Source organism: Actinoplanes sp. NPDC019969, from assembly GCF_055562375.1.
In genome coordinates this window covers 1-110,386 of the sequence record NZ_JBVHFK010000010.1, presented here as the reverse complement: position 1 = coordinate 110,386, position 110,386 = coordinate 1, and the positions used below count along the sequence as shown (strand labels likewise).

The window sequence follows — 110,386 nt, the reverse complement described above, 5'->3', positions numbered from 1 at the left end:
GCTGAACGGGCGTGACTTCGGGACGCCGCTGTTCGTGAATCCGCTGATGGCGATGTACTTCACGTTCGACCTGGCCGGGCTGGCGGCCCGGTCGCTGTACCTGGACCGGATCCGCGGCACCGACGACATGCTGCAGGTCAGCCACATCATCGAACGGTTCCGCGACGAGATCGAGCCGCGCCCGAGAGTTCCCTTTCCGCACTGACACCCGGCGGCGGGGCGGTGCTCGCGCGGACCACCAGGAGGGGCGGGTGGCGCCGGATCTCGAGGCCCCCGGCGCCGGACTCGATCTGTTCGAGCAGGATGGTGACCGCGTCGCGGCCGACGGCGTCGAGATCCTGGTGGACGGTGGTCAGCGGTGGCCGCAGGTAGGGCGACTCCGGCAGGTCGCCGAACCCGGCCACGCTCACCGCCCCGGGCACGTCCCGGCCGGCTTCGGCGAGCGCGCGCAGCACACCGACTGCCATGTGGTCGGTGCCGCAGAAGATCGCGGTGACCGACGGATCGGCGGCGAGCCGCCGGCCCGCCTCGTACCCGGAGCGGGCGGTGCCGTCACCGGCGAGCGGCGCCGGGACCGGACGTCCGGCCAACAGCAGGGCCTGCTGCCAGCCGGAGCAACGCTCCCTCGCCTCCGGGCGGGCAGACGGACCGTAGACGTGGTGGACCGTGCGATGGCCGAGGCCGAGAAGATGCCGGGTCGCCAGCCGGGCGCCGAGCGCGTTGTCGACGGCGACGCTCGGCAGATCCCGCAGATCACCGGCGATGACACAGGGCATCCCCGGCGCGACGGCGGCGACCGGGTCGATCAGGATCACGCCGGCGACGGCCTGGTCGCGCACCCGGTCCAGGGCGGCCCGGAGCGAGGGCTCGTCCGGGCGGGCACACCCGGTGACGGTGACCTGAAAACCGGCCCGGCCGGCCGCCTGCCCGACAGCGTGCAGCAGGACGGCGGACGCGGCGGCCGGTGCCGGGGTGACGACGCCGATGGTGCGGGAACGGCGGGTGACGAGGGTACGGGCGGCGAGGTTGGGCTGGTAGTGCAGGGCCCGCATGGCGGCGCGGACCCGGGCCCGCGTCTCCGGCCGGACGCTCGGATGGTCGTTGACGACGCGGGAGACGGTCTGCGCCGACACTCCGGCGAGCCGGGCGACGTCCTTGAGGACCGGGGCGCGCACGGTTCAGGCGCGGCGCACGTAGGTGTGGTAGGCCGCCGTGTCCCCCAGGAAGAACGGCTCGAACGTGACGGATCCGCTGGTGAAGGTGAGTGGCCGGGGCCCGGGCCGGACGGTTCCGGGCAGGTCGGCGGGCAGGCTGAGGTACGCGGTCGACGACGACTTGGCGACCAGCGCGAGCGGCCCGTAGAGCAGCGCCTGCAGACTCGGATCGTCGATGGCCCGTTCCACCGACAGCTGGTACGGGAAGCTGACCTGCACCCGATCCCCCGACGCCCAGGTCCGGTTGAGGCTCGCGTAACCCTCCGCGTTCACCGGGGCGGCGACACTGCTGCCGTTCACGGTGACAGCGAACGAGGCACGCGCCCACGACGGCACCCGCAGCCGCAGATCGAATCGCCCCGCCCCGGTGATCGTCAGCGTCGACGACGGGGTGCGCGGGTAGTCGCCGGTCTGGGCTACGGTCACGCCCCGTGAGGTCCAGCGCAGCGTCGACGGTATGTAGAGGTTGACGTAGAGGACGTCGTCGGCCGGTGACCGGAAGTAGATGGTGTCCTGGTACTTCGTGTGGTTCTCCAGCCCGGTCCCACCACAGCACGTGCCGATGTTGCCGTACCCTCGGCGGCTCCCCGGCCCCACCGGAACCATGTAGGTGACCAGCGGATCCGTGGTGCTGTCGGCGTCCCGCCGCGACGCCAGGATCTGGTTGACGAGGGTCTTCTCGTAGTAGTCCATGTACCGGCCGGCCGGCGCGTGCGAGAACAGGTTCCGGGCCAGTTTGAGCATGTTGTACGCCGCACACGTCTCGGCGTTGGTGTCCCCGGAGATGCTCCCGGCGATCACGTCCCGCCCCCGGAACACCTCGCCCTGCCCGGTGCCGCCGTGCGCGTACGTGCGGTGCGGCACGACCATGTCGTAGAAGTTCGCCGCCGCCGTCCGATAGGAGGCGCCCGCGCCCTGCTCGTACATCCGCAGGTACCCGAGGAACTGCGGGATGTGCTGGTTGGCGTGCTTGCCGTTGAGCGTGTCGGTCCCGTTCACGCAGTCGGCGAGCAGCTGGGTGTTGTCGAAGTAGCCGGCAGTGGTCAGGAATGTGGCGTTGCCGGTGAGGGCGGCCAGGTCGGCCATCACCTCGTTCATCCCGCCGTACTCCCCGGCGATGTACAGCGCCCACATCCGGTCCAGTTGGGCGCGCGGCAGTTTGCTGAGCCGGCTGTGCACCCACTCCCCCATCCCGCGCGCCACGGTGAGGGCGGTGGCGTTGCCGGTCAGGGTGTGCGCGTCCAGCAGCCCGCGCATGATCTTGTGGCAGGTGTAGTACGGCGCCCAGATCGCCGGGTACGTCACATACTGTTCGAGCTGGATGAACTGCGTCTCCGGATAGGCGGCGAGGAACCCGGCGTGACTGGGCCCGGGCGTGCCGGACCCGGTTCCGGTGACGACGGCGGCGTTCCAGCCGCGACCCGACGAGTCGGCGACGACGAACCCGGAGGTCTCCTCGAACCGGTAGCGGGCCAGGTTCCCCTGCGCCCCGGCCGCGATCTCGGCTGCGGTCAGAACCCGGTTGAGCAGGTGAAACTCGGTGACCGTGGCCTTCAGGTAGGCGTCGGAGTACTGCGAGCGGCCGATCCAGTTGTTCTTCGGGGCGCCCAGCGCGGCCGGGGTCAGCGTCATCGCCGTGTTGGTGCCGGCCACGGCACCGTTGACGTACAGGGTGCCGACGTGGCCGTTGAGGGTGACCGCCACATCCACCCACTGACCGACCGGCAGCGGGGTGGCGCTGCTGATCCGCTGTTCACCACTACTGCCCGAGGTGGTGATGGCGAACCGGGGGCCGGCGCCGTCGTGCACCGTCAGGAACATGTTGACGCTGGTCCCCGTACCGAAATCGAAAGCTCTCGACCAGGTCCGCAGCTCGCTGATCTTCAAACGGATCGCGATGGTGGCCTGGGTCAGCCCGTCGATCGTGGCGTCCGGCAGGCCCACGTACTGGTTGCTGCCCGACAGCACCAGGCCGTCCGGTGTCCACGTCGGCGGCACCGGCCCGGAGCCCGGCCGGCCGACCCGGGCCGCCCACGCGTCCTGGCACTGCTTCAAGCCGGTGACCAGGTAGTCGAGTTTGGTCTTGAGAACCGCCTCGCCGGTGCCCGCCCACGCCTGGGCCAGCAGGGACAGGAAGTGGCCGCTGTAGTGGCCGCGCAGGTTGCCGGTCGCGTCGTCCCAGCCGCCCGGCGGTTGCGCGCCGAGGGTGTCCAGGCCGGCGGCGGCCCGGAAGTTCGCCAGGATCCGGTCGGCGGGGTACGCCCGGGCGTAGGCGAGGATCCGGTCGCGTTTCTCGGTGAAGACGCTGGGTTGCAGGCTGACCTGGTCGAGGCCGAACGGGACGGCCTTCCAGGACGACGGAACGGCGGCCGCGGCACGCGGCACGACGAAAGGGACGGCCGCGGTGGCCTGGAGCAACTGACGACGGGACAGCATCGGGCACCTCTCAGAGGGTGGGGATCCAGACGCGCATGGCCGACGGGCCACGGCGGGCCCAGCGGTGGTACGGGTGGAGCGGGATCTCGACGGCGGCCCCGGCATCGGGGACCCCGGGTGCGGCGTACGGCCACGCATCATCGGCAACGGGCACAACACGACCGGTGACGATCACCGCACCGTCCCGTTCGACCAGGTCGGTGCCGGGGTCGAGGCGGATCGTGTCGAGCGCGACCCCCGGCGGCAGGTCGACGGACTCGGCGCAGTAGACGACCGGCCCCCGTTCGACGGCGACGCTTCCCCGTACCGCGTCGATCCTGGGGTCGGCAACCGTGACCCGGGGCCGGACCGCGAGATCCAGCACCACCGTCTCCCCGGCACGGAACCGGCGGGTGATCCGGGCGTAGCCCGGGGCGGCCGGAACCCCGTCCACGGTCGCCGCGTGGGCCCAGCCGGGAATCCGCAGCGCAAGGGTCCAGGGGGTGTCCGGGGCGCGCACGATCCGCACGGTGATCCGGCCGTCGTCCGGGTAGCGGGTGTCCACGTCGAGCGCGACGCCGTCGCCGTTGATCGACGCGGGCGTGTACTGGTGGATCTGCACGCCGGTGTCGTCGCTGGTGGCGACGTAGGCGGCGAGGCTGGCGAAGGTCCGCGACAGGTTGGTCGGGCAGCAGGACACCGCGAACCAGGAGGCGCGCAGGCTGGACGCGGCCCGCGGCACCTGGGTCCCGGCCGCCGGTTCCACGCCGGGCACCCGCTGGTGCAGGGTGTTGGCGTAGAAGAAGCGGGTGCCGTCGTCGGCCGGCGAGGTGGCGATGATGTTGAACAGGATCCGTTCGATCAGGTCGGCGTACCGGGCGTCGCCCCGGGCCAGCAGCAGCCGCCACGCCAGCATGATCGAGCCGACGCCGGCGCAGGTCTCCTGGTAGGCGCGGTCCGGCGGGAGCACGAAGTCGTCGCCGTACGCCTCGTCCTGGTGCCGGGAGCCGATGCCGCCGGTGAGGTAGGTGCGCCGGGCCGCCGCGTGCCGCCACTGCCTGTCGATCGCGTCGAGCAGCCCGTCGTCGCCGGTCTCCACCGCCACGTCGACCGCCCCGGCCGCCAGGTAGACGGCCCGGACCGCGTGGCCCCGCAGCGACACCGCGTCCCGGAGCGGTACGTCGTCCTGGAAGTACGCCCGCCCGAACTCGATGTCGTCGAGCACCTGGTGGCCGCGCCGTTCGATGAACAGCCGCGCCTGTTCCAGGTAGCGCCGTTCGCCGGTGACCCGGTACAGCTCGGCCAGCGCGGTCTCGATCACCGCGTGCCCGCAGACCGAGGCGATGCCGTCCGGGCCGAACGTGTCGCACACGTGGTCGGCGGCCCGCACGGCCACCGTCACGAGGTCGTCGTGGCCGTGGGTGCGGGCCCGGGCCACCCCGGCCTGGATCAGGTGGCCGTAACAGTAGAGCTCGTGGCCCCACTCCAGGTCGCTGTAGCGGGCCGCCTGGCCGGGGCGGCCGAAGTTGGTGTTGAGGTAGCCGTCGGGCTGCTGCGCGGCGGCGACCCGGGCCACGATCGCCCGGTAGCGGTCCTCCAGGTCCGGGTCGTTCGCCCAGGCCAGGGCCTCGAGGAACTTGTAGACCTCGGAGTCGGAGAACTCCCGGCCGCGCCGCCGCTCGGCGGGCAGGCCGAAGTTCGGCAGCCAGCCGGCCTTCTCCAGCCAGGACTCGATGTGCGCGAACGACGCCGTCCGCACCACATCGCGCCGCTGCTGCCAGAAACCGGGCCGCAGGGTCACCTCGCCGAGCCCGAACGGCCGCAGCCGCCCGGCGCCCGGCGCCGCCGGGGTGCCGCCGCGCCGGATCCACGCACCGGTCACTGTCACTTCGTCGATCGTCATAGGGTGCTCAACCTTTGAGTGCGCCGGACATGAAACCGCGGACGTAATGCCGTTGGAGGGCGAGGAACAGCACGATGCAGGGCAGTGCCAGGGCGACCACGCCGGCCTCGGTGGCGCCGTAGTCGACGATCCCCATCACCTGCTGGCGCATGTTCGCCACGGCCAGCGGCAGCGGCAGCTTGCCCGAGTCGCTGATCAGCACGAGCGGGGTGATGAAGTCGTTCCAGGCGGCCAGGAAGGCGAACAGGCCGACGGTGATCAGGCCCGGTTTCACCGCCGGGACCATGATGTGCAGCAGGGCGCGGAGGCTCCCGCAGCCGTCGACCAGCGCCGACTCGCCGAGTTCCTTGGGCACCGCCTCGAACGAGATGCGCATCATGAACACCGCGAACGGCAGCTGGAACATGGTCAGCACCAGCGCCAGCCCGACCAGCGAGTTCTGCAGGCCGAGGTCGTTGAGCAGCACGTAGAGGGGAATGAGCAGGGTCGCGTACGGGACCATCAGGATGGCGAGGGTCAGCAGGAACAGCACGTTGCGGCCGGGGAAGGTGAACATCGCGAACGCGTAGCCGCCGAGCAGCGACACGAACAGCGTGAACAGCACCGTCATCCCGGCGACGAGCGTCGAGTTGAGCAGGTACGTCCCGATCCCGGCCTGATAGTGGGCGAGGGTCTGGTAGTTGCCGAAGCCCCAGCCGTCGATCTGGTTCGTGCCGGCCTGCGGGCTGACCGACGCGACCGCCGCCCACAGCAGCGGGGCGAGGAACAGGATGGCGAGACCACCGGTGAGGATGTAACGGGGAGTGCGCACCATCAGTTCTCCTTGCCGCGCAGCCAGCGGAACTGCACGAGGTTGACGACCAGCAGCGCGCCGAGGACCAGGATCGACAGCGCGGCGGCCCGGCCCAGGTCGTTGGCGCCCTGGAAGGCCATGTTGTAGACGAGCTGGACGATGGTGATCGTGCTGTTGTCCGGCCCGCCCTTGGTGAGCAGGTAGAACTGGTCGAAAGCGAGCATCGAGCCGGTGACGCAGAGGATCGTGCACAGCGCCAGGGACGAGCGCAGCAGCGGCAGGGTGACGTACCGGAAGGTCTGCCGGCGGTTCGCGCCGTCGAGACGGGCCGCCTCGTACACGTCCCCGGCGATCCCCTGCAGCCCGACCAGCAGCAACAGCATGTAGAACCCGGCGAAGCGCCACACGATCAGCGCGACCGTCGACCACAGCGCGCTGGTCGGGGTGCCGAGGAACGAGACGCCGAGGAAGCCGAGCGGGCTGCTCTGCGGGGAGTACAGCGCGTAGAACAGCAGGGAGGCCGAGGCCAGCCCGAGCGCCGACGGCACCAGGAACGCGGTGCGCAGGAACCCGGACCAGCGGCTCGACTCCTGCACCAGCAGCGCCAGCCCGAGGGCCAGCACCAGCAGGATCACGGTGGTCAGCGCGGTGTACTTGACGGTGAACCACACCGCCGGCCAGAACAGCCGGTTCTCGACGGCGGCGGTGAAGTTCTCCGGCGCGTTGTACCCGCGGTTGCCGGCGAACAGGTTCCAGTCCGACACCGACATCCGCGCGACCAGCACGGTCGGCACCACGAAGAAGATCAGGACGAAGAGCGCGGTGGGCGCGGCGTACGCCCAGCCGGTCAGTCGCGGTCCGCGGCGCTTGCGCACGACCTTGCTGTGTACGACCGGAGCACCGCGCTGCCCGGTCTCGGCGAGACTGGTCGTCATGTCTACTGGGCGAGCACGCCGGTGAGCGCCTCGTTGTCCTTGCTCAGGCTCCCCGCGTCCCCGTACACCTGATTGCGGAGAAGGGTGACCCAGGGGCTGCCCGGCGCGTTGAACGCCTGCTGGAAGTTGACGGCGACCGGGGTCTTGCTCTGCGGCGACGCCGCCGCCTTGTTGATCGTGACCACCCGCGGGTCCTTGACCGCGTACTGGTTGTCGGCCAGGTCGGTGCGCGACACGCTGCTGTCGTTCTTGGCGAGCACCTCGACCTGCGCGGCCTCCGAAGTCAGCCAGGACATGAAGTTCCACGCCTGCTGGGTGAGCGTGGAGTCCTTGGAGATGCCGATCCCGTCCCCGCCGACGAACGTGGAGCCGGCTCCGGCGGAGACGCCGGGAATCGCGGTGACGCCGACGTCGACGGTCCTCGCCGCGGTCTGCAGCAGCGTCGCCGGGTACGGCATGACGCCGACCTTGCCCTCCTGGAACGCGGCGACCCAGGTGGCGCCGGTCTCGTCCTTGGCGCCGGGCGCGATCGCCCCCGCCGCCTGCAGGTCCCGCCAGGTGCGGTACACCTTCTGCGCGGACGCGCCGTCGAGCAGCGACTTCTTCCCGCCGTCGGCCATCACGTCCTCGCCGCTGGCCCAGATCATCGGGAACCAGGTGAAGACGTTGCAACCACCGCAGTTGCCGCCGAAGTAGGTGCCGTGGACGTCCTTCTTGCCGAGCTTCTGCACGGCGAGCGCCTGCTCCTTGAACTCGTCGAGCGTCGTCGGGCCTTTCTCCGGGTCGAGGCCGGCCTCCTTGTAGAGCGCCTTGTTCCAGAAGATCACCGACAGGTCCAGCACGAACGGCAGCACGTACTTCTTGCCCTCGTACGTCCCGGCCTGCAGGTGCCCCTGGTTGATCTTGTCGGCGTACGGCAGCTGGCCGATGCTCTCGGTCAGGTCGTGGAACAAGCCGGACTTCGTCCAGTTCGGCACGTACACGATGTCGGCGGCGAACAGGTCCGGCAGGTCGCCGCTGCCGGCCGCCGCACCCACCTTGGCCACGTAGTCGTCGTTCGGCACGATGGTCAGCTCGACCTGGTTCTTGTGCGATTTGTTGTACGCGTCGACCAGCGCCTTCGCCTGCAGCTCCAGCGGCGCCCGGGTCCACAGCGTGAGTTTCGAGCCGTCGTCGACGCCCTCGACGCCGGCGCCGGCCGGTGGAGCCGCCGTCTCCTTGGCGCCGCCGTCGCCGCAGGCGGCCATCGTCGTCATGAGCAGCCCGGCAAGGATCGCCCTGCTCAACCTATTCTGGCGCACGGAGTGCCTCCGATTTTCGGTGAGTTTCGGTCCGAGCAAACAGCAGGTACGCTGGGCACCTGATTAAGCGGATTTCGCGGTGCCGAAAAGGTTTTCAGGAACGTAATACGGAGGAAAAACTGTTGTCAAGAGCGTCGATGGGGCCGGTCACCTTGCGTGACGTCGCCCAGCTCGCGGGCGTTTCCATCGCGACCGCCTCGAAAGCCCTGAACGGCCAGCCGCAGGTCCGCGCCAGCACCCGTGACCGCGTCGTCCGCGCCGCCGAGCAGCTCAACTTCTCGCCGAACACGCTGGCCCAGGGCCTGATCACGCAGCGCACCGGCACCGTCGGCCTGCTCACCTCCGACCTGGAAGGCCGGTTCTCGATCCCGATCCTGATGGGCGCCGAGGACGCGTTCGGCTCCGACCAGACGTCCGTCTTCCTCTGCGACGCCCGTGGTGACGCCATCCGCGAGAAACACCACCTGCGCGCCCTGCTGTCGCGCCGCGTCGACGGCCTGATCGTGGTCGGCGCCCGCCCCGACGCCCGCCCGTCGCTCGGGCGCGACCTGCCGGTCCCGGTCATCTACGCGTACTCACCGTCCGACGACCCCGCCGACCTGTCCCTGGTCACCGACAACATCGGCGGCGGCCGGCTCGCCGTCGACCACCTGATCCGGCACGGCCGCCGGCGCATCGCCCACATCACCGGCGACGCCACCTACGGCGCCGCCCAGGACCGCGCGGCAGGCGCCCTGGCCCGCCTCGCCGAGGAGGGTCTCGCGCTGGCCGGCGACCAGGTGTGGTTCGGGTCCTGGTCCGAGGCGTGGGGCCGCAGCGCCACCCGCATGCTGCTGGAACGCGACCCGGGCATCGACGCGATCTTCGCCGGTTCCGACGAGATCGCCCGCGGCGTCCTCGACGTGCTCCACCAGGAGGGCCACGCCATCCCGCAGCGGGTCGCGGTGATCGGCTTCGACAACTGGAACATCCTGGCCGCCAACGCCCGGCCGCCGCTCTCCACCATCGACATGAACCTGGAACAGCTCGGCCGGCTCGCCGCCCAGCGCCTGTTCGCCGCCATCGACGGCACGCTCGGCTCCGGCATCCAGACCGTCGCGCCGCGGCTGGTCACCCGCGAGTCCACCGGCTGACGGTTGGGACTTCCGTGGCCGGGTACTACTCCTGCGTACACCTGAGACCGCATGGAGGTGCCCGATGTCGTTTGACGACAAGGTCGACAACAAGGCTGAAGAGGTCGGCGGCAAGGTCAAGGAAGGTGTCGGCAAGGCCACCGACGACGAGCGCCTGGAGGCGGAAGGCAAGGCCGACCAGAGCGCCGCGAACCTGAAGCAGGCCGGCGAGAAGATCAAGGACGTCTTCAAGTCCTGATTCATCCGGACCCGGGGACACCGTCCCCGGGTCCGTGACAGCATTCGGTACGTGTCCGACGAAGCCACCCAGATGCTGCCGAAAGCCGAAGAACGACGGCTCGAACAACACTTCTGGGTACGCTCGGCGGCCGTCGCCGCCCTCGGTGTCGTGGTCGTCGCCCTGCTCGGGTCGGCGCTGCTGAGCATCTTGCACGCCCCGAAACCGCACCACATCCCGATCGGCTACGTCGGCACCGACAGCACCCGGCAGTCCCTGGAGGCGAAAGCCGGCGACGCCCTCGACGTCACGGTCTACGACAGCCGGGACGCCGCACTCACCGGCATCGCCCACTTCGACGTCTACGGCGCGCTGATCGTCACCGCCACCGGCGTCGAGCTGCTCAAATCCACCGCCGCGTCACCGCAGGTCGCCGCCACGCTGACCGCCCTGGTCACCGCCACCTTCGCCGGCGCCGCCACCCCGACGATCACCGAGGCCACTCCCCTGCCGTCCAGCGACTCGGCCGGCGGCGGCCTCGGCATCATGCTGCAGGTGGTGATCCTCGGCGGCACGATCGGCTCGATGGGCCTGGGCCGCCTCGTCCCCCGCTACCGCGCCAACTGGGCCCGCGGCGAACTCCCCCTGGTCTTCCTGATCCTGTACGCCCTCTGCGTCGGCGCCGGCATCGCCGGCCTGGCCCGCGGCTTCGGCGTCGGCGATCACGTCGACTTCCTCGAACTGACGCTCAGCCTCGCCCTGATCAACCTGGCCGCCACCGCCTCCACCAGCGCCCTGGTCTCCCTGATCGGCACCGCCGGCGCCGGCATCGGCGGCCTCCTGTACTTCCTGATCGGCGCCCCGATCAGCGGCGCCGCCACTGCCGGCCCCCTGATGCCGGTCTTCTGGCACGACTTCGGCCAGGCCCTGCCGCCGGGCGCCGGCGCCACCCTGCTGCGCCGCGTCCTGTACTTCCCCGACGCGTCCCTCACCACGCCGATCCTCACGCTGGCCGCGTACGCCGGAACCGGCGCCCTGATCCTCGGCGCCGTCAACCTGATCGCCGGCTACCGTCACCGCAAGAGCCTGACCGGCCTCCCCTGACCGCGGGTAAGGTCTTCAGCGTCCACCGGGAGTGACACGCCCGGCGTAGCTGGTGCCGCACCACATGGTGTGTCAGCTCCACGGAGCGCCCTCCGGCATCGGGTCCAGCACCAGCGGCGAGACCTTCTGGACCCGCTCCCACGAGAAGTTGTACTTGTCCATCGCCGCAGGCGAGGTGATCCAGCGCTTCACTCCGTTGCTGACGATGTAGACGGCCGGGCGCTCAGGCGCCTTCGCCAGGAACGCGCCGGACGTGAGCGCCTCCCGCTCGGCGATCAGGTCGATGTGCGGGTCCTGGATCACTCCGCCCCAGTTCCGGAACAGGTTGTCGAAGGTCGCCGGATCCGGGATCCACCGCCGATACCCTTCCGGGTCGACGAGGTAGATCGCCGGCTGCCCGGGCGCCTGTATCCGGTTACCGGACAGCGAAGGATGGGGCACCGGCTCCATCCGGACACCCGCGGCGGCCGGGTGAAGGGCCGTGGTCAGCGTGCAGAGCAGGGCGGCGAGGACGACGCCGATTCGGTATGAGATTCGCATTCCCGCAGCGTAGGCACGCCCTCGATGGGGCAGCCGGGGAAATGGGAATCACGCTAATGGTCAGTTCAAACCCCCGGCGTCCGCCTCTCGGCAGTACGACGGTCCGGTATTCGCGGAAGTGCCGCAGCGCATCGATGAGACGGCGGGAAGATGGGCGCCAGGCTCAATCATGGGCACGATGGTGGCGCCGGCGGTCACCCTCGTTCTTCTGCGCCGGCCGGGCAGCCCGCGCTTTCTGCTCACCGCCGGCAGCCTGGTCCTGGTGGTGGTGCCGGCCATCTCGACGCAGCTGGTGAACGTTCCGATCAACGAAGAGATCAACACCTGGTCCGCGGGATCACTGCCAGCCGACTGGACCGAGGTCCGTGACCGGTGGGAGAGCCATCACACGCTGCGGACGATCTTTTCCGTGCTCGCATTGGTTCTGATTGCCGCCGCCGTGACATTGACCCGCGAACCATGTTGACACCTGCCGACACCGGCCATGCCTGACTGACCTGCGTCCCCCCGCGGCTCCCCCCACAACACCCCACGTCGCCCCCCGCAGCCGAGCCGCAGCATCGAGTCGTCCACCGGGCCCACGCCGGGCCCACGCCAATCGAGGGAGAACCCCACCGATGCGCACCAACCTGCTCCGTCGGCGTCTGCTTCGGCTCGCCGTTTCCGCGGTCGCCCTTCCGGCGGCGGTCGCCAGCCTCGTTCTCAGTGCCGGACCGGCCGGCGCTGCCCCGGTGTTCACCGACGGCTTCGAGCCGCCGCCCGCCCCGCAGGGGTGGTCGTTCACGCACGTGGGCGACGGCGCCGGCGGCTTCAGCGCCCTGGGCCCGCGCTCCGGCGTGCGGGACGCGTTCATCGCCCAGACCGGCGCCGGCTTCTCCTCGGTGCAGCGCACGGTGGCGATCACGCCGGGTGCGTTCTGCACGGCGTCGGTCTTCCTGGACCCGGCGAAGACCCCGGCCATCCCCGCGACCGAGGACATGGCTCTGGAGATCATCGAACCGGTCAGCTTCACCTACGTGGCGCGTGACCTGCGCACCATGTCGTCGTCGGCGCCGTACACGAAGTTCAGCGTCAGTTGGTCGGGCAGCCCGGCCACCGTGCTCGTGCGCATCACCATCGGCGGCAGCGTCGTCGACGGTGTCGCGAAGGTCACGGCACTCCGGGCGGACGACTTCAGCATCAGCTGCTGACGGCACCACGGGCGGGATTCGGGGACGGCAGCAGCTGGTATCGACGTACCGTCACCCGCCGCTCTCCGTCCCCGACCTCGCTTCGGAGCCGAGGGCGCGGCAACGCCGAGGCCCTCGCCAACACCACCGCGCTCGCCAACCGCGTGCGCCCCTGGCAGTGCCGTCACCCGTTCGGTGCGCTGCGGACAAGCTCAGTGGCACACGGTAGACGTCGTTGGCGAAGGACAGTTGTCCGGCTGTGTGTCGCTGTCGGGCAGCTCCTTCCTCATCTCGCCGACATCGATATCGAAGCGACGCACTCCAGCCCCGTTGTGCTCCCTACGGCGATCGCGCGTGGTGAGGTGGCCGCATGCGCTGCCTGCTCGAAGTCGTCGCCCCGAGTCCATTCGCAGTGTCAGCGGACGTCGAGCGATGCGCCGGATGCCGGAGCAAGTGCTTCGTCGAGCAGGTCGACTCGCCGCTTGCCTCGCATGAGGGTGACATCGCAGTGCTCGGGGTCGACGATTTCGCGATCACGCTGGTCGCAACCACGGCACCGTGCTGATCGCTGCGAGGCGCGCCAGATCGTGGATGTACTGCGGGGACGCGATGCGAGACGGTGACGGCCTGGCTGCGGGAGCATAGGAAACCGTCAGCGATATGCCGCCGAGCCCATCACGCCGGCTGGTTCGGTTCACGCGCTGGGAGTGGTTCGGGGTTGCATCCTGTACCGGGGTACAGGCTTACCGTCGAGGCATGACCACCGACGAGCACGTGTGGGTGCCCGAGGCGTGCACCCTACCCACCGTCGATCAGCCGTTGCGGCTGGCCGAGTTCGATGACCTGTTCGCCAGCGCGCTGCACGCCCAGCATCGACTGTCGTCCACGACGCTGCGCTGGGACCTCGATCCGGCGGCCGAAAAGACGGCTCGGGACCTGACCGCGCGGGAGAGCAGCTGCTGTTCCTTCTTCGAGTTCGCCTTCCATCCGGGTGGTGACGTGCTGCGGCTGGAGGTGGCGGTCCCGGACGCCCAGGTTGCGGTTCTGGATGCGTTGCAGCAGCGCGCCGCCGGCCGGATGCGGTCGTGACCGGCCTGCGCAGCAGTGAGGTCGCCGACGCGGCCGGGGTCAACCTGCAAACCCTGCGGTACTACGAACGCCGTGGGCTGCTGGCCGAACCGGAGCGCAGCCTCGGCGGGCACCGGCTCTACCCGGCCGAGGCGGTCACCGTACTGAAGGTGATCAAAGCGGCGCAGCGGCTCGGGTTCACCCTCGACGAGGTCGCCGACCTGCTCGACAGCGCCGGTCACCGGCACGGCCGCCCTGACGCGGGCCTCCAGGAACGGGCGCGGACGAAGCTCGCCGAGGTGGAGGCGAAGATCGCCGACCTCCAGGTGATCGCCTCCACGTTGCGGGCAGCCGTCGACGCCGGCTGCGACGACCTGATCACCTGTGCCGGCCAGCCGTGCTGCCCGATCCCGTTCGCCACCATCGCGCAAGGAGTTCCGGATGCCGACCCTCGCTGACCGCACGCGCCGCCTGCTGCCCACGGGGCTGACCGGGCTGGCCGCACTCGCGTGCGCCGCGTGCTGCGTCATCCCGTTCCTGCTCGCGGCCGGTGTCGTCTCCGGCGCGGGCTGGGCCGTCGCCGTCTCCTGGATGCCGGGTATCGCGGTCGTCCTGGCCGCCGTCGCGGGCGGCGCCTGGTGGTGGGCGTCGCGACGCCGTCGCCACACGGCCGGATGCGCCGGGAGCGGCTGCGCGTGCGCGACCCGGTGACCCGGCAACGGTAGGCGACAATCACCGGCCGGTAGGTTGCCCGGCATGACCATCGCCCGTTCGCTGCTGCTGTTCGCGCCGCGCTCGCCGAGATCGGCGGGGCCTGGCTGATCTGGCAAGGCTGGCGGGAGAACCGCGGCCTGTGGGGATCGCGACCGGCGTCGTCGCCCGCGGCGCCTATGGGTTCGTCGCCGCTCTGCAACCGGAAGGCCCCAAGTTCGCCGAGGCCGACGACCAGCCCGCCAACCCCAACGCCGATCCGGCGGTCATTCACTCGCCCGTTACGGCCGCATCGACCTGCTCTGCATCGATGAGCTCGGCTACATGGAGCTGGATCGGCGCGGCGCTGAGCTGCTGTTCCAGGTGCTGACCGATCGGGAGGAGAAAGATCGGTGGCGATCGCGTCGAACGAGGCGTTCTCCGGCTGGACCGAGATGTTCACCGACGCGCGGCTCTGCGCAGCGATCGTGGACCGGCTCACGTTCGGCGGCAACATCATCGAGACCGGCACCGACTCCTACCGGCTCGCGCAGACCCGCGACAGGCGCCGACAATCGGCTTGTCACCGACGGCGGAGTCGCCCTTGACGACATACACCTCCCACGGCTCGTTGCCCGGGCCGCGGACCCATACCTTGTCCTGCAACGCATAGCAGCACTCGGTGTCGTCCTCGGTCAGGGTGGATCAGGCCGGCGTCGGTGAGTCGGCCGGTCGCTGCGTCGACCTGCTCGGAGGTTCCGACCTCGACGCCGAGGTGGTCCATCACGGTCGGCTGGTCGGCCTCGCCTTCGAGCAGGACCAGCTTGACGACGCCTTGGTCCACGAACTTCCGGCGCAGGGCGCCGGCTTCCGGCAAATCGCGCGACATCCCGGCTGGCCGCATTGGACGGTATTCAAATACGCCCATGCCGCGACCTGGCAAGAACTGGTGGTCGGGCAGAAACCACGACCGGCCAGCACTCCGTGGGTCGGGCGCTGACCCAGACTGGCATCACGCCTGTTGAGGACCATGTAAGAAGATCAATCACGGACTTCGCGCCAGAACCCCGATCCCGCGAACAGAATCACCCCTTGGCACCTCACCGAGTATTCATAGGAGGCCCTCCCCGTGACCGCCGCACAACCCGTCGCCACGGTGGCCGTGCCGCTGGATGCCGCAACGGCAGACCCGCCCGTGGTGCTGGCTCGGCCGGGTCAGCCCGGCCGTCAACTGCTGGTACAGCGCAGCGATACGGAGTTGGTCGTTCACCACCTGGACGGATCCGAGCCGGAACACCGTTTCCAGGCACCGTGGCCTCGCGGCTTCGGCTCGGTGACAGTTTCCCCGGCCGGCGACGTCGCCGTGTTCGCCGGCCTGCACGCTCTACACGCTGTGGACGCGAACGGCGTACTCCTGTGGGAAGTACGGCACGGCTGTTGGTCGTCCAGCGTCTGCGCCAAGGCGCACGTCTCATTCGCTGAATACGTCAACGACGATGAGCACGAGTATCCGGACAGCGGCTCAGTGGCCTTCTCCTCCGACGGCAAACTGCTCTGGGCCCATGTCCGAAGCCTTACCGGCGATGAGGCGGAGGAAGAATGGTGGATCATCGACCCGGCCGACGGGACGGTGCTCGCCCGAGCCGCGACGATGACCGTGGGATCTGTGTCCTTCCACTTCCCTCACCCGCACCCGGCTTACATGGGCCTGACTGTCGGCGAGGGTGAGGAGGACTCTCCGGTGCTGTGGGGCCACTGGGATGGCCAGAGCCTCACCACGCGCCGGCTCCCCGCGGAGGTCCTGCTCGCCGTGAGCCCGTCCGGTGAGCATTTCGTCACCACGGACGTGGGCCAGTGGTCCCTGTACCTGCACCGGGCGGACGACGGCACAGAGGTACACCGAACTCGAACCGAAGACACGACCGGCAACCGCGATCGCTGGGCCTACGAGGCGGCCTTTCCTCGCGACGACACGATCGTCGCGGGAACCGACGATGCAGAAAACCCGCGCCACTGGCTCGTCGACCCGCACACCATGGCCGCACACGGCCCCATCGGTTACCCGTTCCCCGTGTCAGGGCCTCCGCGATCGGCAGGTACCGACGTTTGGTACACGATTTCCCAGGACGGGACGACGGTTCACCTGTGGCGGCTCTCCAGCCGGCATCGAGCTGGCTAGGCGGGCTCGCGGCAACCCAGCCGTCGCACCCGTGCACAACGCGACATCGGCGTCGGATCAAGCGCTTCCGCTCGGCGCAAGAATGACGAGATAGCGCTCGATGTTGGCGTCTCGTGCGATGTGGGACTCCCACTCCGAGTGCGGCAGGCCGTAGATCTCTCGCAGAGCGCGATCGGCGGCATCCCGTCCAGCGTAATGAACCGCGACATCGTAGAGACCTGGCCCGCCAGGCAGATCCATCGAATCCGCACGATGGAACATGTCGCCGGAACGCGCTATGCCGCTCGGGAAGTTGACCTCAAAATTGAGGAAATGTCACTTTCTCCAAGAATGCGGCCATAGCAAAAGCGACGAGGACTCACATGCCGCGCCACCGCCGCTGGAGGATCATCGGCGTTGCGGAGTCGGCCGACGATCCGGGTGTGCGATCGGTCGAGATCTTCCAGGGCCCGGATCTCAGCGAGCCGTGCCTGACGCTGCTGCCGGAGGATGTGCCGCAGTTCGTGGCCGGCCTCCTCGCGACGGTCATGTCAGGTGATCTGACTGCGGAGGACGACTGGTGTCGGCGGCGGCGGTGTCCTGCTCGAGGGTGGCGCCGACGAAACGATCACCGATCCGGGCGACGTCCTGACGGCCGTGACGTGCCGCATCACGGGCCGTGGCGGCGAGGAACGGGCGCAGCACCCGCTGGCGCCGGCCACGGTCGGGGAAGAGGTGCTGAAGCGCCGGATACTCGGCGTGGCTGCGGCAGAGGACCCGCGCCGCAGCCGGCGCCGATGCCGGGCCTGCCGTCTCGATGAGCACTTCGGTGGTCACGAAGCGACGGTAGGGGGCGGCCGCCGGCCTCGTGACCGCCCTCGACACGCCATGAAAGTCAAAGGGTGTAGAGGTACTTGGTGCCGCCGACCATCGAAGCGGCGACCCGGACGCCGGTCACCGCACCCGTTGATCCGCTGACCGGCATGTTCTTCCAACCGTTGTTCCTGGACGCCTCGTGGACCTGCCCGCCGCGCAGGGTGTAGACGAGCCGGTCGCCGTCAGTTGCCAGCACCGCCAGGTCCGTGCCGGTCACCACACCGGTTGCTCCGCTGACCGGCATGTTGTTCCAGCCGTTGGCACTGGACGCCTCATAGACCTGCCCGTCCCGCAGGGTGTAGACGAACTTGGTCCCGTCAACCGCCAGCACCGCCAAGTCGGTGCCGGTCACCGCACCCGTCGACCCGCTGACCGGCATGTTCTTCCAACCGTTGCTACTGGACGCCTCGTACACCTGCCCGCCTCGCACGGTATAGACCAGCCGGTCACCGCCGACCGCCAGCACCGCCAGGCCCGTCCCCGTCACCACACCCGATGAACCGCTGACCAGCATGTTTCTCCAGCCGTTGGCACTGGACGCCTCGTACACCTGCCCGTCCCGCAAGGTGTAGACGAACTTGGTCCCGTCAACCGCCAGCACCGCCAGGTCCGTGCCGGTCACCACACCCGTCGACCCGCTGACCGGCATGTTGTTCCAGCCGTTGGCGCTGGAGGCCTCGTAGACCTGCCCGCCCCGCACGGTGTAGACGAACTTGGTGCCACCAACCGTCACCGCAGCGACCTCGGAGCCCATCACGGCGGAGGCGCCGGTGACCGGCAAGTTGCGCCACGCGTTGTCGCTGCCGGCTTCGAACACCTGCCGGGCGACCCCTCCGGCACTGTCCGGGTACCAGTCGGCCGGCTTGTCCGCCGTGGTGAACCAGCTGGTCTGCTGGCGGGCGCCGGCCCAGGAGAACGCGAAGTGGACGTGGTTGGTGTGGCAACTGCCGGGCGTTCCGTCGCACGAGTACGGGTTCCACACCTTGCTCGAGGTGCTCCAGAGGCTGATCGCCCGGCCGTTCCAGATGATGTTCCCGATGCCCAGCCGGCGTGCCATGGCGTGCGGGTTGCCCTCGGCATCGGAGGCGAGCAGCCAGTCCAGGACGCGCTGCACGGTCGCGGCCTGGGCCGGGTCGTTCGCGTTCCGCATCCAGTCCCACGCGCGCCCCTCGCCGTGCTCGTAGCCCGAGCAGGCGTGGATGCCGCCGTTGGTCCCGCCGATCCGGCTGAGGATCATGGCGCGGAAATCCCGCACCCCGGGCTGTTCCACGGAGCTGAGACAGCCGGGGTCGGCATAGGCCTGGTAGGAGTCGACGGATGGCACGGCCGTCGCTGGTCCGGTGGCCGTCAGTGCGGCGACGGCCCCGGCGGCGACGCCGGCCACGAGCATCCTGATCCGAGACATGGTTGTACCCCTCTGCGAAGAAACGGTGGGATCGCGTCGGGGCCCGACAGCCCTGCCGCTGCGCACCAGTCTGTGCAGCGGCACTCGTCCCGGAACAGGCCGGCGGGACGGTATGGGACGGGACGGGTGAGCTGCCCGGGGGTCACGCCGGGTGGCCCCGGGCGGCTCACCTGTCAGAGGCTCGTGGCCTTGACGTCGCCGTAGCCGCTGGTCGCCTTGATGGTGACCGGGGCGCCGGCGCCCTCGCTGTTCCGCAGGGCGTTGTGGACCCGGCCGTGCGAGACGCCCGCGTCCAGAGTGGCGGAGACGCCGGCGGCGACGCCGACGGACACCTCGCCGTACGTGGTGGTCAGCACCAGCTCGCCCCGGACCGCCTCGTCGATCCGGATGTCGCCCTTCTCGACGCCGATCTCGGCGGGCCCGGTGAGCCGGCCGACCGCGACGTTCCCGGCCGAGGCGGTGACCTTCGCGCCGGCCGCCTCGTCGATCGTGACGGTGGCCTGCGCCGCCTCGACCGTCACCTGGCCCAGACGGCCGACGGCGCGGAACTCGGTGGCGGCCGCCTTCGCCTCGACCCGGGAGCCGGTCGGCAGCTGGATCGTCACCTCGACGACGCCGGAGGCGCCGAAGAGCTGATTCTTCGCCGGGGCGGTGACGCGCAGGACACCGTCGCGGTAGTCGACCTCGACCCGCTCGGCGGCCTTCACGTCGCGGTCCTTGCCGGCGTCCGCGGGACGGATCTCCACGGTGCTGTCGGCCCGGTCGGCGGCGATGACGCGGATGTTCCCGGCGGGGAGGTCGAGGACGGCGGCGACGGCGGCGGGGGTGTTGAAGGTCTGCATTGTTCTCTCCTGTGGCTCGTTGTTTCCGATGAAGGAAAAGCTACGTTGCTTTCCACATTTGGACAACAAGCTCGTTGCACGAAAAACACGTTATAGCAGGTAGATGGATTGCAATCGTTGCAACAGTCCAGAAATCAATGCAACGGGCGCTCTGCTACCATTGCAATCGACTGACGGTGAACGCTACTGAGGAGGCTCCGATGCCGGGCGGCAGGCTCACCCCGCAGGAACGCCAGCAGATCGCGCTGGGCCTGGCCGACGGCCTGGCGTACGCGGAGATCGCCCGGCGGCTCGACCGGCCCACCTCGACCGTGACCCGGGAGGTGATGCGCAACGGCGGCCCCACCGGCTACCGCGCCGATCTGGCCCACCACGCCACCGAGCACCGTGCCCGCCGCGGGCGCCGGCCCACCGCCCGGGGCCCGGCCACGGCCCCTCAGGCGCACGGTCGTGACGCCGCCGCCGTGCAGGCCTTCGAGGACACTCTGACCACCGTCTTCATCCAGTCCGGCATGCCGCGGATGATGTCCCGGGTGACGGCCTGCCTCTACATCACCGACTCGGGCAGTCTCACCGCGGCCGAGCTCGCCGCCCGCCTGCAGGTCAGCCCGGCGTCGATCTCCAAGGCGGTCACCTTCCTGGAGGGGCAGGGCATGGTCCGGCGGGAGCGCGACGAGCGCCGCCGCGAGCGCTACCTGATCGACGACGACGTGTGGTACCAGGCGACCCTGGCCAGCGCGCGGGCCCTCACCCAGGTGGTCGAGACGTCCCGGCAGGGTGTGGGCGTGCTCGGTTCCGGCACCCCGGCCGGCAACCGCCTGGAGAACATCGCCCGGTTCCTCGCCTTCGTCAACGAGAGCACGCTGCGCGCGGCCGAGCAGGCACGTGAGGTGCTCTACACCCAGCCGCCAGGCCCCGGCGAGAGCACACCGCCGCCAGGCCCCGGCGAGAGCGCCCCGCCGTCAGGCCCCGGCGAGAGCGCCCCGCCGTCAGACCCCGGCCAGGGCGGCGATTGACCGGCCCGCCGTGGTCATCGCGTTGTGGGCGGCCCGCGGCACGGTGCCGTGGTTGCCGTCGGGGGTGAGCGCGGCGACCCACCGCGGCGGGGCGATCCGGTCGTGCTCGCCTCGCAGCACCAGCACCGGCGCGGTGACCAGAGCCAGCCGCTCGGCGATGTCGTGCCGGGTGCTGTGCCGCAATGTCCGGTACACCCGGCGCAGCCCGGCGTCGCGCAGGTCCCGGGCGATGATCCCCGCCTGCCGCGGGTCCTCGTGGCTGACGTCGCGCAGCCAGCGGAACGCCTGCCCGGCGGGGGTCGGGGCGGCCGGGTCCACGGTCGGGCCGACCAGCACCAGAGCGGCGGCCAGGTCCGGCCGGCGGACGGCGATCTCCACCGCCACCTGGCAGCCGAACGAGTTGCCCATCAGGGTCGTGCCGGTCAGGCCCTCGGCATCCATCCAGGCGGCCATGATCTCGGCGTGCTCGCCCACGTCGTACACCCGGCGGGGTTTCCCGGACAGCCCGAAACCGGGCAGGTCAGGGACATACACATCGCCGGGGAGCATGGCGGCGGTCGGCATCAGATAGCGGTGCGACACCGCCAGACCATGGACCAGGACGTACGGGGAACCGCCCGAACCGTCCCGAACCCGTGCGTGCAGCCGCAGGCCGCCGACGTCCCGGAACCGGCTGGTGAACCCGCGCGCGCGGGCCGGCGCCGCGAGGGCCAGGCGCTTGTCCCCCGTACCCATGAGCGCGATCTTTCGCAATGTCACGGACGGGCTCTTACCCAGGTTGACGGAAGTCGTGCGCGGGTAGGGGCGAAGCCGTGTCAGCAGAACCCAAGGCCGGGCCGTCGCCCGAGGACCGCGCCCGCCTCGAGAAAGAGGACCGGGAGGAGCGGGAACTCGTCCGCGAGCCCGACGTCAACCAGGAGTCCAACCGATCCGCCACCCGCCTGGAGCTGTTCTTCGACCTGGCGTTCGTGCTGTTCGTCGCCATGTGCGCGGACGTGCTGTCGAAGAACCAGACCCCGGCGGGCGGGCTCACGTTCGCCGCGATCGTCGCGGTCGGCTGGTGGGCGTGGGCCAGCACCACCCTGTACGCGAACCGGTTCGACACCGACGACGCGATCTTCCGGCTGCTCACCCTGACCGGGATGGGCGGGGTGATCGTGATGGCCGCCTCCACCGACCAGGTCACCGGATCCGCAGGGGCCTGGTTCGCGCTCGGTTACGTCACGCTGCGGCTCGTGCTGGTCGTGGGCTATCTGCGGGTCTGGAAGGATCTGCCGGAGACCCGCAAGGGCATCCTGCCGTACCTGATCGGGCACGCCGCCGGCGCCGGTTTCTGGCTGGTCTCGCTGATGGTCGCCGCGCCCGGCCGCTATGTTCTGTGGGGCATCGGGGTGCTCGTCGACCTGCTGGGGCCGGCCATCGCCGCGCGGGTGCCGGACGCGCCGCCGCTGCACATGGAGCACCTGCCGGAACGTTTCGGGCTCTTCGTCATCCTGCTGCTCGGCGAGTCGGTGGCCGCGACCGTGCACGGGCTGCACGACGGCAAGTGGACCGGCGGTGTGGTGCTGACCGCGCTGCCCGCGTTCCTGCTGTCGGCGGCCCTGTGGTGGTCCTACTTCGATCTCTCCGGCGGCGCCGCGAAACGGCGCCTGGTGCAGGAGGGCGGCGAACGGACGCGGGAGGGCGTGCATGACTTCTACGTGTACGCCCACCTGCCGGTCGCCGTCAGCCTGGCAGCCGTGGCGGTCGGGCTGGAGCACGCCATCGTGCACGGCTCCGACGATCACCTCAGCGCCGGGACCCGTGGGGTGCTCGGGGTGGGGCTCGCCGGGTACCTGATCAGCGCAGCCGTCATCCAGGGCGTGCTGTCGCAGCGGTACCGTCCCGCCCTGGTCTGGCCCGGTCTCGGCATCCCGGCCGTCATCGTGATCATGCTGCTGGACCTGGCGCCGCCGGTGCTCGTCGGGCTGTGCGCGGCCGTGCTGATCGCGGGCGTCGTCACCGGCATCCACCAGCACCGGCAGGGTGAGATCAAGGTCGCCAAGGTTTGACCCCGGCGAGGTACGGGCAAGCAGGGGCCCGTACCTCCGCCCGGATCTCGACATTGGAGTGAGTGTTCATGGGATTTCTCAAGCTGGCTGCCGGCGTAGCCGTCGGTTACGTGCTCGGTAGCCGGGCGGGCCGCGAGAAGTACGAGAACATCGCGGCCACGGCCCGTAAGGTCGGTGAGCACCCCACGGTCGTGCAGGCGCAGGAGAAGGCCAAGGCGCTGATCGGCACCGGCACCGACAAGGTGAACGCGAAGCTGAGCGAGGCGGCGGCGTCGGCCTCCCCCTCTGCCAAGCCGTCGCCCTCCTCCGCCTCGCCGGCTCCGTCGACCTCGACCTCGACCGCCAAGCCGTCGCCGTCGGCCAAGCGCTCGACCTCGTCGGCTTCTTCCTCGACGCAGCCGACCGCTGAGTTCGGGATCGCCACCGAGCCGCTTCGGTAGGCAGCAAGCACCCTGCGGGGCGGGCGGCCGGGTCTTCCGGTCGCCCGCCCCGTTTCTGTCGTACCCCTGCTCTAGTCTTCGGCGCATGCATCCTCAAGCGCTGGCCGGGCCGCCGCGCCGGCCCAACGGCAGGTTGATGCCGGCTCGTGAGCTGCCCGGGTGGCTGGTCCTCCCGGCGCTGCCGCCGGTGACGCTGCACGATGACGGGACGGCGCTGCCGGCGGAGGCCGTGGAGCGGTTGTGCGGGCTGATCGCGGTCTCCCGGCCCGGCAAGGCGCATCACTCGCTCGCCGAGGTCCGTGAGCTGTGCACGCCGGCGAGTCTCGCCGGGTTCGCGTGGGCGGTCTTCCAGCAGTGGGCGGCCGCGGAGTTCCCGGCGGAGGACAAGTTCGCGATGGCCGCGCTCGCGGCGCTCGGAGACGACACCACCGTCGTGGCGCTGACCGCCGAGCTGCAGACCTGGGCCAACGGTGACGCCCCACGGGTGCGCCTGGCCGTGGAGGCGCTGGCGACGATCGGCACCGACCTGGCCATCACCTATCTGCTCCGGCTCACCCGCAAGGCCCGGACCGCCCGGTTCCGCCGCCTCGCCGGGAAACGCCTCGACGCGGTGCTCACGGCCCGGGGGCTGACCGCCGATCAGCTCGCCGACCGGCATGTCCCCCGCCTGGGTTTCGACCAGGACGGCAGGATGACCCTGGAGGCCGGCGCCCGCCGGCTCACCGTCGGCCTGGACGAGCAGCTCCAGCCGTGGGCCGCCGACGAGCACGGCAAGCGTCTGGCCCGGCCGCCCGGCACGGCCGCCCTCAAGAAGGAGCTGAAGGCGATCGCCGAGGACCGGGTCCGGGCGCTGGAGGAGGCGATGGTGGCCGAGCGCCGGTGGTCCGCCGCCGAGTTCCGGGAGCTGTTCGTCGAGCATCCGCTGATGTGGCAGCTCACCCACCGGCTGCTGTGGGTGAGCGGTGATCAGCTGTTCCGGGTCGCCGAGGACCGCACGTTCGCCGACATCGACGACAAACCCTGGGATCTCGACCCGGAGGCGACGGTCGGCGTGGCCCACCCGTGGCATTTCGCCGCCGATCAGGCCGCCTGGTCGGCGGTGTTCGCCGATTACGCCGTGATCCAGCCGTTCCCGCAGGTGGGCCGGGAGTTCTTCGGCCCTTTGGACGCCCGGCCGGAGTCGTTCACGGGTCGGACGGTGGAGGCCCAGGCGGTGCGGGCGCTGACCGGCCGGAGCTGGTGGCCGTCCGGCATCCATCCCGGCGTCCGGCGCGATCTCCGGGACGGTCCGAGCATCGACATCGAGTTGAGCGTCCACCAGCCGTACCGGCTCCTCGGCGTCCGGGTGTGGCGCCGGGACGGCACCGTTGCCGACTTCACCGAGCTCCCACCGATCCTGCTGTCCGAGGTGGCCCGCGACCTGCGCCTCCTGACCACCTGAACCCCCGGCTGGTCGTCAGGGCTGTCTCGGAGCGGTCGAGACAGCCCTGACGACCAGCCGGACCGCAGGTGCTGACCAACTCGTGGAACTGCCCGGTGGTCGCTGCTGACCTCCACGGTCACGCCCGTGACCGGGCCTACGGCAGGCTGTGGCGCGGCCGGCGCCGGCCTGGTGAACGCCCCCGCGGCGGTCCGCGCCGCCGTGGGGCTGAACCTCGAAGTTCCGCGGAGTCAGCCGACCACGGAGGGGCGGTAGGGATCGGTGGGCAGGATTTCGGTGTCCTCGAAGAGCTGCTCCAGGGCTTCCAGGTCGTGCGCGTGGCGGTACTGCTTCTCGGCCTTGGTGATCGGCAGCAGCCACAGGATCCGGGCGTGCCCGTCCGGGAGGTCGCACACCTCGAGTTCCGGCTCCCACATGTACGGTTCGCTGACCAGCAGATGGTCGCACGTCGAGCCGGGGATCCAGGGGCGGCCGATCGCGACGGTGTGCCCGTGGTCGAGGACGAAGTCGCCGCCGCTGGCGTGGTAGTAGGCGACCATCGTCAGGGTCTCGACGTGCAGTTCGTGTTCGGCGGTCGGCACGTACAGGACGAACTCCAGACCGTGCCCGTCGCGGCGGGTCGCGTCCCAGACTCCCGCGGTGACGTAGAGGGCGCCGTGATCGGGCAGGTCCAAGGTCAGAATGTGCAGGCCGGGCGCCACGTTACGGACCGGGCCCGGAGCCGGCGGCAGGACACCGACCTCCTGCCCGGGGAAGTGCCGGCGCAGATGCTCCAGAATGGCCCGGGCGGCCGGTGTCATGTCATGATCCACTGGGGAAGTGTGCCACGCGCCGGACCATGACCCGGCTGACAGCTTTTCCCATCTCCGAGGAACGGACGAAATGATGGCTCTCATCGGCACCGAACTCGACGTCTTCCCGCTCGCCCTGGGCGGCAACACGTTCGGCTGGACCAGTGACGAAGCCGCCTCGCACGACGTCCTCGACGCCTATGTCGCGGCCGGCGGCAACTTCATCGACACCGCCGACAGCTACTCGTCGTGGGCGCCCGGCAACTCCGGCGGCGAGTCGGAGACCATCATCGGCGACTGGCTGTCCACCCGCGACAACCGCGACCAGGTTCTCATCGGGACCAAGGTGAGCCGGCACCCGGCGTACCGGGGCCTGTCCGCCGCCACCGTCACCGCCGCCGCCGACGCGTCGCTGGGCAGGCTGCGCACCGACCGCATCGACCTGTACTGGGCACACTTCGACGACGCCGCCACGCCTCTCGAGGAAACGGTCGCCGCCTTCGACGCCCTGGTCAAGGCCGGGAAGGTACGGGCGATCGGCGTCTCCAACTACACCGGCGACCGGATCCGCGAGTGGTTCGCCATCGCCCGCCGCGAGAACCTGACCCGGCCCGTCGCCGTCCAGCCGCACTACAACCTGGTCGCCCGCGGCGGCTACGAGACCGGCATCGCCCCGGTCGCCGCTGCCGAGAACCTGGCTGTCGTCCCCTACTACGGCCTGGCCAGCGGTTTCCTCACCGGCAAGTACCGGACCATGGACGACGTGGCCGGCGCGCCGCGCGGCGGTGCCGCCACCGCGTACCTCAACGAGCACGGTCTCGCCGTGATCAAGGTCCTGGAGGAGATCGCGTACGCCCACGGTGTCGCCGTGGCCACCGTGGCGCTGGCGTGGCTGCGCACCCGGCCGCGGGTGGCCGCGCCGATCGCCAGCGCCCGTACGATCGACCAGCTCCCCGCTCTGATCGCCTCCGCCACCCTGACCCTGACCACGGACGAGCAGGCGGCCCTGGACGAGGTGTCCGCCCCGGTCCCGCAGTGACATCCACGCCCCGTTCTCATGGCCGAGCCTCGGCTCCCCCGCCCCGGCTCACCGGATCACCATCGATCCATCGGCTCAACTGATGCCGGGGGCCCGGGTGGTTTCTCCGCCCAGGCCAGTTGGCTTCGGCGTGGGCAGGCCGGTGATGAAGCCGGTCAGGTCCGTCGCCGGTAGCGTCGGGTTCATGTCGCCCGGCCCAGGGTGAGGGTGGTCAGCAGGTCGAGGGTGACGGTGCCGCCGAAGTCGTCGATCAGCCGGCCAAGGGCGGCGAGGCACCGGCGTTGCAGTTCCGGTGGGCGGGTCAGGAACGGGCCGAAGGTACTCACCAGCGCGAGGTATTCGTCGCGGGTCAATGGCAGCTCGCGCCGGAACCGTTCGACGTGGACGCCGGTGATCTCGCCGGCGGCCATGACGTCGTGGTACATCCAGTCCGCGGGACGTTCCTTCGCGGTGGCGTCGAGCGTGCCGAGCAGCGTGTGGATGGCGGTGGCCTGGCCCGGGTCGGCGTAGCCGTAACGGTGCCCGAACAGCGCGAGGGTCCCGCCTGACGTGAGAGCGGCGCGGGCTTTCGCGTTGCGGGTGGCCGGGTCCAGCCAGTGCCAGGCCATCGCGCATGCCAGCAGGGCGGCGCCTCCCGGCGGCGGCCGCCACTGCTCGAAGGTGCTGATGACGACGTGGGTCTGCGGGAACCTGCCGATCAGCCGGGCGGCCATCAGAGGGTCCGGTTCGACGCAGGTCAGCGGGGCGCCGAGGGTGGCGAGGACTTCGGTGCCCTTGCCGGTGCCGGCGCCGATCTCCACGACGCCGGAAGGGATCCCGCCGTGGTAGGCGGTGATGGCGCCGGCGAGCTCGGGCGGATAGCCGGGGCGCGCGGTCTCGTACTGGTCGGCGACTGAGCCGAAGACGTCCATGGCCACCTCCGTATACACTGCCGTATACGGCGACGCTAGCGTCGATATACGGTGGCGTATACGGTGAGGTGGGTCACATCAGATTTCAGACGCGTACGCCGCGAGAGCGCTGGATCGCAGCCGGGCTGGACGCCCTTGCGGCCGGCGGGCCGGACGCCGTCCGGGTGGAGGTGTTGGCAAAGAGCCTCGGTGTGACGAAGGGCGGGTTCTACGGCTTCTTCACCGATCGGGAAGCCCTGCTGGAAGCCATGCTGGACACCTGGGAGCGGGAGAGCACGGACAGTGCGCTCGAAAGCGTCGAACGCCAAGGCGGGGACCCGAAGAAGAAGAAGATCGCCCGGGCCGGCCTGCTGACCTTCAGCGAGCACCTGCTGCCCATCGACCTGGCCGTGCGCGAGTGGGCCCGGCGTGACGAGGCCGTCGCCGAGCGACTGCGGCGCGTCGACAACCGGCGGATGGGCCTGCTGCGGGAGATGATCGGAACCTTCTGCACCGACCCGGACGAGGTGGAGGCGCGCAGCGTGCTCGCTTTCTGCCTGCTGATCGGCGAGCACTTCCTGGCCGCCGACCACGGCGGCCGCACCCGGGCGCAAGTGCTACGCCGGGCCGGCGACGTGATCCTCAGCCGGGAGTCCGGCGAAAATCCCCATGACACCGAGCGCTGATCCACATATACACGTCACCGGGCTGAGACCCACGGCGGACCCTGAGCCGTTCCGCGCACAGCCGCTGTACCGTATGGCACATGGCCGATGCGCGCGACGAACTGCTCGCCCGCGTCCTCGACTTCGCGGCCCGCAACGGGCTCGCCGACCGTAGCCTGCGGGAGATCGCAGCCGGCGTCGGCACCCGCCATCGGACGGCTGGGCTCACCACGAGCCGGCTGATAGCCACGGCTGTGCCGGCCGGGAGACCTCGGATCGGGTCCCGGCCTCGAGGACGCTCTAAGCTGACGACGGCCGGCCCGGCTGTTCACCTGCCGGCGGGTATGGGTACATCCGGCCTGTCGTGACCGGTCGCTCCTGACCCCGTGGAGTCGGCCATGTCATTCGTGAGCTGTGGAGGAATGCAAAGGATGATCAGTGTGCCGGAGTTCGCCCGTCGGCTCAGCACGCTCGGGTCTGCGGTCGTGACCAGCGAGGATGTCGAGGATCTCGCTGATGCCGCGGGCGTGCGCGTCGACCCGGCCCGTGGCATCGATGCCGGCCAGGCTCAGCAGATGCTGGATCACCTGACGCCGGCGGCGCCGGTCAGCGGGACCGCGATCGTGGCGTCGTCCTGGCCGCCGGCGGAGGCCGCGCGCCCTGCCGTTGCTCCGGTGGTGTTCTCCAATCCCGGCGCGGTCGACGCCCCGGCCGATCAGCCGGCACGGCCGCGCAGATCCGGGCAGGGACGCGCCCGACGGCCCAGGAAATAGGCCCGGCGCCGGACGAGTACGACCCGGCCTCGCGGTACGGCCGATGAAATTCACGCTCTCATTGATACCGACCCGGAGATAGGCGAGATCATCACCGGAGTCGGAACTGTAACCCGAGGTGCTGTTCGAATAGCTCGACATACCCACGTATTTGACAGAGCCACCGAGCGAGCAGTTCCCGAGCCAGGTCGGCAACGACACGTAGATGTACCCGGTGGCGGCACTCGCCGGAGCGGCGACCGTACGGAAAACTCTTTTGATTCTCATGTCCCTGTCCCTGACGACAGTAGGAACCGACGGCATCACGAAATCAAAAGGTACGCACCGGGTGGGCTGCCGGCTTCCGCCGTCAGGCCTTTCTGCGGAGCGATCGGTCCAGCCCGACCGATCGGGCGAATTGCGGAACCCGCCGGTAATCGCTATGCGTTCGCGGTCCCGTGCAGGGGAAGGCGGACGCGGGCGGTGGTGCCGGCCGGCTGGTTGGCGTCGAGGGTGATGGTGCCGCCGTGCAGGCCGACGATGGTGCGGGCGAGGCTGAGCCCGAGACCGCTGCCGGGAGTGCCGTGGTGGCGCACGTTGCTGGCGCGGAAGAAGCGGTCGAAGACCCGGGCCCGCTCCGCCGCGGGCGTGCCGATGCCGGTGTCGCTCACGAGCAGTTCGGCGTGATGGCCGTCGGCGCTGAGCCGGACGTGGATGTCGGCGCCGGCCGGACTGTAGGTGACGGCGTTGGCGAGCAGGTCGTCGACGACCTGACGCAGCCGCCCGGGATCGCCGGACATCCGTACCGGAGCGTCGATGCTCGTGTGCAGGCGCACCCCGGCGTCCGCGGCGGCCAGGCGGATGGCGGCGACCGCCGCGGCCACGACGGCGGCCAGATCGACATCGGCCGGGTTCAGTCGGTGGTGGCCGGCCTCCAGCGCGGACAGGTCGAGCAGCGCGTCCACGATGTGCTGCAGCGCCGCGGTGTTGCGGGCGACCGTGTCCAGCATCTGCCGCTGGTCCTCGTCGAAGCCGTGGGCGTCCTCGGCCAGCAGGGCGACGTTGGCGGTGATCGAGGTGAGCGGGGTACGCATCTCGTGGCCGACGAGGTCGAGGAAGTCATCCTGGGCGCGGGCCAACTGCCGGGCGAGTTCCTCGGTACGGCGTAACGCCACGTACACACCGATCTGCGCGGCGATGCCGTCGAGCAGCAGCACGAGCAGGTCCTCGTGGACCTCCGGTGTCGCGGCGTAGCAGGTGAGCACGCCGAGCAGGGTGCCGCCGTCGCGGACCGGGACGGCCAGCACGGTACGGATGCCGTTGCGTGCGCACACCGCGACACGCTGCCGTTCGTAGTCGCTGGTGAGATCCGGGTAGGCGCTGACGTCCGGCACCCAGAGCGGCTGACCGGTCTGCCAGACCCGGCCGGTGATGCCGAGGCCCTTCACCGGGGCGTGCCCGAAGAACCCGTCCGGGTCGATGCCGTCGTCGTGGTGGTGGCCGACGGCCCGCAGCGCCGCGTCGCCCTCGTCGACCAGGAACAGTTCGGCGCAGGGCCAGCCGAGAGCGGCGGTGACGGCCCGGAGGACCCCGGGCGCCGCTTCGGCGATCGAGTCGGTCGCGCGGAGAGCCTTCTCGATGTCCTGGTGACAGTCGCCGAACCGTTCGGTGCGGCGCCGCGTGGTGACCTCGTGCGCGACGGCGACCGCGCCCAGGCGCTGCCCGCCGTCGCCGACGATCGGCTGCGCGGTGGTGGAGAACGTCCGGATCCGCTCGCCGGGCACCTGCACCACCACGTCGACGTCGGCGAGGTGTTCACCGCGCCAGGCGCGGAGCAGCGGCAGCTCGTCCCGGGTCAGTGGCCGCATCGCGGTGTCGTGTATCGATGTCGGGCCCGAGACGGGCAGGTCGTCGGTCACCGGTCCGGTCTCGCGAAGATGGTGCACCCGGCGCAGCGCGCGGTTCATGACCGTGACCCGGCCGGTGTCGTCACAGGCGATGACACCGACCGACAGGCTGTCCAGCAACGCGGTCAGGAACCGGGCCTGCCGCCGCGCGGTCTGCTGGGCGGCGGCCTGCGCGGTCAGATCGGTCAGGAACACCGCGGCGAGGGCGCCCGCGGCGCCGTGCACCACCGACACCGAGGCCCGGGTCGCGATCCAGTGCCCGTCGCGGTGACGCATGCTCATCTCCCGCTGCACCGGGCGTACCGGTCGCGCCGTGAACAGCCGCTGCAGCGCCGCCGTGATCGGTTCACCGCCGTACCGGGGCGCGAGCGCCTCCTCCAGGCTGCGGCCGCACACCTGCTCGGCGGAGAGCCCGAACATCTCCTGCGCGGCCCGGTTGAAGCCGCGGATCATCCCGGCCTGGTCCACCGCGATGAACGCCTCCTGCACACTGTCCAGCAGCGCCGCACTGTCCAGCGGCGGCTGCGGGCGATGGTCGCCGCCGGCGCCCCAGACCGATGCGGTCAGCAGGTCGGCGATCTCGGCCAGGACGCCCGCGTCCTCATCCGACCAGGGCCTGGGCTGAACGTCGAGCACCACCAGCGCCGCCACCGGCAGGCCGAGGGTGTCCCGGACCGGTGCGCCCAGCATCGCGCGCGCACCGTGGCGGCCCGGCGCAGGGTTCGGTGGGAGGTCCGCCACGGCGAGCACCGCAGCGTCTCCGACCACGCCGGCTGCCAGCGACTCCGCCACCGGCCACGTATCCCGCCCGGCCGGTGCGGGCGGTAGCCCGTGTCCGCCGAGCCGCTGTTCCCGTGTGGCGGTGACGACGGACAGGGTTGCCATCGGCGCGTCCAGCAGATGCGCCGCCATCCGGCACAATCCGTCCAGCGAGATCCCGGCGCCGGTCAGCAGGCCTACCGCCTGATCCGCGGCGGCGGCCCGGGCAGGGTCCTCCAGTAAGCGCGTGTCCACGACCGTCCCCTCCCGTCACCCCATTCCACCGCTGCGATGCTCAGGGTGTGCACAATTGGGACATTCACTGTCGGTTTTCCAGATGGCGCACCATCCTCCGAACGGCCAGCCCGGCCCGACCGTCCGGGCGAAATATGTCCGCGTTGCCCTGTTTCTCCATGTTCGCTGGTCGCCGAGCGCAGACTGCCCTTAACTCAAGGGAGAGTGGTGCGATGAGCGCGGTCTTCGGGGAAAGGCTGACCTTTCCGCAGGACGCCGGACCGGCGGTGGAACTGGTGGTCTGGGGTGACGAGTTCTACGCCCGGCGGGAGTCCCTCACCGGGCACACCGTCGTCTACGACCGGACCATCGGCCGGTACTGCTACGCCCAGCTCGAGCAGGGCCGCTTCGAGACGACCGGCGTACCGATCACCGCCGCTCCCCCGCCGCACGTCGCACCCCACCTGTACGAACCACCGGTGGTCCGCCGGCAGCGCGCCGCCGTCCGGGCGAACGCGCTCGATCCGTCCCCGGCCGTCGACGGCGTCGATCTGACCTTCGGTCCGGCCGGCGGCCTGCTGACCGGGCGCCGCCTCGACCGCGGGACGGTACGGGGCCTCACCGTGCTGATCCAGTTCCCGGACCAGCAGTCCGCGGTCACCATGTCGCAGGTGGACGCCTTGCTGAACCAGCCCGGGTACGCCCTCGACGGCAACCGCGGCTCGGTCCGGGACTTCTGGCTCGAGATGTCCAACAGCAAGCTCGACTACCGCAACGATGTGATCGGGCCGGTCACGCTGTCCCGGCCGATGTCGTCCTACTTCGTCCCCGAGGAGACCCCGCAGCCGGCGTCCGCGCTGATCACCGAGGCTCTCGACCTGGTCCTGCGGCACGGCGTCGACCTGAGCGCGTACGACTCCCGGGGCGAGGGCGTCGTCGACGCGCTGAGCTTCATGTACGCCGGGCAGACCATCTACCAGATGCCGTTCTGGCCGCACAGCAGCGTGTATCCCCGCCGGCTCCCCGGCGGCCTGCGGAGCCACTACTACACCCTCACGAGCATGGGCCGTACCCGGGCGGATCTGTCCATCGGCACCTTCTGCCACGAGGCCGGCCACCTGCTGTGCCGGTTCCCGGACCTGTACGACTACGGCGCCCGGGACGGCGACGACGGGCGCAGCGCCGGCCTGGGGCGGTACTGCGTGATGTCGTCCGGCAACCACGTGGGCAGTGGCCGGGCGCCGGCCGCGCTCTCGGCCTATCTGCGTGACCTGGCCGGCTGGCCGGACGAGCTGGTCTCGCTGAACGAGCCGGGCGTCTTCGAGGTCGCGCACGGCGACTACCGCCGCGTGTTCCGGTATTCGACGGACCTGCCCAACGAGTACTTCCTGGTGGAGAACCGCAGCCGGCTGGGTTCGGACGCGCGGCTGCCCTCCAGCGGCCTGGCCGTCTACCACTGCGACACGCTGGGTTCCAACGAGCTGCAGGACGGCACCCCGGACCTGCACTACCAGTGCGCGCTGCTGCAGGCCGACGGCCGCCGCGACCTGGAGACGAACCCGAGGAACACGGGCGACGCCGGCGACCTGTTCCCGGCCACCGCGGGCGTGGCGCTCGACGACACCACCGAGCCTTCTTCCGTACGATGGGACGGCGCCGACTCCGGTCTGGTGATCAGCGACATCACCGCGCCAGGGCCGGTGATCAGGTTCCAGGCCGGAGAGCCGTCCCCTCTCGGTGACGCTGCCGCCGACCCGTTGCCCGCGAGAGTGGAGAGCCACGGGGCGCTGGCCGGCGCCGGCGCGCCGCTGCCGGCGGAATGAACCCGGCCGGCTCTCCCCGGGATGCGGCCCGGCGGAGACTGCGGGCGCCCGGCATCCGGTCACCGCGTCTCGCGTCCCGGCGCGGCGCCGGTAATCGGGCCGGTCCGGGCGACCAGAAGTCCCTGCTGCCGCTGGTCACGTCCGTGGTCACCGCGCTGACGGCGGTCCTGGCGGTCCTGATCTCGTGGCTGACCTTCCACATCAACCAGGACGGTCAGATCACCACGCGCTACACCAGCGCGGTGGAGCAGCTCGGGAGCAGCACGATGATCACCCGGGTGGGCGCCTTCTACTCGCTCGGCCGGATCGCTCTCGAGTCGGATCGGGACCGCTCGGCGATCATCGACATGCTGGTCTACTACGTCCAGAACGAGGCCGGGATGAAGCAGGGCTCTCCGGAGCAGTGCCACGAACGGCCGGAGACGACCTTGGACGTGGTCGCGGCGCTGCGTGTCCTGCTGTTCCGGATCGAGCGGACTCCCCGGGACCAGCGGCTCAACCTGCGCCGGGTGTGCCTGCGCGGGGTGGAGTTGCCGGGCGCCGACCTGAGGTGCGTCCATCTGGACAACGCGATCATCGCGTACTCGGACTTCACCGGCGCTACGTTCGCCGATGCGTCGCTGCAGCGCATCAGGTTCGGCGGGACCACTCTCGACAGCGCTGTCTTCGACCGGGCGAGCGCGCTGGGAGCCGACTTCCGCAACATCAACGAATACTCGATGACCACCCTGATCGACACCAGGTTGCGCGGCACCGATCTGAGGCAGGCGCGATTCGACGGCGCCGACCTCACCGGCGCCGATCTGACCGGGGCGCGGCTGACCGGGGCCGATCTGCCGGCCGCCTCCGCCCTGGTGCCGCCGTCGACGTCACCCGCATCGATTCCCTCAGGAGGAAACTGTCATGAACGCTGAGACCGCCACACCCGTTGCGGCCGTCGCCCGTCAGCCGAAGCCGGGCCAGCCCGCACCGTGCGCCGGCTACTGGCAGCCACGCTGCAAAGGGGAGGAGCCGCAGTATCTGAAGAAAGATCACCCGATTCCGGAATGCGGCAGTGGCCACCGCGAGGAGCACTGGAATCTCGTCAAGATCGGCGAAGGGTCCCGCGGCTACGGACGTCCGAGGCGGCCGTAGACCCAGTCCCAGAACCGCCGCCGCGGCCACCACGCCGTGACGAGCCGCAGCGGCGGCTTCAGCCACCACGCCGGCGGCCGGCCCGGCGGCGATGGCCGGCTCAGCACCCCGGCGAGCCACGATCCCGCCGACGACAGCGCCGACGGGGTGCCGGCGCCCCGTACCGTCAGCATCCGCAACACGTCCGTGACCGTGTCCCGGGCGATCGCCCGGCCGCTCGGCGTGCTGCGGATCAGGTCGAGAGTGGCCCGGGTGTCCAGTTCGTCGACCGTCCGCAGATCCTCGGCCAGATCCGCCGCGGTGGTGCCCTCCTCGGCCAGCACCGCTTCCTGCGCCGTGCGTACCAGACCGGCCGCGGTTTCGGGCAGCGGATCGTCGCCGTGCCGGACGAGCACCCCGATCAGATGAGCGGCCCCGTCGAGACGGCCCCAGACGAAGTCGGCGACCCGCCACTCGGGCCGGGCGAACGCGCCGAAATGCCGGAGTTGCGTGCCGTACAGCTTCCAGGCGCCCAGCGGCCGTCCCGGCTCGACCAGCGGCGAGGTCACATCCGGGCCCATCCGCAGCACGTCGAACCGGCTCATCCGGCGGAACGGGCCGTCACCGCCGGCCGCCGAGGCGAGCACCTCGGCCATCAGCGCGGCACGCAGCACGTCGCCCGGCCCGGCGTCCAGCCCGGCGCCGGCGAGATAACCGTCGGCGCCCGCGCGCAGCAACGCGCCCAGCACGGCCGGGCTCGAACTGGCCGCGGCCGCGTCGTTCACGGCACGCAGCAGCGTCTCCGCGTCGTCGTCCTCCGCGGTGACGACGAGAGTGGCGATGTGGTCGCGAACCGCGATGACGGCGGTGAGCACCCGGCTGAGCGAGCGCAGCGTGTCGTCGAGAGCGGGCGAGCCGGCGGCCCGTACGCGAAGGTCACGGATCAGCAGGCGGATGGTCCGGTCGGCGACCACTGTCCCCCACCGCCACTCCCCGGTGAGGTCGCACGCTTGATCGAAGTCGGCCGGCGGCACCCAGCGTGGCGCCCGCTCCGGGTCGACACCGCTCAGCGAGGGGGTGCACAACGGCCGGGTGGCCAGCTCCCCGGTGTGCGCCTGATACGCGTCGAGCAGGCCGGACTCGATGCGGTTACGGCGGTAGAGCGGATACAGGGCGTCGACCGCGGCCCGGGCCGTACCCGGATCCCGCAACGCCTCGGTGAACAGCTCCTCGGTCCCCCGCACCTGCCGTTCCGCCTCGGCCGAGCGGCGCGCCAGGGCGTCCACCCCGTTGCGGAAGGAACTCTCCGACCCCATCCGCATCGCGCTGGTGAGCACCGGGAACCAGTCCGTGTCCAGCCGGTATTCGCCCGACCCGTCCCGCTTCGCGACCGTCGCGTGGTCGAGACCGTCCCCGGCGGTCACGTAACCGATGACCCGACGCCAGTCCGACTCCACCGGCCGCCGCCAGATCTCGGTCATCAACGGCTCGAACGGGGTGTTGTCGAGCACTCCCCCGTCGATGAGCACCGCCCCGTCGCTGTCGCCGTGCCGGCCGATGTCGGTCTCGCATCGCACCCGGTAGGCGCCGAGGCCGGCCTCCGCGACCGGTTCGAAAGCGCCGGGGAAACCGGCCGTGGCCCGCGCGGCCAGGGCCACATCGGCTGCCGCCGCGGCGGTCAACTGGCCCGGGTCGGCCGGCGTGAACAACGTGAACGGATCCTCGGGCAGCGGCCCGGCCGGCGGCCGGAACAGCACCGCCCCCGGATCGTGGCGGAACCGGTAGACCCGCCGGTGATCGGGCACCGCGAACCGGCACCCGGTGCTGTCACTCCACACGGTGTCCTGATCGCCGAGGGCGGTGGCCGTGGTCAGCAGCGTCACCGCATGCCCGGTCGGCCTGCCGCTGTCGTGCAGCGCCCGGTCGAACAGCCCGCGCAGCTGATCGGTGAAGTACCCGCCGTCGAGCAGACTGGCCAGCGGCCCCGCCCCGGACCGGCGCAGCAGCTTGCCGCGCGCCAGTTGCGCGGCCTCCACCCACAGCTCCTTGAGCGACGGCAGCGGGTTACCGGCCGCGACCGCCGACGCGAGCACGGCGCCGTTGATGCCACCGGCACTGGTCCCCGCCACCACGTCGATGATGACGTCGACACCGAGCTCGTCGCAGAGCGCCCGCCAGCCGCGCAGCGAGGGCCCGGCATCGGCCGGCAGCTCGGCCCGGTCCGGCGCACCGGCCCGGCGCAGCAGGTCGATCTCATGGGTGATGCCGCTCATCCACACGGCCAGCGAGACGCCGCCCTGAAAGACCAGCCCGAGACGGATTTGGGTCCTGCTCATCGCCCCATCGTGGTGGACCCGGCACGCGGCGGGGCGGGAAACGGCCGGAGACCCCTGACCGGGTGCCGAGGTTTCTCTCGTGGCGCTGCGGCTCGCAGCGAGCGGCCGGCCGAGGCTCGCCCTGGAGCGGCGCTGACGGCGCGGCGTCGATCCGCTCGGGAGGATGGCTCCGCTGGTCAATGCGCAGGTCGCGCCGTGTCAGATGGCGAGGATCTGCTGGTCCAGGGATGTCATCAACGCGCCCCTTCCGCTCTCGCCGCGCCCCGTTTCTCACGGTAGATCTCGGGGGCCCCGCCGGGCAGGACCGGCAGACCCCCGTGGCGGGCCTTCGGTCCTCTCCGGGCACGACAGGGCGGTCCGGCGACCGCGCGAGCGGCCGAGAACGGTTTCCGGTAGCAGCCGGATGGTCAGCGCGGGTGCTCACCGAGCAGGCGGGTGGCCAGGACCGCTGCCTGGATACGGCGTTCCAGGCCGAGTTCGGCCAGGATGCCGACGGCAGCGGCATCGCCGCCCGCAGCCTCGCCTACGCCCTCGGCCAGTGGCCGGCCGCCGTGACGATGACGTGCTTCGCCGCATTGCTGACCGGCACGCTGCTGTGGATCACCACGGCCGGCACGCTTCTGACCCTCGTGGGATCGGCCGGTGCCGCCCGTCGCGATCTGCGGGCGGCTGACCCCGCGGGATAGGCCATCCGGCTACCCCGGGTGCGATGTCCACAGATCGATAGCCGACCCGGAGAGGAAGAACACCAGCGCGGTCCATCGCAACAGGTGCAGCGGCTGGGCGCGGTCGAGTTGCCGGGCCAGCCACAGTACGGGTACCGCCAGCACCCGCCATACGGCGGCCAGCGTCATACCGGGCGCCGACATCACCCGCAGCGCCATGATGGAGGCGAGAACGAGGGTCATCGACAGCCACAGCGTCCTATCCCACCATCCCGTCACCGACAGGTGCAGGGCGTAGGCCACGAGCGCGCCGGCCGCCGTCACGGCCGCAAAGGCGATGAATGCGAGGAAGGAGCTCCGGTTCCCGGCACCGATCGCCTGGCCGACGTATCGTCGCTGATCAGCCGGCAGCACGATCCGTAGCCAGTCACCGATCCGCTCCTCGAGGAACACGTCGTCCGCTCCGGACTGTGCAGGAGTGAGGATCCGCTCGTCGGCGGCGAGCCCGAACTCTCGCCGCACGTCGGCCGTCACCTCGTACCACCAGGCTTGATACTCCTCCACAGCGATGTCGTGGGCCGGGGCACAGGGCGGCGGCCCGACATTCAGCGTCAGGACCCGGTCGATGCCGTACGGGTCAGTACCCTGGCCCGTGACGATATCCAGGTAGGCCGACCGCTGCAGATCGACGATCCGCCGAATAGCCAGCGCCCGGCGCCGCCGCCGCCGTGCCCCCGCAGCCCGGCATCGCATCCATACGCCGCATCGGCGCAGCCGGGCGGCTCCGAGCAGATCGAACAGCACCGGAAGACCGGCCAGCAGTAGCAGCCATTTGCCTGACCACGCGAACCATGCCATGGAAGTCCACTGTAGAAACCGCAGTCGAGCATGGGCTATGCCACCGCCTGTGCCGGCTCGAGTCGTACGGCGGCGACCCGGGGACGGTACGTGTCAGCACCGTGACGATGGTCCGCTGCTGCTCGTTGGGGAACTGCCCTTGCACGGTGGCGACGCCGACCGCCAACGGCTGGGTGAACTGGGCCAGCAGGTGCCGGAGGAGTCTGGTCGGCGGCTGGCGTTCGTCGACCTCGGCCGGAGCCGTCACGTCTGTGCCATACCACCCAGCCTGTGCTCGCCACCCGGCGGCCGGGCAGGGCCGAACGGCCCTGTCGGAGCGAGCCCGGCCCGGGGTGTGCTCGAAGGAGCGTCCAGGCCCATGATGAGGGGAGTCCTGATGAGAGCGCTGGTCGTCTACGAATCCATGTTCGGCAACACCGCCGACGTCGCACGCGGCGTCGCCGACGGTCTCGCCGGAACCTTCGAGGTCACCCTGGCCGATGTCCAGAACCTGCCCCCGGTGCGCGACACCGCGCTGCTGGTGGTCGGCGCGCCGACCCACGCCTTCGGGCTGAGCCGGCCCGCCAGCCGGGCCGATGCAGCCAAGCAGGGCGAGGTTCGTGCCGGGGCGCAGGGCACCGGTATCCGGGAGTACCTCGCCGGTCTGGAGCCGCTGGCCGGGCTCGCGGTGGCCGCGTTCGACACCAAGATGGGCAAGCCGCTCCTGCCGGGCTCCGCCGCGCGCAAGGCCTTGAAGCGGTTGCGCCGCCTCGGCGGCCGGCCTGCCGCGCCACCGGAGAGCTTCCGGGTCACCGGCGTGACCGGCCCGCTGGCCGGCGGCGAGCTCGACCGGGCCCGCCGGTGGGCACAGGACGTCGCGGCTCGGACGTCCCCGCAGCGGGCCTGACCGGCACCACCGGGCCACGGAGACCGCGATGTCTGACCGGCTCACTCCCGAGGACCTGCTGAACCTGGCCGTCGAGCGGCCGGGCGTCCCGATCAACATGGCCGCCGTCGCGGTCCTCGAGGACACCGGCTCCCTGCTGGACAGCTCCGGGCGTCCGCGGATCACCGAGATCCGTGCCTTGGTCGGCGAACGGCTCGCCGTTGTGCCGCGGCTGCGCCAGATCCCGTACGTCCCCGGACCGTTCGCCGGTCCTCCGGTTTGGATCACGCCCGGTCGTTTCCGGATCGAGGACCACATCCTGGTGGCCGAGCCGCAACCGCCTGGCGACGAGACCGCCCTGATGGAACTGGTCGCCGGGCTGACGACAGAGACGCTGGACCGGTCCCGGCCGCTGTGGCGGATGTGGCTGGCACCCGCGCTGACCGACGGTCGTATCGCGGTGGTGTTCGTCATGCATCATGTGGTCGCCGACGGCACCGCCATGATGGCTCTTCTCGGGTCACTGGACCGCCTCGGAGTCCCCCCGGCCCTGCCACGGTGGACAAGAGGGCGACCGAGAGGCGGCACGTCATGACGGCGCCCATGCAGGCGGAGATGCTCCGGACACACACCGCGGTGCTGCTGTTCCTGGGCGGCACACAGCGCTCTGACCGAGACGCGCCCTCCCGGCAGCCGGCTGCGGCGGGTTGAGAAGAACCGCCGGAGATCACCGTCCCCGTCCGGCGAGTTTTACGACTCGACCCGCCGACCCGAATCCGGCGCCTGCGACAACCGCCCGAACTCCACGAGCCGGCACCGCGACGCATACAGTTCGCCCGCCGGCTCGGGCCGGCAGACGCACGCAGATCTCGCGTCCCAGGGCAGGGTCCTCGCCAACGATCCCGCGGGCTGCGCCTGCCGCGAGAAGGGGTACGCCCCCGGCTCCTTCGCGCCTCTGTCCGCGGCGGATCCGTCGACCTGGCAGACCGCACGGGTGAGTCCGGTCGATCTGAGCTCCACGCTATGGGTCGGACCGGTGCATCCGAATGCCGTCTCACCCTCTCGGACCGGCAGGTGCGGCGTTGACCTACGAGCGGCCGTTCGTCCTGTGACCTCGAGGAGCCCACCGATGGCTCGCCCGGCCATCGGTGGGCTCCTCGCCAGTGCCTACGGCACTGTGACGCCATGCGGCCTGGCGCACGTCCCCATCAGTGGGACGGAGCGGAGCGCGGTTCCGGCCGCCGAGCAGTGCTGCGCAGGCTCCAGATGATCGAGACGGTGATCGTCACGACGATGACGCCGAGGGTGACCGGGATGGGCAGTTTGCCGACCGGGGTTTCAGACAGGATCAGTTTGACGCCGGCGAAGGCGAGCAGCACGGCCAGGCCGTAGTGCAGGTGGACGAAACGGCGCAGCAGCCCGGCGAGACAGAAGTAGAGGCTGCGCAGGCCGAGGATCGCGAACGCGTTGGCGGTCCAGACGAGGAACGTGCTGGTGGTGATGGCCAGGATCGCCGCGACACTGTCGATGGCGAAGATCAGGTCGGTGGCCTCGATCGCGATCAGGACGACGAACAGCAGGGTGGCGACCCGCCTGCCGTCGATGCGGGTGAGGAACCGGTCGCCGTGGTACCTCGGGTCGATCGCAACGACCTTGCGAACCAGGCGTACGACCGGGTTGCGCTGCGGTTCGGCCTGGTCGCCGTGGCGGAAGGCCATCTTGTACCCGGTCCAGATCAAGAACGCGCCGAACACGTACGCGGTCCAGAAAAAGGTCTCGAGCAGTTCGGCGCCGACGAAGATGAACACCAGCCGGAACACCAGCGCGCCGATCACGCCCCAGAACAGGACCTTGTGCTGGACGGCCGGGGGCACGGCGAAGTAGGTGAAGACCAGCGCGAAGACGAACACGTTGTCGATCGACAGCGCCTTCTCGATCAGATAGCCGGCATAGTACGTTCCGGCGACCTCCCCGCCTTGCCACGCCCAGAGGATCACGCCGAACAGCAGCCCGGCGGTGATCCAGACACCGGACCAGACGGCGGCCTCGCGGAAGCCGATGACGTGGTTGTCGCGGTGCAGGAACAGATCGGTGGCGAGCATCGCGGCGATCGCGATCATCACCAGGGTCCAGGCCCACCAGGAGACGGCCATGCGGGGAGACTTTTCGTCCGGCCGGCCCGGGCAGAGGCCGGCGTACTGGACGAAGGTCTCCCCGGGCCACCGCACCGGTGGCTGCGCGGCCGGGAGCCGGATAGGCCGGTTCCGTACTGACGGCGGCGCGTGGGTCGTCGGGTACTCCCCCTCGAACTACGATCCAGTATTCGCGAAGTATCCTTCGCATGTCAAGGGGCCGGCGGAGGCGAAGGCGTTGCGAGTTTCGCGATTCCCGCAACGTATATTGAGGGCTGAAGGCCTCTGCTGGCAGGACAGAAGGAGGACCATGCGCCCGGATACGCCGTCCCGCCCCGACCGGGCCGCAAAGGACTGGACCTTTCTGACCAACCACGCTCATGTGCTGCTGGCCATCGCCCGGGAGCCGACGGCACGCTTGCGCGACGTCGCCGCGTCCGTCGGCATCACCGAACGCGCCGCCCAAGCCATCGTCGCCGACCTCGAGACCGCCGGTTACCTGCAGCGACAGCGCGTCGGGCGCCGCAATGAGTACACCGTCAATCCCCGCGGCCGGTTCCGGCACCCCGCCGAGGCCGACCATCGGATCGGCGAGCTGCTCGGCCTGTTCGCCGCTCCACAGCAACGCGAACCAGTAGGTCCCGGCCACGCCGGGTAAACATCACCCACCTCCCTGCCCGTCGGCGCGGGGCGGACGCGAGGGCTTGCCGGTGACTGCTGGTGCCGGCGCCGGGCGCGACAGCGACTTGTGCAGCAGGCCATAGGCGGTGACGGGCTTCTCCACGAAGTTGATGCTCGCGTCGAAGACGTGCGTCTCGCCGAGCAGACTGTTGCCGTAGCCGGGCATGTAGACCACCGGCGAGCTTGCCGGTTCCGTGACACGCTCACCCCACGCCGTGCCACCTGCCGGAGAAACATCCATGGACGACTCCGCGGTCCGCGTGCTGGCCGGCTACGACGGGTCGTTGCCTCATCGGCTTCATCGTCCAGGCGGTCACTCTGGTCGCCGGCCTGCAGCTGCTGCACCACGCCGACTGCCCGGTCCTCATCGTCCGCCCGTACCGCCTTGCCGCCGATGAACGATGACCGACGCCAGATCCGTCCGTCGAGGCGGGATTGGCTGATCAGGTAGGTGACCGCGGTGTTGCGGGGTGAGCTCGACTTCATGCGGTTACGGCACTTCTTCGCGGCGCGACTGGACCGGGAGGCCCGCCGGGTGGCCCGGACCGGAGCGGCAGTGACCGTGGTGACGCCCGGCCCGGAGGACCTGGCGGCGATCGGGGCCAACCCGATGGACGGGCGCCGCCGGATCGACGTGCTGCGCACCGCCCAGCGCACCGTCCCCGCGGCGCTGGCGGCGGGCCGTTAGGCTGCCCGGGTCATGGAGGAGCCGGTCACCCTCGGCGAGATCATCCGCCGGCAGCGTCAGCTGGCCGAGCTGTCGATGCGGCAGCTTGCCGGGATGGCCGGCATCTCCAACCCGTACCTTTCCCAGATCGAACGCGGCCTGCGCGCGCCGTCCGAGCGGGTGCTGCCCGCGATCGCGGCGTCGCTGCGGACCACCGTGGACGCGCTGGTGGCCTGGGCCGGGGACCTGCCGCCGGACATGCTCGGCGCGATCGCGGCCTACCCGAATCTGACCGCCGTCCGGCCGGGGCTCACGTTCGGCGAGAAGCAGAACGGCGAACCCGACGATCCGCAGGAACAGCCACACGGACACGATGACGATCAGGGCGTCCATGGCGGTCAGCCGACCAGGAAGACCGGGCAGAAAGCCCGCCGCGGCACCATGACTGCCGCCGGTCGCAGCAACGAACCCGTCAGCACGCCACGGACTCGGCCGACCACCACCGCGGCGGCCAGACTCGACTCCTCCAGCAACGCCGACGTGGGATCGCCGGAGATGATCCGGTGATGCACCACGACACCGTCACGAACCTCCAGACGACGCGCCAGATCCATCCGGTCACCGACGACATGCAACAGGGTCAGATCGCTACCACGGGCACGAGCCTCCACCAGCGCGAACTCCACCACTGACCGGGACGTCGGCGAGCTGTCGACAGCGGCCACCACCGGCCGCCGGCCGAACTCCGCCCCCGGCGGCCAGCCGGGCATCCGCACCACCAGAACCGGGCCCGGATGGTGCCGGCCGACTCGGTCGGCGATGCTGCGGCCCAGCGCCATCGTGGCAGCACCATGCCGGTGGCCGACGACCAGCAGATCCGCGTCCGCCGCCTCCGTCAGCAACTCCGCACCGGGCTGCGCCCCGGTGATGAGCCGGCCGGTGACCGGCACCGTGACAGAACCGGCGTGCGCCCGTTCGGTCAGCCGCCGCAACAGGGCTACCCCGGACTCGTCGGTCGCACTGTGCCGGACCGTGACCAACCGGAGATCCCAGCCGTGCAACTCGGCCTCGATCGCCGCGTGGTCCGCGGCGACGCAACTGATCGGGCTGTCATCCACACCGACCACCACGACACCACCACCCACTCCGGGAACCGCAACATGTTCCGCCGGGGCCGCGGCCGGCCCGACCGCGCACGGGTCCGGGTAACTCGCCACCCCGAGGTACCTGTTGATCATCTGGCTGAAGCGGTTCGGCAGCATCACCTCACCGGCGTGACGGCGTGCCGCGGACTCCGCCCTGAAGTCGTCTCTCCGGTTCATGGCAGCACCTCCGGACGAATGCCGGAACGCCGGCAACACGCCAGCGTCTCTCCCTCCATGCCACCATCCGACCGCGGTAGCTGACAGTGCCGATCGGCCCGCCGCGCACCGGCATTTCCACCAGCCGCCACATGCCCGTCCACCAGCCGGGCCCATCGACCCTGCCCCACCCATCCCCCAGCCCTCAGCAGTGGGAGGCGGACGGAGGTGGCCGCCATGCCACTGATCCACCGCCTTCCATGGAACACATCAGGAAAGGAGCAGCCATGCAGATTCCGTCCATCGTCGTCGGCACCGACGGCACCGGCCTGGAGGCCGTTCGGTGGGCCGCACGGGAGGCCGAGCGGCGGCACCTGCCGCTCCGGGTCGTCCATGTCCTGGACTGGGACAGGTCCGTGAGCCGCTACGACTATCCGGGCGAGCACTTCGAGGTGGCCCGGCGGCCAGCCGCATCGGCCGCCGCGGAGGCGGCCCGGCAAGCCGGCGAAGAGGCGCCAGGCGTCGACATCGCATTCGAGGTGCCGATAGGTCACCCGGCCGGCCTGCTGGTCCGAATGTCCGAGACCGCCGCCCTGGTGGTGGTCGGCAGTCGTGGCCGAGGTGGACTCGCCGGCCTGCTGCTCGGCTCGGTGTCCCAGCGGGGCGAGCCGCCCACGCACACTGCCCGGTGGCCGTGATCCGCGGCCGTATCGGCACTTCTCAGGAACCGGTGGCAGCCGGGGTGGACGACTCTGCCACCGCGGACATCGTCCTCGACACGGCCTTCGCCGCCGCGCGCGACCGTGGCGCCGGCCTGGTCGCGGTCCGCGCCTACACCCCGGCTGCAGCTGTCCCCCGAGGCCTTTCGGCACCAGCGGTCGGGCCTGGCGGCACAGGTGACCACACGACCCCGGGACGGATAGTCATCCATAGAGACACATGAGTAAGGAGGACATCATGACAGCCACCGGCCGCGACGCGGCCACCCACCTCGACCAGGCGCCCGTGCCCGGCTCGGCACTCACCCCCACGGCCGCCCGTTCCCTGGCCGTCCTGCGGATCTCCCTCGGATTCGTCTTCCTGTGGGCGTTCCTCGACAAGACGTTCGGCTGGAACTACGCCACCCCCGCCGAACGCGCCTGGATCGACGGCGGCTCCCCCACCAAGGGTTTCCTCTCCGGCGTCGACGTCGGCCCGTTCGCCGGCTTCTTCAACGACATCGCCGGCCAGGCCTGGGCCGACTGGCTGTTCATGCTCGGCCTGCTCGGCATCGGGGTGGCCCTGATCCTCGGCATCGGCCTGCGGATCGCCGCCGGCGCTGCCACGGTCATGCTGGTGATGATGTGGTTCGCCGAGTTCCCGCCCGCACAGCACACCAACGCCGGCGAGGCGACGCGCTCCACCAACCCGATCATGGACTACCACCTCATCTACGCACTCGGTGCCATCGTCACCGCGCTCACCTACGCCGGTCACACCTGGGGCCTCGGCCGCCAATGGGCTCGCCTGCCTCTCGTGCAGCGCAACCCCTGGCTGATCTGACCACCACACCCAGATGGCGCGCCCCGGAACCCGGGGCGCGCCGCCTCCTCCGTGGCCCCGCCCACGGAGACGTCCGTACCCCGGGAGAAGGCTGATGATCACTCCGATGGCGTTCGCCGTGGAAGAGGAGCTTCAGGCGCTGCGCCACCCGGCACTGACCGCCCGTTCCGGAGTCTGTGCCCGCCACGTCCCCACCGAATCCACCGTCGCCTCGACGGCTGCCGGATCCAGGAGACAGCCCCGCCGGTAGGCGCCGTGATCCGTCACCACCGGCGGAGGTGAGCCATGAAGTCGACGGTGAGACACACACCGGTGGACAGACTGGCGGCGGCGGTCCGGGAGTCCCTGCCCGCCGATACGTCCTGGCGGCTACGGCTCACCGCGGAGTGCCCGGGCATCGAGCTGTCCTGTGGCTGTCCAGCGACCGGCACGGTCGTGATGGCTGCGGTCACCGACGACGGGAGTTCCGGTGCGGCAGTGAGCTATGCCCGTCTGCGCACGATCAGCCGGGAGGCCGCCGTGCTCGTCGTGGACGCCACCAGCGGTTCGTTGACCCCGGCGCGGCCACTGGGCATGACCACGCGTGCGCTGATCGGCCGGACCTGCTGCCCGCTGGCGGTGGTCCTGCCATCGGGCGCCGGCGTGCCGTCCTGGTGGTCCGGGCGGGTGGGACATAGGGCCCGCTGAGACGGGACGTGCGCCCCTGCCTGTCATCCATCGATGGGCATGCCATGGAGGGAGAAAGACGGCGAGACCCGGAACGGAGAGGAGATCCGTACCATGCAAAAGAAGATCATCGTGGGGTACGACGGGTCGTCGTTCGCCGACTCCGCCCTGACCTGGGCGCTCGACGAGGCGAGCCGCACCGGGGCAGCGGTAGAACTGTTCTACGCCCGGAACTGGCCGGAGACCATGGTGCCGTCCATGGCGGTGCGGCCCGAGGACTACGGATACGAGATCATCAACGGCACACTGGCCGAAGCCGTCTCCCGGGCGAAGAAGACCCATCCCCTGGTCGACGTCGCCACGGCCGTCAACGACGCGCATGCCTCGGCAGCGCTGGTGGAGCGGTCGGCACAGGCGCTGATGATCGTCATCGGCGGACGCGGGCACAGCGCGGTCGCGGGCCTGCTCGGCTCGGTGAGCACGGCGGTCACCGCCCATGCCCGCTGCCCGGTCGTGGTCGTCCGTGGCGACCCGGCGTCGAACACGCCCGTGGTCGCCGGCATCGACGACTCCGCGGCCGCTCCGGCAGTGCTCGACTTCGCCGCCCGGCAAGCGGTGACCCGCAAGGCGCCGCTGCGGATCATCCACGCCTGGCCTCCGGTGCGCGGACTGTGGGAGGAGACGGCGATGGTCACCAACACGGTGACCGAGGCGGAACGCGAACGGTTCGACGCGCTGGTGCGATCGGTCCGGGAGTCTTTCGCCGGCCTGGAAATCGAGGACGAGGCGCTGATCGAGCACCCCGCCGCCGCGTTGACCGGCGCGAGCGCCACCGCCCAGCTGGTGGTGGTCGGCAGCCGAGGGCGCGGCGCGTTCCGCGGGCTGTTGCTGGGTTCGGTGAGTCAGCACCTGCTGCGGCACTCCGCGTGCTCGGTGGCTGTGATTCACGACGGCGCCGGCCACCAGTGACCGCGCCGACAGCATTCCGGGCCCGCATCGGGCCCGGAGTGCCTGAGTCTTACAGGACGGAGAAACGCCTGGTCCGTTCGGTGCGGTGACAACGCCGGCAGGTACGGGACTGGGCCGTCACCAGTTCCTCGTCGCCGTAGATCCACGGTCCCCACACGTGCTGGGTGCGCGACTCCGTCGCTCCGCACCGTTCGCAACCGCGGATCTGTTCGCAGCCGTCGTTCGCGACATAGTCGAACGGCCGCCACAGGTGGCACGGCTTCTCCTCACACTTCCCGCAGTGCTCGCAGATCCGCGCGATCTCACACCGGCTGCCCGGCAGCGACCACGCCCCGGAATGCCGCCCCCACCTGCACATCGCCTTCCGTAGAGTGTTCATTCCGCCTCCTGGCCGAAGGAACTATTCCTGGTCCAGACTGCGCCGGCTGCGGAGCCCTCCGGAAGGGCCGAAAGACAGGACCTCAGGCACTGCCCCGGAGGGCTTCGGGGCACCAGCCTGGAAGTATGGCCACCATCGAGGTACGCGACCTGACCCGGGCGTACGGACCGGTGCGGGCCGTCGACGGGATCAGCTTCTCGGTCGGCGACGGCGAGATCTTCGCCCTGCTCGGGCCCAACGGCGCCGGCAAGACGACCACCGTGGAGATTTTGGAGGGCTACCGTACGCGGGACGCCGGAACCGTCCGGGTGCTGGGTTTCGACCCGGCGACCGGCGGATCGGCGTACCGCTCCCGGATCGGGGTGGTCCTGCAGTCCGCCGGGTTCGAGGAGGAGTTCACGGTCCGCGAGCTGGTTCGCCTGCAGGCCGGTCTGTTCCCGCGGAGCCAGCACCCTGACGAGCTGATCGCCCTGGTCGGGCTGGAGGACAAGCGCACCGCACGGGTGAAGAGCCTCTCCGGCGGGCAACGCCGCCGCCTGGATCTGGCCCTCGGACTGGCCGGTGCGCCCGAGCTGCTGTTCCTCGACGAGCCGACGACCGGCTTCGACCCGGCTGCCCGGCACCACGCCTGGGAGGTGATCGCCGGCCTGCGGGAGCTCGGCACGACGATCCTGCTGACCACCCACTACCTCGACGAGGCGCAGCGGCTCGCCGACCGGGTCGCCGTCATGCGCGAGGGCCGGCTGATCGCCGTCGACGCGCCCGAGCGGCTGCGGGCCGGCAGCCACCTGCCCACGATGATCAGCTTCAGTCTGCCGCCGGGATCGTCCCCGGACGACCTGCCGCCGCTGAGCGCCCGTCCGGCGGTGACCGCCGGTCACGTGATCGTGGCGTCGCACGCGCCGGTGGCGGACTCGTGGCGGCTCGCCGGATGGGCCACCGAACGCGGCGCCGACCTGCCCGACTTCGCGGTCGCCCCGCCGACGCTCGAGGAGGTCTACCTGGCGCTGACCGAGGGAAGCGTCCGATGATCGCTTCGCTGTGGGCGCTGACCGGGCACGCGGTGCGGGCCTTTCTGCGCAACCCGATCGCCGCGTTCTTCACACTCGCGTTCCCGCTCGCCTTCCTGGTCATCGTGGCCACCATCGTCGGTGATCAAGACACCGGCGGTGGCGTCCCGATCGCCCAGTACCTGGTGGCGCCGTTCGCCGTGTTCGGCGTGGCGCAGGCGTCGTTCGTCCTGGTGGCCGTCGACATGACGGCGCTGCGTGACAGTGGTGTCCTGCTGCGCTGGCGGGCCGCCCCGGTGCCTGCCTGGACGGTTCTGGCATCCCGGATCGGCGCGTCGATCGCCGCCTCCGGTGCGGCGATGGCCCTGCTCGTCACGGTCGGGGTGCTCGCCTACGACGTCCAGGTCATCTGGCGCAAGGTGCCGGCACTGCTGCTGACGCTGCTGTTCGGGATCTCCTGCTGTGCCGCACTCGGGCTGGCGCTCGCCTCGCTGGCCCGGACCGCCCTGGTCGCCCAGACCCTGGCACAGGGCCTGCTGATCACCCTGGCCTTCATCTCGGACGTCTTCATCGTCGGCGCCGAACTGCCCCGCTGGCTCGACGCGGCCGGATCGTTGCTGCCGCTCCAACACTTCGCCCGCGCCCTGGCGGAGACCTTCGATCCCGGCGCCGGGTACGGTTTCTCCCCCGTCCATCTGCTCGTCCTGGCGCTCTGGACGGCCGCCGGGGCCGTCGTCGCGCGTTCCCGGTTCTCCTGGCAGCCGCACCCCGGCGCCACTGCGGCCGCGGCGTCATCGGTCCGGGCGGCGCAGCCCGTTCACCTGTCCGCCGCCTCCGCGGCCCACCACAGGTCCCCGCTGTCCGGCCAGATCGGCTATGCCCTGCTCGGGCTGCGCCGCGACCCGCTGTCGGTGTTCTTCGCGATGGTCTTCCCGGCGATGCTGCTGGCGCTGTTCCCGACGGTGTTCGGCAACACCAGCGTGCACGGCATGACGATGGCCCAGTACCTCTTCGCCGGCATGATCACTTACACGGCGGCTCTCACCGCGTACGTCGACATGCCGGAGAGCGTGGTCGGCGCCCGCGCCGCCGGGGTCCTCAGACGGCTCCGCGGCACTCCCCTGCCGTTCCGCTGGTACTTCGCCGGCCGGGTCGGCGCGGCCCTGATCGTCTCCCTGCTCGCCGCCGCGCTGCTCACCGTCGTGGGCACCGGCTTCCTCGGCGTGCGCCTGTCTCCGGCCCGGATCCCCGCACTGCTGATCGCGATCACCGCCGGCTCACTGTGCTTCGCCGCGCTCGGCCTGGCCATCGCCGCGCTGCTGCCGTCGGCACGGTCGATGGTCGCCGTCACGCTCGGAACGCTGCTGCCGCTCTGCTTCGTCTCCGAGATCTTCGTCGTCGGCGAGCAGCGGCTCCCCCTCTGGCTCACCACCGTCGCGGACGTGTTCCCGCTGCGTCACCTGCTGCGGGCGGTGCTCGCCGCCACCGATCCGGCCGTCACCGGCGCCGGGTTCGCCCCGGGACAACTGGCAGTGGTGGCGGCCTGGACCGCGGCCGCACTGCTGGTGGTCCGGCGCCGCCGCGCCGCCCTGTCCTGAACATCCGGCGCGACCAGCGCCTCACATCACGGCCCGGCTTCACGGGTCGACGCCGGTCCCACCCGTCCAGTCGTCGTGGCCGGTGAGAAGAAACAGCAATCGTACCGCCGGGCTCACCGCAGTCACGAGCACATCACCCCCTCGTCACGCCCGCGCGGGCGAAGAAGCTGAAGCTCCCGCATCCTCGCAATGTCACAGAAGCTCACGTCGGCAAGGTCCGATTCCACGCAACGGATGAGCAACGCGAGCAGTGCCGAGATTCGCGCCCGCAGGACGGATACGGTGAACGTGTCGAGGTCACCGCCCATGATGATCCGAATAGAGCCGTCATCCCGGCGATCGCCGGTCACTCACCACTGCCGGCCGACACCGTCGACATCGTTGTCCCCGTTAGCCATGGCGCACTCCCGCACCGACGGCTGACATCTCCATGACGGATACCAGCCTTCCAGCCCATTGTTTCGCAACAGGGATTTCGTCCGCCAGAAATAGAGTCCGATTCCGCCCGGCAGGGCTCTTGTCCCCACGACGACAGGCGCATGACCCGATGAACGAGAACACCACGACCGCGGGCAGACTCGGCACCGGCGGCGGGTCACTGCTGCTCCTACGGCACGGGCAGAGCACGAGTAAGGGCGCCGACCACGATCACATCGTGGCCCGCGGCGGGCCGGTGTCCCCGGTGGTGCCGAACGGGCCACGGACGCCGATCACATCACGCCTCGCTGGAGGTATCCGATGTCGCACACATCCTGGCAAGAGATGTCGCCGTGGCAACGAAAGGCGACCATGGTGCTGGCTCCCGTGGAACTGGCGCTCACCGCCTTCGCGATCGCGGACCTGGCCCGCAGGCCGGGGTCGCGGGTCCGCGGTTCCAAGGCCTTCTGGTGGCCGGTGCTCTTCGTCCAGCCGATCGGGCCGCTCGCCTATCTCGTCCGCGGCCGCCGGAACTGACCGCCCCCGCACACCTGATGTGGCGGGGTGTCGTACGGCTGCCGATCCCCGCCCGCCAGGCGGTCAGGCGCAGGCGTCCGGACGGTCGTTGCCGGGCACCGTCATCGGATTGCGTTCGTCGTCGCGTTCGGCGATCCGTGTGACCGCCTTGCGATACTGGCCATGACTGATCTCACCGCTGATGAGTTGTGCCACCAGCACGCCTTCAAGTGTCGTCGGCGCGGATTCGGCGTCGCTCGCAGCTTGTCCGGGGTTGTCCTTTCCTTCGCCGGCCTGGCTCGCCTCCGCGTCGGTTTCCGGCCGGAACAGCCCCACAGCGGCGATGATCAGAACCAGGGTGACGACCAGCAGAATCGCCATGGGAACCACCTCCATCAATCCTCATCCTCGGCCGCCCTGCTCTTGATCGGCAGGGACCGAAGTCTCGCTGACGCGGCACCATCAGAGAACGGACCGATGTCCGGCGGTTCAGTCGGCCGGCTCGAGCCACCCCGGCGGGACGAGCAGCACCGGGCACAGCGGACGCCCGGCGGAACCGACGGCGGTGGCGCTGTAGAGCTGCTCGACGAACCAGCCCTTGAGTCCCCGCCCGGCCACCAGAAGGCGGCCACGCCGGGACGCTCGCTCCGTCGTGTAGGCGATGTCGGCCTCGCCGATGGGCAGCCGTTCCACGGACACGTCCGGCCATCTCACCGACCAATCAGCGAGGATCGCGGCCGGCGGATCCACGGCCTCCTGGCGTCGGCCGGTCTTCTGTGGGCCGGACACGTGCACGGCGACCAGTGGGCATCCGAGTCGCGACGCCGCTTCGAAGGCGTAGTCCACCGTGGCGCTCCGCCGGCCGGAGACCGCGACCACGACCGGTCCGCGCTGCGGCGACGGGCTTCGATACACCAGTAGCGGGCAGTCGCTGTGATGCGCGAGGTACGCCGCCGTCGACCCCCAGCCATGCCCGAGCAACGCCTCGTCGCGATGCCGCACCACGAGCAGACAGGCCCGTGCGGAACGCCGCAACAGAGCTTCGGCGGCGCCGTCGTCCGCCAGACCTGTGTGCACCGGCAGGCCGGGATGACCGTGCCGGGCCCGGCGGCCGGCGAGTTCGAGCAGGTGGCGGCCCTCGGCAGGATGCGGCAGCGTGGATCGCTGGCGTGGTGCTCCCGGGTGCCTGCCGGGCCATGCGTGCACGACCTCCAGCGGCACCGCGCGGCGGGCCGCCTCGGCGGCGGCGACATCGACGATCTGCAGGTCGGCCGGCATGCCGTCGATGCCGACCACCACGGGCCGCTTCTCCTGAACCGACACGACACTGTTCATATCCGTACGCTAGAACGCCTTATGGCAGGCCCGGCAGGGCCGATCGGCATCATGGGGTGAGCTGATCGGCGTCCCAGGCGCCACATCACGCAGGCGCCACCGGCCGGAGCCGGTGGCGCCGTCTCGGTACTGCCCTCACTGGCTGCCGCGCACCACCACGACCGGGCACCGCGCGTGCTGGACACATTGCTGACTGACCGAATCCTCGTCGTACGGCGGCATCGGCGCCCACCCGTACCAGGAGGGGATCTCCCAGGCTGTCAGGGCGTACAGCCGCCCGCCGGTGAGCCTGGACCTGCCGCGCCGCCCGGGCCGACGGGGAACCGTCCACGCCGACCACGACGTCACCGACACGGGCGTCGGAGGGATCGCGTTCCTCGAACCGTGTCGTCGTCCACCTCCCGACAGTGGATCAGCCGCTCAGGTGAACCGGCCGGTGCACGACCGCCTCGATGTCCGCAGCGGTCACGTCGAGCAGCTGGTACGCCAGATCCGCCAGGGCTCGCGCCGTGGCCAGCTCGTCGCCGATCTCCGGAACCTCCCGGTCGCGCGGCGAACGGCGGGCGACACCCTCGCCACGTACCTGCGGGCGGGCTTCCGTGCGGAGCACAGCGACGGCACGGGTACGGCGGTCGTCCTCGTGCTCGCCGATGGTGATCTCGACCGTCCAGGTCCGGGTGTGCATCATCATGCGCCTCCTCACGGTCTTCTCTTTCCATCAGACTGCGCGGCTCCGCCCACGGCACAGGGTCGATGGTCCCGTCCCGGATACCGGCAGTTCACACGACAGCGGAGCAGGATGGCCCTCCCGTCGTGGCGCTGGTGCTGCCGGCCAGTGAGATCGCGGTCGTGCCCGCCGCGTCACCGACCGAGCGGATCGCTTCTCCGGGCTCGGATCGCATCGGCAGGCAGCATGGCACCGCCGGACCCGCGTCTCAGGTCTTTGTGCCCTGACAGCTGCTCCCTCCGGCCTGCCATCGTGAGGGAAACCCGCGACTGTCGGAGGTGTTGGCCATGACAGAGCCGACCGGCGACGTGAGCCGTGACGAGGCGCGCGACGCCTTGGAGACGGCCGCCCGGACCTCTCTCCGGGCCCCGTCCGTGTTCAATACGCAGCCTTGGAAGTGGCGCATCACCGGGTCCGTATTGGAATTGACGTCCGAACCGGACCGGCGGCTGGGCGTCACCGACGCCGAGGGCCGCCTGCTGCTGGTCAGCTGCGGTGGCGCCCTGCACCACGCCCGGGTCGCCCTGGCCGCCGCCGGGTGGCGCTGTGAGGTGCAGCGTCTTCCCGACGACTGGCGCCCGGACCTGCTGGCCAGGATCCGCATCACCGGTCGCGGCGAGCCGGACCCCGAGGCCCGGGCTCTCGCCGCCGCGATCAGCCGGCGCCGCACCGACCGCCGGCCCTTCGGCGAGCGCCCGGTGACCGAGCAGACCCTCGATCGGCTCCGCAAGCTTGTCGAGGCGGAGGGGACCCGGCTGCATGCCGTCCCCGACGACCGGGTGCCCGAGCTGGCGATCCCGGTCGATCTGGCCGCGGACGCCGACTACTTCGACCCCGCGCACCGCAGCGAACTCACCGCCTGGACCCACCGGCCGGCGTGGACCGGGGACGGGGTGCCGCCGGACACCGTGGTCGCGCCCGGCCTGCGCCGTGTGCCGGCGCGCAACTTCCTGCCCGGGGGCTCCCCTGGCCTGCTCGCCGGAGCCGACCACGACGAAGGCGCCACGTACGTGATCCTCTTCGGCGCCTGCGACGAGCCGGCCACCCTGCTCCGCGCCGGTGAGGCCATGTCCGCCCTGCTCCTGCGGGCCACGGCCGAGGGCCTGGCGACCGCGCCGATCAGCGAAGCGGTGGAACGGGCCTGGCCCCGGCACCTGCTGGCCCGGCTGCTGGACGGCGCGGGCGAACCGTACCTGATCGTACGGCTGGGCTACGTCGAATCGGCGGAGGAGGTTCCCCCGTCCCCGCGCCGCGCGCCCGGTGACGCCGTCATCGTCGAGGACTGAACCGGGCCGGATGGCCCTGCCGGACCGGTCCGGAACGGCGCTTCCCTGAAGAAAAGGGAGGTGTCATATGGAGCTCTACCCGTTGCGGGTGGAGGCCCGCCGCGACGATACCCTGAGCCGTTTGCTCTGGCTCGTCAAGTGGCTGCTGCTCATCCCGCACTACCTCGCCCTGCTGGTGCTCTGGACCGGTCTCGTGGTGCTCACCCTGGTGGCCTACCTGGCGGTGCTGATCACCGGCCGCTATCCGGCGCCGATCCGGGCCTACAACCTGGGTGTGCTGCGCTGGACGTGGCGCGTCGGCTACTACGGCTACCAGGTGCTCGGCACCGACGCGTATCCACCGTTCACCCTGGCCGACGTGCCGGACTACCCGGCCCGGCTGCACCTGGACCCGCAACAGCCGGAACCACCGCGCTGGCTGCCGCTGGTCGCCTGGCTGCTCGCGGTGCCGCACCTGCTCATCATCGGGGCGCTGACCGGCGCGGCCAGCCGTGCCGTCACCGACGACAACGTCGTGGTGTACGGCCCGCCCAGCCTGGTCGGTGCGGTGCTGCTGATCGCCGCGCTCGCGCTGCTGTTCACCGGCCGCTACCCGGACGGCCTGCACGACCTGCTGGCCGGCGTCGCCCGCTGGGGCCTGCGGGTGGCCGCCTACCTGACCCTGATCACGCCGCGCTATCCGCCGTTCCGGATGGACCAGGGCGGCTACGAGCCGGATCCGCACCCCAGCGGCCCGGCCACGGCGGCGCCGGAGCGGCCCGCATCGGTGGGCGGCTCGGTGGCCGCCCTGGTCGCCGGTGTGCTGCTGCTCGCCCCGGCCGCCGGCCTCGGCATCGGCGGCGGCCTGCTGCTGGCCCTCGATGCCGACCGCGACCAGGCGGGCTTCGTCACCAGCCCGACGCTGGTGCTGGACAGCGGCACCGCGGCGATCACCGCGGAGAACCTCGCCATCGTGGACTCCGGACAGTGGTACCAGCGGACCGGTGACATCGGCGCTCTGCGGATCAGCGTGACCTCGTCCTCGGGCGAGCCGGTGTTCGCCGGGATCGCGTCGCAGTCGGCGATCGACGGCTGGCTCGCCGGAACCGCACACGATCAGGTGATCGGCGTGGACTCCGGCCGGGCCGTCTACGCCAGGGCTCCGGGCACGGTGCGCCCGGCCGGTGACCCCGCCGTGCAGACCTTCTGGCTGGCGCAGGCCAGCGGGAGCGGCACCGTCGACCTGCGGTGGGACGACGTGCGCGACGGCGCGTACGCCGTCGTCGTCACAAACGCCGACGGGTCGGCGGGTATCTCCGCCGACGCTCGGGCGGCGATCCGGATCCCGGAGCTGACCGCGCTCGGGGCCGGGCTGCTGACCACCGGGATCGTGCTGTTCCTCGCCTCGGTGGCTTTGATCGTGCTCGGCGGGACAGGACTCGGCCGCCGGCACATCGAGCCGCCGCCCACGGGACCGGTGGGCCCGTCACCCCGGCTGACGCCGCTCGCCCCGACCCGCTGAAATATCGACGCTCTTCCTCAGGACCTCCGGCCCTGCCCTGCGGGCCGGAGGCGGCGGTACCACGGAGGAGAGGGCGGGACGGCCCGCCACCGATGGCGAGGAGAGGTATCAGCATGTCCCGCTACGTCTACAGCTTTCGCGAGGGCAACAGGGATCTGACGGACCTGCTCGGCGGCAAGGGCGCCAACCTGGCCGAGATGACCCGGATGGGGCTGCCGGTGCCGCCCGGTTTCACCATCACCACGGACGCCTGCCGTGAGTTCCTCCGTACCGGCGCGCCGCCCGACGGGTTGTTCGCCGAGGTCGAGGAGCATCTGCGGCAGGTGCAGGCGGTTCTCGGCAAGCGGCTCGGCGACCCGGCCGATCCGCTGCTGCTGTCGGTGCGGTCCGGCGGCAGGTTCTCGATGCCCGGCATGATGGAGACGATCCTCGACATCGGGCTCAACGACGTCACGGTCCTCGGGCTGGCGGCGCGCAGCGGTGACCCGCGGTTCGCCTGGGACTCCTACCGGCGGTTGATCCAGATGTTCGGCAAGACGGTGTACGGGGTTCCGGGCGAGCTGTTCGAGGCGGAACTGAGCTCCGCCCGTACCCTCAACAACGCCGCAAGCGACGCGGACCTGGACGCCGCCGCCCTCCGTGACCTGGTCGCCGCCTATCAGAAGGTGTTCACGGCGCATGCCGGCCGCGACTTCCCGCAGTCGCCGCACGAGCAGTTGCACGCCGCGATCAGCGCGGTGTTCCGGTCGTGGAACGCCGACCGGGCGGTGCTCTACCGCCGGCGCGAACGCATCCCGCAGGATCTGGGCACCGCGGTGAACGTGATGGCGATGGTGTTCGGCAACCACGGATCCGCCTCCGGCAGCGGCGTCGCGTTCACCCGGGACCCGGCCACCGGCAGGCGCGGCGCCTACGGCGACTACCTGCCGAACGCCCAGGGTGAGGACGTGGTCGCCGGTATCCGCAACACCATGAGCCTCGGCGATCTCGCCGCGATCGACCCGGCGAGTCACACCGAACTGCTGTCGATCATGGAGAAGCTGGAGCAGCGGTACCGGGATCTGTGCGACATCGAGTTCACCATCGAGGACGGCAAGCTGTGGATGCTGCAGACCCGGGTCGGCAAACGCACCCCGGCCGCCGCGTTCGTGATCGCCGCCCAGCTCGTCGACGAAGGCGTGATCAGCCTCGACGAGGCGCTGGCCCGGGTCACCGGCGACCAGCTCGCTCACCTGATGTTCCCGGGTTTCGACACCGCCACGGCCCCGGAGCCGCTGGCCACCGGGGTACCCGCCTCCCCCGGCGCGGCCGTCGGCGCGATCGTGTTCGACTCCGCGGCCGCCGCGGCCGCCACCGGACCGGTGATCCTGGTCCGGCCCGAGACCAACCCCGACGACCTGCCCGGCATGATCGCCGCCCAGGGCATCCTGACCAGCCGCGGCGGCAAGACCTCACACGCCGCGGTCGTCGCCCGGGGCATGGGCAGGACCTGCGTGTGCGGGGCCGAGGAACTGCTCATCGACACCACCGCCGGCACCCTCACCGCCGGCGCGACCGTCCTGCACGCCGGGGACGTGATCTCCCTCGACGGCACCACCGGCCGCGTCTACCCCGGCACCGTGCCGGTACGCTCGTCACCGGTGGTGCGCTACTTCGAGCAGGAACTGTCCTCGATCGGCGACCCGCTGCTCAGCGCCGTGCAACTGCTCATGACGCACGCCGGCCACGTCGCCCGGCTGGGCGTGCACGCCAACGCCGACACCGCCGCGGACGCCCAGCGGGCACGCCGCTTCGGCGCGAGCGGGGTCGGCCTGTGCCGTACCGAGCACATGTTCCTCGGTGAACGCCGGGAACTCGTGGAACGCCTGATCCTCGCCGGCGGCGACGACGAGCGCGAGGCGGCGCTCGCCGCCCTGCTGCCGCTGCAACGCGACGACTTCATCGACCTGTTCGCGGCGATGGACGGGCTGCCGGTGACGGTCCGGCTGATCGATCCACCGCTGCACGAGTTCCTGCCCCCGCTGGAGGATCTGACCGCGCGGGTGGCCCGGGCCGAGGCGCTCGGCCGGGACGCCGGGCACGACGGGCGGCTGCTCACCGCGGTACGCCGGATGCACGAGCAGAATCCGATGCTGGGCCTGCGCGGCGTACGTCTCGGCCTGGTCGTGCCGGGCCTGTTCGCGATGCAGGTCCGCGCCGTCGCGGAAGCCGCCGCCGCGCGGGTCGCCGCCGGCGGCGACCCGCGGCCGGAGATCATGGTCCCGCTGGTCGGCGCGGTTCAAGAGCTTGCGGCGGTACGCGCGGAAGCCGGCCGGATCCTGTCCGGCATCGACGGCGTCCCCCCGATCCGGATCGGCACCATGATCGAGGTGCCACGCGCGGCCCTCACCGCGGGCGACATCGCTACGGCCGCCGACTTCTTCTCCTTCGGCACCAACGACCTCACCCAGATGACCTGGGGATTCTCCCGCGACGACGTGGAGGGCGCGTTCTTCAGCCGCTACCTCGACCTGGGCATCTTCGCGGTCTCCCCGTTCGAGACCATCGACGCCGGCGTGGGCGAACTGGTCCGCATCGCCGTCGAACGCGGCCGCGCCACCCGGCCGGACCTGACCGTCGGCGTCTGCGGCGAACACGGCGGCGACCCGGCATCGGTACGGTTCTTCCACGACGCCGGCCTGGACTACGTGTCCTGCTCGCCCTTCCGGGTGCCGATCGCCCGCCTCGAAGCCGGCCGTGCCGCCACCCGGGCCGGCGGCTCCGACAGCCGATAGCTCACTCCGCCAGGCGGCGGCACACGGCCAGACCGGTGACCGCCGCCATGGTGAACGCCATCGACGCCGCGCCCGCCACCCCGATGACGATGATCACCCATTTGTTCCAGAGCCGCCGGCCCGATCTGTAGGTAGTGGCCCGCTGCCGCGCCTCCTGTTCGGTCCGGAGCTTGTCGAGTCGGTGCATGGCTACCTCCTGCCCACATTGCGCGATACGCGCCGGGAACGAGGCGGCGCCCGGGCATACCGGCGCTCCTACTGTCCTGAGACTGCTCGCGGTTCGAAACGGGCAGGGCTGGAAGTCTCCCATGGCCCACATCGATGTGGCCCGCCTGCCCGGCGGGCCACATCGATCGAGAATTCAGCGGGTGAGCAGCACCTTCAGCGCTCCGGTCCGGGCGGGCTGGGCGAAGACGTCGTACGCCTGCTCGATCGCCTCGAGGGGAACCGGCGGGTGACCAGTTGCGAGACGTCGAGCTGCCCGTCGGCCAGCATGGTCAGCAGGCGCGGTGTCGAGGAGGTGTCGACCAGACCGGTGGTGATCGTGACGTTGCGGATCCACAGGTCTTCCAGGTGCAGAACGGCAGGTCTGCCGTGCACGCCGATGTTCGCGACGGTGCCGCCGGGGCGTACCAGGGTGGTGCACAGCTCGAAGGTCTCCGGGATGCCGACGGCCTCCATGACCACGTCGGCGCCCAGCCCGCCGGTCAGCGCGCGGATCGAGCCCAAGGCGACCCGGTCGGGAGTGAGCGTGACGTCGGCGCCCAGGTTCTTGGCCGCCTGCAGCCGGCTCTCCGCCTTGTCGATCGCCACGATGTGCGCCGGTGAGAACAGCTTGGCGGTGATGATCGCGGCGAGGCCGATCGGGCCGGCGCCGACCACGACCACGGTGTCGCCGGGCCGCACCCCGCCGTTGAGCACGCCGACCTCGTAGGAGGTGGGCAGGATGTCGGCCAGCATCACCGCGGCCTCACTGCTGACCTGTTGCGGAAGCCGGTACGTGGACAGAGGTCCGGATCCGGTGCCCGCCGACGTCCAGCGCACCGTCGTCGGCCACCCCGACCGGGAGACCGAGCCGGCCGAACGTCGAGTCGTACTCGAGGAGAGGGGCCAGCGTCGCCGGGTCGTACAGCATGTCCGGCCGCTGTCGCCTTGGCGCCATCTGCGACGGCCTATCAACGGGAGAAGACGGTCAGGTGCCGTTGGGAGGCGGTCAGCAGGTGGGTGTGGACCTGCCGGGCGTCCGGCGCGGTCAGCCCCTGGAGGTCCGTCGTCAGACCGGTGATCGACTCCCGCTCGACCTGCTGTCCCACCGCCGGCGCCCCGGTCAGGCCGGCTTCGTCCTGCTTCCGGAACGTGTCGTAGGTGCTCTGCACAACCAGGTCGGTGAAGGTGCCGGTGACCCAGGCGATCCCGCGGCGGCTGCACGCGGTGGAGACCCTCGGCTCGGTCACCGTGATCGCCGCCGACAAGACCGGGCCACTGACCGAGAACCGGATGTCGGTGCAGCGGGCGGTCACCGCGGACGGCGCGGCCCATGCGGTCTCCGGCACCGGGTACGCCCCGGAGGGAACTGTCGAGGGCGGCGGTGACCAACTGCGGGAACTGGCGCGGGGCGCGGCCCTGTGCAACGACGCGGCCCTGCTCGCGCCGGATGCCGACCGCCGGGACTGGGCGGCCGCCGCACGGGGCACCGGCGAGGCGTTCGAGCGGGCGCCGCATCCTCGAGCGGGCCGCCCGGCGCGGCCGTTCCCAGCGCCGGCTCGGCACCGAGCCGGCTCACGAGGCGCCGGTGCTACTCCTCCAGGAGCCAGACGTGGGCCACGAGTCGTCTGTGCGCGGGACTGGGCAACTGGTCGATGCGCAGCATCGCCCAGCGGTTGCCGTAGCTGAGAGCGCAGACCCGGTCACCCACCTGGAGATCCTCGACGGCGAGGATGCCTCCGCCGCCCACACCGTCAGGCAGTCCCCGGCAGGTGCCCGGCGGGTCCTCCGGCCGCATCAGTTCGACCAGGTTCTCCGGCCGTCCGTCTACTCGCGGAATAGCATAGAGGGACGTGTCCGCGCCGGACAGATATATGTCGCGGTTCTTGGCGCTGGCATCCTTCCCGGACCATCCGCTGTTCTTCGTCACCTGGTCGCCCGGAATCAGATCCAGATCGTATCCGTGCCCCAATTTCATCGATATTCCGAACTCGGCGAAAATCTCCGAGGAACGGCCGCGCTGCACCGTGGATGGCGCACCGGTCGGGGCGTTCCCCGTCGAGGGAACACTGTTCGGGCCGACGGCCACCGGAGCCGACCTCACCGGGTCCGGCTGGCGCGAACCAGCCGCTCGGAGAGGCAGCGGGGCGGCGGCGACGGCGAGCCCGGCGAGTGCGAAAGACGCGGCGATGAACCTCCGGGGCCGAGACGAGCGCAGCTTGCCGGTGACCAGGAACGAGAAGAGGATCGCCGCCAGTACCGTGATGGATATGCCCAGCGCCCTCACGGCCGCGGGCACGGAAAGGGTGACGATCTGAGCGATGTCGGCGAGGAGGCCGATCCCGGCCAGCAGGGCGGTGACTCCCGCGCATCCGGTGAGCAGCAGCAGAATACGGGGGATGTGACCATTCGGGGCATCGGATCCGGTGGCGGCGGCACCGGATTCGGGGCTTTCAGTAAATGCTTCCGGCATTTCGATGTCCTTGCGCGTGTCCGTCGTGCCGCGACTCTAGCAGCGCGTCAACATTCCGTACCCGATTCGATCTCGGAATGGCTTGTCGGCTAGGTGACGGATTCGTTTCTTGAACTGTCGGCCTCACCTGATCGGACCATCCCCCTCGGGTAGAACGGCTGTCACCGGCCCTCGGCGGGTCTGCTGGATCAGCACCCCCATGGCCGCCGTGTCGATGCCCCGCACCCGGTCCTCAGCGGACGATCCGGCTCTCGCCGTAGGTGTCATGAGGACAGGTCGCGACGGCGGTAGCCGCCGATGCCGATGGCGGCCGGCACCGCCGCTGCGGTGAGGATGACCGCCGAGGCTGTCATGTCCGGACCGGTCAGCGGGACCGGTGCCAGGTGGGCGAACGGTGAGATGTCGCGTACCCACGATGGTGCGGCGATGCTCTCGGCGAGCACCAACAACAGGAATCCTCCGATACTGGGCAGGCCACCGAGCAGTCCGGTCCAGCGAGGTGCCCAGCCGGCCGCGAAGACGGCCGCGCCGAGGCTGAGCAGCACGATCGGCAGGACGTTCCAGACGCCTCGTAGCACGGCGGTCACGGCGATCTCACCGCCCATCACGGTGACACCGGCCCAGGTGAGCAGCCCGGCGCCGGTGACCAGGACGGTGGCGGCTACGGCGGTGACCGCCATCTCGGCGCCGAGCAATCGGAGGCGGGCGACGGGCTGGCTGGTGAGCAGGGTGAGGCGGCGGTCGGTTTCGGCGGCCAGGAAGGCGGTCATCCGGACGGTGGTGAACCCGGCGGCCGGCAGAGCGAGGATTGCGAACAGGGTCGCGGTGAATCCGGCGATGCTGCCCAGCCCGGCGAACCCCGCCTGTGCTGCTCCGCCGGCCAGGGCGGGGTTGTCGCGCAGGAACCCGGTGACCGATACGGTGGTCAACCCGATCAGCAGATAGTAAGCGCCGACACCGATCATCCAGCCGGTCAACGGGCGCAGCGCCCGGCGTACGGCGAAGGTCTCCACGCTCACCAGCAGCCGCGTTCGTGGACGTCGTCCGGCAGCCGCCGGGAGCAGGCCGCCCCGCACGTCGCGATGCCCGGCCGCGGCCAGCGCCACGACGGTGACCAGAACGGTCGCCGCGGCCAGCAGCAGCAATGGCAGGGGGCGGTCGTGGACGTAGGGGCCGCTGAGGGCCAGCAGCCCGAACGGTGACAGCCAGTGCAGCCAGCCGAGCGCGGTGATCCCGTCGCCGATCATGCGGGTCAGCAGGCCGACCCCCAGTACCGCCACCGCTGCGCCGGTCGCGGGTGCCCGGGCGGGAAAGACCTGGGCGGTCAGCGCGGCGACCACGGCGAAGAACATGCCGAGCAGGCCGGTGCCGGTGCCGTGGAGGATCGCCCCGGCCGGCGGGGTGCCGGCCACCAGGAGAACGGCCGTGATGGTGGTCGCGGTGGCGGCCGGGACCACCATCACGGCGGCCAGGTGGCGGATCAGGGTGTCGCGCAGCCGGAGGCGTCCGGACAGCAGCACGTCCCACCGTCCGGCGTCCTCCTCACCGCGGGTGATCCGGGTGGTGGCCAGGATCGACCAGACGCCCAGGGCGATCGCGACGACGGCGCCGACCCGCCACACCGTGAACCCGCCGGCGGTGTCGAGGCCGACGGGTGCGCCGAACAGGGTACGGATCGCCGGGTTGCCGGCCAGCGCCTGCAGACTGCCGGCCGCCGCCGGGTCGGCCATCACCTGTGCGTAGCCGGCGGCCACCAGCGCGGTCACACCCGTGGCGAGGCCGGTGACGAGCAGAGCGCCGCGCCGGATCTGCCGGACCGCCAGCCGGGTGACGGCCCGGCCCGGAGCGTGAGTGGTGGGAAGGCTGACGGTGGCCGACGGAGGGAGGGTGTCGATGGTCATCGGGCCACCTGCTCTCCGTAGTAGTCGAGGAAGATCTCCTCCAGGCTCGGTTCCCGTACGGCCAGCGCGGTGACGTCCGCGGCGGCGAGAGCTTGCAACGCCGATGCGGGCGGGCCGGTCAGCGTGAACCGTAACTGCCCGTCTCCGGCGCCCTCGATCGCGGCGACCCCGGCGATCGAGGCCAGCTCGGGTGCGGTGCCGGTGTAGGAGATCGTCACCTCGGATCGGTGCAGGCCCCGCAGGTCGCTGATCGTGGCCACTTCGACGAGCCGGCCGGCGCGCAGGATCCCGACGCGGTCGCAGACGGCTTCGACCTCGGCCAGCTGGTGGGAGCTGAGGAACACCGTCTGCCCGCGGTCGCGGGCGTGCCGGACGGCGGCACGGAATTCGTGTTCCATCAGTGGATCGAGGCCGCTGGTCGGTTCGTCGAGGACCAACAGCGGTGCCCGGGTGGCGAACGCGGCGATCAGGGCGACCTTCTGCCGGTTGCCCGTCGAGTACGTCCGGGCCGGTTTCGAGGGGTCGAGAGCGAACCGTTCGACGAGCTCGTCGCGGTAGGCGATGTCGGTGCCCGGGCCGGTCCGGGCTTGCAGGTGCAGGACCTCGGCGCCGGTGAGCTGAGGCCACAACGCCACATCGGCCGGCACGTAGGCCAGGTGCCGGTGGGCGCGGGACACGTCAGCAGCATCGACACCGAACACCTCGGCCCGCCCTGCGGTAGGCCGGGCCAGGCCGAGCAGCAGCCGGATGGTGGTGGATTTGCCTGCCCCGTTCGGGCCGAGGAACCCGAACACCTCACCCGGCTGGACTTCCAGGTCGAGGGTGTCGAGGGCGGTGAGGCGGCCGTACCGTTTCGTCAGCTGAACAGCGCGCAGCGCGGGATCGGTCATCGCGGGGTGCCTTCCGATCGGGGACGTGGAGCTATGACCGCCGACCAGACTTCCCGGCACACCTGTCGCTCACCGTACGCCTGTCCCGCACCTAGCGGGAAGACCCGCCGTCGGTCAGCGCCGCACGGGGTCGTCGTCCCAGAAGTCAGGGCAGATCGCGAGCTCCGCCGGGCTCAGTACGTGTCCGCCGTCGCCGAGCAGGTCTCCCGCAGCATGGAGACCGTGTCGGCCGGCAGCGAGGAAATGGGCGCCTCGATCCGGGAGATCTCCCAGAACGCCGCCGAAGCGGCCCGGGTGGCCGGCAGACCGCCACAACGGCAGAAATGAACCGCAGCGTCGCCGAAGCAGCTGGCGGCACCAACGACATCACCCAGAACATCACCCTCGCCGCGCACAACGCCAGCCGCGGCTGCCTCCGGCCGTTCGCCCGTCGCCCATGATCCGGCGAACGCCACGTGAAGGTCATCTCCAGTGCAGGCGGGCGTCAGCTGAGCCGCCTACAACCGGACCCTATGACAACGAACATCGACCGGCGCCGACTGATCGCCGGTGCGGCCGCGGTCGCCGGCGTCGCCGCGCTCGCCCAGGTGCCCGCCGACGCGGTCGCCGCGGCGCCGGCGCTGCCCGGGCGCAAGTACCCGTTCACCCTCGGCGTGGCCTCCGGCGACCCGACGGAGTCCGGTGTGGTGCTGTGGACCCGGCTGGCGCCGGAACCGTTCGCGCCGGACGGCGGCATGCCGTCCCTGCCGCTGCCGGTGCGCTGGCAGATGGCCCGCGACGAGCGCTTCCGGCACGTGGTCCGGGAGGGGGTGGCCTGGGCGGCGCCGCAGCTGGGGCACAGCGTGCACGTCGAGGTGAACGGGCTGCCCGCGGACGGCGAGTGGTTCTACCGGTTCGCGTACCGGGACCAGCGCTCACCGGTCGGGCGGACCCGGACCGCGCCGGCCCGGCGTGCCCCCGGCGGTTCACTGGACATGGCGGTGGTCTCCTGCCAGGCGTGGGGCGACGGCTACTACCCCTCCTACGCGCACATCGCCCGCGACGACCTCGACCTGGTGCTGCACCTGGGCGACTACGTGTACGAGGGCGGCGTCTCGGCCACCGGCGGCAACCGCAACGTCGCCGTCGCGGACACGGCGCGGCCCGCGCCGGTCACCCTGCAGCAGTGGCGGATCCGGTACGCGCTCTACAAGTCCGATCCGGACCTGCAGGCCGCCCACGCGCGGGTGCCGTTCGCGGTCACCTGGGACGACCACGAGGTGGCCAACGACTACGCGGGCACGGCGACCGCCTCCGACCCGGACATCGCCGCCCTGCGGGCCGCCGCCTACCAGGCCTGGTACGAACACCAACCGGTCCGCGCCCCGGCCCGCCCCACCGGCGCCGGCCCGCGCATCTACCGCCGCCTGCACTGGGGCCGGCTCGCCCAGCTCGACATCGTCGACGGCCGCCAATACCGCACCGCACCGGCCTGCTCCTGGGGCGAGGGCGACGCCTGCGCCGGCCAGTACGCCCCCGAGGCCACCATGCTCGGCACAGCACAGGAGCAGTGGCTCTACACCGGTCTGGCCGCATCCTCCGCCCGGTGGAACATCCTCGGCAGCAACGTCATGGTGGCCCGCCTCGACCACGACGGCGACGCCGGCCACCGGCTCTGGCACGACGCCTGGGACGGCTACCCGGCCGCCCGCAACCGCCTCACCCGGGCCTGGACCCGCCACGACGTACCCAACCCGGTCGTGCTCACCGGCGACTGGCACTCCACCTTCGTCAACGACATCCACGCCGACTTCGACCACCCCGGCTCACCGGTGGTGGCCACCGAGTTCGTCGGCACGTCCATCTCGTCCAACGGCGATCGGGAGGTGTACGGCCCGTACTACGGCCCGATGATCAAACACAACCCGCACATCCGGTTCTTCGACGGCGACCGGCGCGGCCACCAACGGATCCACCTCGACCGGAACGCGCTGCGGGTCGAGGCGCGCATGGTCACCACCGTGTCCCGGCGCGACGCCCCGCAGTACACGCACGCCGCGTTCGTCGTGGAGAACGGCAGGCCCGGCGCCCAGCAGGTCTGACCCGCCGACAGCCGGCCGTCGCGGCGGCCGGCTGTCACCGCTGCCGGTGGCCCGGCGGCGCGCCCTGGCCTTCCTGGAGCCGTGGCAGCAGACCGCTGGTCTCCGTGCCGTGTGCGGCGGGATGCCGGGTGGGCAGGCGGACGGTGAAGGTGGTGACGGCTTCGTCGGGCTCGCTGACGGTGACCGCGCCGCCGTGCTGGTCGACGATGGCGCGGGCCAGGGTGAGCCCGAGACCGGTCCCCGGCACGCCCTGGTGGCGGGCGGCTCCGCCGCGGAAGAACAGATCGAACAGCTGGGCTCGTTCGTCGGCGGGGATGCGGACGCCGGTGTTGGAGACCGCGAGGGTGGTGGCGCGCTCGTCGGTGTGGATCTGCACGCCGACGACGGTGTCGTCGCCGGCCCAGGTCAGGGCGTTGCTGATCAGCTCGTCGGTGACCTGGCGCAGACGGTGCGGATCGCCGTCGAGGTAGGCGGTGTCGGGTGTGTTGATGTCGATGGCGACCGGGGCCGTGGCGCTCCGCCGGGCGGCGTCCACGGCGGCGTGCACCACCGCGGCGAAATCGGTGCGGCGGATGGCCAGGTCGGCCCGCCCGGAGCGGACGCCGGCGACGTCGAGCAGTTTCGCGACGATGGTGTGCAGCTTGGCGGAGTTGCGCTGCATGGCCTCCAGCATCTCCCGGTGGTCGGGGGCCAGTCCGGGCTCGTGCAGCATCATCTCGGCGTTGGCCTGCATGCTGGTCAGCGGGGTGCGCAGCTCGTGGCCGACGAGGGCGATGTACTCGTCGCGGGTCCGGTCGAGTTCGGCGGCGAGACGTTCGGCGCGGCGGCGTTCCAGGAACTCGCCGATGTGGGCGCAGATGCCGGTGAGCACGGCGGTCCGTACGTCGTCCGGGACCTCGGTGGTGTCGCTGTAGCAGACCAGGACGCCCAGCACCATGGCGCCGCTGGGGATCGGGATGGCGATGGCGGCGCGCAACGGCCCCCAGTCGTGGGCTCGTTCCTCGGCGTTCAGGTCGGGCGCCCACACCGGCTCGGTGATCTTCCACGCCCGGCCCGGCAGGCCCTGGCCGGGCAGCAGCGGGTCGGTGAGACGACAGGGCAGATCCTGACCGGTACGGGTCCAGCAGGTCATCCGGCGCAGCACCTGGGTGACCTCGTCGACGGTCCAGAACTCGCTCGCGGCCCAGCCGGCCATCGCCCCGACGATCGCCACGGCCTCGTGCATGACCTCGTCGGCCGGCGCCGGCCGGGACAGCACCCCGGAGACCTGGAACTCGCATTCCCGCAGCCGGGCGGCCCTGCGGTGCACTGTCACATCGTGCATCGCCACCACCGCGGCCAGCCCGGGACGGCCGGCGACCGGCCTGCCGTGCACCCGGAAGATCCGCTCCGGCTTCCCCGGGGCGCGGACCACCACCTCGGCGTCGCGGACATGTTCACCGTTCAGCGCCCGTACCAGAGGCAGTTGCTCTGCTTCCATCGGGTGGCCGGCAGCGTCGTGCAGGTGCAGCCGTTGCGGCCACTGTCGCGCCGGCAGCCCGTCGAGCCGGTTCCCGACCAGGACCCGGGCCGTCTGGTTGACGAGCACCGGCCGGCCGGCGCCGTCACAGCCGACCACGGCCACGTCCAGGCTGTCGACGACCGCGGTCAGGGTCTGGTTCTCCTGCTGCAGACGGCGCCGGGCGAAGACCTCGCTCTCCATCTGCTCGGTACGCGCCCGCAGCTCCGCGGCCAGCTGACCGGACCCGGGATCCTGCCTGTCGCGCATGTAGGCGGTGACGTCCTCGGTGCGGTGCACGATCCATCGCATCTCGCCGTCAGGGCCGAGGATCGGCGCGTTGACCGGCGCCCAGTAGCGGGTGGCGAATCCCCCGGTGGGCTGCGGGATGTCGTACTTCTGGATCGCCATGACGTCGGTGACCCGTTCCCGCAGGACCCGCCGCAGGGAGGCGCCCCATGCCGCTGTGCCGTCGGCGTCCGGGTCCTCCGGGTTGTCCGGGAACGCCTCGTCGAAGGGCCGGCCGACGAGTTCGTGCCGATGTCTCATCGTCGCCGTGAGGTAGGCGTCGTTGGCTTCCACGATCACCAGTTCCGGGTCGAGGACGACCACCGGTGACGGGATCCCGCGGAATAATGCCTCGTAATCCATCATGTCGGACGAATCACCCATATAACCACCTTAGCCGGGGTCTCCCGGCCCGGTGGACGTCACGGCGAAGCGGCGGAAGCAGCCGTTCGACGGTGTCGCTGGAGACGGCCCAGCGCTTCGATCCCGCTCACTGACCCCTCCTCACCACGACGCCAGAGGCAGTGTGCCGTACCCCGGGGGCGTGGTCAGTACGAGGCGATGTGGTGGGGGGACGCGAGGTCGAAGCTGTGCCCTCCGGGGTGGCGGGCCGGGAGCAGGCAGTCATCGCCGGCTTCCACATCCACCCCGTCGCAGACCTCGCGGTGGAACAGCTCACGCTCGCCCGGACTCCAGGAGAGCCACCACGACTGGTCGCCGTTGCCGGCTGCGGCGACGAACGCGGTGTGCCGCCCGTCGGGGTGTTCGGCGGCCAACTCGCACCGCACGTGCCGGCAAGGAGGCTCCACGAGATCCTTGAGACCGTTCACGACGGCGAGTTCCATCACGGTGAGGATGGTCAGCGTCCAGCATCGCGACACCAGCGCTGCCGGATGGGCGCTCTCGTGAAACATCACCACCCGTCAACCGTAGCGATCGGCACGCCGGTTCGCCCGGCAGGGAGAGCGGCCGGCAACGCCGGATCTCCCCGCCGGACGCCCGGACGCGTCGCGGACGGCCTCAGCAGGGGTCCACGCCGTCGATCCAGTTCTGCCAGCCCCATCGCCCCAGGTTGGGATCGGAGTGCGGGGCGGTGCTGCCGAACTTGTAGGCCCAGCTCCCTTCCCAGTTGTAGAAGCGGGCGACCGTTCCGGTCGTCTGGTTGTTGTAGTACGAGTCGAGCCGGTCGTTCTGGCCGTAGTTGCCGAGATTGACCAGGCTGCAGGAATAGAGCTCGCGCAGCAGGCCGGTGTAGTTCGGGCCGTCGAACAGGCAGAGGTACTTGTAGGTGCAGATGGCCGCCGCCCGGGCGGCCGGAGCGGACAGCGCGCGGGCCCGTTCCTCGCCGGGAACCGGCACGACCACCTTGACCCGGCCGTCGTCGGACAGCACCTCGTTGGCGCTGATCTGCTTGCCGCCGACCTTCATCTCGGCGAGGACCTGGTCGACCTGGCTCTGCAGCCGGCGCGCCTGCGCCTGGTCCAGACCCGCAGCGCGCGCCTGCTCGGCGAACGCCGCGGGCGCCGCCGCGCTCGCGGGCGCCGCGCCGGCGACCTGTGCGGACGCCACCACCGCCGCCGCGACGGCCAGGGCGGCCGCCCATCTCCGGGCGCCCCTGATCATTCTTTCCCTCATCCCCGTTTTCCCTTCCGCTGATGGAGATACCGGTGCCGTCGGCTGGTCGCCGGCGGCGCGGATACGAGTCTCGGGAGCGGGCCTCGACAACGGCTCGCCGGAACCTCGACGTCATCGGCGCCGTCGTTGACAAACGCGGAACAGCACAGAAACATCGACGCAGACCTATGCGTACGGGGGATGCATGGAGCTGCGGCTGCTGGGTCCGGTGGAGTTGTGGGACGGCACGGCAGCGGTGAGCCCGGGACCGCCGCGCCAGCGAGCCCTGCTCGCGGCCGTGGCGGTCGACGCGCCACGCCCGGTGCCGGTGGACACGCTGCTCGACCGGGTGTGGGGTGAGGCGGCGCCGCGGCGGGCGCGCCACGGCGTACACGTCTATGTCGCCCGGCTGCGCCGGGTCCTCGCCGGGCCGGACCCGGCAGCGGAACCACCGGTCCAGCTGGTCCGCGGCCCGGCGGGATATCAGCTGCGCTCCGACCCGGATGCCGTCGACGTGCTGCGCTTCACCCGGTTGCTGACCGAGGCGTCGGCCGCGAACTGTGCCGACGAGCGGGCCGTACGCCTGCTCGGCGAGGCGTTGGGGCTGTGGCAGGGCGAGCCGCTGGCCGGCATCCCCGGTGAGTGGACGGCCCGGATCCGGCAGGGATGGCACGAGCGGCGTCTCGACGCGGCCGTCCGGTGGGCCCAGCTCTGCCTGCGGCTGGGCCGTGGCGCGCGGGTCGCCGGCCCGGTCACCGCCCTGCTGCGGGAGTACCCGACCACCGAACCGCTCGCGGCGGCGCTGATGGGGGCGCTGGCCGAGACCGGCCGGGCAGCCGAGGCGCTCGCCTGCTTCGCCGCGATCCGGGAACGGCTGCGCGACGAGCTGGGCGTGGAGCCGGGGCCGGACCTGCGGCGGATCCATCTGGCGATCCTGCGCCGGGCCGAGGACCCCGAACCGCCGCCCGCGGTGGCGCCCACCGAGCTGCCGCCGGACGTGCCCGCCTTCGCCGGGCGGGAACGGGAACTCGCTCGCCTGGACGCGCTGCTGGACGATGCCCGGCCGGGCACGGCGGTCGTCGCGGTCTCCGGCATGGCCGGTGTCGGCAAGACGGCCCTCGCCCTGCACTGGTCCCGCCGGGTGGCGCACCGGTTCCCGGACGGGCAGCTCTTCGTCAACCTGCGCGGGTTCGACCCGGTGGACCGGCCGGTGTCACCGGCCGAGGCGTTGCGCAAACTGCTGTACGCGCTCGGCGTGCCCGCGCACGAGCTGCCGCCGGACCCGGACACCCGGCAGGCGCGGTACCGCGGTCTGGCGGCCGGCCGGCGGCTGGTGATCGTGCTCGACAACGCCCGTGACGCGGAGCAGGTGCGCCCGCTGCTGCCCGGCGCTCCCGGCTGCCTGGTGCTGGTGACCAGCCGTGACGCGCTGGGCGGCCTGGTCGCCACCGACGGGGCGGACGCGCTGCCGCTCGGCGCCCTGGACGCCGGCGGATCCCGTGATCTGCTCGCCGGACGGCTCGGGACCGGCCGGTTGCTGGCCGAGCCGGACGCGGTCGACACGATCGTGCGCGCCTGCGCCCGGCTGCCGCTGGCGCTGGCGGTGGTCGCCGCCCGGGCCGCGACCCGGCCGCACTTCAGCCTGTCCGCGGTCGCCGCGGAGCTGATCGGCGCGAACCTCGACGCGCTGCAGGCGGGCGACGCCCGTACCGACCTGCGGACCGTGTTCGCCTGCAGCTACCGCGTCCTCGACCGGCCACCGGCCGACCTGTTCCGGCTGCTGAGCCTGCATCCGGGCGCGCACGTGACGGTACCGGCCGCGGCCAGCCTGCTCGGTGTGCCGCCCGGAGAGGCCGGGCCGCTGCTCGCCGCGCTGGCACGGGCCAACCTGATCATCGAAGAGGCGCCGGGACGGTACACGCTGCACGATCTGCTGCGCGCCTATGCCGCCGAGCTGGCCGCGCGGGATGAGGAGGTTTTCCGGTACGCGGCCCTGCGGCGGCTGCTCGACCATCTCCTGCACACCGCGCACGGGGCCGCTCTGGTGCTCGCCCCGGAACGCACCCCGCTGTCGCTGCCGCCGCCCGCGCCGGGCGTCCGGGTGGACCCGCCGGCCGGCGAGGCGGCGGCGCTGGCCTGGTTCACCGCTGAGCACGCGACGCTCATCAGTGCCGTGCAGACCGCCGGGCGGGCCGGTTTCGACAGTCATGTCTGGCAGATCATCTGGACCCTCGCGGACTTCCTCACCCGCCGCGAACACACCCGGCTGTCCGCGAACCCCGGCCGCCACGATCCCCGCGTGCACTTCCGGCACGCCCTCTACCAGTACGAGCATCTGAGCGAGCCGACCGGGCGGGCCCGTACCCACTTGAGCCTCTCGCTCGCCTGCGAACAGCAGGGCCGGTACGACGAGATGCTGTGCCACCTCGAGCAGGCGCACGAGCTGTTCCGGGCTGGGGAGCACCGTACCGGGCAGGCGTTCGCCCTGGTCGGGCTCTGGTGGCTGTACCTGCAGCTGGGCAACCTGGATCGGGCGTTCACCCACTGCCGCGAAATGCTGGAGCTCTATCAGCGGCACGGCGACGTGCCGGGTGAGGCCAGTGCCTGGGACAGCCTGGGGCAGACGCTGCACCACAGCGGCGACCACCGGCGGGCGGTCGCCGCGTTCCGCCGGGCCGCCGGCCTGCTCGCGTGCTCCGCGGACGAGTACAGCCGGGCGTACGTCCTGGTGCGGCTGGGCGACGCCTGCCAGGCGGCGGCGCAGACCGCGGCGGCCCGGTCGGCCTGGGAACAGGGGTACGCCCTGCTGCGCGACCTGAGACATCCGGACGCCGAGGCGATCGCCGCCCGCCTCGGTGACACCGCGCGGAGCCCATAGCAAAAGATTGCGGATTCCACCACGTCGGGAACTCGACACCATTCACTCGACGCCATTCAAATGATCAAAGAAGTGTCGGGTATCCACTCCATACGGATGAGATTCCCTCGGTTCCATTGACTCGGCCGGCGATTCCCCTGCTACCGGCCCTTCACGGCAAGATGTCCGAATAGGGCTTTCCGTGTCCTTGCGCCCACATCTCACGGGCGTACAAATACGGATTTGCGGCCCTCAAGATGATGCGCGGGGAGCCGAGCGGTTCCGACGGTTTACCCCGAAAGCATTGGCCACAGTGGATCCTTGCCATTGCGTAGGCGCGCTGTTACTGTACGAAAAGTCTTCACCGGAAGAGCACGTCCCATTCTTCTGTCCACGCGTGTTTCATCGCCCAAACGGCTTTACATGCGCAGTGACAAACGTCCGAGGACGCCGATAAGCCGCCCGGGAATTTTGATGACCGCAACGTCCGAGAACACATTGTCGCCGCATCGCGCACGCGATTTCCGGCTCTATTGGATCGCCGGCGGGATCGACGCGCTGGGCTCCCACTCGTCCAGCATCGTCCTGCCGTTGGTCGCCATCGCCATCTCCGGCTCACCCACCGCCGTCGGCGTGGTCGGCGCCCTGGCCGTGGCCGGCAGGCTCGCGGCGGCGCCGGTCACCGCGGTGCTGGCCGACCGGCTGCCCCGCCGCTCCATGATGGTCGGCGCCCTGCTGACGGCCGCCGCCGCGACGGGTGTCGTCTTCGGCGGGCTGCTGACGGACACCCTGGCCATCGGCGTGCTGGCGGCGGCGGCCTTCGTCGAGGGCGCCGCGCAGTCCGGGTACGAGTCCGCCGGCGCGGGCGCGATCCGCCGTCTGCTGCCGGCCGACGACCAGCGCGCTCTGGCCCGGATGGAGGCCCGCAACCACGCCGCCCAGATCCTCGGCCCGCTGCTCGGCGGAGCGCTGTTCCAGGTGGCGCGCTGGCTGCCGTTCCTCGCCGACCTCATCTCGTACGTCATAGCGGCGGTCTGCGTGGCGGTCATCCGCACCGACCTGACCCCGCACCGGGAGGAGCCCACCTCGTTCCTGGGCGACCTGCGCGCCGGTCTCCGGTTCGTGGCCGGCCAGCCGTTCCTCCGGTTCGTCACGGTGTGGGCCGCCGGCATCAACTTCGCGTTCGCCGCCCTGATCTACGCGGTCATCCTCATCTCGGACCGCCGGGGCGCCGCGCCGGTGTCGATCGGCCTGGTGCTGACGGTCGCCGGCATCGGCGGGCTGCTCGGGGCGCTCGCCACGCCGCGGGTGGTGCAGCGCCTCCGGCCCGCCGTCACCGTGGTGGCCGCCTCCTGGGCGATGGTGGTGCTCGTCGGCGCCCTGGTGGCGGCGCGGCAGACCTGGAGTTACGGCCTGCTGATCGGCCTGGTGTTCCTGCTCAGCCCGATGGTCGGTGTGCTCCTGCAGGCCCGCGCCATCATGGTGACCCCGGACCACCTCCAGGGCCGGGTGGCGACGGTCATCGGCACGGTCGGCGAGGTGCCGCAGATGTTCGCGCCCCTGCTGGCGGCGGTGCTCGTGGCCCGGGTCTCACCGGCTGTGGTGGCGCTGAGCTGCGCGGCGCTGCTCGCCGTGCTCGCCGCCTACGCCACTGTCAACGTCCGGCTGCTGCGCACCGGCGCCTCGCCGGCCGACCCGAGTGAGCCCACCGGCGACGCCACGCCGGCCGACGTACCGACGCCTGAGGAGGACCAGCGATGAGCCGCACGTTCCGGCTCTACTACCCGGTGCTGCCCACGATCGCCGAGCAGGCCCCGCACCGGGCGGTGTACGTGGGCGAGGCGGACGACCGCTGTCAGATCTTCGCCTGGAACCGGCGCACCGGGACGACCCGGCAGGTCACCGACCGGCCCGCGGGCACCACCCGGGCGGCGATCGACCCCGCCGGGGAGACCGTGTGGTGGTTCGACGACGACCTCAGTGGCGCCGGCCGGTGGCAGTTGGTCGACTTCGCCGGGTTCGCCGGCCCCCGTGCGGCCCTCCCGGCGACGGTGTCCGGCCGGCCCGCCGGTCTCGCCATGGCGGCCGACGGCACCGCGATGATCGGGCTGACCGACGAGCAGGGGCTGACCGTGCACGTACGCCGTCCGGACGGAAGCCACCGCGTCGCGGTGCGCCGGGACGGCTACGCGTACGTCGTCGACGTGGACGCCACCGCCCGGCTCGTCGTCGTGGGCGCCGATCCGGCCGCCGCCGACGCGGTCACCGTCCACACCGCCGACGGGGAACAGCCGGCGGTGCTGGCGGGCGGCCCCGACCGCCGCGTGTGGGCGCTGGGGTTCGCCCCCGGCACGTCGCGGCTGCTGCTCGTGGTGGAGACCGGCGGCGACTACCGGCTGGCCACCTGGACCCCGGAGGACGGGCTACGGCACCACGACGCGCACCGCTTCCCGACCGAGATCACGGCCTGCTGGTACCCCGACGGCGACCACGTCCTGGTCCGCCAGGACCGGTACGCCGAGAGCCTGCTGTACCGGGTCGGCCTTACCGGCGCCGACCGGGCCCCGATCGACGTGCCGGCCGGCAGCGTGCTGGACGCGGCGGTGTGGCCCGACGGCGACGTGGCGTACGTCTGGACCGACGCGGCCACCCCGCCGCAGTTGTGCTCCACCGGCGGCCTGACGCTGCCCGCCGGGGACGGCGCGGGCCCGCGCACCGGAACCGCGCCGTCGGCCCGCCGCGGTGACATCTGGGTGCCGGGTCCCGGCGGCGACATCCACGCGCTGGTGACGACGCCCGCCGACCGTACCGGCCCGGCGCCCGCGGTGTTCCTCGTCCACGGCGGACCGTCAGAGCACGCGCGCAACGCGTACGACCCGGTGGTGGACCTGCTGGTGCACACCGGCTGCGCCGTCGTCCGGGTCAACTACCGCGGGTCGAGTGGCTACGGCGCGGCCTGGCGCGGCGACTTCTCCGCCGGCGTGGGGCACACCCAGCTGGAGGACCTGGCCGCCGTACGCCGCCGGCTGGTCGACGACGGCGTGGTGCTGGCCGGCCGGACCGCGCTGTGGGGCCACTCCTGGGGCGGCTATCTCACGCTGCTGGCCGTCGGTGTGCAGCCGGACCTGTGGCGGCTCGGGATCGCGGTCACCCCGATCGCCGACTACGTCGCGGCGTTCCACGGCGCCAGCCCGGCCGTCCGCGCCCTCGACCGGACGCTGTTCGGCGGCGCCCCGGACGACGTACCGGAAAGCTATCGCCGCGCCTCTCCGGTCACCTACGCCGATCAGGTGCGGGCCCCGGTGTTCCTCGCCGTCGCGACCGACGACGTACGCTGCCCGCCGGAGCCGGTCGAGCAGTACGCGGCGCTGCTGACCCGGCGCGGTGTCCCGAACCGGCTTCTGCGCCTGCACGCCGGTCACGAGGACGTCGACGCCCGCAACCACGTCGCCCTCATGCAGGCGGTGCTGCCGTTCATGCAGCGGCACTTCGAAGGTGTCCGGGACGAGGGCACGCCGATCGCGCTGGCTCTGGCGCGACCGGCGGGCTGATCCCGGCGGGCCTGGCCCTGCGAGACCCGGAGAGGAGGAACAGCATGCGCAAGAGCGTCGTCGAGAACGACCCGATCAGCGGAAACCGGGAACAACTCCGGTCGAAGCCGTCGGTCACCGTCAGTGTCTCCGTGAAGTTCTGATCAGGTCACGGTGTGTGGGACGGGGCATTCCCGTACGGAATCTCCTGTCCCGCACGCCGTCACCCACCTTGGTGGTACCGATCCGGTCGCCCGGCGGCCGGCACAGCAGGAGGATGACGTGCGGATCGTGCTGGTCAACATGCCGTGGGCGTCGATCGACGTGCCGTCCCTGGCGCTCGGGATCCTCACCACGAGCGCCCGGCGGCACTTCCCGGACGCCGAGGTGGAGGTGATCCACGCCAACCTCGACTATGTCGACTGGGTGGTGGACCGCACCGAGTTCTCGATCAACGACTATCACTACTATTCGCTGTTCACCTACTTCGCCGGCTGCGGCGACTGGGTGTTCTCCGCCGCGCTTCACGACGACCCCGAGTGGCGGGTCGCCGAGTTCACCGAGCGGGTCGGCGACCAGATGTCCGACCACGAACGGGACCTGACCGTCGGGCTGCACCGGATGGCCCCGGCCTTCATCGGCGAGCTGGCCGAGCGGATCGTCGCCACCCGCCCGGACGTGGTGGGCTTCACCTCCACGTTCCAGCAGAACACCGCCGCGCTGGCCGCCGCCCTCTACGTCAAGCGGCTGGACCCGGCGATCACCACCGTCTTCGGCGGCGCGAACTGCGACGGCGCCCAGGGCGCCGCGATGCACCGCAACTTCCCGGCGGTCGACTTCGTGGTACGCGGCGAGGGCGAAGCCGCCTTCCCGCAGCTGTTGACCGCGCTGACCCGAGAACCCGCAGCCGGCGCCGAACCGTTCGCCGCCGTCGAGGGCCTGTGCTGGCGCGACGCCACCGGGCGGTCGGTGGCCAACCCGATGAGCAGCCGTCCGCTGCCCCCGGCCGACATCGTGGCGCCGGACTACGCGGGCTACTTCGAGCGGCTGGCGTCCTCGCGGGCGCAGAGCTGGGTGGAGCCCAAGCTGGTGGTCGAGGGCGCCCGCGGCTGCTGGTGGGGCGAGAAGCACCACTGCACGTTCTGCGGGCTCAACGGCTCGTTCATGCAGTTCCGCAGCAAGGAGGCCGGCCGGTTCCACGACGAGATCCTCGCCCTCGCCGAACGGCATCAGGTGCTCGACATGTTCGTCGTCGACAACATCATGGACATGGGGTACGTGCAGACCCTGCTGCCGCGCCTGGCGGAGTCCGACTACGACCTGCGGCTGCAGTACGAGATCAAGTCCAACATGCGCGGCGCCCAGGTGCAGGCCCTGGCCGACGCGGGACTGGTCAGCGTGCAGCCGGGCATCGAGAGCCTCAACGGCCGGGTCCTGAAGATCATGGACAAGGGCGTCACCGGCTGTCTCAACGTCCGGATGCTCCGTGACGCCGAGACCAGCGGCATCACGGTGGCGTGGAACTACCTCTACGGCTTCCCCGGGGAGAGCGACGACGACTATCTCGGCGTGATCGCCCAGATGCCGGCGTTGCACCACCTCGCTCCGGCCGACGGCACCTCCCGGATCGCCATCGAACGGTTCAGCCCGTACTTCAACCGCCCCGAACTGGGCTTCGCCGATCCGCGCCCGGCCGCGCAGTACCGGATGAACTACGACCTGCCCGAGTCGGAGCTGATGGACCTGGCGTACATCTTCGACGTGGCGCCGCAGGGCATCGGCGGGCGCACCGAGACGCTGCTGGCCGAGGCGGTGTCCGAGTGGCAGTACGAGTACGCCCGCAGCCGGCTCACCCACCACGACCTCGGCGACGAGATCGTCCTGATCAGCCGGCGACGGCACTTCGCCTGGCGGGTCCACCGGCTGACCACGCCGCTGGAGCTGGCCCTGTTCCGGCTGCTCGACCAGCCGCACGGCCCGGCGGCGGCCGCCCGGCGGCTCGACGTCGACCCGGCGACGGTCGACGCCCTGCTGCACCAGTGGCGCCGGCTCGGCATCGTCTTCACCGACGGCAGCCAGTTCGTGCACGTCGCGCCGGTCGCGATGAACCAGCACCTGCTGCGCATCGACCACCTGCACCCGGAACGCAACGACGGCGAGCCGGCCGAGCCCGCCGACCGTGCCGATGCGCTGACCGCCGCCTGAAGGAGCACAAGCGATGACCGTCCACCACGCCGCCCCGCTGTCCGTGCACCTGGCTCGCGACGCCGACCCCGCCGGCGGGGCGCGGATGGCGCTGGGCACCGCCGATCTCGCCGAACCGCCCGGCGAGGCGGTCGCGGAATGGTTCCGTGCGGGAGTCCGGCACGTGACGCTGCCGTCCCCCGTCGACCTGGCCGACCCCCACCCGGCGACGCTGGCCGGGTTGCTGCTGGTCCGGGAGGCGACCAGCCACGGCATCTCCGTCGACTGGCGGCTCACCCTGCCCGGCGACGGCGCGGACTGGCGGGTCTACTCGCACCTGCATCCGCCGGCGGACCTGCGTACCACTGAACCCGGCGAGAACGCCGAGCACCTGGCCGAGTGGCGGCGCACCTTCTACATCGACAAGTGCACGTACCGGCACGGACCGGGATTCGTCCAGGTCCGGGACCGGCGGACCAGCAAGCTGAACCTGCTCACCATCGACGATCCGGCCTACCTCGCGGTTCTCGACGCCACCCGGGACGGAGCGCCGATGACCGCGGTGGATCTCGACATCGCCCGGGACTTCGCCGCCGAGGGCCTGCTCACCAAGCTCGCCGACACCCTGGTGTGGCTGCCGTACCGGCTGCGCCGCTGGCCCCTCCCCTCCATGATCGTGTGACGGCCGGAGCCGGCACAGGCTTGTGCCGTCAGGACGCCGCATCCGCGCCCGGGCAAGGGCTCTACGGGTTGGTCGCGGCAGCGAGGGTGACGAACGCGACGGGCAGGCCGAACAGGACGAGCCACACCCACCATGCCGGTCTGCCCCGCTTCTGCCACACCCACACCAGCACGGGCGCCAGGAAGACGAGATCGACGAAGAGGGCGAAGAATCCCAGCGCCATTCCGTGCCCGAACTGCTCGCCGGGCCCGGTGGTCGCGACCGCTTCGCCGTCCGGCAGGTAGAGGAGCCCGAACAGCAGGAGCAGGATGGTGAATCCCACCCCCAGCCGGCGGAGAAGGGTGCCGAGTCGCCGGAAGCAGATGGCGAAGAGCGCGCACCAGACGGCCGGGAACAGCGCCGTGGCCAGCCCGGACAGCGTCAACGCCACCGGGGTGCAGGTGGTGACCGCGCAGGCGAGTTCTCCCGAGCCGTCACGGACCCGCAGTCCGTAACGCAGCACGAGCCACGCCATGGCCACGAACGCGGCGACGCCCACGCCGACCACCGGGCCGGCCCAGCGCGGGCCCTCGTTCACCCGCTCGACGGGGCCGTGCACGTCACGCCGATCACTCATCGACGGGGAGCATACCGGCCGCCGGCCGCACGGGGTGCGCCCAGAGGATCCGCACAGGGCCGGAGGGGCGCAGCCACCGCGACACGAGCACGCGATATCGGCCTGCGGGACGGCGGAAGGCCTGGTGGAGAACTGGTACGTTGCCGCCCATGGCACGATGGCACCTCGAACGACAGGCCGGCCCGGAGGCAGACCACCCGCGGCATCCCGGCCGGGTGACCACCCGCGTCCTGCAGATCCTGCTGGTGCTCTACCTGCTCGGCGCGTTCACGACATTGATCTCCGCGGTGATCCGGACCGGAGACTACGCGGCGTTGTTCGCACCCGGCCTGGAACGGCTCGGGGACCCGAAGGACTCGATCCCCTCGCTGGGGCCGGAGGTCTGGTGGAACCCGCTGGCCTGGTTCGTCGCGGTCCCGTTCGCCGTGGCGGTCTTCCTCTTCCTCGTGCTGCCCCCGGCCGCCCTGTGGGTCGCGGCGCTGTCGCTGATCAGAGCCCGCGGCCGGTCGATGCGGGCGGCGGCCTGGATCGCGGTGTGGACGGCGGTGACCGCGATGGCGTACTCCGACTACGGCGCCGACCTGCACCGCTGGATGCTGGACTGAACCCACCCGGGACCGCCGGTCAACGGCCCCCACGGAGCCCCTGTCCGGAAACTCCGGGCAGCCCCGTGCTGGGATCTTGATCTGGTGGTCTTGTCGTACCCGGCCCCTACGATGTGCCGATGACGCGATTCGTGCAGCAGCCCGGCTACGAGGGCGCGGAGTTCATCGACCTCTCAATGGCCGGCGCGACCTTCCGCGAGGTGGATCTCAGCGGCGCCCGGATGCGTGGCGTGCTGCTGTTGGACGCCGACATCGACGGGGCGATCGACGGCCTGCGCGTCAACGGCGTGGAGGTCATGCCATTGATCGAGGCCGAGCTGGATCGCCTGCACCCCGAACGGCTGCGGCTGCAGCCGGCCACACCCGAGGCGATGCGCGACGCGGTGGACGTGATCGAGGAGCTTTGGCAGGCGACGCTCCGGCGCGCAAGCGTGCTGCCGGAGGAAGCCGTCCACAGGTCAGTGAACGACGAGTGGTCGCTTGCCCAGACCCTGCGCCACACGATCTTCGTCGTGGACGCGTGGTATGGCCACGCGGCGGCCCTTCGCCCGAACCCGTTTCATCCGATCGGTCTGCCCGCATCGTTCATCACCAATGGCGCCGAGTTGGGCATCGACGAGTCGGCCGCGCCCACCCTCGGCGAGATCCTCGCCGTGCGCGCCGAGCGGATCGCCGATCTGCGCGCATATCTGGCCGAGGTTACGCAGGAGGAGCTGGACCGCGCGCGGGGGCCGAACACCGCGATCGGCTGCCCGCCGCCCGCCGAACGGACGGCGGTCACGTGCCTGCGAGTCATCTTCAGCGATCAGTGGAAGCACGTGCAGTTCGCCAACCGCGACCTGGCCATCCTGGAACAGGAGTATGCGTGATGCTCCGGCAGGGCCACTGCGGCACCGATGTGGTCGGTGCGACACGTCGCGGTGGTTGCGTGACACCCTTCTCATCGCTTACCCATCGGCTCCCCGAACCGTAGGCGCATGCTCCGCCGGCTGCCGGATCGAGCCCACTGCCGGGGGCAGCGTCAGGTGACCTCGCCCAGAACATACCGAGCAGCCTCGGCGACCAGAGTGTCGTCGGCTTCGGTGGCACGGCCGGTGCGGCTGGACATGACGGAGATCAGAACGGGAGCGGCGGACGGCGAGGGCCAGGCGAGAGCGATGTCGTTGGCGACGCCGTACACGCTGCCGGTGCCCGTCTTGTTGGCCACGGTCCAGCCGCGGGGGACGACCGAGCGGATCCGGTTCTTGCTGGTCGACGTCCGGTCGGCGCGTTGCATCAGGTCGCGAAGATAGGCACGGGCGTCGCCGGAGAGCGCGTCGCCCACCACGATCGTCCGGTAGTCCGTTCCGATGGCCCGGGCCGAGGTGGTGTCGCGCTGGTCGCCGGGTTTCCACTCGGCGTGCAGGGCCGGCTCGGGTCTTGACCGAGTTCCGCCAGTGCGCCCAGGCGGTACGGGTGTGCGTCGAGCTTTACCGCAGCCTGCGGCACGCCCCCGGGATCGTCCCGCGCACGGCCGCCGAACAGGTGGGCGCCCGCTACCTCACCGGGGTCTCGCGCGCTCTCTGACCGGTCACCGCCGGGCCGGGAGGGAACCTCGCAGACCACCGCCACGTCCCAGCCTGAGACAGCCCGGCGACTCGAGGAGCAGCCTCCATGCACGTACGAACGGCCGCAGCGGCCGCCGCCCTGTTCGCCGGCGGCTGCGCCCGCGCCGGCACGGACGGTCCCGTTCCCGCCCCCGTCCGCAGCGGCCCCTCGGCTCCCGCCGTCCACGACCGCTGGGAGTCCTGCGACAAGGCGGCGCCCGCCGCGGCGGACAGACTGTTCGGTGACGCTCAGGACGCGCTCGCTCTGCCCCTTCTCGGCGACGGCTTCGCACCGGTGTCCGCGGTCGTCTGCCGTACCGGCATCCGGGAGCGGCCGGGCGGCGGCACCGAGATGACCGCCGAGGAGGCCCGCGCCGACGACCTGACCGCGTTGCTGCCCACGCTGCGCCTGCCGGACGAGGCCGCCACCGCGGAGGCTTGCACCATGGACCTGCCGGCGGTGCCGTGGCTCGTGCTGCTCGACGGTGACGGCCGCTGGATCCGCCCCGGCGTCCCGGTCGACGCCTGCCGCAAGCCCCGCCGGGAGTTCCGCAATGCCTACGAGAAGCTGGGGACCACCACGGTGACGAGCCGGGTGGTGCGGCAGATCGAGTCCGACGAGGCAGCCCGCAGCGGCTGCTCGCAGAGTTGGGCGGACATGGCGTGGACCATGGGCGGTTTCGAGGACAGGCCGAAGGGCACGCTCGCACCGCTGCCGGAGGTCACCGCCGTCCACCGTTGCGTCTACGACGTCCCGGCCGGCGAACGAGGCAGCGCCAAACCGGCCGGTGACTTCCGGTCCGGCGGTCCGCTGCCCGCGACCAGTTGGACCGCGATCCGGGCGGAGATCCAGGCGTCCGCGGCCGGCGTCACCACGTGCGGCACCCCGGCCGGCAGGTTCGCCGTCCTGCACCTGGCCTCCGGCGGCACCATCTACGCCGAGGCCGACGGCTGCCGCCGTATCCTGATCGAACCGGCGAACGGCTCCAGCGTCTACCGCCAGAGCAGCACCCGCCTGACCTCACTGCTGTTCCCGTAGTTCCGTCCTGAGTGCCGTCGGCGTCATTCTCGTTGGCCGGAAGCGGTGACGGCTGGGAAGCTGCTCCCATGGTGACCTTGATCGACATTCCTGACAGCACACTCGTCTCGGCGGCGCTGGAGCATGCGCGCGCGAACCTCCGGCACATCCCCGACGACGGGTGGGAGCTGCAGGCGTACGGTCTGGACTGGACCTGCCGGGAGACGATCGCACACGTCCTGGACGACCTGGGCTCCTATGCGATGCAGCTGTCCGGGGCACACCGCCGTGCGGGCTGGACCCCGCTGATGGAGTTCGCGCTGTCCCCCGGACGCCCTCCGTGCATGTTCTGGCCGGAGGAAGAGGGTGGAACACAAGCCGTGCTCGACTGCCTGGACGCTGTCGGGGGTCTTCTGGTCGCGGTGATCGCCAGTGCGCCCGCCGACCGCGTCGGCTGGCATCCGTACGGGAATCCCGACCGCTCGGCGCTGGCCGCGATGGGCATCGTCGAACTGGTCCTGCACACCCGCGACATCCTGGGAGCGCACCACATCGACTATCGGGCGCCGGCACAGCTCGTGGAACCGTGCCTGGATCGCATCTTCGCGCACGCCGAACGTTCCGGCGACTGCTGGCAGGACCTGCTGGCCGCCACCGGGCGTACCCCCGGCAGCCGAGGACGCGCCTGGCGCTGGGACTCCTCCGCCCGGCCCGTTCGCTGACCGGTCATCGCTCGAACAGGCCGTCCGGTTCCACATGGTGCCGTGCCCCGGCAGACCGGTGAAGCCGTTCCGCGTACCGTCGCAGGCAGGTTCCAGAGGCCTCAGCGGCGTCCGCCGAACTGCCAGTCGTGCACCTCGACGGCGGCGTACCGGCCGGCGGTGAGGACGGCGCGGGCCTGGTCCGGGCCGGGCGCGCGGATCAGCAGAGCCGTGCCCAGCCACCGGGCGCCGTCGTCGGACAGCATCGGCCCGTAGGCGATCAGCTCGTCCCTGCCCGGCGGGACGGCCAGGTCGGCGGGCTCCCCCGCGCCGAAACCGAACACCAGGTACCGGTTGCCGCCGGTACGGCCGCCGGGGAAGTCCCACATCGTACGGCCGAGAAGGTTGTCCCACCGGCGCAGCAGAACGTCGCGGTAGACGCCGGCCTGATAGTTCGGTTCGTCGAAGGCGAACGCCCTGGCCGCCGCGGGATCGGGCAGGTCGACGATGTGCAGGCTGCCGGTGGCCGTCTCCCCGCCCGGCCCCAGCGTCGGGCCGCGGGCGATCAGCCGGTCGGCGAACCGGTCCATGTACGCCCAGTGCGCCTCGGCCAGCTCGTCACGCAACGCCATCGACCCCGGCCGGTCCCGGTGGTAGGACAGGAATTCCATTGCGGCAGTGTGCCTGACACTGTGCAGGGATGACACCTGGCTTCGAGATCACCGTGGCGGCGGACGCCGGCGATCCGCGCGGTCTCGCCCACTCCGTGCCCCCGGCGGCGCTGGCCGCGCTCGGTGGCGTCGCCGACGTGCACCTGATGACCATGGTTCCGGGGTCGGTCCGCGGCAACCACGCGCACGCGCGCAAGTGGGAGATCCTGGCGGTGCTGCACAGCGACCGGTGGGAACTGCACTGGCGCGATCCGGGTGGCGAGCCGCAACGACGGGAGTTCACCGGCCGCGGCAGCGTCACCGTGGTGGTTCCGCCACTGGTCGGGCACGCGCTGCGCAACACCGGGGCCGCCGATCTGACGCTGACGACGTTGTCGCCGGCGCCTTACGACCCGGAAAACCCCGACAACATTGCGGTACGGCTGGCGTGACGGACTCGGTTTTCCGGACGTTCTGCCACATCAGCGACTACAACGAGGCCGGGTACGCGAATCTGCACCGGCTCGTCGCGGGCAGCAAGCCGCTGGTGCTCTGGGCGCCGTCCAGTGTGATGCTGCGCGCCCACGGCAGCATCACGGTCGAGGAGTTCCTCACCCTGCTGCGGGAGGGCCTGATCCGCGTCATCGGCCGGGAGAGGTGGCTGCTGGACCGGTCCTACCGCAACCGGCGGGCGGAGAGCTGGCCGGCGGCGGCCTGGGACGAGGAGATCGACGGCGAGATCCATCGGTTGTACGTCAACGAACTGCACGTCGCGGACCCGTACGCCAAGACCGTGATCGTCGCCGAGGACGAGCCGGGCCGTGACTGGGCGGAGGACATGGTGTCCCGCGATCCCGGTCTGATCGATTTCTGGCAGGGGGTACGCGCCCGCCCGGACGTGGCCGACTGCCTCCCGGGCGGCACCCTGGAGGCGATCGAGCGGGACGGCCTGGCCCCGGAGGCGGCGACGCTGCGGATCCTGCGGGACGCCCGCAACCACGGTCAGGCGGTACGGGACGCCGCCGCCGACGTGCCGTTCCTGCTCAGCCGCGCGGACCGGCGATTCCTGGAGATCCTCACCGAGTCGCGGCTGGGCGGTGCGCCCGTACCTCCGGACGGCGGTGTCCCGTTGCGGGCCGCGCCCACCGACACCCTGGCCGAGCAGCTCCTGGAGGTGCTGGGCCGTCTCGACGAATGCCGCGACGATCACGGGGTGCTGCCGTTCATCCGCCGTAAGGGTCACGACGCGCTGATCGACTGGCTGGTCGGGTTCAAGACGCTGATCGAGGGCGGGTCGACGATCGATCAGAACGCCCTGATGCGGGACCTGGCGCTGAAGGCCCGCCAGTCCCGGCGCCACGGCCTGAGCCGGTACCTCGACGGCGGCAGCGTCGTCACCGGATCGCTGCTGACCGCGGGCGGAACCGTCCTGACGGCCGGTCAGTTCGGCCAGGATCAGGGGTTGATGAACACGCTGGGGCTGGCGCTCAGCGGGGCCGCGTTCGTCAATCTGGTGGTCAAGGAACTCGGTCTGGCCGAGGGCTCCTACGACGGTGAGCAGTGGCCGTACCTCTACACCAACGGCAGGAAGGCGACCCGCCGGAGCCATCGGGCCATGCTGGACCATCTGGCCGCCCGCTGAGCCTGCCGTTCAACCGTCCGCTGCATTCTGACGCCACCGCGAATCGACCGACAACAGGGCCTCGGCTGAGACGGGGAACAGCATTTCTCAGTAAGCGCACAGGTTCAGGAGAGAAACATTCGGTGTCGGCACACTGCACCTCTTGGCATGTGCCGACGACCGGAAAACCATCATGTCTCCAACGGTTCGCCATCCCGGTCGCCCATCTCGACCTCTTCGACGAACGCCCGGACCTCGGAGTCGTCACGGGTCGCCATCAGCGCCGCTTCCTGGTGCTCGGTGAGCGCAAGGAACATCCCGCGGCATGCCATGGCCAGCAGGGTACGGGAGCGCCCAGCTTGACGTTCCAGCTGAAGGCACTCGCTCAGCGGCATGCTGTCGGTCCCCAGCCGGCCTGCCATCGCAGCGGCCGGCCCGAGCGCGGTCAGCGGCAGATCACGGCGTCGCCGGGTCTCTCGGAGCACCGGATGCGATGGGCCCGCCATCAGGCCGGCCGCCGCAACAACACCGGCGGGTTCAGCACATCCGGCGCCAGCATGGTCTCGGCCTTTGCTCAGCGGAATCCGGTGAGTGACAGCAAGGCGTATCCCCCTGCGGTCAGCGGAAGGGCGAACAGCAGCGCGAGCCCTCGCTGGGGCCATGATCGGCTCACCAGCACGGTGAGTGCCACCCCTGACGCGATCAGGACAGCGGTGTACCCGACGGTGTCCGCGGTTTCGTAGTTCGGGTCCCCGATGCGCGTCAGCTGCATCGATGCCTCGGCGAACAGCACCGCGCCCGGCATGGCCGCGGCGGCAGCGCGAAGACAGCCGCCGGTTCGCGCCAGTACGCCTGCCGCACCGAAGACCGTGCCGGCCACCACGCCCAGCCCCATCCAGAAGACTGCGGTGGCGTTGTACGTGTTCGCCAGGGCATCGCGCTGGATCAGCGTGGCGGCGAGGTAGTAGCTCGGCACGGCCACGACCAGGCAGACGATCGCGCCGAGAATGCCGATCGGCAACGTCCATCGGCTGAGGAAGGTGAGCAGGAACGCCACCACGGCCCAGACGGCGATGGAGTTGCCCAGCCCGCCGAACGGGAAAGGCACATACTTGATCCATACGAAGTCGAGGACGCCCAGGAGGACGCCCGCGAGGGGGCCCACCACGGCCACGTTCCGGTTGATCGTCATGATCGTTGATCGTAGGAATCCGAGGAGCCCGGCACATCGAACCGCGGATAGACCACGCGGCCCGATGACCGGCCGAAAGGCTGACCGCCGGCGGTCAGCCACCGAGGGCGGCTGACCCGGCGCCGAACCGGTGGCTGAGGCTGTCGGCAAGCTCGCGCAGGGTTCGCAGATCGTCCGGGCGCATCCCGGCCGGACGGCCGCTGGGGCGGGGGCGGGTCCCGCGCCGGGCGGCGGTTTCGGAGGCGGCGACGGTCACTGCGATCTGGACGGGCCGGTGCAGGTACGCGGTCAGGGTGAGATTGATCGACGGGCGGAGCCGGGACTCGATGGACGCCGGGCGTCGCCGGCGGCCGCCACGTGGTCGCGGATGGTGTCGTGGATGCCCGCGCGGTTGTACAGCTGACCGGCGAGCACCCGGTTCGCCTGCGCATCAGCGGGGTGGGCCGAAACGATCGCCTCCACGGCGGCGACGGCGCCGTCGGCATGAGCCCGTGCTTCGTCGAACCGGCCGGCGGCTCGCGCTCGCGCCGCCATCCCGGCCGGCTCGTTGACTTCCCGCTCGCGGTCGTATCGAGTCGGTTGCATGCCGCACGACCGCTATCTCGCGCTCGACGGCTTCCAGGCGCTCGATCCGGCGTACCCGATCCGGCATGTCAAACTCTCAGGCTCGTAGCCTCCAGCAGGGCGTGGACGGCGCCGGTGTCGCCGGTGACGGTGACACCGGTCAGCGGGGCGCCGGCGATGACCACGGCCTTCCAGGCGAGGGTGGTGGCGGTGACGTGCGCGTCGACGCCGGCGGGGATCGGCTCCTTGCGGACCGTCGTGCCGTCCGGGCCGAGCGTCGCCAGATATTCGACCGGGTCGTTGCCGCCGGTGCGGGAGTCGGTCAGGGCCAGCGCGACACGATGGGTCGCCGGAACCGGGCGGGCGTGCGCGCGCATGGCCAGGACCAGGGTGTCCGGGCTCATGTCGGCGTCGATCGGCAGCGTGGGTGAGCCCACCGCCCACCGGGACAGGGCCGCGTTGACGGTCTCCAGCTCACGGCCCCAGTCGGTGAGGTCGTAGACGGTGACGTCGGCGGGGCGGGGCAGCGCCCGCCGCACCACGATCCCGGCCGATTCCAGGTCCTGCAGGCGGCGGGAGAGCGCGCCCGGCCCGATGCCGGGGATGTCGCGCTGGATGTCGGCGAACCGTTTCGGCCCGAGGATCAGCTCGCGGACGACGATGAGCGCCCACCGCTCCCCGATCAGGTCGAGCGCGTGCGCCGAGGCACAGCCGTCGTTGTAGGACCCGTACGTCCTTCGTGTCGCCACCCCAGCAGTGTAGCTATTTGCATGGTAGCCCCAACTACTGTTTTAGTAGCACCATGACCGCCGACGTCTGGACCACCGTTCACCACGAGCGCCGCGCCCTCATCCGGGACCTGGACACGCTGACCCCGGAGCAGTGGGCCACCCCGACCGCCTGCACCGGCTGGGACGTGCACGACGTCGTCGCCCATCTCGTCGACACCGCGAAGACGACCCGGCTCGGGTTCCTCCGGACCATGGTCGCGGCCCGCTTCGACTTCGACCGCCAGAACGCCGCCGGCGTCGCCCGCGAACGCCGCGCCGACTTCCGGGACACCCTCGCCGAGCTGCGCGCCGTGACCATCCGCACGAGCACCCCGCCGGCGCCGCTCGCGACCCGCCTGGTCGAGGCGTTCGTCCACGGTGAGGACATCCGCCGGGCTGCCGGATTGCACGGCGACTACCCGGCGGATCAGGTGGCCGCGGCGCTGGAGTTCCAATTGCGTACGGCGGTGGGGATGGGTGGCGGCCGGGAACGCGCCCGCGGCCTGCGCCTGGTCGCCGACGACGCCCCGGTGGACAGTGGCACCGGTCCGGAGGTGACCGGGCCGGCGATCGCCCTGCTGCTCGCAGTCTCCGGCCGCCCCACCGGAACCGGGGAGATCACCGGCCCCGGCGCGGAGACTCTGCGTGGGCGGAGCACGGTCAGCGGGTGAGCGCGACGCGGGCCAGGGCGACGGCGTCGTCCAGGTCGGTGGGCGCGTCACGGTCGCTGGACGCCGCGTTGGCGGTCAGGGACACGGCGACGTCGCTTTCCGGGCAGTAGAGGGCGACCGCGTTCCAGAAACCGGCATGCCACCAGCACTGCTCCCCCGCCACGGTGACCGCGAAGACGCCCAGGCCCGCCCGGCCCAGATAGGGGTCCCCGGTGGGCACGGTGGTCAGCATGGCGCGCAGCGCGGACCTGCTGACGACCCGGCCGGCGAACAGCGCCCGGTAGAACCGGTTGAGGTCGGCCACCGTGGACACCAGGCCGCCCCCGCCCCACAGGTCGAAGGAGGGGTCGGCGTCGTGGAAGTCGACGTCCAGGCCGGCCGGAGGAATCACGAAGTACTGATGAGCCGGGGACGGCGCCCGCCGCGGAGCGGTCTCCAGAGACTCGAACCAGGTGGACCGGAGGCCGAGCCGGTCCAGGCCGAGCACCTGCCGGTACGCCCGCGCCTGCGGCAGCCCGGTCACCCGCTCGACGGCCCGGGCCAGGAGCACGTATCCGGTGTCGGAGTACCGGAAGGTTCCGGCCGGCTCCGGGCTGCTGTGCCGCATCGCCCAGGCGACCTGCTCGGCCGGTGTCCATCGCCGGCGCGGGTCGCTCAGGACGGCTTCCTGGTATTCCGCGTGGACGTGGTCGCCGAGGCCGCTGGTGTGGTTCAGCACCTGCCGCACCGGTATCCGCTCCGGGTGGTAGCCGCCCTGGCGCAGCAGAGTCGAGTACGGCGCGGGCAGGTACCGCCCGATCGGGGCGTCGAGGTCGATGCGGCCCCGGTCGGCGAGGGCGAGCACGGTGGCGGCCGTGAACGTCTTGGTCACCGACGCGAGCCGGAACGGATGCGCGGGTGTCAGCGGCCGGGCGCCGGACCGGTCCGCACCGCCCACGGCGGCGGCCCAGTGGAGCCCCGGCGCGTCGACCCGGGCGGCCATGCCCGGCGACGCGGGTGTCGCGGCGAACTGCCGTCGCAGCACGTCACGCAGCGAGGACGTCACCGGTGAGGCCACCGCGACCGCCGGGGTCAGGCCGATCAGGAGCGTCCCGGCAGCGATCACGGGGAGCAGGCGCGAGGCGAGGAATCCGGTCATGCCGCCAGCATCGCCGGATCCCGCGCCGCGGACAGTACGGCTGGACATACACCTCGGGTATGGCTGGCACTACCTACACGAAGCCGCTGCGGTGGGCCAGGACGACCGCGCCGATCCGGTCCCGCAGGCCGAGTTTGGTGAGGATCCGGCCGACGTGGGTCTTCACCGTCGTCTCGCCGAGGAACAACCGGCCGGCGATCTCCGCGTTCGTCAGCCCTTCGGCGACCAGGCTCAGCACTTCGCGTTCCCGGTCGGTGAGCAGGTTCAGCCGCGGGTCCGGCGGGGCGGGCGCGGCGCCACCGAGCAGCCGGTCCACCATCCGCCGGGCCAGTGACGGCGCGACCATCGTGTCCCCGCGCAGGACTCCCCGCAGCGCCACCAGCATCTCGGCGGCCGGGGCGTCCTTGACGAGGAAGCCGTCGGCGCCGGCCCGGAGCCCGGCGAACGCGTGCTCGTCCAGGTCGAACGTGGTGATCAGCAGCAGCCGCACGCCGGGCAGAGTGGCGCGTACTCGCTCGGTGACGGCCACGCCGTCCAGGCCGGGCATCCGCACGTCCACCAGCATCACGTCGGGGCGGAGTTCGGTGGCCAGCGCGACCGCGGCCACCCCGTCCGCGGCCTCTCCGGCGACGGTGAGGTCGGGCTGGCTGCCGACGATCATGCGCAGACCGGCCCGCATCAGCTCCTGGTCGTCACAGATCAGCACCCGGGACGGCGGCGTGGTCGTCGGCATCCGCCCATCCTGGCGAGGCGGGGCTGTGAGCGGGCTGTGAGAGCGGCAGCGTCACGGCCACCCGGAAGCCGCCGCCGGGACGCGGCCCGGCCACCATGGTGCCGCCGGACCGGGTGACCCGCTCGCGGATGCCGGTGAGGCCGCGGCCGGACGACGGCAGGCGCGGCCCTCCGGCGGCTCCGCCGCTGTCGCGCACCTCGACCCGGACGGCATCGTGCCGCACCTCCACGAGGACCTCGGCTCTCGCGCCCGCGCCCGCGTGTTTCACCACGTTGGTGAGAGCTTCCTGGGTGATCCGGTACACCTGGGACAGCACTGTCGCCGGCACTTCGCCGGCCGGCCCGGACACGGTGAGCGCCGCGCCGGACCGGCCGGCGAGACGGTGCAGATCGGTGTCGCCGACGTCCAGCGCGGCGAGCAGCCGGCGCAGCTCGGTGAGCGCGGCCCGGCCGGTGCCGCTGACCAGTTCCAGGGTGTCGTGCACGACCGTGGGGTCCTGGTGGCGCATGAGCAGCGCGCCTTCGGCGTTGACCACCATCACGCCGATGCTGTGGGCGAGGACGTCGTGCAGCTCGCGCGCGATGCGGGCGCGCTCCTCGGCGACGGCGGCGCGCGCCAGAGCGGCACGTTCGGAATCGGCCAGCCGGGCCCGCGTCTCCACTTCGGCGAGGTAGGCGCGGCGGGCGCGGACGTATTCGGCGAGCAGCCAGGCGGTCGTGAAGGACAGCCAGTAACCGGCGGTGTCCCAGCCGAGTTCCGGCCCACTGACGTGGCGGGAAGCCCAGACGAGGACGAATCCGGCGGCGGCCGCGGCGGCGGCCGTGGCGGCCCGGCGATGGCCCCGGACCACCAGCGTGTACAGCATGATCTCCAGGGCGAGGTGGGCCAGCGGCAGGCGGTGCTGCCACACCTCGCCCAGCAGGGCCGCCCACGCGACGGTGATCACCACGGCGGTGGCCGGGACCGGATGGCGGCGGCGCCAGAACAGCGGCACGACCAGTCCGGCCAGGGCCGCGGCCTGGATCACGGCGGGCCGGCCGGGCGGCGGGTCGAACCCGGCGGCCACGGCGAGCAGGACGATCACGGTGACGTCGGTGGCGCGGGGGTGGGCGCGAATCCACAGTGGTATCCGGTCCATCCGCTCACGGTACGGCCGGGCCCGCCCTCGCCGGGTCCACCCGTGGGAGGACCCGGACCGCCCGCCACGACGACGCCCGGCGACAGATCCCGTTCGTACCGTCACCGCATGTCGATCTTCAAGCAGTTCCTGCTGCATCCCCGCTGGACCGGGGCGATCGCCGCGAGCTCGCCGGCGCTGGCCTTCGCGGTCACCGACGGGCTGCGGCTGCACGAGGCGCGTACGGTCGTCGAGCTCGGCCCCGGCACCGGCGCGTTCACCGCGAGCATCCTGGACCAGCTCCCGTCGTACGGCCGTCTCCTCGCCGTCGAGGTGAACCCGCACCTGGCCGCCGGCCTGCGGGACCGGTTCCGGGACCGGCCGCTGGACGTGGCGCACGCCGACGCCGTCCATCTCGCGAGCCTCGTCGACGAGCCGGTCGACGCGGTGGTGTCGGGTCTGCCGTGGACGGTGATGCCGCACGCGGCCCGGACGGCGGTGCTGGACGCGGTCACCGCCGTGCTGGCGCCGTCGGGCCGGTTCGCCACGTTCGCGTACGTGCACGCCGCCTGGACTCCCCCGGCCCTGGGCCTCGCCGGGGAGTTGCGGTCACGCTTCACGTCCGTACGCCGAAGCCCGGTGGTGTGGGGTAACCTGCCGCCCGCCTTCGTGCACCGGGCCGCGGCGGCGCGGAAGGCGGCCCGCCGATGATCAAGGTCGTCGAGCTCACGAAACGGTACCGGGACCGGCTCGCGGTGGACCGGTTGTCGTTCACCGTCCTGCCGGGGCGGGTCACCGGGTTCCTCGGCCCGAACGGCGCCGGCAAGTCGACCACGATGCGCCTGATCCTGGGCCTGGACACGCCCACGGCCGGTTCCGTGACGGTCAACGGCGAGCCGTTCGCCCGGGCCGCGTACCCGTTGCGGGAGGTCGGGGCGCTGCTGGACGCGAAGGCGGTGCACGGGGGCCGTACCGTCGCCCATCATCTGCTCTGCCTGGCCCGTGGCAACGACATCCCGCGGCGGCGGGTCGGTGAGGTCCTCGACATGGTCGGCCTCGGCGAGGTGGCCGGCAAGCGGGCGCACACGCTGTCCCTGGGCATGGGCCAGCGGCTGGGGATCGCGGCGGCGCTGCTCGGCGATCCGCGGGTGCTGATGTTCGACGAGCCGATCAACGGGCTCGATCCGGAGGGCATCCGGTGGATCCGGGATCTGATGCGGCGGCTCGCCGGGCAGGGGCGGACCGTCTTCGTGTCCAGCCATGTCATGTCGGAGATGCAGCACACCGCGGACCACCTGCTGGTGATCGGGCAGGGCCGGCTGGTCGCCGACTGCCGGATGGACGAGTTCATCGACCGGCACAGCCGCGCCGTCGTCCGGGTGCGCACGCCCGGGCCGGCCACCCTGGCGACGATGCTGGCCCGGGCCGGGGCCGAGGTGATCACCGAACCGGACGGCGCGCTGTCGGTCACCGGGCTGCCGGCGGCCCGGATCGGCGAGCTGGCGTGCGCCGGCCGGGTCCCGTTGCACGAGCTGGCGGCGGTGCCGACGTCGCTGGAGGAGGCGTTCATGAACATCACCCGGGACAGTGTGGAGTTCCGGGCCGGGAGCCCGCGATGAGCCGCCGCGCCGGTCTGGTCGCCGCGGTCCGCTCGGAATGGGCCAAGCTTCTGACGGTACGGTCGACGCGCTGGTCGGTCGTCGTGATGGCGGTCATCGCGCTCGGCCTGATGACGGTCATCGCCGCGACGGTGACCCGTGGCTGGGACGAGTTGACCCCGGCCGATCAGGCCTCGCTCGCCGCCCAGCCGCTGGACCTGATCCTGGCCCGCCCGATCGCGGTCGCCCAGATCGTGGTGGCGGTGCTCGGGGTGATGGCCGTCTCCGCCGAGTACACCACCGGCATGATCCGCTCGACGTTGCAGGCGCAGCCCCGGCGGCTGACCGTGCTGGCGGCGAAGATCCTGGTGATGGCCGGTTTCATGCTCGCCGTCGGGGAGGCGCTGAGTCTCGCCGCGTTCCTGGCCGGCGCCCCGATCGTCCGGGACCACATCCCGGTCGCCCTGGACGATCCCGGGGTGGCCCGCGGCGTGGCCGGCGCCGGGCTGTACCTGGCCGTCCTCAGCCTGTTCGCCCTGGCCGCCGGCGTGATCATCCGGCACACCGCGGGCGGGATCACCGCCGTGCTCGGGGTGCTGCTGGTGCTGTCCGAGCTGACCGCGCTGCTGCCGGACGACTGGGGCCGGCGGGTCGACGCGTGGATGCCGACCAACGCCGGCCAGCTGATCCTGTCGGCCCGGCCGGCGCCGGACGCCCTGCTCGGCCCGTGGCAGGGCCTGGCCGTCTTCGCCGGCTGGACGGCCCTGCTGCTGGGCGTCGCCGCCGTCCTCTTCCGGCGGCGCGACGTGTGACCGGGTCAGCCGAACAGCGTGCTCCCCCAGTAGCCGCCGTCGGTGACGCCCGGCGGGCAGGCGAACAGTCCACTCGAGACGTGCCGGACGTACTCGTTCATCTCGTCGCCGGCGGCCAGGCTGCGCTGCACCGGGACGAACGCCGTCCGCGGATCCCGCTGGTAGGCGATGAAGAACAGTCCCGCGTCCAGCCGCCCCAGCCCGTCCGACCCGTCCACGAAGTTGTAGCCGCGGCGCAGCATCCGGGCCCCGTTGTTGTGGTCCGGGTGCGCCAGCCGCACGTGCGCGGTGGCCGGGATCAGGTCCCCGCCGTCCGCGCCCACGGCGGTGAAGTCCGGCTCGTCGAACTCCCCGGCCGCCCCGAGCGGCGCCCCGCTGCCCTTGTGCCGGCCGACGATCGTCTCCTGCTCGGTCAGCGACGACCGGTCCCACGTCTCGATCAGCATCCGGATCTTGCGGGTGACCAGGTACGACCCGCCGGTCATCCAGTCCGGGCCGTCACCGGCCTGCACCCACAGGTGCTCGCGCAGCAGATCCTCCTGCTCCGCCTTGAGGTTGCGGGTGCCGTCCTTGAACCCGAACAGGTTGCGCGGGGTGGCCTGCCCGGTCGCTGTCGACGACGTACGCCCGAACCCGAGCTGTGACCACCGGACGCTGACCGTGCCCATCCCGATCCGCGCCAGGTTCCGGATCGCGTGGACCGCGACCTGCGGATCGTTGGCGCAGGCCTGGATCGCGATGTCGCCGCCGGAGATCGCGTCGTCGAGGGTGTCGCCGGTGAACTTCGGCAGTGGCTCGAGCGCGGCCGGCCGCTTGCCGGCGATCCCGAAGCGGTCCTTGCCGCTGGCGTCCCGGAACAGGGTGGGACCGAACCCGATGGTGATGGTCAGCGCGGAGGCGCCCAGACCGATCGCCTCGCCGGTGTCGTCCGGCGGCGCCTCCGGGATGCCGTTGACCGCGCCGATCTCACCGGCGTCGAGGCCCGCGGTCATCCGGGCCGCGGCCGCCGTCCACTCCCGCAGGGTGCGGACCAGCTTCGCCCGGTCCTTGGTGACCACGTCGAACGCGACGAAGTGCAGCCGGTCCTGCGCGGGGGTGACGATGCCTGCCTGATGCGGTCCCTGGAAAGCGACGGCGTCGGTGGCGGCCTCCGATTCCCCTCGGCTCATCAACAGAGCGCCGGTGAGCCCGGCCGCGCCCACACCACCGAGGGCGAGGGCGCGGCGCCGGCTGATCATGCCTTCTTGGCGACGACCGCCGCCACCCGGCTGATCGGCTCGGCGAGCGCGTTGATCGCGTCCGTGAGCTCCTTGAGGTCGGTCTGCGACAGGTCGGTGTGCAGCTTCCAGCCGTCGCCGGCCCGGTGCTTGCCGAGCGCCGTGTCCACGTTGGCGAACTCGGTGTCCAGGGTCTTCACCAGCTCCGGGTCACGCTCCTCGAGGACCGGCCGCAGCGACGCGATGGCCGCCTTCGAGCCGTCGATGTTGGCGTTGAAGTCCCACAGGTCGGTGTGCGAGTAGCGGTCCTCCTCGCCGGTGATCTTGCCGGAGGCGACCTCGTCGAGCAGCGCCTTCGCGCCGTTCGCGAGCTGCAGCGGGGACAGCTTCTCGGCGTTCGCCTTGGCCACGATCTCCTTGATGTCGGCCATCAACTGGTCGGCGACCGGGCCGGACTTCGCGATGTCGTTCTTCTGCCACAGGTCCTGCTCGATCTTGTGGAAGCCACCGAACTTGAGGCCCTCCTCGGTGACCTCCTCGCGGCCGTCGATCCGCGGGTCGAGGTCGCCGAAGATCTCCGCGACCGGCTCGATCCGCTCCCAGTAGGTGCGCGCCACCGGGTACAGCGCCTTCGCCTTCGCCGCGTCCCCGGCCTTGACCGCCGCGACGAATTCGCCGGTCTTCTCCTCCAGGGCGGCGGTCTGGCTCTTGACGTACCGCGAGTAGCTGTCGGTGGCCGCGAGCAGCGCCGCGTCGTCGGTCAGCGGCGCGGCCGAACCCGAGACGGTGAGCCGGCCGCGGATGCCCTTGCCGATCATGCCGGGCTTGCAGGCGGTCTCGTAGGTGCCGGCCGGCAGCTCGACGTGCAGGTTCCGGGACAGCCCTGGCGCGATGTTCTCGACCTCGGCCATCACCCGGTCGCCGGATGCGTACACGTAGAACTCGGTGACCTTCTGCCCGCCGTTGGTGATGGCGAAGACGCTGGTCCCGGCATCCACCTGGGTCTTGGCGACTTCGCAGCTGCTGTCGGTGGCCTTGACCGCGATCGGTCCGCCGGCGGCCTGCTCGGTGCCGGAGCCACCGGAACTACAGGCGGCGAGCGACCCCAGGGTCAGCAGGACGAGCAGGTTCGTCGGACGCACGGTCTCTCCTTGTGTTGCGGTTGCCATTGTTGAGAAAGAGCAGGAGTACGGGTACGGCGTACGCGCACCACGCGATCGTCTCCAGGACGCTGGCGGTCGGCGTGATGTTGACCATGCCGGTGAGCAGCGCGGTGTACCAGGCGGACGGGTCGAGGGTGCCGCTGACGTCGTACGCCAGGGTGTTCAGACCCGGCAGGACCCCGGACTCCTGCAGGTCGTGGACGCCGTACTTGAGGATTCCGGCGGCCACCAGGATCAGCAGCACGCCGGTCACGGTGAAGAAGACCGTGAGATTGATGCGTACGGCGGTCGCGTACATCAGGAACCCGATGAGGATCGCCGTGACGATGCCGCCCAGCAGCGACCACAGCGGGCCGCCGTTGACCTCGGCGCCCTGGACCGCGGAGTAGAAGATCAGCGACGTCTCCAGGCCCTCCCGGACGACGGCGAGGAACGCCATTCCGGCGACCGCGATCGACCCGACGGTGAGCGCGTCGGCGAGCTTGCCGCGCAGGTCACCGGCGATCGAGCGGGCGGCCTTGCGCATCCAGAAGATCATCGCGGTGACGAAGACGACGGCCAGGATGGAGGTCACCGCCTCGAACAGCTCCCGCTGGTCGTAGTCGCGCAGCAGCGTCGTGGACGTGTAGCTGAGCAGCCACCCGAACCCGACCGACAGCGCGACGGCGGCGCCGACACCGGCCCAGACCTGCGGCAGGCGGTCGGTGCGGCCGGCCTTGACCAGGAAGGCCACCAGGATGCTGACCACCAGGGTGGCCTCGAGCCCCTCCCGGAGGCCGATGAGGTAGGTGGCGAGCATGTTCCCCACTTCATTAGGCTTGCCTAAGCTATCTACTACAGACTGTAGATTAGGCAAGGCTTGCCTGACTGTCCAGGGTCCCCCCTCCCGTGTGGGACACTGCGGGTCCACCCGCGAGGAGCCCGCGATGTTCGACCATTTCCTCTGGGAGATCCTGATCTGCCCAGTTCTGATCGCCCTGGCGATCCGCGTTCTCGCCGACCGGCTGCGCCCCGAGACAGCGGTGGTGTTCCTGGTCACGTCGCTGGCCGGCACGGCGGCCGCGGTCCTGCTCACGCTCGGCGCGTTCGCCCTGAAAGCGGTCGCCGAACTGCCGTTCACCGGCGCGGCGCTGGGCATCTCCGACGCGTACGTGCGCGCCGACACCGCCGCCGAGCCCTGGGTGTCCTGGCTGTCGCTCGCCCTGCTGATCGCCGCCGTGACCGGGATCGCCCATGTCGTGCGCACCCACCGCCGGGACAGCGCCTACGCCCGCCGGTTCACCGCCCTGACCGCCACCGACGGCATCGTCACCGTCGACGACGACCGGGCCGAGGCGTTCGCCGTGCCCGGCGCGGGCGGCCGGATCGTCGTCACCACCGGCATGCGCGCCGCCCTCGACGAGCAGCGGTTCGCGGCGCTGCTCGCCCACGAGCGTGCCCACCTCAGCTCACGCCACCACCTGATGGTTCTGCTGGTGCACCTGTCGGCCGCCGTGCACCCGGCGTTCCGCCTGCTCGTCCGCCCCTTCGACCACCTGGTCGAACGCGCCGCAGACGAACGCGCCGCCACCGAGGTCGCCGACCGCCGCACCGTCGCGCACGCCATCGGCACGGCAGCGCTCGTCTCCGAACACACCCACCGGGCCGGCCGGCTGCGGGTCGCCCCGTCCCGTACCGACCTGAGCCGCGCCGGAACCGTCCCCCGCCGGGTCGCGTCCCTGCTCACCCCACGCCGCGCCGTACCCCTGCCGTTGCTCGCGATCCCCGCCGGCATCGCCGCGTTCGCCCTGGTCTGGACCGCCGAGTGCGTGATCGACCTGGGCGAGCTGCTGGCCGCCGCCGCTTGACCCCGACCGCGTGTGGGGTCAGGGCGCTATGCGCGCCCTAACCCGACACACCGCTGGCGCGTGTGGATTCAGGGCGCATAGCGGCCGAACTCCACACGCTCTAGTTCTGGTCGTCGTTCAGCAACCGGCGCAGCAGTTCCTCGTCGCCGGGCTGCAGCCCGGCCACGAACCGGCGCAGCACCGTCGCCCGATCCGGGACGGTGCCGAGGGCGGCGCTCATCCGCTCGGCCACGACCGACGACTCGTCGGTGAGCGGGGCGTAGCGGAAACTGCGGCCGTCCTTGAACCGGGCCACCATCGACTTGTCGTACATCCTGGTCAGAATCGTGACCACGGTGCTGTACGACAGCGGCGCCGACAGGCGCTCCAGCACGTCACGGGGGTTCAGCGGCTCCGCAGCCGACACGAGCACACGGAGCACCTCGGCTTCCAGCGCACCGGCCGGCCGGCGCCCGTCTTCGTGTGGCACGCCGAGAGCATATCGGCCCCATCGGCCGGGTCTACCGGCCCTTGCGCTGCCAGGCCTGCGGGGCCGTCCAGTGCCGGATCATGGCGATTACCCGGAACGCGACGATGAACGCCGCCGCGGTCGGGGCGGCGGCCGCCATCGGCAGGTCGAGACGGTGCGCGACGGTGACAGCGGCCGCGCCGATCATGGCGGGGATGGCGTACAGATCGGTCTCCACCTGCACCAGCGCCGGGGTCTGCCGGGCGATGATGTCGCGCAGCAGCCCGCCACCGACCCCGGTCGTCACGCCGAGCACCGCCGACTGCACCGGGCCGAGGCCGTGGTCGAGCGCCTTCAGCGTGCCGGTCACCGTGAACAGGCCGAGGCCGGCCGCGTCGAACAGCAGCACCCCGAAGTTCAGCCGCTCCACCACCGGATGCGCGAAGAACGCCACGGTCGCCGCCGCCACCGGCACCAGCAGGTACCCGACCTGCTGGAACGCGGCCGGCGGCGCGTCGATGATCAGATCCCGGACGACCCCGCCGCCGAGCGCGGTCACCTCGGCGAGGATCAGGATCCCGACGGCGTCGAACCCTTTCTGGATGGCGGTCAGCGCCCCGGAGGTGGCGAACACGAACAGACCGACGTACTCCAGGATCACCAGCGCGGTGTGGCTCGACATCCCATCAGTCTCCCGGGCGCGCCTCGACCGCTTCGACCCACTCCGGAACGACCGGGACCGGGTGATAACGGTCGTCGAGGCGTACCTCGGCACCCCTGTCGATGGTCCAGCACTCCAGCTCTCGCAACCACAGATCGTGCAGGTGTGCTTCGGCCGCGGCGGGATCGGTGAACACGTACGCCACTCGCTTGATCGGGCCGTCGAGACGGGCGGCGCAGGCGTCGCGCATCTCGCCCTTCGACACCTCCCGTCCGTGAACGGTCACTCGCAACGTCGCGGTCTCCTCGTCGTACACACCCCGCAGCTCATGGCGCGCGATGTGCTTCTCCCCGATGAAGCCACCGACGGGGCTCTCGTCCGTCAGCAGTCGATGACCGGCCCGCGCCTGCTCCACCGCGGTCCCGAAATCCGCCGCGAGGTCATGGAACTGCACGAACGTCGTGTCGTTCGCCGCACGCAGCACCCGCCAGGGACCGAAGTCCAGCCACCGGCGCGACACCAGCCGCCGGTGCCCGTCGCCCTGGAAAGCGCACATCCACCCGTGCGCATAGTGCAGATCACCGAAACCGCCGGGCTCGTACGGGTACCGCCAGCGGGAGAAGTCGCCGTGGATCGACGCGAAGGAGGCCAGCTCGAACGGCACCTGGCTCAACCTGTCGAGCATCGGCCGGAAGTCCGGCTCCAGCGGGGCGCAGAACCGGACGATCGCCTCCGGGACGTTCACGGTGAAGACGTCCTCGCCCGGCCACACGGCCATGGCGTGCCGGCCACTCGTCAGCATCCGCTCGACCAGGTCCGGGCCCGGGTCGACGTGCTCGCTGTCGATGACGAGTTGAATGGGCGAGCCCTCCGGCATCACCCGTCGCATCACCGCCCGCAACGTGCCGGCCTGATCCGGCCCCGACAAACCGACGTTCATGCTGCTGGCCACTCCGATACTCACCGCTTGTTGATCACCACGCACGATAACCAGCACCGGCAACCGCTTTTACGCGTAACCCATCGCGGCGATGACATCCGCGAGGGCGGCATGGGCGTCCGGGCCGAACCGATGGTCGCGGTGGTGCAGCCGGCGCGCGTCGAAGGTGGCGGCGGTCACGACGTCGTCGACGCCCAGCCGGTGGAACAGGTCGCGGCGCTGCGCGGGCCAGTCGGCGGCCAGATCCTCGGCCTTCACCTCGATGTACCGCCGCCCGGTCAGATCGGCGGTGGCCTTCCACGCCAGCCACCGCTGGTAGACGGGCTGCAGCCAGGCGAGCACGCCCTCGACCGTGGGCGGCGCCCAGGGCTGCTCGACGTGCGAGGCGACCACGGCGAGCGGATGCCGCTTGACGTGCACGATCGTCGCCTCCGGGAAGAGCTCCCAGAGAAAATTCAGATAGAGCAGGTTGTACGGGGTCTTCTCGCACCAGACCGGCTTGCCCGCGTCGGCTGCCGCGCCGGCGAACAGCGTCCCGACGGTGTGCCGCAGGATGGTGATCAGTTCGCTGCGGTCGCTGAAGTGCCCGGCCAGCACCCGCCGCCGGGTCCGGGGCTCGAACAGCCCGGTCGCGGTCACCGGTTCGTCGAACGCGCACGCGACGAGTTGCGGCCACAGGTCGTCCCACGCCGTGCGGTAGCGCTGTTCGCCGAGGACCTCGGGGACGGTACGCCCACGGTCGTCCCGGTGGCTCGCCAGCCGTACCGTCACGAAGTCGTGCAACCGCCGCAGCGCGTCACCGCCCACGAACGGGTCGTAGCGGGACGTGAGCGCGTCCGCCAGGTCCCGGACGCCGCCCGGATCGACGAGGAAACGGGTTTCCATCGGGATCCGGTGGATCAGCGGGTGCTCGCCGATGACGGTGGCGAGCTGCGACGTTCCGGATCGGCCGGTGCCGGCGACGAAGATCGGTGCGGGGGTGGGCATGCGGCTCACTCCGGTACGGTCCGGAACGGGCGGAGGCCGCGGCGCCGGTAGTTGGGCAGGGCGTTCGGGTGGTCCTGGGTCGACGTGTGGAGCCAGATCCGCCGTACGCCGGGCGCCAGGTCCCAGGCCCGTTCGACGGCGAGGGTCAGCGCGTACCCGCCGAGGCGCTTGCCGACGAAGTCCGGCACCAGGCCGAACGTCTCGATCTCCACCTCGTGGCCGGGGTGCCGGTCGTAGGCGACCAGCCCGGCCGGCACGCCCTCGAACGACAACAGCCAGAACAGCCGGTCCGGCCGTTCCGCGAACCAGGTGACCCACTCGCCGACGGTGCGGGTCGCGCATTTCCAGCCGTACGGGGCACCGATCCTGACCTGCAGATCAACCACCAGCGGGGATTCCCGGTCGAGGGGTTCGAGCGCGAGCCCGGGCACCGGATCAACGGGAACAAGTTGATCACGAGCTGTCATTTCGAGATAGGTGACGATCTCGCTCATCCGCCGGAGATTACGCGATCCACGGCGTATGAACCGCCCAATAAACAGGGCCGCCGTTACGAACGGGCCCGCCGCCGATCCCCGATCACGCCGGCCACGAGCGCGATCGCGACGAGGCACCCGAAGGCGATCAGCGTGACCACGTCGAAGACCCGGCTGCGCACGTCGGCGGCGAGCCGCGGCCCGAAGATCCCGCGCGGGTCGGTGATCACCTCCAGGCGCGTGCCGGCCTCGTACCCCACGCTGTCCCGGAAGTCCCCGGCCAGCGCACCCCCGGCGTCGTCGCGCAGCTCGTAGCTGTAGAGGCAGCTACCGTCCTCGTTCTCCACGCACTCGGCGAACGCGACGGTGCCGGCGACCGGCGTGCCCTCGTAGCGCATGTACCAATCGCCGGGCACCGCGAGCGCCGTCATCAGCAGCGCCAGCACCGGCACGAACGCCACCCAGGTCGGCCAGGTCCGCCCGGCGCTGATCCGGTACAGCAGGAACGGCGCCGCCACGAACGCCGTCATCGGCACGGCAGCGATCAGCCACCACAGCCCGGTGCCGAGCGCGCCGGCCACCCCGATCACGATCCAGAGCGCGAGCACCGCGGCGAGCAGCACCGTCACGCGGCGCACGGTCTCCCTTTTCACGATCCCATTGTGGTACGTGGCCCGCGCCCCGGAACACACTGGGGAGAGCCGCGCTGCCCGCGCCGGAAAGGAGTCCCCGGTGACCACCATCCGCGTCCGTTTCGTCGGCGCCGACAAGTACCGCGACTTCCAGGTCGACGCCGCCACCGCCGACCACGTCGTCGCCCAGCTCAGCGACCCGAACGCCGTCCTCACCTTCACCGACCAGTACGGCACCACCCACGTCCCGGTCCGCGGCATCACCTACATCACCGTCCGCACCGTGTGAGGGCCGTCAGCCGTAGTCCGCGTGATCATCCCCGCCGGAGACGAGGAGTCCGATGGGTGCGAAGCTTTCGCACTCGCGGCGATCGGCCGGCGAGGCCCGCGGTAAGAGCCGGGATCGGATCATCATCATCACGACAGGCCGGGCTGTGGCAGTGCGAACCTGGCCCGGAACGCGGCGATCACCGCCGCCCTTTCGCCGGGGATGACCTCCGCCGCTGTCTTCACCGTGTCGACAGCCGCTTCCAGGAGGTTGTCCTCCCTCGCGAAGACGACCGCGTGGATCGCCAGCACCTCGGGTGGAATCCTTGGCCGTTCACGGCGGGCGCCCATGCTCGCAACGGCGTGGTGGGTGATCTCCTCGGGCGTTACACCCTGCCATCGGGCGAACGCGGCGTCGAAGGTGGCGAACGATGCCGGCGGAGGGTCGCCCCGGTCCAGGGCGTCGAGCGCCTCAGCAACCCAGTCCAGCCCGGCCATTCCCGCTCTTCGGCACGTTTCTCTCGCCGCCCACGCCGCCATGGCTCGCTGCGCGGCGGGGTCTGCCGCAGCGATCTCGTCGACCAGATCTCGGTCGATACGCGCCAGGCCGGCGGCGCGCGGCGCGACGGCGCGCAGGCGGTCGTTGTCGGGAGCACGGCCACCCCAATAGCGGGCCTCGTCCGCCCGGCGGAGTTGTTCCTTCTCTTCGCGGCGCCGACGCTCCTTTTCGGCGCGTGCGCGTTGCCGGGCGGCAGCTCGTTCCTCCGCGGTTGGCGGTGCCGGCTTCCGCTGTGCGACCTGATGCCAGTACGCAGCCACACTGCTCGTCTGCCGCACGACAACGTCAGGCGCGGGGAACGCCGGCCAGAACTGGATCGAATAGCGCTCCGGAGGATCGGTGATTCCATCGCCCTCGTTGTCGAAGCCGAGACCGCAGAAGCGCACCCGGTAGTCACCGACCTCCAGGCCGGCCAGCGGCACCGGCGCGTCCGCCCAAATGCCGATGTAGACGCCGGAAGCCCGCGGCCTGAACGAGGCCTCGACGACCTCTTGCCAGACCGGATCGACCTCGGGCTCGCTTTCGTGCACCTCGATACGCACCGGTACGTCGCCGGTGTGCAGGCCGGTGGTGAATCGGAGCACTCCGGGGATCGCCGCGCCGCAGAGGCCGTTCGCCTGACCAGCACGGCTGTCCAGGTCCTCAGGCTCGTCCTCGTCCTCGCTGTCGCCGACATCGCTCTCGAACGAGAAGAGATGGAACGCCACGGCCACTTCGTCATCGAACAGGACCCGCACCCGCCCATCATCCTCCACGACGGGCCTGCCCGGGGGAGGACTCGGCTGATGTTCTATGCCGGCGCTGCCCTTACCGCGAGGGGCGTGGCCAGGCGGCGGCGCGAGCATAGGTCGCGACTTGCGCGCCACCCGCCGTCGCCCGGATCGCGGCAGATGGACGGTCACGACGCAGGCCCCGGCCTGGCGTGGCGGGAACTCCTCCACATCGCCCACACACCGGACCCTGGAGCACCGGGAATCCACGATCCCCACGCCCGAGTCCTGCTCCTGCTGCCGGCACTGGGCGACCAGGACACCCCGGCCGACGCCATCGATGTGGTCGCCGACGCCTTGCAGTGGGCGAAGGTCCCGGCCGGCGAAACGGAGCACCTGGCGAGACAGATGCTGGATCACCCGATGTTCCCGGCCGCCCGATGGGTCATGCCGATTCCCACCAGCGTCAACGGCAGCGACGAAATCTTCGACGGCATTCTGGTGTCCGATGCCGCCTCCAGTCCCCGGTGCGGGATCCGGCTGGCACAAGGAATCACCCGCGAGCAGAACGACCGGCTCGCACGGGCGCTCGGTACCTGGCGGAGCTGACACCCTCGGGCCGGTAGCCCTCGCACGCCAACGGGCATGGGAGCGGAGCCCTGCTCTCGGGCAGAAGCGCGCACGAACACAGCTGGAGAGCCCTGGCTTGCAGCAAGCATCTGAGGCCATCAACGCGGACTATGACTACACCTTGTTGATCACCAGCGACGCCAAGGCGCTCCTCAGCCGGCTCGACCCGACTGCCCACGAACCGCGAACCCCATGCCGCCACCGGAGCGCTGATTAAGTCAGGTGCTTGAATGTCCGGATGACCGCTTCCGGACGCCGGCAGATCCTCGAGGCCCTCACCGGGCTGCTGCTGGCCCTGTTCGTGTCCACGCTGGCCAGCACCGTCGTCTCCACCGCGCTGCCCCGCATGCTCGGTGACCTGGGCGGATCGGCCACGCAGTACACCTGGGTGGTCACCGCGACCCTGCTGGCCGCGACCGCCGCCACCCCGATCTGGGGCAAGCTCGCCGACCTGTACAGCAAGAAGGCGCTGATCCAGATCGCCACGCTGGTGTTCGTCGCCGGGTCGGTCGCCTGCGGGCTCGCCCAGGACGCCGGCCAGCTGATCGCCGCCCGCGCGCTGCAGGGTGTCGGGGTCGGTGGCTTGCAGCCGCTGGTCACGATCGCGATCGCGGCGCTGATCCCGCCCCGGGAGCTCGGCCGGTACTCCGGTTACCTGTCCGGGGTCACGGCGGTCTCCACGATCGGCGGCCCGCTGCTCGGCGGGTTCATCGTGGACACGCCGTGGCTGGGGTGGCGGTGGTGCTTCTTCGTGGGCGTACCGTTCGCGATCCTGGCTCTGATCCTGCTGCAGTCGACGCTGCGGCTGCCGGTGGCCCGCCGGGACGGTGTGAGGATCGACTACTGGGGCGCCACGCTGATCACCGGCGGGGTCAGCCTGCTGCTGATCTGGGTGTCGTTCGCCGGCGGCGCGTTCGCCTGGCCGTCCTGGCAGACCGCGGCGATGGCCGGCAGCGGCCTGGTGCTGCTGGCGCTCGCGACGTGGGTGGAGCTGCGCGCCGCCGAGCCGGTGGTGCCGCCGAGGATCATCCGGCAGCGGATCACCGCGCTGGCGATCCTCGGCAGTCTCGCCGCCGGCACCGCGATGTACGGCGCGACCGTCTTCCTGACCCAGTACTTCCAGGTCAGCCGCGACCACACGGCCACCGAGGCGGGTCTGCTGACGATCCCGATGATGGCCGGCATCCTGGTCTCCTCGACCCTCGGCGGGCACCTGCTCAGCCGCAGCGGCCGGCTGAAACCGTTCCTGGTGACCGGCGCGGTCAGCCTGACCGCCGGGTTCGGCGTCCTGGGCCTGCTCGCCGAGCGCACCTCGCTGACCCTGATCGGCGCGGCGATGGCCCTGGTCGGCATCGGGATCGGCCTGACCCTGCAGAACTTCGTGCTCGCCGTGCAGAACACCGTCGCGCAGGCCGACATCGGCGCGGCCAGCGCCACCGTCTCGTTCTTCCGGTCGATGGGCGGCACGATCGGGGTGGCGGTCCTGGGCGCGATCCTGGCCCGGCAGGTCGCGGCGGGCGCCTCGTACGGCGACGCCACCGGCCACGTCTTCGCCATCTCCGCCGCGATCGCCCTGCTCGGCGTGGTCGCGGCCGTCCTGCTCCCGCCGATCCTGCTGCGCACCAGCCTCGACAGGACCGTCACCGGCGACAGGGTTAAATAGCGGCGTGGAATCGTTGCGCGGCATCGCCCGGATCGGTCTGGGCCTGGCGGCGGTCGGCCGGCCCGGCTACATCACCCTCGGCCGGGACCGGGATCTGCCGGCCTCACGCAGTGCGGACGAGTTGCGGTTGCGGGCCCACACGCTTCTTGACGCGGCGTACGCGGCCGGAGTCCGCTATTTCGACGTGGCACGCTCCTACGGCAGGGCCGAGGAGTTCCTGGCGAGCTGGCTGCCGGGGCACGACGACGCGGTCGTGGGCAGCAAGTGGGGTTACACGTACACAGCGAATTGGCAGGTCACGGCCGACGTGCACGAGGTGAAGGACCACAGCGCCGCCACCTTCGACCGGCAGATCGGCGAGACCCGGGCGCTGCTCGGCGACCGGCTCGCGCTGTACCAGATCCACTCGGTCACCCCGGACAGCCCGGCCCTGACCGACAAGGACCTGCACCGCAGGCTGGCCGACCAGGGCGCCGTCGTCGGGTTCTCGACCAGCGGCCCGGCCCAGGCCGACACGATCCGCGCCGCGTGCGCGATCGAGGTCGGCGGGCAGCCGCTGTTCCGCAGCGTGCAGAGCACCTGGAACCTTCTCGAGCCGAGCGCCGGGCCGGCCCTGGCCGAGGCGCACGCGTCCGGCCGTACCGTGATCGTCAAGGAGGCCCTGGCCAACGGCCGCCTGGCCGCCCGCACCGACCTCGGCCCGGACCCGGACGTCACCGCCCTCGCCGCGGCCCTGCGGCAGCCGTGGGCGTCGATCGTGCTGTCCGGCGCCGCGACCACGGCGCAGCTGGCCTCCAACCTGCGCGCGGCCACGTGCACGCTGCACGCTGGCGATCTTGACCAGCTGGCCGAGCCGAGCGAGCAGTATTGGCGTACCCGGTCAGCTCTTCCCTGGTCCTGACGTCACCCGGTAGATCGCGCCGGCCGCGTCGTCACTGACGTAGATCGCCCCGTCCGGTCCGAGCACCGCCATCACCGGGCGGCCCCAGCGGGAGCCGTCCTCGTCCTGGAAGCCGGTGAGCAGGGTCTGCTGCGGGCCGAGCGTGCCGTTCTTCCAGGCGTAGAAGGAGACCTCCGGGGCGCGCGGCGGCTTGCGGTTCCACGAGCCGTGCACGCCGACCAGCGCGCCGGGGCCGTACCCGGACGGCAGCCCCGGCGCGGCCACGAAGCTCAGGCCGAGCGGCGCCGAGTGCGCGCCCATGCCCTGCTCGACCGGGGGAAGCTTGGCGCAGTCGAGTTTCGAGCCGTCGGCGTTGGTCTGGAAGTCCCGGACGAACGGCCGCTGCGTGTAACTGAGCTTCGAGTCCTGGTCGCCGGGTGACAGGTCGGGTTCGGAGTTGCAGTACGGCCAGCCGAGCTCCCGCCCCTCGGTGAGCCGGGCCAACTGCTCCATCGGGTGGTCGTTGACGTACGACTGCAGCACCTTCCCCTGGTCGCTGTCCCCGTCGCCGTCGTAGTCCCGGTCGTGCGGGTACTCGATGTTGTCCCGGTGGTTGACCGCCGTCCACACCGCCCCGTCCGGGTCGATCGCCAGCCCGGTGCCGTTGCGCACGCCCCGCGCGTACACCGCCGGCTCGCCCCCGCCGGGCGGCGCCTTCAGGATGGTGGCCCGCTGCGGGTCGGCGTCCCGGTCCTCCGCGGAGATGTTGCCGGTGGACCCGACCGAGACGTAGATCGACCCGTCCTCGCCGATCGCCACGCTCTTGAGGGCGTGCGAGTAGGCGCCGCGCAGCTCCGGGCTCTTGTCGTCGGGCAGCCCACCGACCACGACCTTCCGGCCGGAGACGGCCCCGTTCCGGTACGTGTACGCGTTGACCTGATCGCTTTCGGCCACGTACAGCGTGTCGCCCTTGAATGCGAGCCCGTGCGGCTGGTTCAGCCCGGTGAGCAGGGTCCGCTGCCGCGGCGCCGCGTCCGCCGCTCCCGGCGTCAGCTCGATCACGTCGCCGTGTTTGGGCCGGGACACCAGCAGCCGCTTGTCCGGCGTCCAGGCCAGCAGCCGCGCCGTCGGCACCCGCGCCCACACGGTGACCGTCCACCCGGCGGGCGCCCGCAGCCGCCGTTCCCGGTCGAAGGGCTCGTCATCGGTCCCGGCGAGCGCCCGCACGGTGGTGGCGGTGAGATCGGCCGGCGTGGGCTCGGACGTCTGCGCCGCGGCGGGTGAGCCGGGCGCCGACGGGCTCTCCGGCTCCTCCGCCGAACAGGCTGTCAGAGCCAGCACCAGGGTTCCGGCCACCACACCGCGCGCAGTCTTCCTCATTCCGGCATCTCTACCCACCTACCGGGCGAACCGCAACCCGGCGGGCCGGTCAGTCCTCGGACTCCTCCTCGCCCTCGAACACCTCGTCCATGATCTCGCTCGCCACGTACCCGGCGGCGAGACCACCGGCCACCCCCATCAGCATCCCGCCCATCCCGGACCCACCCCGCCCACCGTGGTGATCCTGGTACTGCCCGTGATATTCATGCGGCTGCCCGTATCCCGGGTGGCCGTAGCCGGGCGCCGCCTGCCGGTGCTCGACCGCCTTGCTGACCCAGCCGCTGACCACCATGACCCAGTCCACACCGTCCGCGTCGGCATGTGACACGGTGTGCCGGGCATAGCTGTCGTGCCCACCGCCCCGCTTGTCGAACTCCAGAACCACCTCGACCGCGTGCGGACTCGTCACGAACGTCAGCTCGACCTCGTTGATCGCGTGCCCGAACTGCTGCGCCGGGAAGAACTCGATCTCCTGATAGAACGGCAACGTCTGGTGCACCCCCGCGATCTGCCCGTATTCCAGATCCGCCGACTTGAACACGAATCCCAGCTGCGCGAACGCGTCCAGGATCCGTTGCTGCACCGGCAGCGGATACACCTGCACCGGATCGAGATCGCCCTTGTCGACGGCCCGCGCGATCGACACTTCGGTCCGCACTCCCATCACCATCCCGTGCAGCGGCCGCCCGTGCACCGCCGTGATCGGTGTCTCCCACGGCACCACGATCTGGAACGGCACCGCGAGATGCTGCCCGGCGCCCAGCCGCAGCGGCCCGCTGACGGTCACCCGATGGAACTCCCCAGTGGCGTGGTGCTCCCCGCCGCCGCTCTCCACCTCCATCCGGGTGACGAGGCTGAGCGTGATGTGCTCGATCTCCGCATCGGCACCCCCACCGACCAGGTTGACCTGCCCGGTCAGCGGCGCGCCCGGCTGCACTCCCGGCTGGCTGAGCACGGTGTCGACACTCGGCCCGCCGATGCCGAGAGCCCCCAGCATCTTCTTGAAAACCACATCAAACCCTTTCTTGCGTACGGGTACAGGTACGAGTAACGCCAGGTCACCCCAACAGCGTGTGGAGTTCGGCCGTCCTCCGCGCCCCAACTCCACACGCCGGAGCTTCGCCGGCCCCGGCAGACCGCCACCGGCAGGCGACCCCACGCAGCGTGTGGAGTCCGGCCGTCTATCGCGCCCCAACTCCACACGCTGGAACGGGACCTAGGTGTCAGCGGGGACGGGTGGGCGGACGCGCATCCGCAAACGCGTGATGGCGCGGCCGGTGATCTCGGCTACCTCGGCGGTGTGGCCGTCGATGGCGACGGTCTCGCCGGGCACGGTCGGGATGTGCCCCAGGCGGGCCAGCACCAGCCCGGCGACCGTGGTGTAGTCCCCGGCGTCCAGTTCCTCGATGTCGACGCCGATGTC

General features: G+C 71.2%; 115 protein-coding genes and 4 pseudogenes (1 of these 119 cut by a window edge). 62 read left to right on the top strand and 57 right to left on the bottom strand.

All coding sequences use genetic code 11. From position 1 onward, the window contains the following. A protein-coding gene (locus ACZ3II_RS28200) for a DUF1152 domain-containing protein (protein ID WP_465520802.1) crosses the window boundary here: on the top strand, window positions 1-205 show its 3' portion. 734 nt of this gene lie to the left of the window's left edge; only the last 205 of its 939 coding nucleotides appear in the window; its start codon lies off the left edge, out of view; the stop codon is at window positions 203-205. Here the strand turns inward: ACZ3II_RS28200 and ACZ3II_RS28195 are convergent. The 6 genes from ACZ3II_RS28195 to ACZ3II_RS28170 are packed head-to-tail and all read right to left on the bottom strand — an operon-like array spanning window position 147 to window position 8,546. After that, window positions 147-1,175, bottom strand: a complete 1,029-nt coding sequence (locus ACZ3II_RS28195; RefSeq protein ID WP_465520800.1) for a LacI family DNA-binding transcriptional regulator — start codon at window positions 1,173-1,175, stop codon at window positions 147-149. The genes ACZ3II_RS28200 and ACZ3II_RS28195 overlap by 59 nt on opposite strands. 3 nt (window positions 1,176-1,178) lie before the next feature. Further along, window positions 1,179-3,650, bottom strand: coding sequence for a beta-L-arabinofuranosidase domain-containing protein (locus tag ACZ3II_RS28190; RefSeq protein WP_465520798.1), 2,472 nt, complete (start codon window positions 3,648-3,650; stop codon window positions 1,179-1,181). Window positions 3,651-3,660: 10 nt separating this feature from the next. Then, on the bottom strand, window positions 3,661-5,532 hold the full coding sequence (locus ACZ3II_RS28185; RefSeq protein WP_465520796.1) for a glycoside hydrolase family 127 protein: 1,872 nt from the start codon (window positions 5,530-5,532) through the stop codon (window positions 3,661-3,663). A gap of 7 nt (window positions 5,533-5,539) precedes the next feature. Next, complete coding sequence (locus tag ACZ3II_RS28180; protein WP_465520794.1) at window positions 5,540-6,346, bottom strand: carbohydrate ABC transporter permease; 807 nt, start codon at window positions 6,344-6,346, stop codon at window positions 5,540-5,542. Continuing rightward, window positions 6,346-7,260, bottom strand: a complete 915-nt coding sequence (locus tag ACZ3II_RS28175; protein WP_465520792.1) for a carbohydrate ABC transporter permease — start codon at window positions 7,258-7,260, stop codon at window positions 6,346-6,348. The genes ACZ3II_RS28180 and ACZ3II_RS28175 overlap by 1 nt, the downstream gene beginning before the upstream one ends. 2 nt (window positions 7,261-7,262) lie before the next feature. Beyond that, a complete protein-coding gene (locus ACZ3II_RS28170; RefSeq protein WP_465520790.1) occupies window positions 7,263-8,546 on the bottom strand; it encodes an ABC transporter substrate-binding protein in 1,284 nt (427 codons plus the stop codon). Window positions 8,547-8,698: 152 nt separating this feature from the next. Between ACZ3II_RS28170 and ACZ3II_RS28165 the strand changes: the two genes are divergently transcribed. From ACZ3II_RS28165 to ACZ3II_RS28155, 3 genes are all read left to right on the top strand, one after another. Then, window positions 8,699-9,694 carry a LacI family DNA-binding transcriptional regulator gene (locus ACZ3II_RS28165; RefSeq protein ID WP_465520788.1) on the top strand — a complete coding sequence of 332 codons (996 nt, stop codon included), beginning with the start codon at window positions 8,699-8,701 and terminating at the stop codon, window positions 9,692-9,694. 64 nt (window positions 9,695-9,758) lie between these two features. Beyond that, on the top strand, window positions 9,759-9,932 hold the full coding sequence (locus ACZ3II_RS28160; RefSeq protein WP_465520786.1) for a CsbD family protein: 174 nt from the start codon (window positions 9,759-9,761) through the stop codon (window positions 9,930-9,932). Window positions 9,933-9,983: 51 nt separating this feature from the next. Next, a complete protein-coding gene (locus tag ACZ3II_RS28155; protein ID WP_465520784.1) occupies window positions 9,984-11,015 on the top strand; it encodes a hypothetical protein in 1,032 nt (343 codons plus the stop codon). Between the two features lie 72 nt (window positions 11,016-11,087). Here the strand turns inward: ACZ3II_RS28155 and ACZ3II_RS28150 are convergent, their stop codons facing one another. Beyond that, a complete protein-coding gene (locus ACZ3II_RS28150) occupies window positions 11,088-11,555 on the bottom strand; it encodes a hypothetical protein (protein ID WP_465520782.1) in 468 nt (155 codons plus the stop codon). Window positions 11,556-11,724: 169 nt separating this feature from the next. On the opposite strand from ACZ3II_RS28150, the gene ACZ3II_RS28145 reads away from it, so the two are divergent. The 8 genes and pseudogenes from ACZ3II_RS28145 (at window position 11,725) to ACZ3II_RS28110 (ending at window position 15,090) form a co-directional block, all read left to right on the top strand. Further along, window positions 11,725-12,021: an anthrone oxygenase family protein gene (locus ACZ3II_RS28145; protein ID WP_465520780.1), complete on the top strand. Its 297-nt coding sequence runs from the start codon at window positions 11,725-11,727 to the stop codon at window positions 12,019-12,021. Between the two features lie 151 nt (window positions 12,022-12,172). Continuing rightward, window positions 12,173-12,745 carry a hypothetical protein gene (locus tag ACZ3II_RS28140; protein WP_465520778.1) on the top strand — a complete coding sequence of 191 codons (573 nt, stop codon included), beginning with the start codon at window positions 12,173-12,175 and terminating at the stop codon, window positions 12,743-12,745. 349 nt (window positions 12,746-13,094) lie between these two features. Continuing rightward, window positions 13,095-13,289, top strand: a complete 195-nt coding sequence (locus ACZ3II_RS28135; RefSeq protein WP_465520776.1) for a hypothetical protein — start codon at window positions 13,095-13,097, stop codon at window positions 13,287-13,289. 191 nt (window positions 13,290-13,480) lie between these two features. Beyond that, window positions 13,481-13,813 carry a hypothetical protein gene (locus ACZ3II_RS28130; RefSeq protein ID WP_465520774.1) on the top strand — a complete coding sequence of 111 codons (333 nt, stop codon included), beginning with the start codon at window positions 13,481-13,483 and terminating at the stop codon, window positions 13,811-13,813. After that, window positions 13,810-14,250 carry a MerR family transcriptional regulator gene (locus ACZ3II_RS28125; protein WP_465520772.1) on the top strand — a complete coding sequence of 147 codons (441 nt, stop codon included), beginning with the start codon at window positions 13,810-13,812 and terminating at the stop codon, window positions 14,248-14,250. Before ACZ3II_RS28130 ends, ACZ3II_RS28125 begins: the two co-directional genes overlap by 4 nt. After that, window positions 14,234-14,503 carry a hypothetical protein gene (locus tag ACZ3II_RS28120; protein WP_465520770.1) on the top strand — a complete coding sequence of 90 codons (270 nt, stop codon included), beginning with the start codon at window positions 14,234-14,236 and terminating at the stop codon, window positions 14,501-14,503. The genes ACZ3II_RS28125 and ACZ3II_RS28120 overlap by 17 nt, the downstream gene beginning before the upstream one ends. Window positions 14,504-14,548: 45 nt before the next feature. Next, window positions 14,549-14,723, top strand: a pseudogene (locus tag ACZ3II_RS28115) (YnfA family protein); the annotation flags it as partial. A 104-nt stretch (window positions 14,724-14,827) separates the two neighbouring features. Continuing rightward, window positions 14,828-15,090: pseudogene (locus tag ACZ3II_RS28110) on the top strand (ATP-binding protein). On the opposite strand, the pseudogene ACZ3II_RS28105 reads toward ACZ3II_RS28110, so the two are convergent. Then, window positions 14,999-15,311: pseudogene (locus tag ACZ3II_RS28105) on the bottom strand (glyoxalase/bleomycin resistance/dioxygenase family protein); the annotation flags it as partial. The pseudogenes ACZ3II_RS28110 and ACZ3II_RS28105 overlap by 92 nt on opposite strands. Before the next feature lie 300 nt (window positions 15,312-15,611). On the opposite strand from ACZ3II_RS28105, the gene ACZ3II_RS28100 reads away from it, so the two are divergent. Further along, entirely contained in the window at window positions 15,612-16,661 is a 1,050-nt protein-coding gene (locus tag ACZ3II_RS28100) for a hypothetical protein (protein ID WP_465520768.1), read from the top strand. Between the two features lie 525 nt (window positions 16,662-17,186). On the opposite strand, the gene ACZ3II_RS28095 is transcribed toward ACZ3II_RS28100, so the two are convergent. From ACZ3II_RS28095 to ACZ3II_RS28085, 3 genes are all read right to left on the bottom strand, one after another. Continuing rightward, the gene (locus ACZ3II_RS28095; protein ID WP_465520766.1) at window positions 17,187-17,477 is read right to left on the bottom strand and encodes a hypothetical protein; all 291 of its coding nucleotides are present in this window, start codon (window positions 17,475-17,477) and stop codon (window positions 17,187-17,189) included. Window positions 17,478-17,535: 58 nt separating this feature from the next. Next, window positions 17,536-18,921: a VldE C-terminal domain-containing protein gene (locus ACZ3II_RS28090; protein WP_465520764.1), complete on the bottom strand. Its 1,386-nt coding sequence runs from the start codon at window positions 18,919-18,921 to the stop codon at window positions 17,536-17,538. Window positions 18,922-19,094: 173 nt separating this feature from the next. After that, window positions 19,095-19,763: a DUF4097 family beta strand repeat-containing protein gene (locus ACZ3II_RS28085; protein WP_465520762.1), complete on the bottom strand. Its 669-nt coding sequence runs from the start codon at window positions 19,761-19,763 to the stop codon at window positions 19,095-19,097. Window positions 19,764-19,963: 200 nt separating this feature from the next. Here ACZ3II_RS28085 and ACZ3II_RS28080 point away from each other — a divergent pair, with 200 nt between their 5' ends. Beyond that, window positions 19,964-20,779 (top strand): GbsR/MarR family transcriptional regulator, encoded by an 816-nt coding sequence (locus tag ACZ3II_RS28080; protein ID WP_465520760.1) that lies wholly within the window; start codon window positions 19,964-19,966, stop codon window positions 20,777-20,779. On the opposite strand, the gene ACZ3II_RS28075 is transcribed toward ACZ3II_RS28080, so the two are convergent. Next, window positions 20,753-21,538: an alpha/beta fold hydrolase gene (locus tag ACZ3II_RS28075; protein ID WP_465520758.1), complete on the bottom strand. Its 786-nt coding sequence runs from the start codon at window positions 21,536-21,538 to the stop codon at window positions 20,753-20,755. The two genes, ACZ3II_RS28080 and ACZ3II_RS28075, sit on opposite strands and share 27 nt — an antisense overlap. 53 nt (window positions 21,539-21,591) lie before the next feature. On the opposite strand from ACZ3II_RS28075, the gene ACZ3II_RS28070 reads away from it, so the two are divergent. The 3 genes from ACZ3II_RS28070 to ACZ3II_RS28060 all read left to right on the top strand — a co-directional run bounded on the left by ACZ3II_RS28070 (window position 21,592) and on the right by ACZ3II_RS28060 (window position 24,711). Beyond that, entirely contained in the window at window positions 21,592-22,830 is a 1,239-nt protein-coding gene (locus tag ACZ3II_RS28070) for a low temperature requirement protein A (RefSeq protein ID WP_465520756.1), read from the top strand. Window positions 22,831-22,898: 68 nt separating this feature from the next. Beyond that, the gene (locus ACZ3II_RS28065; protein WP_465520754.1) at window positions 22,899-23,270 is read left to right on the top strand and encodes a hypothetical protein; all 372 of its coding nucleotides are present in this window, start codon (window positions 22,899-22,901) and stop codon (window positions 23,268-23,270) included. An 85-nt stretch (window positions 23,271-23,355) separates the two neighbouring features. Continuing rightward, the gene (locus tag ACZ3II_RS28060) at window positions 23,356-24,711 is read left to right on the top strand and encodes a DUF4132 domain-containing protein (RefSeq protein ID WP_465520752.1); all 1,356 of its coding nucleotides are present in this window, start codon (window positions 23,356-23,358) and stop codon (window positions 24,709-24,711) included. 230 nt (window positions 24,712-24,941) lie between these two features. Here the strand turns inward: ACZ3II_RS28060 and ACZ3II_RS28055 are convergent, their stop codons facing one another. Further along, complete coding sequence (locus ACZ3II_RS28055) at window positions 24,942-25,523, bottom strand: suppressor of fused domain protein (protein ID WP_465520750.1); 582 nt, start codon at window positions 25,521-25,523, stop codon at window positions 24,942-24,944. A gap of 70 nt (window positions 25,524-25,593) precedes the next feature. On the opposite strand from ACZ3II_RS28055, the gene ACZ3II_RS28050 reads away from it, so the two are divergent. Beyond that, window positions 25,594-26,541: an aldo/keto reductase gene (locus ACZ3II_RS28050; RefSeq protein ID WP_465520748.1), complete on the top strand. Its 948-nt coding sequence runs from the start codon at window positions 25,594-25,596 to the stop codon at window positions 26,539-26,541. Window positions 26,542-26,723: 182 nt separating this feature from the next. On the opposite strand, the gene ACZ3II_RS28045 is transcribed toward ACZ3II_RS28050, so the two are convergent. Next, window positions 26,724-27,452, bottom strand: coding sequence for a class I SAM-dependent methyltransferase (locus ACZ3II_RS28045; protein WP_465520746.1), 729 nt, complete (start codon window positions 27,450-27,452; stop codon window positions 26,724-26,726). A 68-nt stretch (window positions 27,453-27,520) separates the two neighbouring features. On the opposite strand from ACZ3II_RS28045, the gene ACZ3II_RS28040 reads away from it, so the two are divergent. Next, window positions 27,521-28,117: a TetR/AcrR family transcriptional regulator gene (locus ACZ3II_RS28040; protein ID WP_465520744.1), complete on the top strand. Its 597-nt coding sequence runs from the start codon at window positions 27,521-27,523 to the stop codon at window positions 28,115-28,117. A gap of 419 nt (window positions 28,118-28,536) precedes the next feature. Next, complete coding sequence (locus tag ACZ3II_RS28035) at window positions 28,537-28,869, top strand: hypothetical protein (RefSeq protein ID WP_465520742.1); 333 nt, start codon at window positions 28,537-28,539, stop codon at window positions 28,867-28,869. A gap of 419 nt (window positions 28,870-29,288) precedes the next feature. Here the strand turns inward: ACZ3II_RS28035 and ACZ3II_RS28030 are convergent, their stop codons facing one another. After that, on the bottom strand, window positions 29,289-31,769 hold the full coding sequence (locus tag ACZ3II_RS28030; RefSeq protein WP_465520740.1) for a sensor histidine kinase: 2,481 nt from the start codon (window positions 31,767-31,769) through the stop codon (window positions 29,289-29,291). 212 nt (window positions 31,770-31,981) lie between these two features. Between ACZ3II_RS28030 and ACZ3II_RS28025 the strand changes: the two genes are divergently transcribed. Then, complete coding sequence (locus tag ACZ3II_RS28025) at window positions 31,982-33,571, top strand: M6 family metalloprotease domain-containing protein (protein WP_465520738.1); 1,590 nt, start codon at window positions 31,982-31,984, stop codon at window positions 33,569-33,571. Further along, on the top strand, window positions 33,568-34,485 hold the full coding sequence (locus ACZ3II_RS28020) for a pentapeptide repeat-containing protein (RefSeq protein WP_465520736.1): 918 nt from the start codon (window positions 33,568-33,570) through the stop codon (window positions 34,483-34,485). Before ACZ3II_RS28025 ends, ACZ3II_RS28020 begins: the two co-directional genes overlap by 4 nt. A gap of 195 nt (window positions 34,486-34,680) precedes the next feature. Here the strand turns inward: ACZ3II_RS28020 and ACZ3II_RS28015 are convergent, their stop codons facing one another. Beyond that, on the bottom strand, window positions 34,681-37,020 hold the full coding sequence (locus tag ACZ3II_RS28015; protein WP_465520735.1) for a DUF3376 domain-containing protein: 2,340 nt from the start codon (window positions 37,018-37,020) through the stop codon (window positions 34,681-34,683). A 416-nt stretch (window positions 37,021-37,436) separates the two neighbouring features. Between ACZ3II_RS28015 and ACZ3II_RS28010 the strand changes: the two genes are divergently transcribed. Then, the gene (locus ACZ3II_RS28010) at window positions 37,437-37,706 is read left to right on the top strand and encodes a hypothetical protein (protein ID WP_465520733.1); all 270 of its coding nucleotides are present in this window, start codon (window positions 37,437-37,439) and stop codon (window positions 37,704-37,706) included. 9 nt (window positions 37,707-37,715) lie between these two features. Here ACZ3II_RS28010 and ACZ3II_RS28005 read toward each other — a convergent pair whose 3' ends face one another. Next, window positions 37,716-38,543: a hypothetical protein gene (locus tag ACZ3II_RS28005; RefSeq protein WP_465520732.1), complete on the bottom strand. Its 828-nt coding sequence runs from the start codon at window positions 38,541-38,543 to the stop codon at window positions 37,716-37,718. A 376-nt stretch (window positions 38,544-38,919) separates the two neighbouring features. Here ACZ3II_RS28005 and ACZ3II_RS28000 point away from each other — a divergent pair, with 376 nt between their 5' ends. Together ACZ3II_RS28000 and ACZ3II_RS27995 are read left to right on the top strand one after the other, a co-directional pair. Then, the gene (locus tag ACZ3II_RS28000) at window positions 38,920-39,429 is read left to right on the top strand and encodes a flavodoxin family protein (protein ID WP_465520731.1); all 510 of its coding nucleotides are present in this window, start codon (window positions 38,920-38,922) and stop codon (window positions 39,427-39,429) included. A 28-nt stretch (window positions 39,430-39,457) separates the two neighbouring features. Further along, the gene (locus ACZ3II_RS27995) at window positions 39,458-40,003 is read left to right on the top strand and encodes a wax ester/triacylglycerol synthase domain-containing protein (protein ID WP_465520730.1); all 546 of its coding nucleotides are present in this window, start codon (window positions 39,458-39,460) and stop codon (window positions 40,001-40,003) included. A 613-nt stretch (window positions 40,004-40,616) separates the two neighbouring features. Here the strand turns inward: ACZ3II_RS27995 and ACZ3II_RS27990 are convergent. After that, window positions 40,617-41,561: a TerC family protein gene (locus ACZ3II_RS27990; protein ID WP_465520729.1), complete on the bottom strand. Its 945-nt coding sequence runs from the start codon at window positions 41,559-41,561 to the stop codon at window positions 40,617-40,619. Between the two features lie 289 nt (window positions 41,562-41,850). On the opposite strand from ACZ3II_RS27990, the gene ACZ3II_RS27985 reads away from it, so the two are divergent. Beyond that, window positions 41,851-42,198, top strand: coding sequence for a helix-turn-helix transcriptional regulator (locus tag ACZ3II_RS27985; RefSeq protein WP_465520728.1), 348 nt, complete (start codon window positions 41,851-41,853; stop codon window positions 42,196-42,198). 3 nt (window positions 42,199-42,201) lie between these two features. Here ACZ3II_RS27985 and ACZ3II_RS27980 read toward each other — a convergent pair whose 3' ends face one another. Then, window positions 42,202-42,462, bottom strand: a complete 261-nt coding sequence (locus ACZ3II_RS27980) for a hypothetical protein (RefSeq protein ID WP_465520727.1) — start codon at window positions 42,460-42,462, stop codon at window positions 42,202-42,204. A gap of 210 nt (window positions 42,463-42,672) precedes the next feature. Between ACZ3II_RS27980 and ACZ3II_RS27975 the strand changes: the two genes are divergently transcribed. Together ACZ3II_RS27975 and ACZ3II_RS27970 are read left to right on the top strand one after the other, a co-directional pair. Then, complete coding sequence (locus tag ACZ3II_RS27975) at window positions 42,673-42,909, top strand: hypothetical protein (protein WP_465520726.1); 237 nt, start codon at window positions 42,673-42,675, stop codon at window positions 42,907-42,909. Window positions 42,910-42,921: 12 nt separating this feature from the next. Beyond that, window positions 42,922-43,101: pseudogene (locus tag ACZ3II_RS27970) on the top strand (helix-turn-helix domain-containing protein); the annotation flags it as partial. A 185-nt stretch (window positions 43,102-43,286) separates the two neighbouring features. On the opposite strand, the gene ACZ3II_RS27965 reads toward ACZ3II_RS27970, so the two are convergent. Next, window positions 43,287-44,210, bottom strand: a complete 924-nt coding sequence (locus ACZ3II_RS27965; RefSeq protein ID WP_465520725.1) for a universal stress protein — start codon at window positions 44,208-44,210, stop codon at window positions 43,287-43,289. A gap of 266 nt (window positions 44,211-44,476) precedes the next feature. Here ACZ3II_RS27965 and ACZ3II_RS27960 point away from each other — a divergent pair, with 266 nt between their 5' ends. From ACZ3II_RS27960 to ACZ3II_RS27935, 6 genes are all read left to right on the top strand, one after another. Then, window positions 44,477-44,887: a universal stress protein gene (locus ACZ3II_RS27960; protein WP_465520724.1), complete on the top strand. Its 411-nt coding sequence runs from the start codon at window positions 44,477-44,479 to the stop codon at window positions 44,885-44,887. Between the two features lie 259 nt (window positions 44,888-45,146). Next, window positions 45,147-45,731 carry a DoxX family protein gene (locus ACZ3II_RS27955; RefSeq protein ID WP_465520723.1) on the top strand — a complete coding sequence of 195 codons (585 nt, stop codon included), beginning with the start codon at window positions 45,147-45,149 and terminating at the stop codon, window positions 45,729-45,731. A 297-nt stretch (window positions 45,732-46,028) separates the two neighbouring features. After that, a complete protein-coding gene (locus ACZ3II_RS27950; RefSeq protein WP_465520722.1) occupies window positions 46,029-46,418 on the top strand; it encodes a hypothetical protein in 390 nt (129 codons plus the stop codon). Between the two features lie 93 nt (window positions 46,419-46,511). After that, window positions 46,512-47,366: a universal stress protein gene (locus ACZ3II_RS27945; RefSeq protein ID WP_465520721.1), complete on the top strand. Its 855-nt coding sequence runs from the start codon at window positions 46,512-46,514 to the stop codon at window positions 47,364-47,366. 504 nt (window positions 47,367-47,870) lie between these two features. After that, window positions 47,871-48,776 carry an ABC transporter ATP-binding protein gene (locus tag ACZ3II_RS27940; protein WP_465520720.1) on the top strand — a complete coding sequence of 302 codons (906 nt, stop codon included), beginning with the start codon at window positions 47,871-47,873 and terminating at the stop codon, window positions 48,774-48,776. Further along, window positions 48,773-50,353 carry an ABC transporter permease gene (locus tag ACZ3II_RS27935; protein WP_465520719.1) on the top strand — a complete coding sequence of 527 codons (1,581 nt, stop codon included), beginning with the start codon at window positions 48,773-48,775 and terminating at the stop codon, window positions 50,351-50,353. Before ACZ3II_RS27940 ends, ACZ3II_RS27935 begins: the two co-directional genes overlap by 4 nt. Before the next feature lie 122 nt (window positions 50,354-50,475). Here ACZ3II_RS27935 and ACZ3II_RS27930 read toward each other — a convergent pair whose 3' ends face one another. Continuing rightward, complete coding sequence (locus tag ACZ3II_RS27930; protein WP_465520718.1) at window positions 50,476-50,703, bottom strand: STAS domain-containing protein; 228 nt, start codon at window positions 50,701-50,703, stop codon at window positions 50,476-50,478. Between the two features lie 439 nt (window positions 50,704-51,142). Between ACZ3II_RS27930 and ACZ3II_RS27925 the strand changes: the two genes are divergently transcribed. After that, window positions 51,143-51,307: a PLDc N-terminal domain-containing protein gene (locus ACZ3II_RS27925; RefSeq protein ID WP_465520717.1), complete on the top strand. Its 165-nt coding sequence runs from the start codon at window positions 51,143-51,145 to the stop codon at window positions 51,305-51,307. Between the two features lie 63 nt (window positions 51,308-51,370). Here the strand turns inward: ACZ3II_RS27925 and ACZ3II_RS27920 are convergent, their stop codons facing one another. The 3 genes from ACZ3II_RS27920 to ACZ3II_RS27910 all read right to left on the bottom strand — a co-directional run bounded on the left by ACZ3II_RS27920 (window position 51,371) and on the right by ACZ3II_RS27910 (window position 53,324). Next, the gene (locus ACZ3II_RS27920; protein WP_465520716.1) at window positions 51,371-51,667 is read right to left on the bottom strand and encodes a hypothetical protein; all 297 of its coding nucleotides are present in this window, start codon (window positions 51,665-51,667) and stop codon (window positions 51,371-51,373) included. Window positions 51,668-51,775: 108 nt separating this feature from the next. Then, window positions 51,776-52,621 (bottom strand): universal stress protein, encoded by an 846-nt coding sequence (locus tag ACZ3II_RS27915; protein ID WP_465520715.1) that lies wholly within the window; start codon window positions 52,619-52,621, stop codon window positions 51,776-51,778. Between the two features lie 412 nt (window positions 52,622-53,033). Next, window positions 53,034-53,324: a DUF1876 domain-containing protein gene (locus ACZ3II_RS27910; RefSeq protein WP_465520714.1), complete on the bottom strand. Its 291-nt coding sequence runs from the start codon at window positions 53,322-53,324 to the stop codon at window positions 53,034-53,036. A 110-nt stretch (window positions 53,325-53,434) separates the two neighbouring features. On the opposite strand from ACZ3II_RS27910, the gene ACZ3II_RS27905 reads away from it, so the two are divergent. The 4 genes from ACZ3II_RS27905 to ppdK all read left to right on the top strand — a co-directional run bounded on the left by ACZ3II_RS27905 (window position 53,435) and on the right by ppdK (window position 58,909). Beyond that, window positions 53,435-53,575, top strand: coding sequence for a hypothetical protein (locus ACZ3II_RS27905; RefSeq protein WP_465520713.1), 141 nt, complete (start codon window positions 53,435-53,437; stop codon window positions 53,573-53,575). Between the two features lie 60 nt (window positions 53,576-53,635). Next, window positions 53,636-54,634 carry an Acg family FMN-binding oxidoreductase gene (locus ACZ3II_RS27900; protein WP_465520712.1) on the top strand — a complete coding sequence of 333 codons (999 nt, stop codon included), beginning with the start codon at window positions 53,636-53,638 and terminating at the stop codon, window positions 54,632-54,634. Window positions 54,635-54,701: 67 nt separating this feature from the next. Next, window positions 54,702-56,135, top strand: a complete 1,434-nt coding sequence (locus ACZ3II_RS27895) for a DUF4389 domain-containing protein (RefSeq protein WP_465520711.1) — start codon at window positions 54,702-54,704, stop codon at window positions 56,133-56,135. A 92-nt stretch (window positions 56,136-56,227) separates the two neighbouring features. Next, window positions 56,228-58,909 carry a pyruvate, phosphate dikinase gene (gene ppdK, locus ACZ3II_RS27890; RefSeq protein ID WP_465520710.1) on the top strand — a complete coding sequence of 894 codons (2,682 nt, stop codon included), beginning with the start codon at window positions 56,228-56,230 and terminating at the stop codon, window positions 58,907-58,909. A 1-nt stretch (window position 58,910) separates the two neighbouring features. Here the strand turns inward: ppdK and ACZ3II_RS27885 are convergent, their stop codons facing one another. The 7 genes from ACZ3II_RS27885 to ACZ3II_RS27855 all read right to left on the bottom strand — a co-directional run bounded on the left by ACZ3II_RS27885 (window position 58,911) and on the right by ACZ3II_RS27855 (window position 64,377). Next, window positions 58,911-59,096 (bottom strand): hypothetical protein, encoded by a 186-nt coding sequence (locus tag ACZ3II_RS27885; RefSeq protein WP_465520709.1) that lies wholly within the window; start codon window positions 59,094-59,096, stop codon window positions 58,911-58,913. Between the two features lie 194 nt (window positions 59,097-59,290). Beyond that, window positions 59,291-59,869, bottom strand: a complete 579-nt coding sequence (locus ACZ3II_RS27880) for a zinc-binding dehydrogenase (protein ID WP_465521287.1) — start codon at window positions 59,867-59,869, stop codon at window positions 59,291-59,293. A 10-nt stretch (window positions 59,870-59,879) separates the two neighbouring features. Continuing rightward, on the bottom strand, window positions 59,880-60,071 hold the full coding sequence (locus ACZ3II_RS27875; RefSeq protein ID WP_465520708.1) for a hypothetical protein: 192 nt from the start codon (window positions 60,069-60,071) through the stop codon (window positions 59,880-59,882). Between the two features lie 13 nt (window positions 60,072-60,084). Next, on the bottom strand, window positions 60,085-60,462 hold the full coding sequence (locus tag ACZ3II_RS27870) for a ferritin family protein (protein WP_465520707.1): 378 nt from the start codon (window positions 60,460-60,462) through the stop codon (window positions 60,085-60,087). 242 nt (window positions 60,463-60,704) lie between these two features. Continuing rightward, window positions 60,705-61,586 (bottom strand): hypothetical protein, encoded by an 882-nt coding sequence (locus tag ACZ3II_RS27865; RefSeq protein ID WP_465520706.1) that lies wholly within the window; start codon window positions 61,584-61,586, stop codon window positions 60,705-60,707. Window positions 61,587-61,849: 263 nt separating this feature from the next. After that, the gene (locus ACZ3II_RS27860) at window positions 61,850-63,487 is read right to left on the bottom strand and encodes an ABC transporter permease (protein WP_465520705.1); all 1,638 of its coding nucleotides are present in this window, start codon (window positions 63,485-63,487) and stop codon (window positions 61,850-61,852) included. Beyond that, a complete protein-coding gene (locus ACZ3II_RS27855; protein ID WP_465520704.1) occupies window positions 63,484-64,377 on the bottom strand; it encodes an ABC transporter ATP-binding protein in 894 nt (297 codons plus the stop codon). Before ACZ3II_RS27855 ends, ACZ3II_RS27860 begins: the two co-directional genes overlap by 4 nt. Before the next feature lie 180 nt (window positions 64,378-64,557). On the opposite strand from ACZ3II_RS27855, the gene ACZ3II_RS27850 reads away from it, so the two are divergent. Together ACZ3II_RS27850 and ACZ3II_RS27845 are read left to right on the top strand one after the other, a co-directional pair. Next, the gene (locus ACZ3II_RS27850; RefSeq protein ID WP_465521308.1) at window positions 64,558-64,704 is read left to right on the top strand and encodes a hypothetical protein; all 147 of its coding nucleotides are present in this window, start codon (window positions 64,558-64,560) and stop codon (window positions 64,702-64,704) included. Window positions 64,705-64,889: 185 nt separating this feature from the next. After that, window positions 64,890-66,458, top strand: a complete 1,569-nt coding sequence (locus tag ACZ3II_RS27845; RefSeq protein WP_465520703.1) for an alkaline phosphatase D family protein — start codon at window positions 64,890-64,892, stop codon at window positions 66,456-66,458. A 34-nt stretch (window positions 66,459-66,492) separates the two neighbouring features. Here ACZ3II_RS27845 and ACZ3II_RS27840 read toward each other — a convergent pair whose 3' ends face one another. The 3 genes from ACZ3II_RS27840 to ACZ3II_RS27830 form a co-directional block, all read right to left on the bottom strand. Then, window positions 66,493-68,628 (bottom strand): PAS domain-containing sensor histidine kinase, encoded by a 2,136-nt coding sequence (locus tag ACZ3II_RS27840; RefSeq protein ID WP_465520702.1) that lies wholly within the window; start codon window positions 68,626-68,628, stop codon window positions 66,493-66,495. 164 nt (window positions 68,629-68,792) lie between these two features. After that, window positions 68,793-69,164, bottom strand: coding sequence for a hypothetical protein (locus tag ACZ3II_RS27835; protein ID WP_465520701.1), 372 nt, complete (start codon window positions 69,162-69,164; stop codon window positions 68,793-68,795). 100 nt (window positions 69,165-69,264) lie between these two features. Beyond that, window positions 69,265-69,867 carry a peptidase inhibitor family I36 protein gene (locus ACZ3II_RS27830; protein ID WP_465520700.1) on the bottom strand — a complete coding sequence of 201 codons (603 nt, stop codon included), beginning with the start codon at window positions 69,865-69,867 and terminating at the stop codon, window positions 69,265-69,267. 196 nt (window positions 69,868-70,063) lie between these two features. Here ACZ3II_RS27830 and ACZ3II_RS27825 point away from each other — a divergent pair, with 196 nt between their 5' ends. From ACZ3II_RS27825 to ACZ3II_RS27805, 5 genes are all read left to right on the top strand, one after another. Then, window positions 70,064-72,736: an AfsR/SARP family transcriptional regulator gene (locus ACZ3II_RS27825; protein WP_465520699.1), complete on the top strand. Its 2,673-nt coding sequence runs from the start codon at window positions 70,064-70,066 to the stop codon at window positions 72,734-72,736. Between the two features lie 453 nt (window positions 72,737-73,189). Further along, entirely contained in the window at window positions 73,190-74,476 is a 1,287-nt protein-coding gene (locus ACZ3II_RS27820; protein WP_465520698.1) for an MFS transporter, read from the top strand. Continuing rightward, window positions 74,473-76,266, top strand: coding sequence for a S9 family peptidase (locus tag ACZ3II_RS27815; RefSeq protein WP_465520697.1), 1,794 nt, complete (start codon window positions 74,473-74,475; stop codon window positions 76,264-76,266). Before ACZ3II_RS27820 ends, ACZ3II_RS27815 begins: the two co-directional genes overlap by 4 nt. A gap of 261 nt (window positions 76,267-76,527) precedes the next feature. Further along, complete coding sequence (locus ACZ3II_RS27810; RefSeq protein WP_465520696.1) at window positions 76,528-78,450, top strand: RiPP maturation radical SAM C-methyltransferase; 1,923 nt, start codon at window positions 76,528-76,530, stop codon at window positions 78,448-78,450. A 13-nt stretch (window positions 78,451-78,463) separates the two neighbouring features. Further along, window positions 78,464-79,111, top strand: a complete 648-nt coding sequence (locus ACZ3II_RS27805; RefSeq protein ID WP_465520695.1) for a DUF5825 family protein — start codon at window positions 78,464-78,466, stop codon at window positions 79,109-79,111. Between the two features lie 61 nt (window positions 79,112-79,172). On the opposite strand, the gene ACZ3II_RS27800 is transcribed toward ACZ3II_RS27805, so the two are convergent. Then, window positions 79,173-79,727, bottom strand: coding sequence for a hypothetical protein (locus tag ACZ3II_RS27800; protein ID WP_465520694.1), 555 nt, complete (start codon window positions 79,725-79,727; stop codon window positions 79,173-79,175). Between the two features lie 149 nt (window positions 79,728-79,876). Here ACZ3II_RS27800 and ACZ3II_RS27795 point away from each other — a divergent pair, with 149 nt between their 5' ends. Both ACZ3II_RS27795 and ACZ3II_RS27790 read left to right on the top strand, forming a co-directional pair. Then, the gene (locus ACZ3II_RS27795; protein ID WP_465520693.1) at window positions 79,877-80,332 is read left to right on the top strand and encodes a hypothetical protein; all 456 of its coding nucleotides are present in this window, start codon (window positions 79,877-79,879) and stop codon (window positions 80,330-80,332) included. Between the two features lie 119 nt (window positions 80,333-80,451). Beyond that, window positions 80,452-81,201, top strand: coding sequence for a DinB family protein (locus ACZ3II_RS27790; RefSeq protein WP_465520692.1), 750 nt, complete (start codon window positions 80,452-80,454; stop codon window positions 81,199-81,201). 152 nt (window positions 81,202-81,353) lie between these two features. Here ACZ3II_RS27790 and ACZ3II_RS27785 read toward each other — a convergent pair whose 3' ends face one another. Then, window positions 81,354-81,737: a serine hydrolase gene (locus ACZ3II_RS27785; RefSeq protein WP_465521286.1), complete on the bottom strand. Its 384-nt coding sequence runs from the start codon at window positions 81,735-81,737 to the stop codon at window positions 81,354-81,356. A 14-nt stretch (window positions 81,738-81,751) separates the two neighbouring features. Here ACZ3II_RS27785 and ACZ3II_RS27780 point away from each other — a divergent pair, with 14 nt between their 5' ends. The 3 genes from ACZ3II_RS27780 to ACZ3II_RS27770 all read left to right on the top strand — a co-directional run bounded on the left by ACZ3II_RS27780 (window position 81,752) and on the right by ACZ3II_RS27770 (window position 83,658). After that, window positions 81,752-81,898, top strand: a complete 147-nt coding sequence (locus ACZ3II_RS27780; protein ID WP_465520691.1) for a hypothetical protein — start codon at window positions 81,752-81,754, stop codon at window positions 81,896-81,898. Window positions 81,899-81,985: 87 nt separating this feature from the next. Continuing rightward, on the top strand, window positions 81,986-82,957 hold the full coding sequence (locus ACZ3II_RS27775; RefSeq protein ID WP_465520690.1) for a hypothetical protein: 972 nt from the start codon (window positions 81,986-81,988) through the stop codon (window positions 82,955-82,957). A gap of 68 nt (window positions 82,958-83,025) precedes the next feature. After that, window positions 83,026-83,658 (top strand): hypothetical protein, encoded by a 633-nt coding sequence (locus tag ACZ3II_RS27770; protein ID WP_465520689.1) that lies wholly within the window; start codon window positions 83,026-83,028, stop codon window positions 83,656-83,658. Window positions 83,659-83,759: 101 nt separating this feature from the next. Here ACZ3II_RS27770 and ACZ3II_RS27765 read toward each other — a convergent pair whose 3' ends face one another. Beyond that, complete coding sequence (locus tag ACZ3II_RS27765; protein ID WP_465520688.1) at window positions 83,760-84,308, bottom strand: YciI family protein; 549 nt, start codon at window positions 84,306-84,308, stop codon at window positions 83,760-83,762. A gap of 29 nt (window positions 84,309-84,337) precedes the next feature. Between ACZ3II_RS27765 and ACZ3II_RS27760 the strand changes: the two genes are divergently transcribed. Together ACZ3II_RS27760 and ACZ3II_RS27755 are read left to right on the top strand one after the other, a co-directional pair. Beyond that, window positions 84,338-84,739: a polysaccharide biosynthesis C-terminal domain-containing protein gene (locus ACZ3II_RS27760; protein ID WP_465520687.1), complete on the top strand. Its 402-nt coding sequence runs from the start codon at window positions 84,338-84,340 to the stop codon at window positions 84,737-84,739. Continuing rightward, window positions 84,736-85,929, top strand: coding sequence for a hypothetical protein (locus ACZ3II_RS27755; RefSeq protein ID WP_465520686.1), 1,194 nt, complete (start codon window positions 84,736-84,738; stop codon window positions 85,927-85,929). Before ACZ3II_RS27760 ends, ACZ3II_RS27755 begins: the two co-directional genes overlap by 4 nt. Before the next feature lie 170 nt (window positions 85,930-86,099). Here ACZ3II_RS27755 and ACZ3II_RS27750 read toward each other — a convergent pair whose 3' ends face one another. From ACZ3II_RS27750 to ACZ3II_RS27735, 4 genes are all read right to left on the bottom strand, one after another. Beyond that, window positions 86,100-86,240: a hypothetical protein gene (locus ACZ3II_RS27750; RefSeq protein WP_465520685.1), complete on the bottom strand. Its 141-nt coding sequence runs from the start codon at window positions 86,238-86,240 to the stop codon at window positions 86,100-86,102. 242 nt (window positions 86,241-86,482) lie between these two features. Further along, on the bottom strand, window positions 86,483-87,100 hold the full coding sequence (locus ACZ3II_RS27745) for a DUF6518 family protein (protein ID WP_465520684.1): 618 nt from the start codon (window positions 87,098-87,100) through the stop codon (window positions 86,483-86,485). Between the two features lie 288 nt (window positions 87,101-87,388). Further along, window positions 87,389-87,685 carry a hypothetical protein gene (locus ACZ3II_RS27740; protein ID WP_465520683.1) on the bottom strand — a complete coding sequence of 99 codons (297 nt, stop codon included), beginning with the start codon at window positions 87,683-87,685 and terminating at the stop codon, window positions 87,389-87,391. Window positions 87,686-87,753: 68 nt separating this feature from the next. Further along, window positions 87,754-88,413 carry a winged helix-turn-helix transcriptional regulator gene (locus ACZ3II_RS27735; RefSeq protein ID WP_465520682.1) on the bottom strand — a complete coding sequence of 220 codons (660 nt, stop codon included), beginning with the start codon at window positions 88,411-88,413 and terminating at the stop codon, window positions 87,754-87,756. A gap of 53 nt (window positions 88,414-88,466) precedes the next feature. On the opposite strand from ACZ3II_RS27735, the gene ACZ3II_RS27730 reads away from it, so the two are divergent. Then, window positions 88,467-89,105: a maleylpyruvate isomerase family mycothiol-dependent enzyme gene (locus tag ACZ3II_RS27730; RefSeq protein ID WP_465520681.1), complete on the top strand. Its 639-nt coding sequence runs from the start codon at window positions 88,467-88,469 to the stop codon at window positions 89,103-89,105. Here the strand turns inward: ACZ3II_RS27730 and ACZ3II_RS27725 are convergent. The 3 genes from ACZ3II_RS27725 to ACZ3II_RS27715 form a co-directional block, all read right to left on the bottom strand. Beyond that, a complete protein-coding gene (locus tag ACZ3II_RS27725; RefSeq protein ID WP_465520680.1) occupies window positions 89,095-90,243 on the bottom strand; it encodes a serine hydrolase domain-containing protein in 1,149 nt (382 codons plus the stop codon). The two genes, ACZ3II_RS27730 and ACZ3II_RS27725, sit on opposite strands and share 11 nt — an antisense overlap. A 73-nt stretch (window positions 90,244-90,316) precedes the next feature. Continuing rightward, window positions 90,317-90,976: a response regulator gene (locus ACZ3II_RS27720; RefSeq protein WP_465520679.1), complete on the bottom strand. Its 660-nt coding sequence runs from the start codon at window positions 90,974-90,976 to the stop codon at window positions 90,317-90,319. After that, complete coding sequence (locus ACZ3II_RS27715) at window positions 90,936-92,114, bottom strand: sensor histidine kinase (RefSeq protein ID WP_465520678.1); 1,179 nt, start codon at window positions 92,112-92,114, stop codon at window positions 90,936-90,938. The genes ACZ3II_RS27720 and ACZ3II_RS27715 overlap by 41 nt, the downstream gene beginning before the upstream one ends. A gap of 108 nt (window positions 92,115-92,222) precedes the next feature. Between ACZ3II_RS27715 and ACZ3II_RS27710 the strand changes: the two genes are divergently transcribed. From ACZ3II_RS27710 to ACZ3II_RS27700, 3 genes are read left to right on the top strand one after another with little or no spacing between them, the layout of a single operon-like run. Beyond that, a complete protein-coding gene (locus ACZ3II_RS27710; RefSeq protein ID WP_465520677.1) occupies window positions 92,223-92,804 on the top strand; it encodes a class I SAM-dependent methyltransferase in 582 nt (193 codons plus the stop codon). After that, on the top strand, window positions 92,801-93,712 hold the full coding sequence (locus ACZ3II_RS27705) for an ABC transporter ATP-binding protein (protein WP_465520676.1): 912 nt from the start codon (window positions 92,801-92,803) through the stop codon (window positions 93,710-93,712). Before ACZ3II_RS27710 ends, ACZ3II_RS27705 begins: the two co-directional genes overlap by 4 nt. Further along, window positions 93,709-94,503, top strand: coding sequence for an ABC transporter permease (locus ACZ3II_RS27700; RefSeq protein WP_465520675.1), 795 nt, complete (start codon window positions 93,709-93,711; stop codon window positions 94,501-94,503). The genes ACZ3II_RS27705 and ACZ3II_RS27700 overlap by 4 nt, the downstream gene beginning before the upstream one ends. 5 nt (window positions 94,504-94,508) lie before the next feature. Here ACZ3II_RS27700 and efeB read toward each other — a convergent pair whose 3' ends face one another. From efeB to efeU, 3 genes are read right to left on the bottom strand one after another with little or no spacing between them, the layout of a single operon-like run. Continuing rightward, the gene (gene efeB / locus ACZ3II_RS27695; RefSeq protein WP_465520674.1) at window positions 94,509-95,741 is read right to left on the bottom strand and encodes an iron uptake transporter deferrochelatase/peroxidase subunit; all 1,233 of its coding nucleotides are present in this window, start codon (window positions 95,739-95,741) and stop codon (window positions 94,509-94,511) included. After that, on the bottom strand, window positions 95,738-96,862 hold the full coding sequence (efeO, locus tag ACZ3II_RS27690; RefSeq protein WP_465520673.1) for an iron uptake system protein EfeO: 1,125 nt from the start codon (window positions 96,860-96,862) through the stop codon (window positions 95,738-95,740). The genes efeB and efeO overlap by 4 nt, the downstream gene beginning before the upstream one ends. Beyond that, entirely contained in the window at window positions 96,807-97,682 is an 876-nt protein-coding gene (gene efeU / locus ACZ3II_RS27685) for an iron uptake transporter permease EfeU (RefSeq protein ID WP_465520672.1), read from the bottom strand. The genes efeO and efeU overlap by 56 nt, the downstream gene beginning before the upstream one ends. A 127-nt stretch (window positions 97,683-97,809) precedes the next feature. Here efeU and ACZ3II_RS27680 point away from each other — a divergent pair, with 127 nt between their 5' ends. After that, complete coding sequence (locus ACZ3II_RS27680) at window positions 97,810-98,730, top strand: M56 family metallopeptidase (protein ID WP_465520671.1); 921 nt, start codon at window positions 97,810-97,812, stop codon at window positions 98,728-98,730. A 100-nt stretch (window positions 98,731-98,830) separates the two neighbouring features. Here the strand turns inward: ACZ3II_RS27680 and ACZ3II_RS27675 are convergent, their stop codons facing one another. The 6 genes from ACZ3II_RS27675 to ACZ3II_RS27650 are packed head-to-tail and all read right to left on the bottom strand — an operon-like array spanning window position 98,831 to window position 102,895. Next, the gene (locus ACZ3II_RS27675; protein WP_465520670.1) at window positions 98,831-99,199 is read right to left on the bottom strand and encodes a BlaI/MecI/CopY family transcriptional regulator; all 369 of its coding nucleotides are present in this window, start codon (window positions 99,197-99,199) and stop codon (window positions 98,831-98,833) included. Window positions 99,200-99,230: 31 nt separating this feature from the next. Beyond that, window positions 99,231-99,860 (bottom strand): trimeric intracellular cation channel family protein, encoded by a 630-nt coding sequence (locus tag ACZ3II_RS27670; protein WP_465520669.1) that lies wholly within the window; start codon window positions 99,858-99,860, stop codon window positions 99,231-99,233. A gap of 4 nt (window positions 99,861-99,864) precedes the next feature. Next, window positions 99,865-100,803, bottom strand: coding sequence for a hypothetical protein (locus ACZ3II_RS27665; RefSeq protein WP_465520668.1), 939 nt, complete (start codon window positions 100,801-100,803; stop codon window positions 99,865-99,867). Between the two features lie 45 nt (window positions 100,804-100,848). Then, complete coding sequence (locus ACZ3II_RS27660) at window positions 100,849-101,766, bottom strand: sulfotransferase family protein (RefSeq protein WP_465520667.1); 918 nt, start codon at window positions 101,764-101,766, stop codon at window positions 100,849-100,851. A gap of 5 nt (window positions 101,767-101,771) precedes the next feature. Next, a complete protein-coding gene (locus tag ACZ3II_RS27655) occupies window positions 101,772-102,260 on the bottom strand; it encodes a GNAT family N-acetyltransferase (RefSeq protein ID WP_465520666.1) in 489 nt (162 codons plus the stop codon). Window positions 102,261-102,316: 56 nt separating this feature from the next. Beyond that, on the bottom strand, window positions 102,317-102,895 hold the full coding sequence (locus ACZ3II_RS27650; RefSeq protein ID WP_465520665.1) for a hypothetical protein: 579 nt from the start codon (window positions 102,893-102,895) through the stop codon (window positions 102,317-102,319). Between the two features lie 79 nt (window positions 102,896-102,974). On the opposite strand from ACZ3II_RS27650, the gene ACZ3II_RS27645 reads away from it, so the two are divergent. After that, window positions 102,975-103,163, top strand: coding sequence for a hypothetical protein (locus ACZ3II_RS27645; protein ID WP_465520664.1), 189 nt, complete (start codon window positions 102,975-102,977; stop codon window positions 103,161-103,163). A gap of 128 nt (window positions 103,164-103,291) precedes the next feature. On the opposite strand, the gene ACZ3II_RS27640 is transcribed toward ACZ3II_RS27645, so the two are convergent. Beyond that, window positions 103,292-104,437, bottom strand: coding sequence for a hypothetical protein (locus ACZ3II_RS27640; RefSeq protein ID WP_465520663.1), 1,146 nt, complete (start codon window positions 104,435-104,437; stop codon window positions 103,292-103,294). Window positions 104,438-104,590: 153 nt separating this feature from the next. On the opposite strand from ACZ3II_RS27640, the gene ACZ3II_RS27635 reads away from it, so the two are divergent. From ACZ3II_RS27635 to ACZ3II_RS27625, 3 genes are all read left to right on the top strand, one after another. Next, on the top strand, window positions 104,591-105,019 hold the full coding sequence (locus ACZ3II_RS27635) for a hypothetical protein (RefSeq protein ID WP_465520662.1): 429 nt from the start codon (window positions 104,591-104,593) through the stop codon (window positions 105,017-105,019). A 259-nt stretch (window positions 105,020-105,278) separates the two neighbouring features. Continuing rightward, on the top strand, window positions 105,279-106,703 hold the full coding sequence (locus ACZ3II_RS27630) for an MDR family MFS transporter (RefSeq protein WP_465520661.1): 1,425 nt from the start codon (window positions 105,279-105,281) through the stop codon (window positions 106,701-106,703). 4 nt (window positions 106,704-106,707) lie between these two features. Next, window positions 106,708-107,604 carry an aldo/keto reductase gene (locus ACZ3II_RS27625; protein ID WP_465520660.1) on the top strand — a complete coding sequence of 299 codons (897 nt, stop codon included), beginning with the start codon at window positions 106,708-106,710 and terminating at the stop codon, window positions 107,602-107,604. On the opposite strand, the gene ACZ3II_RS27620 is transcribed toward ACZ3II_RS27625, so the two are convergent. From ACZ3II_RS27620 to ACZ3II_RS27610, 3 genes are all read right to left on the bottom strand, one after another. Beyond that, on the bottom strand, window positions 107,584-108,963 hold the full coding sequence (locus ACZ3II_RS27620) for a PQQ-dependent sugar dehydrogenase (protein ID WP_465520659.1): 1,380 nt from the start codon (window positions 108,961-108,963) through the stop codon (window positions 107,584-107,586). The genes ACZ3II_RS27625 and ACZ3II_RS27620 overlap by 21 nt on opposite strands. Before the next feature lie 49 nt (window positions 108,964-109,012). Next, complete coding sequence (locus ACZ3II_RS27615; protein ID WP_465520658.1) at window positions 109,013-109,975, bottom strand: sporulation protein; 963 nt, start codon at window positions 109,973-109,975, stop codon at window positions 109,013-109,015. 204 nt (window positions 109,976-110,179) lie between these two features. Continuing rightward, the coding region (locus ACZ3II_RS27610) for a transporter associated domain-containing protein (protein WP_465520657.1) at window positions 110,180-110,386 on the bottom strand (207 nt) is incomplete at its 5' end.

Coding starts and splice junctions, on each gene's coding strand:
- ACZ3II_RS28190 (WP_465520798.1), bottom strand. CDS start 3,650: ATGCTGTCCCGTCGTCAGTTGCTCCAGGCCACCGCGGCCGTCCCTTTC.
- ACZ3II_RS28185 (WP_465520796.1), bottom strand. CDS start 5,532: ATGACGATCGACGAAGTGACAGTGACCGGTGCGTGGATCCGGCGCGGC.
- ACZ3II_RS28180 (WP_465520794.1), bottom strand. CDS start 6,346: ATGGTGCGCACTCCCCGTTACATCCTCACCGGTGGTCTCGCCATCCTG.
- ACZ3II_RS28175 (WP_465520792.1), bottom strand. CDS start 7,260: ATGACGACCAGTCTCGCCGAGACCGGGCAGCGCGGTGCTCCGGTCGTA.
- ACZ3II_RS28165 (WP_465520788.1), top strand. CDS start 8,699: ATGGGGCCGGTCACCTTGCGTGACGTCGCCCAGCTCGCGGGCGTTTCC.
- ACZ3II_RS28160 (WP_465520786.1), top strand. CDS start 9,759: ATGTCGTTTGACGACAAGGTCGACAACAAGGCTGAAGAGGTCGGCGGC.
- ACZ3II_RS28150 (WP_465520782.1), bottom strand. CDS start 11,555: ATGCGAATCTCATACCGAATCGGCGTCGTCCTCGCCGCCCTGCTCTGC.
- ACZ3II_RS28145 (WP_465520780.1), top strand. CDS start 11,725: ATGGGCACGATGGTGGCGCCGGCGGTCACCCTCGTTCTTCTGCGCCGG.
- ACZ3II_RS28140 (WP_465520778.1), top strand. CDS start 12,173: ATGCGCACCAACCTGCTCCGTCGGCGTCTGCTTCGGCTCGCCGTTTCC.
- ACZ3II_RS28135 (WP_465520776.1), top strand. CDS start 13,095: ATGCGCTGCCTGCTCGAAGTCGTCGCCCCGAGTCCATTCGCAGTGTCA.
- ACZ3II_RS28130 (WP_465520774.1), top strand. CDS start 13,481: ATGACCACCGACGAGCACGTGTGGGTGCCCGAGGCGTGCACCCTACCC.
- ACZ3II_RS28120 (WP_465520770.1), top strand. CDS start 14,234: ATGCCGACCCTCGCTGACCGCACGCGCCGCCTGCTGCCCACGGGGCTG.
- ACZ3II_RS28090 (WP_465520764.1), bottom strand. CDS start 18,921: ATGTCTCGGATCAGGATGCTCGTGGCCGGCGTCGCCGCCGGGGCCGTC.
- ACZ3II_RS28085 (WP_465520762.1), bottom strand. CDS start 19,763: ATGCAGACCTTCAACACCCCCGCCGCCGTCGCCGCCGTCCTCGACCTC.
- ACZ3II_RS28080 (WP_465520760.1), top strand. CDS start 19,964: ATGCCGGGCGGCAGGCTCACCCCGCAGGAACGCCAGCAGATCGCGCTG.
- ACZ3II_RS28065 (WP_465520754.1), top strand. CDS start 22,899: ATGGGATTTCTCAAGCTGGCTGCCGGCGTAGCCGTCGGTTACGTGCTC.
- ACZ3II_RS28060 (WP_465520752.1), top strand. CDS start 23,356: ATGCATCCTCAAGCGCTGGCCGGGCCGCCGCGCCGGCCCAACGGCAGG.
- ACZ3II_RS28050 (WP_465520748.1), top strand. CDS start 25,594: ATGATGGCTCTCATCGGCACCGAACTCGACGTCTTCCCGCTCGCCCTG.
- ACZ3II_RS28045 (WP_465520746.1), bottom strand. CDS start 27,452: ATGGACGTCTTCGGCTCAGTCGCCGACCAGTACGAGACCGCGCGCCCC.
- ACZ3II_RS28025 (WP_465520738.1), top strand. CDS start 31,982: ATGAGCGCGGTCTTCGGGGAAAGGCTGACCTTTCCGCAGGACGCCGGA.
- ACZ3II_RS28020 (WP_465520736.1), top strand. CDS start 33,568: ATGAACCCGGCCGGCTCTCCCCGGGATGCGGCCCGGCGGAGACTGCGG.
- ACZ3II_RS28015 (WP_465520735.1), bottom strand. CDS start 37,020: ATGAGCAGGACCCAAATCCGTCTCGGGCTGGTCTTTCAGGGCGGCGTC.
- ACZ3II_RS28005 (WP_465520732.1), bottom strand. CDS start 38,543: ATGGCATGGTTCGCGTGGTCAGGCAAATGGCTGCTACTGCTGGCCGGT.
- ACZ3II_RS28000 (WP_465520731.1), top strand. CDS start 38,920: ATGAGAGCGCTGGTCGTCTACGAATCCATGTTCGGCAACACCGCCGAC.
- ACZ3II_RS27995 (WP_465520730.1), top strand. CDS start 39,458: ATGTCTGACCGGCTCACTCCCGAGGACCTGCTGAACCTGGCCGTCGAG.
- ACZ3II_RS27990 (WP_465520729.1), bottom strand. CDS start 41,561: ATGGCCGTCTCCTGGTGGGCCTGGACCCTGGTGATGATCGCGATCGCC.
- ACZ3II_RS27985 (WP_465520728.1), top strand. CDS start 41,851: ATGCGCCCGGATACGCCGTCCCGCCCCGACCGGGCCGCAAAGGACTGG.
- ACZ3II_RS27980 (WP_465520727.1), bottom strand. CDS start 42,462: ATGGATGTTTCTCCGGCAGGTGGCACGGCGTGGGGTGAGCGTGTCACG.
- ACZ3II_RS27965 (WP_465520725.1), bottom strand. CDS start 44,210: ATGAACCGGAGAGACGACTTCAGGGCGGAGTCCGCGGCACGCCGTCAC.
- ACZ3II_RS27960 (WP_465520724.1), top strand. CDS start 44,477: ATGCAGATTCCGTCCATCGTCGTCGGCACCGACGGCACCGGCCTGGAG.
- ACZ3II_RS27955 (WP_465520723.1), top strand. CDS start 45,147: ATGACAGCCACCGGCCGCGACGCGGCCACCCACCTCGACCAGGCGCCC.
- ACZ3II_RS27945 (WP_465520721.1), top strand. CDS start 46,512: ATGCAAAAGAAGATCATCGTGGGGTACGACGGGTCGTCGTTCGCCGAC.
- ACZ3II_RS27940 (WP_465520720.1), top strand. CDS start 47,871: ATGGCCACCATCGAGGTACGCGACCTGACCCGGGCGTACGGACCGGTG.
- ACZ3II_RS27935 (WP_465520719.1), top strand. CDS start 48,773: ATGATCGCTTCGCTGTGGGCGCTGACCGGGCACGCGGTGCGGGCCTTT.
- ACZ3II_RS27925 (WP_465520717.1), top strand. CDS start 51,143: ATGGTGCTGGCTCCCGTGGAACTGGCGCTCACCGCCTTCGCGATCGCG.
- ACZ3II_RS27920 (WP_465520716.1), bottom strand. CDS start 51,667: ATGGCGATTCTGCTGGTCGTCACCCTGGTTCTGATCATCGCCGCTGTG.
- ACZ3II_RS27915 (WP_465520715.1), bottom strand. CDS start 52,621: ATGAACAGTGTCGTGTCGGTTCAGGAGAAGCGGCCCGTGGTGGTCGGC.
- ACZ3II_RS27900 (WP_465520712.1), top strand. CDS start 53,636: ATGACAGAGCCGACCGGCGACGTGAGCCGTGACGAGGCGCGCGACGCC.
- ACZ3II_RS27895 (WP_465520711.1), top strand. CDS start 54,702: ATGGAGCTCTACCCGTTGCGGGTGGAGGCCCGCCGCGACGATACCCTG.
- ppdK (WP_465520710.1), top strand. CDS start 56,228: ATGGCGAGGAGAGGTATCAGCATGTCCCGCTACGTCTACAGCTTTCGC.
- ACZ3II_RS27885 (WP_465520709.1), bottom strand. CDS start 59,096: ATGCACCGACTCGACAAGCTCCGGACCGAACAGGAGGCGCGGCAGCGG.
- ACZ3II_RS27880 (WP_465521287.1), bottom strand. CDS start 59,869: ATGCTGGCCGACATCCTGCCCACCTCCTACGAGGTCGGCGTGCTCAAC.
- ACZ3II_RS27875 (WP_465520708.1), bottom strand. CDS start 60,071: ATGGCGCCAAGGCGACAGCGGCCGGACATGCTGTACGACCCGGCGACG.
- ACZ3II_RS27865 (WP_465520706.1), bottom strand. CDS start 61,586: ATGCCGGAAGCATTTACTGAAAGCCCCGAATCCGGTGCCGCCGCCACC.
- ACZ3II_RS27860 (WP_465520705.1), bottom strand. CDS start 63,487: ATGACCATCGACACCCTCCCTCCGTCGGCCACCGTCAGCCTTCCCACC.
- ACZ3II_RS27855 (WP_465520704.1), bottom strand. CDS start 64,377: ATGACCGATCCCGCGCTGCGCGCTGTTCAGCTGACGAAACGGTACGGC.
- ACZ3II_RS27845 (WP_465520703.1), top strand. CDS start 64,890: ATGACAACGAACATCGACCGGCGCCGACTGATCGCCGGTGCGGCCGCG.
- ACZ3II_RS27840 (WP_465520702.1), bottom strand. CDS start 68,628: ATGGGTGATTCGTCCGACATGATGGATTACGAGGCATTATTCCGCGGG.
- ACZ3II_RS27830 (WP_465520700.1), bottom strand. CDS start 69,867: ATGATCAGGGGCGCCCGGAGATGGGCGGCCGCCCTGGCCGTCGCGGCG.
- ACZ3II_RS27825 (WP_465520699.1), top strand. CDS start 70,064: ATGGAGCTGCGGCTGCTGGGTCCGGTGGAGTTGTGGGACGGCACGGCA.
- ACZ3II_RS27820 (WP_465520698.1), top strand. CDS start 73,190: ATGACCGCAACGTCCGAGAACACATTGTCGCCGCATCGCGCACGCGAT.
- ACZ3II_RS27815 (WP_465520697.1), top strand. CDS start 74,473: ATGAGCCGCACGTTCCGGCTCTACTACCCGGTGCTGCCCACGATCGCC.
- ACZ3II_RS27805 (WP_465520695.1), top strand. CDS start 78,464: ATGACCGTCCACCACGCCGCCCCGCTGTCCGTGCACCTGGCTCGCGAC.
- ACZ3II_RS27800 (WP_465520694.1), bottom strand. CDS start 79,727: ATGAGTGATCGGCGTGACGTGCACGGCCCCGTCGAGCGGGTGAACGAG.
- ACZ3II_RS27795 (WP_465520693.1), top strand. CDS start 79,877: ATGGCACGATGGCACCTCGAACGACAGGCCGGCCCGGAGGCAGACCAC.
- ACZ3II_RS27790 (WP_465520692.1), top strand. CDS start 80,452: ATGACGCGATTCGTGCAGCAGCCCGGCTACGAGGGCGCGGAGTTCATC.
- ACZ3II_RS27775 (WP_465520690.1), top strand. CDS start 81,986: ATGCACGTACGAACGGCCGCAGCGGCCGCCGCCCTGTTCGCCGGCGGC.
- ACZ3II_RS27770 (WP_465520689.1), top strand. CDS start 83,026: ATGGTGACCTTGATCGACATTCCTGACAGCACACTCGTCTCGGCGGCG.
- ACZ3II_RS27765 (WP_465520688.1), bottom strand. CDS start 84,308: ATGGAATTCCTGTCCTACCACCGGGACCGGCCGGGGTCGATGGCGTTG.
- ACZ3II_RS27760 (WP_465520687.1), top strand. CDS start 84,338: ATGACACCTGGCTTCGAGATCACCGTGGCGGCGGACGCCGGCGATCCG.
- ACZ3II_RS27750 (WP_465520685.1), bottom strand. CDS start 86,240: ATGGCATGCCGCGGGATGTTCCTTGCGCTCACCGAGCACCAGGAAGCG.
- ACZ3II_RS27745 (WP_465520684.1), bottom strand. CDS start 87,100: ATGACGATCAACCGGAACGTGGCCGTGGTGGGCCCCCTCGCGGGCGTC.
- ACZ3II_RS27740 (WP_465520683.1), bottom strand. CDS start 87,685: ATGCAACCGACTCGATACGACCGCGAGCGGGAAGTCAACGAGCCGGCC.
- ACZ3II_RS27730 (WP_465520681.1), top strand. CDS start 88,467: ATGACCGCCGACGTCTGGACCACCGTTCACCACGAGCGCCGCGCCCTC.
- ACZ3II_RS27725 (WP_465520680.1), bottom strand. CDS start 90,243: ATGACCGGATTCCTCGCCTCGCGCCTGCTCCCCGTGATCGCTGCCGGG.
- ACZ3II_RS27720 (WP_465520679.1), bottom strand. CDS start 90,976: ATGCCGACGACCACGCCGCCGTCCCGGGTGCTGATCTGTGACGACCAG.
- ACZ3II_RS27715 (WP_465520678.1), bottom strand. CDS start 92,114: ATGGACCGGATACCACTGTGGATTCGCGCCCACCCCCGCGCCACCGAC.
- ACZ3II_RS27710 (WP_465520677.1), top strand. CDS start 92,223: ATGTCGATCTTCAAGCAGTTCCTGCTGCATCCCCGCTGGACCGGGGCG.
- ACZ3II_RS27705 (WP_465520676.1), top strand. CDS start 92,801: ATGATCAAGGTCGTCGAGCTCACGAAACGGTACCGGGACCGGCTCGCG.
- ACZ3II_RS27700 (WP_465520675.1), top strand. CDS start 93,709: ATGAGCCGCCGCGCCGGTCTGGTCGCCGCGGTCCGCTCGGAATGGGCC.
- efeB (WP_465520674.1), bottom strand. CDS start 95,741: ATGATCAGCCGGCGCCGCGCCCTCGCCCTCGGTGGTGTGGGCGCGGCC.
- efeU (WP_465520672.1), bottom strand. CDS start 97,682: ATGCTCGCCACCTACCTCATCGGCCTCCGGGAGGGGCTCGAGGCCACC.
- ACZ3II_RS27680 (WP_465520671.1), top strand. CDS start 97,810: ATGTTCGACCATTTCCTCTGGGAGATCCTGATCTGCCCAGTTCTGATC.
- ACZ3II_RS27670 (WP_465520669.1), bottom strand. CDS start 99,860: ATGTCGAGCCACACCGCGCTGGTGATCCTGGAGTACGTCGGTCTGTTC.
- ACZ3II_RS27660 (WP_465520667.1), bottom strand. CDS start 101,766: ATGCCCACCCCCGCACCGATCTTCGTCGCCGGCACCGGCCGATCCGGA.
- ACZ3II_RS27655 (WP_465520666.1), bottom strand. CDS start 102,260: ATGAGCGAGATCGTCACCTATCTCGAAATGACAGCTCGTGATCAACTT.
- ACZ3II_RS27635 (WP_465520662.1), top strand. CDS start 104,591: ATGGACGGTCACGACGCAGGCCCCGGCCTGGCGTGGCGGGAACTCCTC.
- ACZ3II_RS27630 (WP_465520661.1), top strand. CDS start 105,279: ATGACCGCTTCCGGACGCCGGCAGATCCTCGAGGCCCTCACCGGGCTG.
- ACZ3II_RS27620 (WP_465520659.1), bottom strand. CDS start 108,963: ATGAGGAAGACTGCGCGCGGTGTGGTGGCCGGAACCCTGGTGCTGGCT.